The organism is Citrobacter sp. RHBSTW-00029 (assembly GCF_014104295.1).
GTDB classification, from domain to species: domain Bacteria; phylum Pseudomonadota; class Gammaproteobacteria; order Enterobacterales; family Enterobacteriaceae; genus Citrobacter; species Citrobacter youngae.
In genome coordinates this window covers 1261407-1374454 of sequence record NZ_JABXRT010000001.1, presented here as the reverse complement: position 1 = coordinate 1374454, position 113048 = coordinate 1261407, and the positions used below count along the sequence as shown (strand labels likewise).

The following is a 113048-nucleotide window of genomic DNA, read 5'->3' as shown; positions in this document are numbered from 1 at the left end:
TTTTTGGGTCCATGGTAAGCATAGAAATATTTCATCTTTTATTCCTTTTGAAATGCCAATAAAGAGTAATATCGACAATCCCACGATAAAACTTAACGTATAAATGTGGTACTGTGGACTGCTGCTGGTGGCCGTCAACACCAGGGACATATCGACTGTTCTGGAAGGTTACGTACTCTGTCTGCAGGAAAGCATGGTCTCAAGTCTTCGCGCCAGAAAAGAGAACACAGAGGTTTTTGCTCAGAGACTGCTGGGGCATAAAAATTTAACAATGACCCAAAAATACCTGGACGCACGCGGTGCAGAATATGTTATGGTTTAGACAGGATATGGAAATTTCGAGTAATTTTCGTGGGATTTCGTGAAAACACAGAAAAAACCCAACGAAAACAAGCACATAAAAAGAGACCGAATACGATTCCTGTATTCGGTCCAGGGAAATGGCTCTTGGGAGAGAGCCGTGCGCTAAAAGTTGGCATTAATGCAGGCTAAGTTACCCTGCCATTTAAGAATAGATGACAGCGCCAGGTTTTCCAGTCCGCGACTAAAGTGGTCTGAAAAAAAGGGAGATTGTCACTCGCTACAATGTAAAAACCGCAAGTTCTCCTGTGAGATCCTTGCGGTTTTTTATTGGAAATCAGAGCACTACATCTGACAATTAACAGAGTTTTTCTGCGCGCTCGATAAACGGAGCAAGGCTCATTTTTTCGCCAGGTTTAGTCGGATCGTCAATCTGGATAACGTCGATCGGTTTTGCCGTGGTTTTACCGCTCTCAACCTGCTGTCTGGCAACATCATTCAGCGGGTATTGCACCAGCGTGCTGGGATTGATGACATACAGCGCGTTGCCCGGACGGCAGGTCAGCATCACCTCTTCACGATTAAACGCCCATTTATCTTTGCCAACCTCAAAACGACTGACGGTAATAACCTGCGGCGCAGCCAGTGCCGCTCCCGAACTTGCCAGTAGCAATAAAGAGATAATGATTTTTTTCATACGTTTTGCCAGTCCATCAGAACGGTTCGAGGGTTGCAAACAGGCTGACAATTGCCAGCACAACAGCGCCTATACCCCATTCCAGCTTCGTCATCCAAATAAAATAGAGGGTCATGCAGCGGTTATCCTGCTGCATACGTGGAACAAGAACATACCGATTCACCAGCGCAATCGCCACCATTAGCATGACCAGGGCACATTTTAACAACAGCAGTCTCCCATAAGCCGCATGCCAGGGAACAGAAAAACCGACAATAAACAGCGCATTCATGATGCCGGTAAGCAACACGCCAATCACAAAAAGATGCCCATAGCGGGAAAAGCGCATCATGGTACTGATGGCTTGATCGCGCCAGCGTCCTTGCGCCATTCTCATACAGTAGAGCACCGGCAGCAAGCCGCCAAACCACGCTGCAGCGCATATCAGATGCAGCGCATGGTTAATCTGATGAAGTGTGCCAGTTACGCTATCGTGCAATGTCGCATGCCCAACGCCCGCCAGCAGAATAAACTGCGCAATCGTCAGCATTAGCAGTCGTCGCGGCATACTACGCGGTACGATAATAGTCACCGCCAGAGTGACTAGCGCAAGGATAATTTGCCACAGCCAGACGCCCCCGAATTGTGTTTGCAGGACAGCTCCCCAAACGGAGATGGAGAGGACATCCTGCCAACCCGCGCCCATTAATCCCCCCTGAACCGCCAGCATCAGCGTCGCGCTGATAAAGCTCCACGCCGCGGCGTGGCGTTGCAGATGCAAGAAACGACGCATCATCAAACGACGGAGCGATACAGGCGCCAGCCATGCACCATAGAGCGCACAGCCAAACACCAGCATCAGCGTGGTAAAATGGATAAAACGCAGTGCAACCCAGGTAAACGCCAGCATCGGTTATTTCACGCTAAAGGTATATTGCCCCTTCGTCTTGTGACCATCCACGGAAACAACGTGCCAGTCGACCGTATATTTTCCTGCTTCAAGTGTTTGATCAAGCGGAACAATCAGCTGTGTTTTGTCCTGCTCACTGCGTGACGCCTTTCCCGTTTTGATCTGCTCTTTGTTTGGACCTGTCAGCGTTGCACCGCTAAATCCTGGTTCCACGCCTTCAGAAAAATTCAGCGTCAACGCCTGAGGAGATGCCGCAACCTCGGCATTAGCCGCCGGGCTTTGTTTTGTGAGGTGGGCATGCGCCAGGGCGGCGGGCGTTGCCAGCACGCTGGCGAGTACGATGAGAGCGCTGCGAAGCATAGATGCAGATGAAGCCATTTCAACTATTCCTTTTTGTTATGTCTAATCTATAGAGAATAACCTTCTACAATGATCGAGTCGAGAATCATCATTTCAGGCTTGCCATTAATGCGCACTCTTAGTAACTTTTGCGCGCTAATGGAGAGATGAGGAAAAACGTATGAATATTAATCTGGCCAAACTTGAGCAAGCAGAAATGGATAAGGTTAACGTCGATCTCGCTGCGGCAGGTGTCGCATTTAAAGAGCGCTACAACATGCCTGTCGTTGCTGAAGTAGTCGAGCGTGAACAGCCTGCACATTTACGCGACTGGTTCCGTGAACGCCTGATCGCGCACCGTTTAGCTTCTGTTTCCCTGTCACGTTTACCTTACGAGCCTAAAGTTAAATAAACCTTATATTAAGTTACAATTCCTTACATGATGCCTGCTACAGTATAGGTACATTCTTAATCTACTATTTAAGGATGGTTGTAGACACTATGAAAAGGAAATCATTATGTCACACTGGAAAATTGCTGCAGCGCAGTACGAACCACTTCAACGATCATTAAGCGAACACGTCGCCCATCATTTGCAGTTCATTCAGGCAGCGGCTAAATGCCAATGCGAATTGTTGGTTTTTCCATCATTGTCCCTGTTGGGATGTGTGGACGAAGACGACGCTCTCCCAGCCCCACCTGATGAAGAGTTATTGCAACCCCTCGCCCACGCTGCGGCCACGTATCGTATGACCATCATTGCCGGGTTGTCGGTAGAGCATCACGATCGCTTTGTGAAGGGAATAGCGCTTTTCTCTCCCTGGATGACCTCGCCGTTAATGTTTCATCAAAGCCATGGCGCCTGTATCGCCAGGCAACAAAATGCCATCAGCGTTGTCGACAGTCAGCCGGAAGGTATTGATATCGACCCGACATTTTCGCTATTCACAACCTGTCAGTCCGTCAGCGAACCAGAACTGCTCTCTTCCGCTTCGCGCCTGCAAAGTTTTTCACATAAATTCGCCATTGCGGTGCTGATGGCCAATGCACGTGGCAGCAGCGCGTTGTGGGATGAAGGGGGTCGGTTAATTGTACGCGCAGACAGCGGTTCGTTACTGTTAACCGGACAACGCACGCCACGGGGTTGGCAAGGTGATATCATTCCATTACGCTAGTCGTTTTGGTCTGGAGCCCGGCATGTTGCGCATAATAGATACAGAAACCTGTGGTCTGCAGGGAGGCATTGTTGAGATTGCGTCTGTCGATGTCGTTGACGGAACGATCGTCAATCCCATGAGCCATCTGGTGCGTCCTGACCGTCCCATCAGTCCACAAGCCATGGCTATCCATCACATCACTGAAGCGATGGTAGCGGATAAACCGTGGATTGAAGACATCATCCCGCAGTATTACGGCAGCGAGTGGTACGTGGCGCATAACGCCAGTTTTGATCGGCGTGTGCTGCCCGAAATGCCAGGAGAATGGATTTGCACCATGAAGCTTTCCCGCCGTCTGTGGCCGGGGATCAAATACAGCAATATGGCGCTCTATAAATCCCGCAAGCTGAGCGTCCAGACGCCGTCTGGTCTGCACCACCACCGCGCGCTTTATGACTGCTACATCACAGCGGCACTGCTGATCGACATTATGAAGACGTCCGGCTGGACCCCGGAGCAAATGGCCGATGTCACCGGTCGTCCTGCGTTGCTAACCACATTTACCTTCGGAAAATACCGCGGGAAACCGGTATCTGAAGTCGCTGAACGCGATCCGGGCTATTTGCGCTGGCTGTTTAACAACCTTGACAATATGAGCCCGGAATTGCGCCTAACGCTGAAACACTATCTGGATAACGCCTGAGTTTACGCTTGTCCAGGCAGTGTGCCCTGCGCCAGCCCAATCAAAAACGCGTATTCCAGGGCCACACCTTCGTAAGATTTATAGCGTCCGGATTTACCGCCGTGCCCGGAATCCATATCCGTGCAGAGTAACAGCAGATGGTCGTCCGTTTTCAGCTCACGCAGTTTTGCCACCCACTTTGCCGGTTCCCAGTATTGCACCTGGGAGTCGTGCAAGCCCGTTGTCACCAGCAGATGCGGATAAGCCTGCGCGGTAACATTGTCATACGGACTGTAGCTTTTCATGTAGGTGTAATACTCTTCCTCCTGCGGATTACCCCACTCTTCAAACTCACCGGTCGTCAGTGGAATTGACTCATCCAGCATTGTGGTCAGCACATCGACAAATGGCACCTGTGCAATGACGCCATGAAACAGTTCAGGGCGCTCATTGATGGCAACACCCATTAACATTCCTCCGGCGCTTCCTCCCATGCCATAACATAGCGAAGGCGCGCCATAGCCCATTTTTAGCAGTGCATCGCAGACGTCGAGATAATCATTGAAGGTATTTTTCTTATGCAGAAACTTACCGTCTTCGTACCACTGTTGCCCTAACTCACCGCCGCCACGGACATGGGCAATGGCATAAACAAAGCCGCGATCCAGCAGGCTCAAGCGGCTGCTGCTGAAATCGGCGTCCATGCTGGCGCCATACGAGCCATAACCGTAAACCAGTAACGGATTTTTTCCTTTCAGGAAGTACTTTTGATGGTAAACCAGCGAAACCGGAACCTCGGTACCATCCCGCGCGGTGATCCATACGTGTTCGCTGCGGTAGTTCGCCGCATCAAATCCGGGAACCTCCGTCTGCTTGAGCACGCAACGCTCTCCGGTGTCCATATCCAGTTCAAACAGCGTATCCGGGGTGGTCATGGAGGAATAGCCATAACGCAGGCGCGAGGTCTCCGGCTCAGGGTTATAGGCAAGCCATGTCACATACGCCGGATCGTCAAAGGCGATACCGACCACTTCGCGCGTTTTACGATTGATCTGACGCAGACTGGTTAAGCCCCGCTGGCGCTCTTCCACCACCAGCCAGTCTGTGAACAGCGTAAAGCCCTCCAGCATCACGTTGTCACGCGGAGGGATCAGCGTCTCCCAGACTTGCTCATCACGAACACGGGTACGGTACAGGCCGAAATTTTTCCCCTGACGGTTGGAGCGCAGATAAAAATTGTGCTGATAGTGATCGAGACTGTATTCGTGGTCTTTGCGTCGCGCTAAAAAGACCAGTGGCTCTGCATCAGCCAGTTCTGCATCAATGAGCAGAACCTCACTGGTGGTTGCACTCGCAATATGAATAACAACATAGTGCTGTGAGGTGGTTTTATGCAGACTGACATAAAACATATCATCGGCTTCTTCATATACCAGCTCATCCAGTGATGATGGCGAGCCTACGGTATGCCGCCAGACCTGATACGGCAGCAATGTGGTTTCATGCTTGCGGACATAATAGAAAGTCTGCGAGTCGTTGGCCCAGACTAATTCCGGCTCGACGTTTTCAAGTACCTCCGGGTACCAGTTACCCGTTTGTAAGTTGCGAAAACGCACGCCATATTGCCGGCGGGACAGATAATCCTCAGCCAGCGCCATAATGGTGTTATTCGGGGATATCGCCAGTCCTCCCAGCGTATAAAACTCACTGTGGGCCGCGCGCTGGTTACCATCCAACAAGGTGTCCCATTCATCCCACTCTTCACTGAAGGCAGACTGACGTTGATAAATGGCATATTCGCACCCCGGTTCATAGAGATGGCGATAGCGGTACCCATTTTTCACATACGGTGCAGACACATCCTGAGGGGGAATACGGTCGATAATCTCTTTCAGAACACGCTCCTGCAAAGCTTGCTGCGAAGCCATCACCTGGCGGCCATATACATTTTCTTGTTGCAGGTAATTCAGTACTTCTGGTTGCGAGCGGGTGTCATCTCGCAACCAGTAATAATTATCAACGCGGGTGTCGCCATGCTGCGTCATGGCGTGGGGAATACGAGGAGCTTTAGGTAGCATGTCATTGTTCTTTTGCTTAATCATCCTATAAGGGTGGCAAAAGTCAGCAATGATGCAAGCGAAACATGCGCCTTGGCGGTAACTATTTAACCCGGCAGGGCCTGTTTTTGTTCCTTAAGATCCTGCTCAATCCCTTCACGAACATCCTGCGGGATCTTCAACGCATCACCCAATGCATTCAGATAACTGCGTTCCATAAAGTGGTCGATATCAATCGCCGCACAGCTCAGGAAGTAAATTTCTAGCGCTTCTTCTTCGTTACGGATCCCCTGAGCCAGACGCTGAGGATCGAGTGGTTGTTCAATCGCACGTTCAATCAGAACGCGGCCCTGCTCTTCCACGCCCGCTTCACGGAGCTGCTGCTCAATAGCGCTACGTTCTTTGGCATCAATATGGCCATCGCTTTTCGCCGCAAAAACCAGCGCCAGAATCAGGCGTTCGGTTCGCTCATCCAGCGGTGAGCTTTGTGCACCAAACTGCGGCTCATCCTGATGCGCTGCGCGAACTTTATCCTTGTACTTGTTCCATAACACAGTCCCGGCAACCGCACCGCCGCCCACCAGAAGCGCGCTGGTGCCGTATTTACTCAGTAATTTACGAGAAGATTTGTTGGCAACCAGTAATCCTGCCAGACCGCCTAACGCGCCTGGAACGAGAAGTTTACTCAGCCCTTGCTCGCCAGAAGATGACGCGGAGGAACCCTTTTGCCCAAGAAGAGATTGTAGTTGATTTAGCCAGTTAGCCATTTTGCCCCTCAAGTACAGACGAATAATCATCAAAGCGTACCCGAGGGGATGTCAGGAAGTGTTCAGGTCATCAAAAGATGTGCAAATACCTCCGTTACTGCGGCTGATACTCCGCTGTTCCGGCTTTGCAGTCGACTTTTACCTGATAGTGAATATCCGCACTTTTACCGCGAACAGTCAGGGGGACAGACCATTTACCGTCTTTGCCCGTAATATCGGGCGTGTTTACCCAGGCGACCGGATCGGCTTGCCCGACGCGCTTTTGATCGTCAGCCCAGCGCGCGATGCGATTTTGTTGATAATCACGTTTCACGCTCGCCGCAATACCGTTAGCGTCCAGTCCCTCACACTTGGGGAACTGGACGTTTTTGCTTTCCATATTTGCCGCAAATACAGATACGCTGGCAGACAGCAGCAGCAGGCTCAATAACGTTCTTTTTTTATACATTCTTTTCTCCTTAATCTCCCCTTCGTCATTCAGATTGCCTGTAGCAACGGGAAATAACGTCAGGGATTGCACAATGATTCAGGGAAAAGCATGGTACAAAATATCAGGAGCGCAAGTCGTTTCAGGCCGCCTGGGTATCATCCTCAGCGTGCGCGTCGTTTTCGACAGCCTGCGGCGAAGGCAGCTTGCCATTTTTCAGAATGGCGCTCAGCACATCTTTTTGCTCAGCCAGCCACAGAGAAAGCGCTTCGCGCTGCTCGTCTTCAAGCGCTACCGGCGATTGCTCCAGCCATGTGTCGAGCAGATCCGCTGTATCCAGCATTTTGTCATACGCATCGGCTTCCTTTTTGCTGGTAAACGACATTTTTTCCTCACCTTCCCGAATGACTACGTATTTAACTTCAACCGCCATTTTTGCAGCCCCTTAAATTACCTGTATTTATGTACAGTATATTCTTTTTAAGCCCTGAAATCAACCTGGTAATAAAGACAGACGCAAACGTTTTCGTATATACTGCGCCCAGATAAAACAGGGGATTAATTTATGACGTTATTAGGCACAGCGCTGCGTCCAGCAGCAACGCGAGTGATGTTATTAGGTTCGGGAGAACTGGGTAAAGAGGTGGCAATTGAATGTCAACGCCTGGGTGTGGAAGTCATTGCCGTGGATCGTTACCCCGACGCGCCAGCGATGCACGTTGCTCATCGTTCCTACGTCATCAACATGTTGGATGGCGAAGCATTACGCCAGCTCGTCGAGCGTGAAAAACCACATTATATCGTGCCGGAAATCGAGGCGATCGCCACGGATATGCTGGTAAAACTGGAGCAGGAAGGCCAGCGTGTCGTGCCATGTGCAAGAGCAACGCAACTGACCATGAACCGGGAAGGGATCCGTCGACTTGCCGCCGAAGAATTGTCTTTACCGACCTCTTCTTACCGCTTTGCTGACAGTGAAGTCCGCTTTCGCGAGGCCGTCGCTGAAATCGGCTATCCCTGCATCGTAAAACCGGTAATGAGTTCTTCCGGTAAAGGCCAGAGCTTTATCCGCTCCGCCGAACAGCTAACCGAAGCCTGGAACTATGCCCAACAGGGCGGGCGAGCTGGCGCCGGGCGTGTTATCGTCGAAGGCGTGGTGAATTTCGATTTTGAAATCACACTGCTTACCGTCAGCGCCATTGACGGCGTACATTTTTGCGCGCCGGTAGGTCATCGCCAGGAAGACGGCGACTATCGTGAATCCTGGCAGCCGCAGCAGATGAGTGAACTGGCACTGGCGCGCGCGCAGGAGATTGCCCGTAAGGTGGTGCTGGCGCTGGGAGGCCACGGACTGTTTGGGGTCGAACTGTTTATCTGCGGTGATGAAGTGATTTTCAGCGAAGTCTCCCCTCGCCCTCACGACACGGGTATGGTGACGCTGATTTCTCAGGATCTGTCCGAGTTTGCCCTGCACGTGCGTGCATTCCTTGGTCTTCCCGTTGGCGCAATCCGCCAGTATGGGCCGTCAGCATCAGCGGTGATCCTGCCGAAGCTAAGCAGCCAAAACGTTACCTTTGATAATGTGGATGCTGCCGTTGGCGCGGGTTTGCAGATACGTCTGTTTGGTAAACCCGAAATCGACGGTACGCGTCGTTTAGGTGTCGTACTGGCAACTGCAGAAAGTGTTAAAGAAGCTGTTGATCGCGCAAAAAACGCGGCTTCACAGGTAAAAGTGACAGGTTAAAACCGGAGCCGTAGACCGGATGAGGCAGTAAAACCCCATCCGGCAAAGCCCGATATCGGCGCTAACGCCTCTTATCGGGCCTTCGGTTTACACGTTGATAGCTTACTGCTTCGCGCCTTCAACCGCTTCGCGAGCCAGTTTGGTGATACGATCGTAATCACCCGCTTCCAGCGCATCCGCCGGAACCAGCCAGGAACCGCCGATGCACAGCACGCTTTTCAGTGCCAGGTAGTCGCGGTAATTCGCTGGAGAGATACCACCGGTTGGGCAGAAACGGACCTGTGAGAACGGACCCGCAATCGCCTGCAGCGCTTTCGTACCGCCGTTCGCTTCAGCCGGGAAGAATTTGAACTCTTTCAAACCGTAGTCCATACCCAGCATCAGTTCAGAAACGGTGCTGATACCCGGGATCAACGGAATAGTGCCTTCAGTTGCGGCTTTCAGCAGTGGCTCGGTCAGACCCGGGCTGATAGCGAACTGCGCGCCCGCTTCGGTGACTTCAGCCAGCTGTTGTGGATTCAGTACGGTACCCGCACCAACGATAGCATCCGGAACTTCTTTGGCGATCGCGCGAATGGCATCCATCGCACATGCGGTACGTAACGTCACTTCCAGAACGCGCACGCCCCCTGCAACTAACGCTTTTGCCATCGGCACAGCGTGTTCCAGTTTGTTAACCACAATAACCGGTACAACCGGGCCAGTGGTCAGGATTGCTTCTGCACTTGTCTTCCAGTTTTTCATCAGAGTTTTCTCTCGCCTGATTACAAATTAAGTCTTAAAAAGTGATACAGGTTGCGCCCTGCTCCGCACCGGACAGCTTTTCACGCAACGCGCTGAACATTTCACGCCCGGTACCCACGCGCGAAGCGCTAAGGTCAGGGATGTGAGGCTGACGGGAAGCAAGTTCCTCTTCATCAACCAGCAGCGTTAATTCACCTGTCTGTCCATTCACACGAATGATGTCGCCATCGCGCACTTTCGCCAGCAGCCCGCCATCGTAAGCTTCTGGAGTTACATGGATTGCTGAAGGCACTTTACCTGAAGCACCTGAAAGTCGTCCATCGGTAACTAACGCAATTTTGAAACAACGGTCCAATAATACACCAAGTGGCGGCATGAGTTTATGTAATTCTGGCATTCCGTTCGCTTTTGGTCCCTGATGGCGCACAACGACCACACAATCCCGGTCAAGCAGACCCGCATCAAACGCCGGTAACACATCATGTTGACTTTCGAAGACCACGGCAGGCGCTTCAATCACCTGATTTTCAACTGGAACAGCTGAGGTTTTCATCACCGCACGCCCCAGGTTACCACTCAGTACTTTAGTGCCGCCGTGATGGGAGAATGGCTGATCAAAGGCGGCAATCACATTGCTGTCCAGTGATTTTTCCGCACCTTCGCGCCAGTCCAGTTCACCATTGTTGAGCCACGGCTCCAGGGTGTAGCGCGATAAACCGAATCCAGCGACAGTGTTCACATCTTCATGTAACAGACCCGCATTCAGCAGTTCACGCATTAATACAGGCACACCGCCAGCAGCCTGGAAATGGTTAATGTCTGCCGGGCCATTCGGGTACAGACGCGCCATCAGCGGCACGATATCGGATAGATCGGAGAAGTCATCCCAGTTAATCAGAATACCGGCTGCACGCGCCATGGCTACCAGGTGCATCGTATGGTTGGTTGAACCGCCGGTCGCCAGCAGTGCCACAATACCGTTCACAACCACTTTTTCATCAATCATTTTCCCGATCGGCATCCATTCATTGCCGTTGCCGGTCAGACGTGTTACCTGACGGGCCGCCGCTGCGGTCAATGCTTCACGCAGTGGTGCATCCGGGTGAACAAAAGAGGAACCTGGCAACTGCATGCCCATGAACTCCACCACCATCTGGTTGGTGTTAGCGGTGCCGTAGAACGTACAGGTTCCCGGCGCATGATAAGACGCAGCCTCGGATTCGAGCAGTGCCATACGATCCACTTTGCCTTCGGCATACAGTTGACGAATACGCACTTTCTCTTTGTTCGCCAGACCACTCGCCATCGGGCCTGAAGGGATGAAGATTGAAGGCAGATGACCGAAGGAAAGCGCCGCCATGACCAGGCCCGGGACAATCTTGTCACACACGCCGAGGAACAACGCACCGTCGAACATATTGTGTGAGAGCCCCACAGCCGCTGACATCGCAATGACTTCACGACTTAGCAGAGAAAGCTCCATACCGTCCTGGCCCTGGGTCACACCGTCGCACATCGCAGGTACACCACCAGCAACCTGGCCCACCGCATTGGCTTCATGTAGTGCTTTGCGAATGATGGCCGGATAGTGTTCATACGGCTGGTGTGCGGAAAGCATGTCGTTATAGGAGGTAATGATCGCGATATTGTTACGCAACATGCTTTTTAGCGAGGCTTTATCCTCCGGCTGACAGGCGGCAAAACCATGCGCCAGATTGCCGCATGCCAGCTGTGAGCGATGGACGGTAGTCGTTTTAGCCTGTTCGATTCGAGCGAGGTAGGCGGAACGCGTGTCCCGGGAACGTTCGACGATGCGTTGTGTTACGCGTAACAAATTCGGATTCATAGAGGCTCCTAAAATTTATCTGTCAGAGCGGTTGGGTAAACAATGTATTCAGCATTACTAAATATAGCTGAATCGCTTGTTAGCCGTAGCTCAGGGGCAAAATCGTTTCAGGCAGTGTAATAAAAAAAACCTCGCGGGTGAATCCACGCGAGGTTTAAAAGTGCAAAAATTATTCTACAATCTGTGTTAGATCATGTTACCGGTAAAATAACACCTAATGGCTAGATGATCTTTTACTCGAATTCGTTCCAGGAACGACCGTCACGGGTGATCATGGCTACAGACGCAACCGGTCCCCAGGTTCCTGCCTGATAAGGCTTCGGCGACTCGTTATCCATCGCCCAGGCTTCAGTAATTGAATCCACCCACTTCCAGGCCTCTTCGACTTCATCGCGACGCACAAACAGAGCCTGAATACCGCGCATGGTTTCCAACAGCAGGCGCTCATAGGCGTCGGCCAGGTGCGTTTGGTTGAAGGTTTCTGAGTAGCTCAGATCCAGCTTAGTGATCTGCAGATTATGTTTGTGGTCCAGACCCGGCACTTTGTTCAGTACCTGGATATCAACCCCTTCATCAGGCTGCAAACGAATAGTCAACTTGTTCTGCGGCAGATCCTGCCAGGATTCTTTAAACAGATTCAGCTCAGGTGTTTTGAAATAAACCACCACTTCAGAGCACTTGGTTGGTAAACGTTTACCGGTACGCAGGTAGAACGGTACACCCGTCCAACGCCAGTTATCGATATCGACGCGGATCGCCACAAACGTTTCCGTATTGCTGCTCTTATTCGCGCCCTCTTCTTCCAGGTAACCCGGTACCTTTTTACCCTGGGCAAAACCAGTGGTGTACTGGCCGCGAACCGTTTTTTCACGCACGTTCGAGCGATCGATGCGACGCAGCGATTTCAGGACCTTCACTTTCTCATCGCGAATGCTGTCGGCGCTCAGATCAGCCGGAGGGGACATTGCGATCATGCAGAGGATTTGCAGCAAGTGGTTCTGGATCATATCGCGCATTTGACCGGCCTGGTCAAAATAGCCCCAGCGGCCTTCAATACCGACCTCTTCAGCCACGGTAATTTCTACGTGATCGATAGTGCGGTTATCCCAGTTGTTCACAAACAGGGAGTTGGCAAAACGCAGTGCCAACAGGTTCAGGACCGTCTCTTTCCCGAGATAGTGGTCAATACGATAAACCTGGCACTCTTCGAAGTACTCGCCAACCTGATCGTTGATTTCACGGGATGTCGCCAGAGACGTGCCCAGCGGTTTTTCCATCACCACGCGAGCGGGTTTAGCATTCAGCTTTGCTTCACCCAAGCCTTTGCAGATCGCGCCAAAGGTGCTTGGCGGCATAGCGAAATAGTTAATCGTGGTACGTGATTTTTGATCCAGCATCTCGCCCAGACGGCTAAATGCGGCGGTGTCATTGACGTCCAGGTTACAAAACTCCAGACGGCCACTGAGAGTTTCCCATAAACTTTCATCAATTTTTTCTTTCATGAAAGTTTCGAGCGCTTCGCGTACAACCTTGGTATAGGCAGCTTTGTCCCAATCAGCACGCCCAACCCCAATGATACGGGTTTCCGGGTTAATCTGACCGGCCTTTTCCAGTTGATACAGGGAAGGCAGCAATTTCCGTCGCGCCAGGTCACCCTTCGCACCGAAAATGACCAGGTCACATGCCTGGGCTGTTTGCGTTACCGCCATGTCATTCTCCTCAATTAAGTGCCTGGTGCTTTTGCCAGACACTGGTTGTAATTTTATTACAGTGCACTGTACTGCTTTTACGTGAATCCGGAAACCGTAAACGCTTATCCAGCCGTGCTGTTACCGCGAACAGCCGCTTTATTGGCGTATAACCCATCAAAATGGATAAAAAAGTCGTATTTTTCGTACCCATGACGAAGTATGAAAATCCGACTCCGATCATGTAATGAAAAAAAACAACAACTATTCTGTCCATTTTGCCCCGTTGCTGCATTAGCAGGGGTAATATCTATACACTAAATTGTGTATCGGTTTCCCCGTATCGCTGAAATCGTTTTTGCCCATGACCCATGAGTCTACCTACATCATGAATATGCTGGAAAAAATCCAGTTAAAACTGGAACATTTGAGCAAGTCAGAGCGTAAAGTCGCCGACATTATTCTTGCCTCTCCCGAGCGGGCAATCCATTCAAGTATCGCCGCACTTGCTGTAGAAGCGAATGTCAGCGAGCCAACGGTGAACCGTTTCTGTCGCAGCATGGACACCCGCGGCTTTCCTGATTTTAAACTGCATCTGGCGCAAAGTCTGGCAAATGGTACCCCTTATGTTAATCGCAATGTAGATGAGGATGACAGCGTTGAATCTTACACGGGGAAAATCTTCGAGTCAGCGATGGCAAGCCTCGACCACGTTCGCCAGTCGCTGGATAACGCGGCGGTAAACCGGGCAGTAGATTTATTAACCCAGGCGAAGAAAATTGCCTTCTTTGGTTTAGGTTCTTCCGCCGCGGTAGCACATGACGCGATGAATAAATTTTTCCGCTTTAACGTTCCGGTTATCTATTCCGACGACATCGTACTGCAACGCATGAGCTGTATGAATTGTAGTGATGACGATGTCATTGTGCTCATTTCACACACCGGAAGAACCAAAAGTCTGGTGGAACTGGCACAACTGGCAAGAGAAAACGATGCCATGGTGATTGCCCTGACATCTCCTGGTACTCCGCTGGCACGTGAAGCAACGCTGGCAATTACCCTCGATGTACCGGAAGATACTGACATTTATATGCCCATGGTCTCTCGACTTGCTCAACTTACCGTGATAGATGTGCTGGCTACGGGATTTACTTTGCGCCGTGGGGCAAAATTTAGAGATAACTTGAAGCGTGTCAAGGAAGCGCTCAAGGAATCGCGTTTTGATAAAGAATTACTCATCAAGAGTGATGACCGCTAAAAGCAATAACAATGTTCTACCCTTTTATCATCCGGGTCGTTCATTTTACCGTTTATGTTCGAGAACGGCCGGATTAATGTTCACGCAACACCAAGTTGTTTCAGTCAACGGAGTATTACATGTCCAGAAGGCTTCGCAGAACCAAAATCGTTACCACCTTAGGCCCGGCAACTGACCGCGATAACAACCTTGAAAAAATTATCGCCGCTGGGGCGAACGTTGTACGTATGAACTTTTCGCACGGCTCTCCAGAAGATCACAAATTGCGGGCGGATAAAGTCCGTGAGATTGCCGCCAAACTGGGACGTCATGTAGCTATTTTGGGTGACCTGCAGGGACCTAAAATCCGCGTATCGACCTTTAAAGAAGGGAAAGTATTTCTCAATGTTGGCGACAAATTCCTGTTAGACGCCAACCTCGGTAAAGGTGAAGGCGACAAAGAAAAAGTCGGCATCGATTACAAAGGCCTGCCTGCTGACGTCGTGCCGGGCGATATCCTGCTGCTGGATGATGGTCGCGTACAGCTCAAAGTGCTGGAAGTTCAGGGTATGAAAGTCTTCACCGAAGTCACTGTCGGTGGCCCGCTCTCCAACAACAAAGGTATCAACAAACTTGGCGGTGGCCTTTCTGCTGAAGCTCTGACGGAAAAAGACAAAGCAGACATCATTACTGCAGCGCAAATCAGCGTTGACTATCTGGCGGTTTCTTTCCCTCGCTGTGGCGAAGATCTGAATTATGCCCGCCGCCTGGCGCGCGACGCTGGCTGCGATGCGAAAATTGTTGCCAAGGTAGAGCGTGCTGAAGCTGTCTGCGACCAGAATGCGATGGATGACATCATCCTTGCCTCTGACGTGGTAATGGTCGCGCGTGGTGACCTGGGCGTGGAAATTGGCGACCCGGAGCTGGTTGGTATTCAGAAAGCGTTGATCCGTCGCGCACGTCAGCTGAACCGTGCGGTTATTACCGCAACGCAGATGATGGAGTCAATGATCACTAACCCAATGCCGACACGTGCGGAAGTCATGGACGTGGCAAACGCCGTGCTGGATGGGACTGATGCCGTCATGCTGTCTGCCGAAACTGCGGCAGGCCAGTACCCGGCGGAAACCGTCGCAGCTATGGCTCGCGTATGTCTGGGTGCAGAGAAAATCCCGAGCATCAACGTTTCTAAACACCGTCTCGACGTACAGTTTGATAATGTCGAAGAAGCTATCGCCATGTCAGCGATGTATGCCGCGAACCATCTGAAAGGCGTTACCGCTATCATCGCCATGACCGAGTCCGGTCGTACTGCGCTGATGACATCACGCATCAGTTCTGGCCTGCCAATTTTCGCGATGTCTCGTCATGAGCGTACGCTGAATCTGACCTCTCTGTATCGTGGGGTTACACCGGTCCACTTTGACAGCGAAACTGACGGTGTAATGGCTGCCAACGAAGCGGTCAATCTGCTGCGCGACAAAGGCTACCTGGTGTCAGGCGATCTGGTGATTGTGACCCAGGGTGATGTCATGAGCACCATCGGCTCCACCAACACCACACGTATTCTGACTGTAGAATAACGACTCTGCTGACTGCCTGATATTACTCGCTTATCAGGCGCACAGGTCGCCTGATACAAAAAAGCCTCTCGAACGAGAGGCTTTTTTTATTTCTTCGGATAGAGATCTTTGCGCTTATAGGGCTCAATCTCGCCGGGTTTGCGGGTCTTTAGCAGTTTCAGAATCCAGGTGTATTGTTCAAGATGTGGGGTGACAAAAATCTCCACTTCTTCATTCATCCGTCTGGCAATTGTATGGTCATCGGCCGTCAGAATGTCATCCATGGGGGGGCGTACCTGAATCGTCAGGCGATGCGTTTTACCATCGTACACCGGGAATAGCGGTATTACGCGTGCATGACAAACCTTCATCAGGCGGCCAATCGCCGGTAACGTTGCCTTATAGGTCGCGAAGAAATCGACAAACTCGCTGTGCTCCGGGCCGTGGTCCTGATCCGGTAAGTAATATCCCCAGTATCCCTGCCGTACCGACTGAATAAAAGGTTTAATACCGTCGTTACGTGCATGTAAACGACCGCCGAAACGTCGACGTACCGTATTCCAGACATAGTCAAATACCGGATTGCCCTGGTTATGGAACATCGCTGCCATTTTCTGGCCTTGAGCTGCCATCAGCATTGCCGGAATATCAACACCCCAGCCGTGAGGGACGAGAAAAATCACCTTTTCCTCATTACGTCGCATCTCATCGATAATTTCCAGGCCCTGCCAGTCAACGCGGTGCTGGATTTTCTCCGGACCGCGCATGGCTAATTCTGCCATCATAACCATCGCCTGAGGCGCAGTCGCAAACATCTCATCAACGATGGCCTCACGCTCGGTTTCGCTGCGCTCTGGAAAACAGAGGGATAAATTAATAAGCGCTCTACGACGCGAACTTTTCCCCAGCCGTCCGGCAAGCCGCCCCAGTTTCGCCAGAACGGGATCGCGAAATGACGCGGGCGTTAATGCAATCCCTGCAATCGCTGCCACGCCAAGCCAGGCGCCCCAGTAGCGCGGGTGACGGAATGATTTTTGAAACTCAGGGATATACTCAATACTCTTTTTTTTCGTTTCCATGCTCTTCCAGTATCGGGGGCCGCGAAAAAGTAAATCTGCTGATAGTGTAGCGGCGCACCGTGTCCCGTACAAAATAAAAAAAGCCGGCACGCTTAGCGTACCGGCTCTGTCAGTGTATTTATTAATCGAAGCGTAACTGAGGCAGAACCTCTTTCACCTGAGCCAGGTACTCGGTACGATCCGAACCGCTCAGCCCTTCCGTACGCGGCAGTTTTGCCGTCAACGGGTTCACAGCCTGCTGGTTGACCCATACTTCGTAGTGCAGGTGCGGGCCCGTAGAACGCCCGGTGTTACCTGACAGCGCAATGCGATCGCCACGTTTCACTTTTTGCCCCGGTTTAACCAGCAGCTTACGCAGGTGCATGTAACGGGTGGTGTAAGTACGACCGTGACGAACAGCAACATAGTATCCGGCCGCGCCACTCCGTTTCGCGACAACCACCTCACCATCACCGACTGACAGCACCGGCGTACCTTGCGGCATCGCAAAGTCGACACCTTTGTGCGGTGCAACGCGCCCGGTTACCGGATTCAGGCGACGTGGATTGAAGTTTGACGAAATGCGGAACTGCTTCGCCGTAGGGAAACGCATAAACCCTTTAGCAAGCCCGGTCCCGTTACGGTCATAGAATTTACCGTCTTCAGCACGGATCGCGTAATAATCCTTGCCTTCAGAGCGCAAACGAACGCCCAGCAGTTGGCTTTGTTCGCGTTTACCGTCCAGCATCTCGCGAGACATCAAAACGGAGAACTCATCGCCTTTCTTCAGCTTGCGAAAGTCCATCTGCCATTGCATCGCTTTAATCACTGCGCTGATTTCAGAGCTGGTCAGGCCGGCATCTCTTGCACTGGCGACAAAACTACCGCCCACCGTACCGTTGATTCGGCTGTTGACCCAGTCGCCCTGCTGCATTTCGCTGCTCATTTTGAAACCCGTTGCTGTACGATCATAAGTACGGGTTTCACGGCGGGAGACTTCCCAGGTCAGGCGCTGCAAATCACCTTCCGAAGACAGTGTCCAGGAAAGTTGCTGGCCAATTTTCAGATTACGTAGATCTTTATCAGATGCGGCAAGCTGGCTGATATCGCCCATATCAATGCCGTACTGGTTCAGAATACTGCTCAGCGTATCGCCGGTAGAGACAACATACTCGTGAACCCCGGCCTCGCCAGAGGTCTTGTCATCAAGTTCGTCCTGAGGGATAGCTTCATCTTCCTGAGCGGCTTGATCGATAGGTTCGCTGGCCTCTGGCAACAGTGAACGTATCTCGCTTTTTTCCAACTCAATGGTTTTAACGATGGGTGCAGAGTCGGGATGGTATACATAAGGCCGCCAGACTGCGACGGCCAATGTCAGAACAGTAAGCGACCCCAACATAACACGATGGGGTCGCGGCAAATTATTAAACGCCAGAGCGACAGAGCGGGCTATCTGTTGCACGTATTCACTTCCTCATTAATCTCCTTTCAGGCAGCTCGCATACTGGTTGGCTAATTGGTTCAGAAACGCTGAATAGCTTGTTTTACCCAGTTTGATATTCGTTCCGAGGGGATCCAACGTTCCCATTCGAACGGATGTCCCTCTCGCTACGGCTTCAACGACCGCTGGCCTGAACTGTGGCTCAGCAAAAACGCAGGTTGCTTTTTGCTCAACCAACTGTGTTCTTATTTCATGTAAACGCTGCGCACCAGGTTGAATCTCAGGGTTCACGGTAAAGTGACCAAGCGGTGTTAGCCCGTAGTGTTTTTCGTAGTAGCCATAGGCGTCATGAAAAACGAAATACCCTTTACCCTTGAGCGGTGCGAGCTCGTTACCTACCTGCTTATCGGTTGCGGCTAATTGTGCCTCAAAATCCTTCAGGTTGGCGTCAAGTTTGGCTCGACTTTGCGGCATAAGTTCCACTAATTTATCATGGATTGCAACCGCTGAGGCCCGCGCTATCTCTGGGGAAAGCCAAAGATGCATGTTGTAATCACCATGATGGTGATGCTCGTCACTTTTTTCGCCGTGAGCGTCGTTATGCCCATGATCGTCATCATCATCGTCAGCGCCTTTCATGAGTAACGGTTTCACGTCATTGAGCTGCGCAATCGTTACCTGTTTTGCGTTAGGAATATTCTTGACTGACTTTTCCATAAACGCCTCCATTTCCGGACCTATCCAAACAACTAAGTCCGCGTTCTGTAAGCGTTTTACGTCTGAAGGACGCAGCGAATAATCGTGTTCGGAAGCCCCATCAGGCAACAGAACCTGGGTGTCTGTAACCCCATCTGCAATCGCTGAAGCAATAAAGCCCAACGGCTTAAGTGACGCCACTACAGCAGCATTTGCTGCCTGAGTTGCACTACCCCAAAGAGCAGCGGATAATGCTGCGAAAAGAAGCGTATTTTTATGTAACATAATGCGACCAATCATCGTAACGAATGTGAGAAATGTGATATTATAACATTCTATAACTTCTGCAAGACTAAAATTGATATGACGACTTTGGTTTCACTGGAAAATGTCTCGGTCTCTTATGGTCAACGCCGCGTCCTTTCTGACGTATCGCTTGAACTTCGACCCGGCAAAATTTTAACGCTTCTTGGCCCGAATGGGGCCGGAAAGTCTACGCTGGTGCGCGTTGTATTGGGGCTGGTAGCGGCTGATGAAGGGGTTATCAAGCGCAACGGGCATTTGCGGATTGGCTATGTACCGCAAAAACTCTACCTCGATACAACACTTCCGCTGACGGTGAGTCGCTTTTTGCGCTTACGTCCTGGCACAAAGAAAACCGACATTCTCCCTGCGCTGAAGCGTGTTCAGGCCGGGCATCTGATGGATGCGCCGATGCAAAAACTGTCCGGCGGGGAAACACAGCGTGTCTTGCTGGCCCGTGCGTTGCTAAATAAACCGCAGCTCCTGGTGCTCGATGAACCGACTCAGGGCGTGGATGTGAATGGTCAGGTTGCACTGTACGATCTTATCGATCAGTTGCGACGTGAGCTGGATTGCGCCGTGCTGATGGTATCCCATGACCTGCATCTGGTCATGGCAAAAACCGACGAAGTCCTGTGTCTGAACCACCACATTTGCTGCTCCGGCACGCCAGAGGTGGTTTCTATGCACCCTGAATTCATTTCTATGTTCGGGCAACGCGGCGCTGAACAACTCGGAATTTACCGTCACAACCATAATCATCGCCACGATTTACAGGGTCGCATTGTTTTACGCCGGGGAAATGGTCACTCATGATTGAATTATTATTACCCGGTTGGTTAGCCGGGATCATGCTGGCCTGTGCTGCTGGCCCGCTTGGCTCGTTTGTAGTCTGGCGTCGAATGTCTTATTTCGGCGATACGCTGGCTCATGCGTCGCTGCTGGGGGTCGCCTTTGGCCTGCTGCTGGATGTAAACCCTTTCTATGCGGTTATCGCCGTCACCCTGTTGCTGGCCGCAGGCCTGGTATGGCTGGAGAAACGCCCGCATCTCGCGATTGATACCCTGCTCGGTATTATGGCGCACAGTGCGCTGTCATTAGGGCTGGTTGTTGTCAGCCTGATGTCCAACATCCGTGTGGATCTGATGGCCTATCTGTTTGGCGATCTGCTCGCCGTCACCCCAGAAGATCTGGTGGCCATTGCCATTGGCGTGGTTATCGTTCTGGCGATTTTGTTCTGGCAGTGGCGTAACCTGCTGTCGATGACTATCAGCCCGGATCTGGCCTTTGTTGATGGCGTGAAGCTGCAACGTGTCAAGCTATTGCTGATGCTGGTCACAGCACTCACTATTGGTGTAGCGATGAAATTCGTCGGGGCTCTGATTATCACCTCACTGCTGATAATTCCTGCGGCTACCGCACGTCGTTTCGCCCGTACACCCGAACAGATGGCCGGTGTTGCCGTGGGCGTTGGGATGATAGCGGTTACAGGCGGGCTGACCTTCTCAGCGTTCTATGATACGCCAGCAGGACCATCCGTGGTGCTTTGTGCTGCACTGCTGTTTATCTTCAGTATGATGAAGAAGCAAGCGAGCTGAGTGGTATTTCGCCGGATGGCGGTTTCACCTAATCCTGCCTACATCATACCGTAGGCCTGATTAGCGTAGCGCCATCCGGCATTATTGGGGCTTAAGGCATTGCCGGCGGCGTGATCCCGAAATGGTTCCAGGCCCGTACCGTTGCCATTCTTCCGCGCGGCGTACGCTGCAGAAAACCTTGCTGAATCAGATACGGTTCCAGCACGTCCTCAATGGTTTCACGTTCTTCGCCGATTGCCGCCGCCAGGTTATCCAGTCCTACCGGACCACCGAAGAATTTATCGATAACCGCCAGCAGCAGCTTACGGTCCATATAATCGAAGCCTTCCGCATCCACATTGAGCATATCCAGTGCCTGGGCGGCGATATCCGCCGAGATGGTGCCGTCATGCTTCACTTCAGCAAAATCGCGTACCCGACGCAATAAACGGTTGGCAATACGCGGCGTACCACGTGCCCGCCGCGCCACTTCCAGCGCGCCTTCATCACTCATCTCCAGCCCCATAAAGCGGGCACTGCGTCCAACAATATGCTGCAGGTCAGCCACCTGATAGAACTCCAGGCGCTGCACAATCCCAAAGCGATCACGCAGTGGAGACGTTAACGACCCCGCGCGGGTTGTTGCGCCGATTAGCGTAAACGGCGGCAGATCGATTTTAATTGAACGCGCAGCCGGGCCTTCGCCAATCATGATATCCAGCTGATAGTCTTCCATTGCCGGATACAACACTTCTTCCACCACCGGTGACAGACGATGGATTTCATCGATAAACAACACATCGTGTGGTTCAAGGTTGGTGAGCATTGCCGCCAGGTCGCCTGCTTTTTCCAGCACCGGACCGGACGTAGTACGCAGATTAACGCCCATTTCATTGGCAACAATATTGGCAAGCGTGGTTTTACCGAGACCCGGAGGACCGAAAATCAGCAGATGGTCGAGCGCGTCACCGCGCAGCTTCGCCGCCTGGATAAAAATCTCCATTTGCGAACGCACCTGCGGCTGACCAATGTACTCTTCCAGCAATTTAGGGCGGATCGCACGATCCACCAGATCTTCAGGGGTCGTGCTGACAGCCGAAATCAGACGGTCTGCTTCAATCATCCTCTACCTCACAGCGCCGCGCGAAGCGCTTCACGAATCAGGGTTTCACTGCTGGCATCAGGGCGGGCAATTTTGCTCACCATGCGGCTGGCTTCCTGTGGTTTATAGCCCAACGCCACCAGCGCAGCAACCGCTTCCTGCTCGGCATCGTCCGTTGCCGGACTTGCCGGCGAGGTCAGGACCAGATCTGCCGCCGGGGTAAAGAGATCGCCATGCAGTCCTTTAAAACGGTCTTTCATTTCGACGATCAATCGCTCTGCCGTTTTCTTACCGATGCCCGGTAATTTCACCAGTGCGCCAAGCTCTTCGCGCTCAACGGCATTGACAAACTGCTGCGCAGACATACCGGAGAGGATCGCCAGCGCCAGCTTCGGCCCCACGCCGTTGGTTTTAATTAGTTCTTTAAACAGCGTGCGCTCTTGCTTATTGTTAAAGCCATACAGCAGCTGTGCGTCTTCGCGCACCACAAAATGCGTGAAGATGATCGCTTCCTGCCCGGCTTCCGGCAGCTCGTAGAAACAGGTCATCGGCATATGCACTTCATAGCCTACCCCGCCCGTTTCCAGAAGGACCAGTGGGGGTTGTTTTTCAAGAATGATGCCTCTGAGTCTGCCTATCACATGACGCTCCTGCGTTAAGGGCTAAAAGGTAATGCGCTATCATAAAAAAAGGCTGGATAGATATCCAGCCTCATTTGTCACTAACGTAACCTACCGCGCGCTAAATTCAACCTCGACTCACTCATTTGCATGGCGTTCTGGCTGACATGGCAGTGGGTAATGGCAATCGCCAGCGCATCCGCAGCATCCGCCTGAGGGTTAGCCGGGAGTTTGAGCAGCGTACGCACCATGTGTTGTACCTGGCTTTTTTCCGCGCTGCCGATACCGACGACGGTTTGTTTAACCTGTCGGGCAGCATACTCAAACACCGGAAGATCCTGATTGGTCGCAGCAACAATCGCCACGCCGCGCGCCTGCCCCAGCTTAAGCGCCGAATCGGCGTTTTTCGCCATAAAGACCTGCTCGATGGCAAAATAATCCGGCTGGAACTGGGTGATGATTTCCGTCACCCCCGCGTATATCAATTTCAGGCGTGACGGGAGATCGTCAACTTTGGTGCGAATACAGCCACTGCCGAGATAGGTCAACTGTCTGCCGACCTGACGGATTACGCCATAACCGGTAATGCGCGACCCCGGATCAATGCCGAGAATGATAGACATCACGCATCTCCTGTTATTTTATGGCTTAACCACATCATTCTAACGTAGCTGCAACCTCATCGGAGATTTCGCCGTTGTGGTAAACTTCCTGCACGTCATCGCAATCTTCCAGCATATCGATCAGACGCATCAGTTTCGGCGCTGTTTCTGCATCCATATCCGCTTTGGTGGATGGGATCATAGAAACTTCAGCCGCGTCCGCTTTCAGACCTGCCGCTTCCAGTGCATCACGAACTTTACCCATCTCTTCCCACGCGGTGTAAACGTCAATCGCGCCGTCGTCGAAGGTTACAACGTCTTCAGCACCGGCTTCCAGTGCCGCTTCCATGATGGCGTCTTCGTCGCCTTGTTCAAAGGAGATCACGCCTTTCTTGCTGAACAGGTATGCGACAGAACCGTCGGTACCGAGGTTGCCGCCTGTTTTAGTGAATGCGTGGCGCACTTCCGCAACGGTACGGTTACGGTTGTCAGACAGACATTCAATCATAACGGCTGTACCGCCAGGACCGTAACCTTCATAGATGATGGTTTCCATGTTGGAATCTTCATCACCACCCACACCGCGCGCGATTGCACGGTTCAGAGTGTCACGTGTCATGTTGTTTGCCAGCGCTTTATCAACCGCTGCGCGCAGACGCGGGTTAGCATCTGGATCGCCACCACCCAATTTAGCCGCCGTCACCAGCTCACGAATGATTTTGGTGAAGATCTTACCGCGCTTAGCATCCTGCGCTGCTTTACGATGTCTGGTGTTGGCCCATTTACTATGACCTGCCATAAATAATCTCTCCAAAAAGCGCGCCTTCTCAGGCGACGTTAATTACAAACTCTTCAATCGCCTGCCGGTTACTCCACGACTTGGTTAACTGTGCCGCCTCATGCGCATTAACCCAACGGTAGGTCAAATGTTCGGTGAACACGATCTCTCGTTCAGTGGGCAGTGCCAGGCAAAACCAGGACTCCGTATTACGTACAATTCCTGGCGCATAGCGATGACGTAAATGACTAAAAATCTCAAACTCCACCGTGCGCTGGCAGTCAATTAAGGTCAGTTGCTCACGCGCAACATCAATGGCGACCTCTTCCTTTACTTCGCGCAGGGCGGCTTGCGACGCGGTTTCACCTTCTTCAAGGCTGCCGGTGACCGACTGCCAAAAATCAGGATCGTCGCGTCGCTGTAACATCAGCACTCTCCCGGTGTCCTTTGCATAAATCACGACTAACACCGAGACAGGCTGTTTATATGCCATATCAGTTATTCTCGGCCTTCTTAACAACCTGAATGCTCAGTTCCGCCAGCGCAGCTTCATTGGCCAGGCTCGGCGCTTCAGTCATCAGACACGCGGCAGCCGTCGTTTTCGGGAAAGCAATAACGTCACGGATGTTATCAGTACCGGTCAGCAGCATGGTCAGACGATCCAGACCAAACGCCAGGCCCGCGTGCGGCGGTGTACCGTATTTTAACGCATCCAACAGGAAGCCGAATTTCTCGCGCTGCTCTTGTTCGTTGATACCCAGAATACCGAATACGGTCTGCTGCATATCACCGTTATGGATACGTACAGAACCGCCGCCTACTTCGTAGCCGTTGATAACCATATCGTACGCATTGGCAACCGCATCTTCCGGCGCAGCTTTCAGCTCAGCTGCCGTCATGTCTTTCGGCGAGGTGAACGGGTGGTGCATCGCGGTCAGACCGCCTTCACCATCGTCTTCAAACATTGGGAAGTCGATAACCCACAACGGCGCCCATTTGGATTCGTCGGTCAGGTTCAGGTCTTTACCCAGTTTCAGGCGCAGAGCCCCCATCGCGTCGGCAACCACTTTCTTGTTGTCGGCGCCGAAGAAGATCATATCACCGTCTTGCGCGCCAGTACGTTCCAGAATGGCTTCAATGATTTCAGCGTTCAGGAACTTGGCCACCGGGCTGGTTACCCCTTCCAGACCTTTCGCACGCTCGGTGACTTTAATGTATGCCAAACCTTTCGCGCCGTAGATCTTAATGAAGTTACCGTAATCGTCGATCTGCTTACGGCTAAGTGCAGCGCCGCCAGGTACGCGCAGAGCCGCTACACGCCCTTTCGGATCGTTAGCCGGACCAGAGAACACGGCGAATTCAACAGATTTCAGCAAATCAGCAACGTCCACCAGCTCCATCGGGTTACGCAGATCCGGCTTATCGGAACCGTAACGACGCTCAGCTTCAGCAAAGGTCATGATCGGGAAATCGCCCAGGTCCACACCTTTTACTTCCAGCCACAGATTACGCACCAGCGCTTCCATCACTTCACGCACTTGCGGTGCGGTCATGAAGGAGGTCTCAACATCGATCTGAGTAAATTCAGGCTGGCGGTCAGCACGTAAGTCTTCATCACGGAAGCATTTTACAATCTGGTAGTAGCGGTCGAAGCCAGACATCATCAGCAGCTGTTTGAACAACTGAGGAGACTGTGGCAGCGCGTAGAATTTACCTTTATGTACGCGAGACGGTACCAGGTAGTCACGCGCACCTTCTGGCGTCGCTTTCGTCAGCATCGGCGTTTCGATGTCGAGGAAGCCATGGTCGTCCATGAAACGACGCACCAGGCTGGTAATTTTGGCACGCGTTTTCAGGCGCTGCGCCATTTCAGGGCGACGCAGATCGAGGTAGCGGTACTTCAGACGAGCTTCTTCAGTATTTACGTGGTTAGAGTCGAGCGGCAGTGAATCTGAACGGTTGATAATGACCAGATCGGAGGCCAGCACTTCAATTTCGCCAGTCGCCATATCAGCGTTGACGTTTTTCGCGTCACGCGCACGCACGGTGCCCGTTACCTGAATGCAGAACTCATTACGCAGTTCGGAGGCCAGCTTTAACGCGTCCGCACGGTCCGGATCGAAAAATACCTGCACGATACCTTCGCGGTCGCGCATATCGATAAAGATCAGGCTACCAAGATCACGACGACGGTTGACCCAACCACACAGAGTCACCTGCTGCCCCTCGTGGGACAGACGTAGCTGTCCGCAATATTCTGTACGCATGAGATATCCCTTAACTTTGCCGCAGGCGGATTGTCATCTGCCCGGCAGATGACGAAGTCGCAGCTTTAGCTGAATGTCACAACTGAATGAAAAAAGGCGGCTATTATACTGGAAATTCTGCCGCACGATAAGAGCCTACTGGGATAGACTCTCAGTCCGGTACTGACTGTACGCGTGTTTCCTAAGCGGGTATTGCGTAATCTCACAAAAAATAACAAAAATTGTCGCCCCTTTCACACAGATTCGCGATTAAGGTGTAACGGAAATCTTTTTTTACTGGAGTCACCATGCTGGAACTGAACGCAAAAACAACCGCTCTTGTCGTCATCGATCTACAGGAAGGGATCCTGCCTTTCGCGGGTGGGCCTCATTCGGCAAACGACGTCGTCGCCAGCGCGGCACAACTGGCGGAAAAATTCCGTACTAACGGTTCACCAGTGGTGATGGTTCGCGTCGGCTGGTCTGCGGATTATGCCGACGCGCTAAAACAACCGGTTGATGCCCAAGCGCCAGCCAAAGCATTACCCGACAACTGGTGGGAATACCCGCAAGCGCTGGGAAAGTGTGCGACAGACCTGGAGGTCACCAAGCGCCAGTGGGGAGCATTCTACGGTACTGACCTGGAACTGCAATTGCGCCGTCGTGGTATCGACACCATCGTCCTTTGCGGGATCTCCACCAATATCGGCGTCGAATCCACCGCGCGTAACGCCTGGGAGTTGGGTTTTAATCTGATCATTGCAGAAAATGCCTGTAGCGCCGCCAGCACTGAGCAACATCAGGGCAGCATGACGCACATATTCCCGCGCATTGCCCGCGTACGCCGCGTGGACGAGATCCTGCAAGCGTTATGATCTATATCGGCTTACCCCAGTGGTCGCACCCAAAGTGGGTGCGTCTGGGGATCACCAGTCTGGAAGAATATGCCCGCCACTTTAACTGCGTGGAAGGCAACACCACGCTGTACGCACTGCCAAAAGCCGAGATTGTTGCGCGCTGGCATGCACAGACCACCGATGCGTTTCGATTTTGTTTTAAGTTTCCGGCCACCATTTCACATCAGGCTGCGCTGCGTAATTGTGATGACCTGGTACAGGAATTTTTCGCGCGCATGTCGCCACTGGATGCCCGTATCGGACAATACTGGTTGCAGCTACCTGCCACGTTCGGCCCGCGTGACCTCCCTGCCCTGTGGCAATTCCTCGATGCCCTCCCTAAAACGTTTACCTACGGTGTCGAGGTTCGTCATCCGGATTTCTTTGCGAAAGGTGAATCAGAGATCCGGCTCAATCGGGGTCTGCATGAACGCGGAATTAATCGGGTCATTTTAGACAGCCGTCCGGTCCATGCCGCGATCCCACACACGGAAGCGATACGCGATGCTCAACGTAAGAAACCTAAGGTCCCGGTGCATGCGGTGGTGACGGCAACCCACCCGATGGTCCGTTTTATCGGTAGCGATGATATGGCTCAGAACCGGGCATTTTTCGCCGCCTGGCTGGCAAAGTTGCCACTCTGGCAACAGACCAGCACGCCATACCTGTTTTTGCACACGCCGGATATCGCACAGGCTCCTGAGCTGGTAGACACGCTATGGGCAGATTTACGTAGTGCCCTGCCAGAGATCGGATCAGCACCGTCGATTCCACAGCAATCTTCTCTTTTCTGAAAATGCCACCTATCATAGTCAATGCCAGCAGCCATTTTAAAAGGGAGTTTGTATGGTAAGCGCGCTTTATGCCGTCCTGGGTGCGTTATTGTTAATAAAGTTCTCCTTTGACGTCGTTCGCCTGCGCATGCAATATCGCGTTGCCTATGGTGATGGCGGCTTTAGTGAGCTGCAAAGCGCTATCCGCATTCACGGTAATGCGGTGGAATATATTCCCGTTGCATTAGTGCTGCTGTTATTTATGGAAATGAACGGCGCAGAAACGTGGATGGTGCATCTTTGCGGGCTGATGTTGATTGCCGGGCGACTGATGCATTATTACGGATTCCACTACCGTCTTTTCCGCTGGCGCCGTTCCGGCATGAGCGCCACCTGGTGTTCACTGTTGCTAATGGTGCTGGCGAATCTTTGGTATATGCCCTGGGAGTTGGTTTTCTCCCTGCATTAGCGCACAATACGCCACTTTATTTTTCCCGGATTTTTACGTTATGTCTCACCGCGACACGCTTTTTTCTGCGCCTATCGCCAGTCTGGGTGACTGGACCTTTGATGAACGGGTAGCTGAAGTCTTCCCGGATATGATCCAGCGTTCCGTTCCTGGTTATTCCAATATCATTTCGATGATTGGCATGCTGGCCGAACGTTTCGTGCAACCCAACACGCAGGTCTACGATCTGGGCTGTTCTCTGGGCGCGGCGACGCTCTCGGTACGTCGCAATATCCATCATGAGAATTGCAAAATTATTGCCGTCGATAACTCCCCGGCCATGGTTGAGCGCTGTCGTCGTCATATCGATGCCTATAAAGCCCCCACGCCTGTTGACGTGGTCGAAGGCGATATTCGCAACATAACTATCGAAAACGCCTCGATGGTGGTGCTGAATTTTACCCTGCAATTCCTTGAACCACCTGAGCGCCAGGCATTGTTGGATAAGATTTATCAGGGGTTAAACCCCGGCGGTGCGCTGGTGCTGTCTGAAAAATTCAGTTTCGAAGACGCTAACGTTGGCGAGCTGCTGTTCAACATGCACCACGACTTCAAACGGGCCAATGGCTACAGCGAACTGGAAATCAGCCAGAAGCGCAGCATGCTGGAGAACGTGATGCTGACCGACTCGGTCGAAACGCATAAAGCGCGACTGCATCAGGCCGGCTTTGAGCACAGCGAATTATGGTTCCAGTGCTTCAACTTTGGCTCTCTGGTGGCATTGAAAGCTGAGGCTAGCGCATGATCGACTTTGGTAACTTTTATCAGCTGATTGCCAAAAATCATCTTTCCCATTGGCTGGAAACGCTGCCAGCGCAAATCGCGACCTGGCAGCGCGATCAACACGGCTTGTTTAAGCAGTGGTCGAATGCCGTGGAGTTTCTGCCGGAACTGACGCCACATCGTCTGGATTTACTGCATAGCGTGACTGCCGAAAGCGAGGAGCCGCTCAGCGAAGGACAGATCAAACGGATTGATACGCTGATGCGTCATCTCATGCCGTGGCGCAAAGGTCCATATTCGCTGTACGGCGTCAATATTGATACCGAATGGCGTTCCGACTGGAAGTGGGATCGCGTTCTGCCGCATTTGTCTGACCTCACCGGACGTACCATTCTTGATGTTGGCTGCGGCAGCGGATACCACATGTGGCGCATGATTGGCGCGGGGGCGCATCTAGCGGTTGGCATTGATCCTACGCAGCTGTTCCTGTGTCAGTTTGAAGCGGTACGTAAACTGCTGGGTAACGATCAGCGCGCGCATCTGCTGCCGCTGGGTATTGAGCAGCTTCCGGCGCTCAACGCCTTTGATACCGTATTCTCTATGGGCGTGCTTTATCACCGCCGCTCACCGCTGGAACATCTCTGGCAGTTGAAAGATCAACTGGTAAAAGACGGAGAGCTGGTGCTGGAAACGCTGGTGGTCGAAGGTGATGAAAATACCGTTCTGGTACCAGGCGATCGCTACGCGCAAATGCGTAACGTCTACTTTATTCCATCCGCACTGGCGCTTAAAAACTGGCTGGAAAAATGCGGATTTGTCGATGTTCGTATCGCCGACGTGTGTGTGACCACTACCGAAGAACAACGTCGCACCGAATGGATGATAACCGAATCGCTGGCCGACTTCCTTGACCCGAACGACCACAGCAAGACGGTGGAAGGCTACCCCGCCCCACTGCGCGCGGTATTGATTGCACGTAAACCGTAATGGATTGCCGGAGCACCGTTTCTCCAAAATAGTTCAAGTTGCAGCAAGGCGGCAACGCAGCAAATCCCCGGGAGCGTAGATAACTACGTGACCGGGGTGAGCAAGGCGGCCAACGCTGCTGCGGCTTGAAATATGAAGGAGAAAAAAAGGCCCCTGTTGAATTGGCAGGGGCCTGGTACGAGCAAGCATCATATTGGGCGACATGATGCAACGGTAAAAATCAGCTGGCCTGGTGGTGCGCAATGATTGCCTTCATTTCAGCAACCGCCGCCCCGTCAACCGCATAGCGGGAATATTCATCCGCCTGCGTATCCGAAGACATCGACAACCCCGAATTGCGATACCGCATGGGTGAAGCCAGCCATACTCCGGCAGAACTGTGGACTTCCTGCACTCCAGCGTTGAGGAACAGGGATAAATTCGCGGCGCGAACCCCCGCTCCGGCCATAATGATTGGAGCATCCACCTGCTCAATAAGTTCCATTATTTTTGTTAAACCTTGCGCTGCATCTGATTTTTGCCCGGAAGTTAGTACTCTGGCGACGCCTAAATCGGACAATTTATTCAGCGCATTTAATGGGTTGGCGCACATATCGAAGGCCCGATGAAACGTGACATTTAGCGGGCCCGCAGCAACCATTATTTTTTCCATACGTGGCATATCGACATTCCCGTCCACATCGAGAATGCCGGTCACCAGCCCTGAAAAACCTAAATCTCTGACCATCGCGATATCATCAAGCATCGCGGCAAATTCACCGTCGGTGTAACAAAAATCGCCCCCACGCGGACGGATAATGGGATTAACGGGAATAGAGACGTGCTGGCGTACAGAGCGCAACACCCCCAGCGACGGCGTTAAGCCTCCTTCTTTGGGCGCCGAGCACAGTTCAATACGATCCGCGCCGTTTTGCTGCGCCGTGCGCGCGCACTCCATGCTGTAACAGCAGATTTCCAGCAATGTCATATTTACTCCTGTTGCTCGCTTGCGACAATCGCTTCAATTGACCACGGATGAAATTTGAGGGTGACGCTGCCATCACTGACCGCCAGTGTCGGATTCGGTAAACGCTCACGCTCTCCTTTTGGCGAGCTGGTTTTCACGAAAATCCCCGGCTGACTCAATCCTTCATCAGAAAGCAGCGCCAGCGCTCGCGCATTCAACGTCTCCACGTCACCCGGCAGAACTATTTCAACATGCTCCCAGCCTTCATGTGGATAGCGTTTTTCGCCCGGCCATGGCAGCTCTACGATGGTAAATTGCCAGTGTTGCACACAAACGGGTTCATCAAGCTTGAACAGGCAAATCGGTCGGCCATTAATGATATTTTCTGACAACAGTTCGCCACACTGTTCAAATCCCCGACGCCAGCGCTCTGCGGTGGTATTTTGATGACAGCGCAGAGAAATGTGATCGGCTTCAAGCGATGAGACATCCAGCCCAAGGCGAGTGGAAAGATCCGTTAACGCCTGAATGAAATGCGGTAAATCTGCGGAAATATCATGCAGTTCTGCAACTGTTTGCCAGTTCGCCATAATGAAAGCTCATATCCATGTTCAAAGCGGCTAATTTACCCTGTTGCGCAGCCCCAACCAACTGCTGATTTTCTTAAGCGCGATATGAATAATTATACGTAATAACAATGTTTATATTTCAGGCTGCTGGCGGTACTCGCAATGCTGACGGCAACGGGCATTTGCAGTATACTCCCGCCCTTAATTCTTAAACTGGTGCGGTCAATTTTAAGCCGCTTCATAAATGTAAGGTATTCCGGTGAATATTCAGGCTCTTCTCTCAGAAAAAGTCAGTCAGGCCATGATTGCTGCAGGCGCGCCTGCAGATTGCGAACCGCAGGTTCGTCAGTCAGCAAAAGTACAGTTCGGCGACTATCAGGCTAACGGCATGATGGCTGTCGCGAAAAAACTGGGTATGGCGCCGCGACAACTGGCTGAGCAGGTGCTGACTCATCTGGATCTCAACGGGATCGCCAGCAAAGTTGAAATTGCGGGCCCGGGCTTTATTAACATTTTTCTCGATCCGGCATTTCTGGCGCAGCATGTTCAGCAGGCGCTGACCTCCGATCGTCTGGGCGTTACCCAACCGGCTAAACAAACCGTTGTGGTTGACTACTCCGCACCTAACGTCGCGAAAGAAATGCACGTGGGTCACCTGCGCTCCACCATCATCGGCGACGCTGCGGTACGTACGCTGGAGTTCCTTGGTCACAATGTTATCCGCGCTAACCACGTCGGCGACTGGGGCACTCAGTTCGGTATGCTCATCGCATGGCTGGAAAAACAGCAGCAGGAAAATGCCGGTGAGATGGCGCTGGCCGATCTGGAAGGTTTCTACCGTGATGCGAAAAAACATTACGACGAAGATGAAGCCTTCGCCGAGCGCGCCCGTAGCTATGTGGTGAAACTGCAGGGCGGCGACGAATATTTCCGCGAGATGTGGCGCAAACTGGTCGACATCACTATGTCGCAGAACCAGTTAACCTATGACCGTCTGAACGTGACTCTGACCCGTGACGACGTGATGGGCGAAAGCCTGTACAACCCGATGCTGCCGGGCATTGTGGCCGATCTCAAAGCGAAAGGTCTGGCTGTTGAAAGCGAAGGCGCTACCGTCGTATTCCTTGATGAGTATAAGAACAAGGAAGGCGAACCGATGGGCGTTATCATTCAGAAGAAAGATGGCGGCTATCTCTACACCACGACCGATATCGCCTGTGCGAAGTATCGTTACGAAACGCTGCACGCCGACCGCGTCCTCTATTACATCGACTCCCGTCAGCATCAGCATTTAATGCAGGCCTGGACCATCGTGCGTAAAGCCGGTTATGTGCCGGACTCCGTACCGCTGGAACACCATATGTTCGGCATGATGCTGGGTAAAGACGGTAAGCCGTTCAAAACGCGTGCGGGCGGCACGGTAAAACTGGCCGATCTGCTGGATGAAGCGCTGGAGCGCGCACGTCGTCTGGTGGCCGAGAAGAACCCGGACATGCCTGCTGATGAGCTGGAAAAACTGGCGAATGCCGTTGGTATCGGCGCGGTGAAATATGCGGATCTGTCGAAAAACCGTACCACCGACTATATCTTCGACTGGGACAACATGCTGGCGTTCGAAGGCAATACCGCGCCGTACATGCAGTATGCTTATACCCGCGTACTGTCCGTATTCCGTAAAGCGGATATCGACGAAAGCGCGCTGGCAAATGCGCAGGTGATTATTAACGAAGATCGCGAAGCTCAGTTGGCCGCCCGCCTGCTACAGTTTGAAGAAACGCTGACCGTTGTTGCACGTGAAGGTACACCGCACGTGATGTGCGCTTATCTGTACGACGTTGCCGGCCTGTTCTCTGGCTTCTACGAACACTGCCCGATCCTCAGCGCTGAAAACGAAGAAATTCGTAACAGCCGCCTGAAACTGGCACAGCTGACGGCGAAAACCCTGAAGCTGGGTCTGGATACGCTGGGTATCGAAACCGTAGAACGCATGTAATCACCTCGAGTGATGTGAAAGCCTGCGCTATGTCGCGGGCTTTTTTATTTTCCCGAATGACCTCCCTCGTAGGCCTGATAAGCGAAGCGCCATCAGGCGGTCAGGCGCACCTTGCCGGATGGCGGCATAAACGCCTTATCCGGCACGACTACGTTCACTGTAATTTGTAACAACTCACAAGGAATGACACATTTCCGTAGAGGGATGGAACATTTTTTGCCTGTCATCCCGTTTACTCCTCCGTATCATTAGGCGGCGAATTAATCGGGTACGGGTCAATGACATTCAGAGATTTTGAGGCGGAAGAAAAACTTTTCCAGCGGCGTGTAATGGTGGCCTTTGGCCTGGTCGTCATCTGTTTTGGCATCCTGATTTATAACCTCTACAACTTACAAATCCGTCAACACCAGTATTACACCACCCGATCGGATGCAAACGACATCAAAATGCTGCCCGTCGCCCCAACGCGCGGTATCATTTATGATCGCAACGGTATCCCGCTGGTACGAAATGTCACCTGGTACGACATTTCTGTTACGCCTTATAAAATCAGCGATATGGACGCCCTGCTGAAACAACTCACGCCGATTGTTGACCTCACGCCAGATGATATTGACCAGTTTCGCCATGAACTGAAGGCCAGTAGCCGCTATCGGCCGGTAGTACTTAAAAATGCGCTGACCGATGTAGAAATTGCCCGTTTTTCTGTGAACCAGTTCCATTTCAGCGGCGTGACCATCAATAGCTACGAAGATCGCCAGTATCCTTATGGGGCGGCACTGGCACATGTACTTGGCTACGTATCAAAAATCAACGATAGCGATCTGAAAGCACTGGATAAAAAAGGACTGGCAGAGAACTACGCCGCCGATCACAACATCGGTAAACAGGGCATTGAGCACTACTACGAGAATGATCTGCACGGCAAAACGGGTTATCAGGAAGTGGAAGTTGATAATCACGGGCGTATTGTACGTTTGATTAAAGACGTTCCCCCTGTCGCCGGCAAAGATATCCATCTGACGCTGGATTTACACTTGCAGGAATACATTGAAAGCCTGCTGGTGGGCCAACGCGCCGCGGTGTTGGTGGAAGATCCCCATGATGGCTCCGTGCTGGCAATGGTCTCAAACCCCAGCTACGATCCGAACCCGTTTGTCAAAGGCATCAGCTACCAGGATTACAACACGCTGTTGCAGGATAAAGACCTGCCATTAATTAACCGCGTCACCCAAGGGTTATATCCTCCTGCCTCAACGGTAAAACCGTACATGGCGATGTCAGCGTTACTGGACGGCGTGATCACGCCGCAGACCAGCTTCTTCGGCGCGCCCACCTGGACGCTCCCCGGCACCGAGCGACATTACCGGGACTGGAAGAAAACCGGCCACGGTATGCTGGATGTCACCAAAGCGATTGAAGAGTCTGCCGACACGTTCTTTTATCAGGTGGCGTATATGATGGGAATTGACCGCATTAACAGCATGCTTAGCCAGTTTGGCTACGGCAAACCGACCGGCATCGATCTTGATGAAGAGTACAACGGCCTGCTGCCAAGCCGCGACTGGAAACAACGGGTGCATAAAAAAGCCTGGTACCAGGGAGATACCATTTCGGTCGGCATCGGCCAGGGCTACTGGATTGCCACGCCAATTCAGATGGTAAAAGCGATGGTCGCACTGATTAACAACGGGAAAGTTATTGCCCCTCACCTGCTACAGGATGAAGAAAGCGGCAAATCAATCACTCACTATCAGGCACCGGAGGCACCCACACAAATTGCTTCTGCTTCATCACCCTATTGGGGACTGGTGCGTCAGGCGATGTTCGGCATGGCGAATGCACCAAACGGTACCGGGTATAAATTTTTCCATACGGCACCTTATGGCATCGCAGCCAAAAGTGGGACATCACAGGTCTTTAGTCTGAAAGAAAACCAGACTTACAATGCGAAGATGATCCCCATACGACTGCGTGACCATGTGTTCTATACCGCATTTGCGCCGTATAAGAATCCAAAAGTCGCCATCGCATTGATTCTGGAAAACGGCGGCAGCGACGGGGTTACCGCCGCGCCAGTCATGCGTCAAATCATGGACCATCTGTTTGCGCCGCAGGACAACAGCGGGCAACCCGATGCCGCAGAACAACCAGGCCCGGTCAGCACGGCGTCAGCGAACGACACGATTAATAGTATTTACGCAAGTATTCGGTAAGGCACAGCATTGCCATTGCCTGCCCGTAAGGCATAGAGGTGAGTGGGATGTTGTGGTAGAAATCGAGATCGTGCCCCATGCCGGTGCCAAACGAGGTTTGTAGCAACTCCCCTTCAGGGGAAATGTGTTGCACAATACCTCTGATAGCTTTCTCCGCCACCCCCGCATATTCCTGCCCGACATAGCGTTTACGCACCGCTTTGAGAATACCGTAAGCGAATCCAGCCGTTGCGGAGGCTTCCAGATATGACTGAGGATCGTCCAGTAAGGTGTGCCACAACCCGCTCTCATCCTGACATTCCGCCAGAGCTGCAATTTGCGCATTGAGAACCTGCACCAGATAACGGTGAACGGCACTGTTTGCCGGCAAATCGATAAGCTCAAGGAAGTCCGGGATCACCATCGTAAGCCAACTATTACCACGCGCCCAACGGGCGTTTGCGAAGTTATGCCGCCCCACATAGCTCCAGCCGTGGAACCACAGCCCCGTTTTCTTATCCATCAGATTTTGTACATGCAGCAGAAACTGATATGTGGCCTCTTCGATATACTCTGGACGATTGAGCAACTTGCCAATTTTCGCCAGCGGCAGCACCGTCATCATCAGCGTGTCATCCCACATCTGTTGATGATTTTCTTCTGCCAGCGTGATGTGTTGCATACCGCCAAACTCGGTGCGGGGCATATCATGCATTGCCCACTCCGCCCAGTTGTCGAGCCACGGCAGGTACGCCGGATTACGCGTTTCTTCATAACGATATGCCAGCGTTAAAAACGGGGCCATGGTGTTAACGTTTTTGGTTGTTGCGCCTTCCGCAAAGCGTTCGGTAAACCAGCTGTCGATGATATCGCGCATCGTTGCATCGCCAGTTTGCTGATAATACTGATACATTCCGTATAGGCCAACGCCGTGCGTCCACTCCCATCCGGCCCAGCCTTTGGTATCAATAACACGTCCGTCATCCAGCCGCAGCAAGAACTCGCCCGTTTCATCATGAATATTGACCAGGTTATGCGTCACCTTTTTAATGAGCGTTTTTAATTCATCCCTGGCAATAAAATGTTCTGGTTGACGCAACAATGGACTGTGTTTAACCGGGTAAACAATCATTTCCTTAACCTCTGTCAGTGTCGAATTCAATGCTGCGCCCTGTTCCAGTTTCGGCGCGGCAGGTTTATTACGATTCGGATAACCCTGTGTGTTGTTACCCTAAAGTGCTTCGTAAACATTGGGTATCATTACCGGGCCACAGTAAAAGCTAACCGCAGGGGAAACCTTTTTGTTTCTGCCAGGGGTTTTTGCGAAATGGCAATAGCACAAAGAGTCCGATAACACAGGTCACTGATTTTATAAAACAGCGTTTCTTTTTAATCGGGATGGTTGATCAGAACTGCGAGGTGGCCAGCAGTTTCGCCTGCTGGCCGACGTAAAGAAGGGAATTAACGGTAGTTCACAATCACCTGATTGCTCTGAACCTGCAAGGCAGGGAGCAGGCGACCGCCACCAGGCACTTCCCAGACGAAGTGCATTGGTTCAATTGCAGGGACATTATTAAAGCCATTGGTGGTACCGCTTTGTCCATCCAGTTCGACACAACGGGATTGAGAGCATAAGCGCACACGTAACCCCGCAGGCGTAGGACCATTTAATTCATAGCGCCAGGCGACCAGCGTCATCAGACCGGAAACGGGCTGGCTGGGAACCAAAGGCGAAGATGAAGCCGACTCCCCACGATAATTTAAGGTAATCCCCATACCACTTGCCTGCCATGTCCCTTCCCCGGCGGCCTGTACCGCCAGTGGAAAAAGCAACAGCCAAAGAAATTTACGCATTATTTACCTCCAATGGTCGCGGTCATACGGATATGGCGGTTATCGGAAAGCTCCATATTCGACAACACCACCAACTGCGGAATACTGCGGCGTAAAAAACGCGCAAGGAGAGGTCGCAGCGCATGATTCACCAGCAATACTGGCGGCGCACCCAACATTTCCTGACGCGACAGTGCTTCCTGCGTCTGTGCCAGCAACCGGTCTGCCAGACCAGGTTCAAGGCCCCCACCGCCCTGTAACGCCTGCAACAACAGACGCTCAAGCGGTGTATCAAGTCCGATAACCTGAACTTCCTCGTTACCCGGGAACCACTGCTGAGTAATCGCCCGTCCAAGCGCCACACGCACCACTGCGGTAAGTTCATGCGGATCATTCTGTAACGGGGCATGTTCCGCCAACGTTTCAAGAATGGTGCGCATATCACGAATAGGGACTTTTTCATCCAACAGGTTCTGCAGCACTTTGTGCAGTGTGGTCAGTGTGACCACACCCGGCACCAGATCTTCTGTCAGTTTTGGCATTTCTTGTGAAACTCGATCCAATAACTGTTGCGCCTCCTGGCGACCAAAAAGCTCTGCGGCAAACTGGCCAATCAGATGGTTCAGATGTGTGGCAACGACCGTACTGGCTTCGACAACGGTGAAGCCCTGAATTTGCGCCTGCTCTTTTAGCGCGCTTTCAATCCAGATAGCATCCAGACCAAAAGCAGGATCAACTGTTTTCTCCCCTGGCAGCGATCCGGCCGCGGTACCTGGGTTGATAGCCAGCCAGCGCCCAGGGTAAGCATCACCACTACCAATCTCGACCCCTTTCATCAGAATACGATAGCGGGCAGGTTGCAGATCCATATTGTCGCGAATGTGTACCACTGGCGGCAGGAACCCCATATCCTGGGCAAATTTCTTACGAATGCTGCGAATACGCCCCAGCAATTCGCCGTCCTGTTGGAAGTCCACCATCGGAATCAGGCGATACCCGACCTCCATTCCCAGCGTGTCTTCCAACTGAACATCACTCCACGTAGCTTCCACCACCGAGTTGTTTTCCGGCATTTTCACCGGCTGAGCTTCTTCTGGCGCTTTTTGCTCGCGTCCGCGCATCCACCAAGCCAGCCCCAGCAATGCCGCGGTAAACATCAGAAACACCAGGTTTGGCATTCCCGGTACCAGCCCCAGTAAACCGAGGACCGCCGCACTAAGCAGCATAACGCTTGGGTTGCTGAACAACTGGGTGACCATCTGCTCACCCACGTCCTGATCGGTACTCACGCGGGTTACGATAACCCCCGCCGCCGTTGAGATAACCAACGCAGGGATCTGGGCTACCAGCCCGTCACCGATGGTCAGCAGGGTATAGCTTTCTGCCGCACTGCCCATGCTCATACCGTGCTGCAACACCCCAACCAGCAAACCGCCCACCACGTTGATGACCATAATCAGAATACCGGCGATGGCATCCCCACGAACAAATTTACTCGCACCGTCCATGGAGCCGTAAAAATCGGCTTCCTGTGTCACTTCAGAACGGCGTTTTTTGGCTTCATCTTCACCAATCAATCCCGCATTCAGATCGGCGTCAATCGCCATCTGTTTACCCGGCATCCCGTCCAGCACGAAGCGCGCACCCACTTCCGCGATACGTCCCGCACCTTTGGTGATAACCATAAAGTTAATGATGACGAGAATGACGAAGACCACGATACCGATAGCAAAGTTACCGCCGACCAGGAAGTGACCAAAGGCTTCCACCACCTTACCTGCCGCCGCGGCACCGGTATGTCCTTCCATCAAAATGATACGCGTTGACGCGACGTTCAGTGCCAGGCGCAACAAAGTGGTGAACAGCAGAATCGTTGGGAATGCGGCGAATTCAAGCGTGCGCTGAGTGAACATCGCCACCAACAGCACCATGATCGACAGCGCAATGTTAAAGGTGAACAGTAAATCGAGGATGAAGGCCGGAAGCGGCAACACCATCATCGACAGGATCAGCAGAATGAGGATCGGCCCGGCAAGAATTTGCCATTGCGTGGATTTCAGGTTGCCGGGCAGACGCAGCATCGCGACCAGATTAGCCATCAGTATTCTTCTCGTTCATAAAATCCAGTGCTTCAGGCACCGGAAGGTTTCCAGGTTGTGGTGGCGGTGTGCCGCCAGCCAGACGCCAGCGTTTTAGCTGCCATACCCATGCCAACACTTCGGCAACGGCGGCATACAATTGGCCAGGTATTTGCTGACCGATCTCAGCATGGCGATATAACGCACGCGCCAGCGGCGGAGCTTCTAACGTTGGGACACGGTGCTCCGCGCCAATCTCTCGAATACGCAATGCCACCAGCCCGGCCCCTTTAGCCACAACTTTTGGCGCGCTCATTTTGTTTTCGTCGTACTGCAAGGCAACCGAATAGTGCGTAGGGTTGGTCACAATAACATCAGCCTTCGGCACATCCGCCATCATGCGGCGCTGCGCGGCCGCACGCTGCATCTGGCGAATTTTGCCTTTAACGTGCGGGTCACCTTCGCTTTCTTTAAATTCGTCACGGATATCCTGACGCGACATCCGCAGTTTTTTCACGTGGCTATAAATCTGGAAAAAGACGTCAAACCCCACCATCGGGATGACGCCAAGCACCACCAGTAATGCGCACATACCGACTAAATCCAGCGCATTACCCATCGCCGTAATCGGGGATTCGGCCATCAGGCGCATCATCTCCGGCCAGTTGTGCCAGAGATAGAAGCCCGCTACGCTACCCACCAACGTGGATTTTAATATGGCTTTGAGCAGCTCCGCCCCGGTTTGCGCCGAGAACATACGCTTAATACCTGGTAACGGATTCAGCTTTGAGAATTTGGGTTGCAGCGATTTACCACTGAAGATCAAGCCGCCAAGCATCACCGGGGAGATCAATGCCACCAGCACAACCCCGGTAATCAGCGGCAACAACGCAATCATGGCGTCTTTAATCAACAAAATGATTTGACTCAGGATCAAGTTTGGGTCGTTGACCATACTGTGGTCAAAACGTAATCCGGCCGACAGCATACCGGCCAGTCTGCGGGCGAGTGACTCCCCACCAATCCAGATGATGCACACGCCCACCAGCAAAATAAGCAGTGAGGTTAGCTCCTTGGATCGGGGTATCTGCCCTTCTTCCCGTGCTTTTTCAAGTCGGTGGGGTGTGGGGGCTTCTGTTTTGTCGTCGTCGCTTTCTTCTGCCACGCATCAGACCCTGGATAGAGATATAGGCGTGAATGATGCCAGAACAGCCATGCAACAATGGGAAGAGTAAGCGGTAAAAAAGACGGGATTTATGGCTTTAACGCCAATTGCCGATGAATAACATGTAAGCCGGATGAGAAGTTTCCTTCCGCATCCGGCAAATACACATCAGAAACCGAGGCTATCCAGCAGGTCGTCGACCTGATCCTGGCTAGCCACTACGCCGGCTTTAGAAGTGTCAACCTGCGGACCGTTCAGCAAGCTTTCGTTCTCGCGTTTAGGACGAGCGCCCTGTTCCGGAATGTTTTCCAGCAGCACCATCAGCAGTTGACGCTCAATCTCCTGGATAACATCCATCATGCGCTTGATAACCTGACCGGTGAGATCCTGGAAATCCTGCGCCATCATGATGTCCAGCAATTGGGCATTGGTAAAGCTGGTATGACCGGGGACATCACCAAGGAACTGGCGGGTATCAGTGACCAGTTCACGGGCATCGGACAGTTCAATCGGATTTTCGAACCATTCATCCCAGCGTTTGGTCAGGTCTTTTGCCCCTTTTTCCATGGCATCCTGATGCGGCTGTGAAGCTTCTACGCTGTTCAGCGCACGCTCTGCCGCCTGTGCAGTCATTTGTACAACGTAGTCCAGGCGATCGCGCGCGTCAGGAATGGCTTCCGCCGCTTCGGCAATGGCCTGATCCAGCCCCAGTTCACGCAGGCTGTCGCGCAGCATTCGGGTCAAACTACCGATGCGCGCAATGATGTCCCCTGCCGAGTGTTCGTCAACAGGTTTAATTTGTGGTTGCATCATCATCACATCCTCACATGCCCAGTTTCTCAAAGATCTTATTGAGTTTTTCTTCCAGCGTCGCCGCGGTGAACGGTTTTACAACATAACCACTGGCACCCGCTTGTGCTGCCGCAATAATGTTTTCTTTCTTCGCTTCTGCCGTCACCATCAGCACCGGCAGGGCAGACATACTGCCGTCAGCACGAATGGTTTTCAGCAGTTCAAGACCGTCCATGTTAGGCATGTTCCAGTCGGAAATCACAAATCCGAATCCCCCTGCCTGCAGTTTGTTCAACGCGTCTACGCCATCTTCAGCTTCTTCAACGTTGTTAAAACCCAGTTCTTTCAGCAGGTTACGCACAATGCGACGCATGGTGGAAAAGTCATCCACAACCAAAAACCTAAGCTCTTTATCCGCCATAAAAATAAACTCCTGATTCAAATACGTATTGCCTGTCCGGCACTGATTTTCGCCAGCATTTGCTGGCTTACCTGGCTAAGATCGACCACTTCGCTTACGCCACCCATATTGATGGCCTCGCGCGGCATGCCGAACACCACACAACTTGCTTCGTTTTGCGCGATGGTCCAGGCGCCAGCCTGGTTCATCGCTAACATTCCGGCGGCCCCATCGTTGCCCATACCTGTCAGGATCACCCCGACGGCATTGCGCCCCGCATGTTTCGCCACCGAATGGAACAGCACATCCACTGAAGGCCGATGCCGGTTAACCGGCGGGCCATCATGAATTTTGATCTGGTAGTTCGCCCCGCTACGCGCCAGTTCCATATGCTTGTCGCCAGGCGCGATATACGCATGCCCAGGAAGCACACGTTCTCCGTCTTCAGCCTCTTTCACGGTTATCTGACACAGTTTGTTCAGACGTTCGGCGAACGAACGGGTAAATCCTGGCGGCATATGCTGGGTAATAAGAATACCGGGACTTGAAAGCGGCAATGGCTGGAGTACATGACGAATTGCCTCTGTTCCTCCGGTTGATGCGCCGATAACCAGCAGTTTTTCCGAACTGAGTAACGGTCCTGCTTTCAAGGTCGCTGGCGCTGCCGTGGGTTTGTGGGCGGCCAGTTTTGCGCGCGATGCAGTGCGGATTTTCTCCGCAATCATCTCGCTATACGCCAGCATTCCTTCGCGGATCCCCAACTGAGGTTTGGTGACAAAGTCAATTGCCCCCAACTCCAGGGCCCGCAGCGTGACCTCAGACCCTTTGCCAGTCAGTGAAGAGACCATCACCACGGGCATCGGACGCAGACGCATCAACTTTTCAAGAAAATCGAGGCCGTCCATGCGCGGCATTTCAACATCCAGCGTCAGAACGTCGGGATTAAATTTTTTGATGAGATCCCGCGCAACCAAAGGATCAGGTGCCGTCGCAACCATCTCCATATCGCTGTGGCTGTTAATAATCTCGGTCATGATTTGACGCATCAATGCAGAATCATCAACCGACAATACCCTGATTTTACTCATGCTTTATCCTTACCTAGCGCATACACCGTCTGCCCGCGCAGGCTAAACTCGCGCACGAGGTTGCTAAAGTTTTCTGAATGACCTGCAAACAGCAGTCCGTCAGGTTTAAGGAGTGGAACAAAACGGTGCAAAATGTCCTGCTGAGTCGTTTTGTCAAAATAGATCATGACGTTACGACAGAATATGGCGTCGAACGGGCCTGGCACGTTGTATTTTTTGTCCAGTAAATTCACGCTGGAAAACTCAACATGGCTTGCCAGTTCCTGCCGTACGCGCACCAGCCCTTCATGAGGCCCGGTACCACGCATGAAATAACGTTGCAGCTGTTGTGGCGACAACGTCTTTAGCTCGTCAAGACGGTAAATACCGCTTCTTGCCTTTTCCAACACCTCAGTATCAATGTCGCTCGCAAAAACACGCCAGCGACCCGGCGCCATACCCAGGGTATCGGCCAGCGTAATCGCAATACTGTAAGGTTCTTCTCCGGTAGACGCTGCCGCGCTCCAGACGCGATATTCACCGCTGTGTCGACGGGCGTGGTCAGACAGCACAGGAAAGTGATGCCCTTCGCGAAAAAAAGCGGTCAGATTGGTGGTCAGGGAGTTAATAAAAGCCTGCCACTCAGCACTGTTCTGGTTGGCTTCCAGCATACTGAGATAGCGACCAAAATCATCCAGTCCCAGGGTACGCAACCGGCGAACCAGGCGGTTATAGACCATGTCCCGCTTGTGGTCGGCCAGCACGATCCCCGCGCGCTGGTAGATTAATTGACATATCCGACGAAAATGCGCGTCAGACAGCGCGAGGCGCTGTGTCATCTGTAACAATAATGACGTTTGCCCGGAGGGCAGAGATGATGTCATAGCGCCTTCTCAATCACATTCAGGATACAACGGGCACAACCTGCGGCTGCGCCAATTCTTGTTGTGTTACGGTTTGTTCTTCAATTTTAAAAAACGCGACACAGGCGGAAAGATTATCTGCCTGGGTAGCTAACTGCTCAGTGGCGGCTGCCGCTTCTTCCACCAGCCCGGCGTTCTGCTGTGTGACAGAATCCATCTGGCTGACGGCTTGCGCCACCTGCTCAATGCCTTTGCGTTGTTCATCGGAGGCCGAGGCAATCTCCCCCATGATGTCGTTAACCCGGGTAACCGAGCTAACAATCTCTGTCATCGTGCGCGCCGCCATATCCACCAGCTGCGATCCCTGGTGAACGCGGGTGACGGACTCTTCGATCAGTCCTTTAATTTCTTTCGCTGCCTGTGCGCTACGGCTTGCCAGATTGCGAACCTCTCCGGCGACCACGGCGAAACCGCGCCCCTGCTCACCGGCACGGGCAGCTTCCACCGCGGCGTTTAACGCCAGGATGTTGGTCTGGAAGGCGATGCTGTCAATCACACTGGTGATGTCACCTATCTTCTGCGAGCTGGCAGAAATCTCATGCATAGTGCTGGCAACCTTAGCCGTCTGTTCCCCTCCTTTATGCGCCGTGTCAGCCGCACTTTTGGCAATGCCTGAGGCTTGTCGCGCGTTATCCGCATTTTGCCCCACGGTGGCGGTAAGCTGTTCCATACTGGCTGCCGTTTGCGCCAGCGATGCCGCCTGCTGTTCAGTTCGCGAGGACAGGTCGTTATTACCCATCGCGATTTCCGAGATCCCGGTATGCATTGCCGAGCTCCCCTGGCGTACCTCACTGACCGTCTCACGCAGTGCCTGTTGCATCGCTTTCAGGCTGGCAAAAATGGCTGAAATCTCATTGCGCCCATATACCGCTATCGGTCGCGCCAGATTACCCGCCGCAATGCTGTCGAAATGGCTACCGATGATCGCCAGCGGCTGTACAATCATTTTGCGCGACCAGTACAGCGCTGCGGTCGTTAATAGCGCCGCCAGTACCAGCATGGTGGCGAAAATCACCCCGGACATATGGTAACTACGCTGGCTGTGATCCTCTGCTTTTTGCAATACCTGGTTGATGTTGTTTTGCCACGCCGTAAAGTTTGCATCAAAGGCATCCTGTGAAGCCTGTACCGGGGCGGTCAAAAAATCTGACAGCTGATTATTTTCCAGCCAGGTTGCCTGGTGAACCAGATCGCTATGCCATTGACTGAAGCTTTTCTCGGTTGCGCTTTGCAGCGCCTTCCCCTCTTCTGCCGTCTCTGTCGTCGCCATAAAGCGTTTAAATATCGATTCGGACTGGGCCAGGCTGTCCTGTGCAATCGTCATCAGCGCTTTGATATCCTCTGGCGGATAGCTCAGCGCCGTCAGCGTGCCTGCTTTATTAAGTGCAGTACTGGCCTGTAATAACACAGCGCGGGTTTGCGCCAGCGCAGCGCGTTGCTGATTACTCTGTTCGACCTGGTTCAGGTTCTGAAAACCATCCCGAAATGCCCAGAAGGACAAGCCATTACTGCCAATCTGCAAAACGCCGCAGAGGATTAAAATCAAAAACAGCGTGGTCGAAATTCGCATACGATTAAACATCAACGCTCCCATCAGGCGGCGCAGGCCGCGGTTTAGCTGTCAGTCAAAATGTTTCCCAATGCGTATCTTGTTCGGTGGCTAGCTGGCGCGGTTGTGACGCCGGAGTCGCTGTTGCAGGTAGTCGTGTATCTCGCATCTTTGATGATGCAGGACGTGACGCGAGGCGGAATGTCGACACCGACTGGGTCAGGCGACTGGCCTGCTCCTCGAGTGCGGCAGCGGCAGCGGCCGACTCCTGCACCAACGAGGCGTTTTGTTGCGTAACCCGGTCCATTTCAGACACAGCGAGCGCAACCTGATCTATCCCTCGACTTTGTTCATCGGATGCCGAGGCGATTTCCCCCATGATGTCGGTCACACGCGTGACCGCATTAACGATGTCATGCATGGTTTCCCCGGCGCTTTCTACCAATACAGAACCGGTATCAACCCGCGATACAGAATCTTCAATTAGCGCTTTAATCTCTTTTGCTGCCTGCGCACTGCGGCTCGCCAGGTTACGCACTTCACCGGCAACGACGGCAAAACCACGGCCTTGTTCACCGGCACGCGCAGCTTCTACCGCCGCATTCAGCGCAAGAATGTTTGTCTGGAATGCAATGCCATCAATAACGCTAATAATGTCGGCAATTTTCTTCGAACTATCGGCGATTTCGTGCATGGTATTCACCACGCTATCGACCACTTTGCCGCCATGTTGCGCGGTATCGGAGGCGCTTTTCGCCAGTTGAGAAGCCTGACGCGCATTGTCCGCATTTTGCTTCACGGTAGCCGTCAGCTGTTCCATGCTGGCTGCTGTTTCTTCCAGTGCGGAAGCCTGTTGTTCAGTACGGGATGAAAGATCGGTGTTACCGCTGGCAATTTCACTGGTACCGGAATAAATCGCATCCGAACCTTCGCGCACCAGGGTTACCGTTTCGGTTAGCGAACGCTGCATATGATCGACCGTGCTGGCCAGCTCGCCAATTTCATTACGACCGCTGACCGCCAGAGTTGCGGTTAAGTTACCGCTGGCAATTTCACGGATATGCGCAATGACGCGAGACAAAGGGTTTAGCAAGGCATGACGAATGCCATACCACACCACCACCAGAATCAGTACCAGCACGACAGCCAGAATGCCAAGTTGCCATTGAGCAAAATGGTAATCGCTTGCGCTTTGATCAAAGGCCTGGCGGTAGAGTTTCTCGCTAACATCGGCATATTTACCTAACGCTGCGCCGAGGGCATTTTGCATACCCTGAGTTGGCTGTGCGAAATATGCATCCATGTTGCCGTTTTCAAGGAACTGGACGAGCTCCACCAGGGCCGCATGGTACTGCTGATATTTTTCATCGACGTTACCGCTGGCATCCGTCATATCAGGCAACGGCGTGATTTTTTTGAAATTAGCGTAATGCGCTTCGGCTTGCGCCAACGACGCTTTCGCATTCTTCAGCAGATCATTTTTCGCGCTGCTTTGCTGGTTGGACGCATCCATCATCATGCGCGCAGAGGAACGACTCAAATTGATGCGTGTTTGCAGCATCAGATCCCATGTTGAAGTGAGTTCGCTTTGCTGCTGTCGAAGATCGTTAGAAATAACAAAACTTTGCTGATTCTGCTGCAATGAAGAAAACAACAGACCACCGGAAACAAGCTGTAGCAGTGCGAAAACCCCCAGCACCATCATCAGCATTGTGACAACGCGGATACGGTTAAACATAAGGCACCTTCCTGAAAACGAGTTATCAACATTATCGGCATGCACTGAGATAACTTTACGTTTGCAAAAAGGAAATCCATCAGGAAAGCAAGGCCCGTTGGGAGGAGGGAAAACCGGAGGCACAGAAACCACAACGCATTTACATAAAAACATCATAATTATCATGCAAATAACATTTTAAACTTGCCTGATTTTGTCGCTATTTGTCTTCCCCGCTCCATTATCTTGTGACACCGATCACATAATCACTCATCAAATACCACAACAAAATGGATAAAAAATTAAAAAAAGTTGTATCTGTTTACGCTTTAATCCAATTTATATGATGAATACTTCGTTACCACTTAATAAGTATAAAAAATGAGTAACCGAACAATAAATGTTACATCCTTACTGAGGGCTTTTTAGTGGCAAATGCAAACAAACTCACGTTGTTTATTGTGATCTTCATGCTGGCGGGGATCCTGTCGGGTGCGGTGATCCACTCTTATGCCTCCCCCGGCGTCGTTACCGCCTGGGCCGATAATATTACGCTGCTCACCGACATCTTTTTGCGCCTGATTAAGATGGTGATTGCGCCTTTAGTATTCAGTACCCTGACCGTGGGTATTATGCGCCTGGGCGAAACCTCAACTATCGGGCGCGTGGGCGGCAAAGCGATGATCTGGTTTATTAGCTCGTCTATTCTGTCTATTCTGGTCGGTCTGTTTGTGGTCTCTCTCGAACAACCTGGCAGCGGCCTGAACCTGGCGATCCCGCTGGAAGCCACTGATACTGGCCTTGCCGTCGGTGGTATGAGCCTGAAAGGTTTTCTGACGCATACCATTCCCACCAGCATCGCCGAAGCGATGGCGAATAATGAGATCCTGCAAATCGTCGTGTTCTCTATGTTCTTTGGAATCGGTGGTGCTTCGCTCGGCGAAAAATTTAACGCCCCGCTGGTTGCCGCGCTGGATGTGGTCTCCCACATTATGCTGAAGGTGACCGGCTACGTGATGTATGTTGCGCCGCTGGCTATTTTTGCCGCCATCTCTTCCGTTATCTCTACCCAGGGTCTGGGGATCCTGCTCAACTACGCGTCGTTCATTGGTGGTTATTATGTGGCGATTTTGCTGACCTGTCTGGTCCTGCTGGCCGTGGGTTATATGATGCTGAAAAAAGAGGTATTCCGCCTGGTCAGCATGCTGAAAGACCCGGTTCTGGTCGCCTTCACCACCAGCAGCTCCGAAGCCGCTTATCCGAAAACGCTGGAGCAATTAACCAAATTTGGTTGCTCACCCAATATCGTGTCATTTGTACTGCCTATCGGTTACTCGTTTAACCTGGTGGGTTCCATGGTCTACTGCTCGTTCGCCTCCATGTTTATCGCACAGGCTTATAATATCCACCTTTCCTTCGCGGAAATTACCGTGCTGATGTTGACCCTGATGCTGGCGTCCAAAGGGATTGCCGGTGTGCCGCGTTCTGCGCTGGTGGTGCTGGCGGCAACCATCCCAAGCTTTAATATTCCGGTTGCAGGAATTTTGTTACTGATGGGTATCGACCATTTCCTTGATATGGGGCGCTCGGCGATCAACGTATTGGGTAATGGGATTGCAACGGCGATGCTGGCACAGGATGAAGGCTTACTGGAAGAAAGCGAGTCTTCAGAAGACATCACAGAGCAAATTAAGGCTTAACTTTTTAAGACAAGAACGAGCTAAGTAAACAAGAGCAGCACATCAACAAAGATTACCCCAGCCATAGACTGGGGTATTTCAACCACGCAAGGATGATAATTTACATCAATTACCAGCTGTAACGAACGCGCAAACTACCGCTGAGATCGCCATAGTCATTACGTCCTTTTTGACCCGCCACTTGTCCAGTGATGCTCCACTGGCTATTCAGATTCGCCTGGATACCCACTTTCACCTCGGCGCGATCTGCCGGAAGATCCTGCTTCACCTGAGCACCATCAAATGCTACGGCAACATCATCACTGGTGTGTAACCAGTTCACCTCCGCAAACGGCTGGAGCACCGACGTGGTATTCTTGTGCAGCTTGCCCTCTATCCGCAGCCCCAGGCGTGTGGTCCAGCTGTCCCCGTTTTGTCCATCAATACGCGTTCCATTCTGGACGACAGCGTCCGCTTTAAATTGCTGCCATGTTGCCTGAGCCTGCGGCGTCAGGCTGACGACATTTTGGTTTGCAAGTATGATGTCGTACCGATAGCCCGTTTCCACAGAGACCGCGCTGGCCGTTGAATCATAATCCGTTGACCCGACATCGCCGTTATCGACGCTGTTATTGTAGAGCCCGTACTGATACCAACTGTCCACATACAGGCCGCTGTGATTCTTCGCATCCGCAAACCAGGTAGCATAAGCGCCAAGATTATAACCGGCTACGTTACCACTGGCAGAGAAGCGGCTCCCATCAGCACCACAGTTGCCTGTACTGTCCGTGTCGGCGTTAATGTAACTCACCATCACTCCCGCCTTCAGGCTCTGCTCGCCATTACCCCAGCTAAGCACATCACCACCGATTTGCAGTTGCGAGTAAGTGTTGTCAATATCCACATGACCGTCTGCAGCGGTTGACGACGCATCACCTGCTTTAAAGCGCATCCACATACTGCCATCATCGGTACGTAATTGACTCCCTTCGCGGTCATAAAGGGTCTGCATTTGCAGATTACGCACCATCCACTGGTTGCCCAGATAAGCGCCAATATCAGCCCGATATTGCGGATCCACCGGTTTACTATCCCCACCATCGTCCGGGTCCACTGGCGTAACATCACCACCATCATCCGGATCCACTGGTGTAACATCACCACCATCATCCGGGTCTACCGGCGTAACATCACCACCATCGTCCGGGTCCACCGGCGTAACATCGTCGCCGTCATCAGGATCTACCGGCGTGACAGCCTGCGAACGCAAATACCAGTCACCGCCGTCTTCATACAATCGGTATTCATACAAACCTGTCTGCACCTGATTACCCTGGGTAAAAACGCCATCAGACTGACCGCCGACATCAATCACTTCAATACCTTTTGTTGTTAACGCCCCTTCCCCGCCGATGTTATTGACATACAGCGTCGTACTACCGGAAGTATCACCAGTGATAATCACTTTATCCGTCGGTGAATTGTCATCCCCTAACTGCGTGTTCAGATAAAGATGACTGTTATCGCCATGATAATTCCCATTAATCGTCAGCGTTTTAAATTGTCCGTTCTGTGAAGGCGTATCAAATACAATATCTCCGGCATTATCTAATTGAGTTAAAGAAGAATCACCGGTAATTGTCCATTGCGTCTGTTCAGCCAGTGAGAGATTCAGCGAGGAGTCTACCGTCGGATCGGTGTTAACAAACGTCGCCCCCACCAACCGCGAACCAGACGCCATATCCAGTGAAATACTGCCTTCACCCGCGCTAATGATATCGCCCGTAATATCCATTACACCTGAACCGGTCACGGTCCCGCCGGGTAAGAGATTTCCCGCACTGTCGGTAACAACCGGCACAAAAATAGCGACCCCATCCTGGGTTTTAATGGTGGTGTCACCGGCCAGCGATATTACCCCGCCCCTCCAAACTACCGCGCCATAACCATTTTCCCCACTCGCTGTCACATCAATGGTCAGGTTTTCACCATTAATTATCCCCGGACGGCTTAAATCATCACTTCCTATCGCCCAAAGCCCGTAAGGGTTATTCTGCCCACTCATGATAATATCGGTATTTGCGATATTAACCGTTGCACCGTAGAACTGGGATGACACGCCATAACCATCGATCGCGTAAATAACATTTCGATTGTCGGCATCCCCTTTAAAATCAAGAGTGCTCCCGGAGGCCGCAGCGATACCGCTGGTCGCAGAGCCCGACATGGCAGAACTTCTGCCGTCAACAACGCTGCCTGCGCCAATCATCACATCGCCCCCCTGCGCAATGATGCCCACAGACTGAGCGGTGTTGACGGTAAGCGCATCCGCGTGGAATTCGCCCCCCGTCACCCAGAGGGTCGTCGCCCCTCCGGTTGCGCTTATGATGCTGTTTTGGCCTAAATCCATAAAACCTGTGTTCATTGATATTGCATTTACCTGAGACCCAGTTACATCAATCGTCAGATTATCAGCAATAAATTCAGAACCTTTTGCCGCGGGGTTTATCGTTACTCCAGCCCCATCATAGAACCCGGTGATTGAGATGGTCGATCCGCTGCCCAAATCAATGCGTGATCCGGCCCCATTAATAGCGATGCCACGCGTGGTACACCCCCCTGTACGGCAATCCAGAGTCGTACTGATATTAATATCCATATTATTGGCGATTAACGTAGCATCGGGCCCCATAACGTAGATGCCTTCAGCAAGATCGGAGGCACCATTGATGGTTACTCTGCTGTTATCTCCCAAATCAACATGATTATTTTTACCCAGCTTTAAACCTGTCACAGAACCATAATCTGTTGCCAGTCCTGTTGCAGTGACAGTGAGTTGATCGGCATCTAATACGCCATCAGTACCTATCTCAATACCGGTTGCAATATTATTGCCCTCTACAACCACCTGGCTATTTTTACCTAAATCAATTTTAGCATTACCCGTACTTTGAATCCCCCACGCAGTGTTATCTATACTTGTAGCATGGATAAAACCATTATCCATGGTGAAAGTACCACTACCGCCTAATAAATAGACACCGCGGGCATCACCTATCCCACCAATACTATAATCAGTTTCAGTTATGGCTGTAATAGAACTTCCACTACCAAGATCGACGTTACTGTCTTTGCCTATATTTTTAAATCCATAAACATTATTTTTACCCGAAACATCAATATTAATACCGGATGCTGTTACTTCTGTACCCAGGTTATTACCTGAAATCAAAATTCCGGTGGTATTTTTACTTGAATTTTGTGTGCCATCCGTATCGACGACATGGATTTCGGTATTCGTGCCTAAATCATTTTTGGTGCCATTATCCAGTGAAACCCCGGTAGACAAAGTTTCACCCGATACGTTGATAGTTGCTTTTCCTTTAATCTGTAAGCCATCACCGCCGGTAGTGATGCTCTCAACACCCGTGGTATTTGTTTGTCCACTCGCCGTAACGACTTCATTATCATTCAAAATAATTGATGCACCGTTTTGTGGGCCTAACCCGGCAGCATTGACAGCAGCACTGCATATTAATGTTGCCAGACCTGTTACCCTGATGCTATTACGCATTCCATTATTACCGCGGGAAAACTCACCAGCGACCACAAACATATTACGCGCCGTACTCCAGACTATATTATATATAGCATTCACATTTAGTTCCCTCTACGCCAATAGAAAAATCAGGAGGCACAACTTCATTACATATTCATTAGCAATATAAATCATTCTAAAAGATAAATTATTTATATATTGCACTTGTAGATTATATTATATGTACCCGCAAACGACAGATACTATAAAGATTCGCCAGTTTTAATTAAAGAAAAAAATAAAAATAAACCAAGTGAATAAGATAAATATAAACATTCAAAATCAAAATAAAACAACCATTATTACCTGGCTTCCCTACACATAAAATTAAAAGCAAAACGCCCTCCATATTGTGGAGGGCGTTTAATAACTGCCAGCTAAATATTACAAAGAATGATAATATTGACTACTTTTATGCCATATGCGAAGCCGCGATATCCAATAGCGCCATCTCTTCGCTGTTCAGCAATTTCTCAATGTTAACCAGAATCAGCATCCGGTCTCCCAACGCGCCCAGTCCCGTCAGATATTCCGTTGACAGCGTAACCGCGAATTCCGGTGCCGATCGGATTTGATCGGTCGTCAGCGACAGCACATCGGATACGCCATCCACGACAATCCCAACCACCCGTTGTCCCAGATTCAGCACAATCACCACGGTGTTCTCGTTGTAATCCACATCGCTCTGGCTGAATTTCACACGCAGATCAACAATCGGCACAATCACGCCGCGCAGGTTAGTCACACCTTTAATAAAGGCTGGCGTATTGGCAATACGCGTAACCTGATCGTAGCCGCGGATTTCCTGCACTTTCAGGATATCGATACCGTACTCTTCATCCCCCAGCGTAAACACGAGGAATTCCTGACCTGACGGTTCGCCGGCCAGTTTAGTTACATTACTCATACCGGTCATATTCTTCCCTTTCTTACTCAATCAGGCGGCTGTGATTGCCACACGTTGTTCGCGGTTTAACCCCTGCAATGCAGAGACATCGACAATCAGCGCGACGCTACCGTCGCCGAGGATCGTTGCTGCGGAAATGCCTGGCACTTTGCGGTAGTTGCTCTCCAGGTTTTTTACCACCACCTGGTGTTGACCAATTAGCTGATCGACCAGCAACGCGTAGCGACGCCCTGCACTTTGTAAAATCACTACAATACCCTGAGTTGCTTCGGTTTTTGCACCTTCAACTTCAAAGACTTTCCACAACTCAACCAGCGGTAAATACTCACCACGCACTTCCAGAACGCGCTCTCCGCCGGCCAGCGGATGGAGATCTTCTTCACGAGGTTGCAGAGATTCCATCACCGCATTCAGCGGCAGGATAAACACTTCATCGGCTACACGAACGGACATGCCGTCAAGGATAGCGAGCGTCAGCGGCAGTAAGATACGGATGGTTGTGCCCTGACCCTGTTTTGACTGGATCTCAACATGACCGCCCATCTCCTGGATATTTCGCTTCACCACATCCATACCGACACCGCGCCCGGAAACATCCGTCACCTGCTCGGCGGTCGAGAATCCCGGGGCGAAGATCAGCATGCCGACTTCGTCATCGCTCATATTTTCGTGGATCGGCATCCCCTGGGAAATAGCCTTCGCCAGGATACGTTCGCGGTTCAGACCCGCGCCATCATCAGTCACTTCGATACAAATATTCCCGCCTTGGTGTTCGGCAGAAAGTGTCAGATTACCAATCGGGCTTTTCCCGGATTCGATGCGTTTTTCCGGCAATTCAATACCGTGATCGAGGCTGTTACGTACCAGGTGCGTCAATGGATCAATGATGCGTTCAATCAGGCTCTTATCGAGTTCGGTTGAGCTCCCCACCTGCGTCAGTTCGACCTGTTTACCCAGCTTACCGGCCAGATCGCGCACCAGACGTGGGAAACGGCTGAACACATACTCCATTGGCATCATACGAATCGACATCACCGACTCTTGTAAGTCGCGGGCGTTACGTTGTAACTGACCCATGCTGGTGATGAGATCGCCATGATTGACGGGATCCAGTTCATTAGAGCGCTGAGCCAGCATTGACTGTGTGATGACCAGTTCACCCACCAGGTTAATCAGTTGATCGACCTTCTCAACCGCCACGCGGATGCTGGTCGACTCGCTGGCGCGGGCTGGTTTCTCACGCTCTGCCCGTCCATGCGGCGCTTCGTTGGCGGTCGCTTTGACCACCGGCGCAGGCGCAGCAACCGGTAGCGGCTGTGGTTCGACGACATCCGCGACAGCTGGCGTTTCTGCAACAGTCGGCGCGACAGTGATAGTTTCGAACTCAATCTGATCCGCTTCAATGACGAAGCAGAGCACAGCAATAATGTCATCTTCAGCGAGGCTACCGTCGATCGTTGCCGACAGCGTATCGGCACCTTTGACCACATCGCTTAAGGTCGCCAGATTCCCCAGTTCCTCTTCCAGTAAATCGACTTCACTGGCTTTCAGGCGCGAGAGAATGATCCGCTTTTTGATCTCTTCAGTGACAGGGGCGGCTTGTGCAACCACCTCGTCTGGTATCGCCGTGCTATCAACAACGCTCAGTTTGGCGCTATTGACCACCGCGGGCGCGGTTTCACCTTTTGCTTCGAGCGCTAACTGTCGTAACGCATTACAAATGTACTCAAAGCTGGCGGCATCCGGCTCCTCTGAGTTTTTATAGGCGTCGAGCTGTTCCTGCATAATATCTTTCGTTTCCAAAAACAGGTTGATAATGTCGGCATTGAGCTGCATCTCGCCACGCCGCGCTTCATCCAGCAGGTTTTCCATCAGATGGGTCGTTTCCTGCAAAATGGTAAAGCCGAAAGTGCCCGCCCCGCCTTTAATCGAGTGCGCTGCACGAAAAATGGCATTCAGCTGTTCGGAGTCCGGGGCTTCAGGCACCAAATCCAGCAGGTGTTGCTCCATGTCAGCCAACAGTTCGTCAGCTTCATCAAAAAATGTCTGATAAAAATCGCTAATATCCATGCTCACGCTATCACCTCGGATTGGCTGGTGGCGATGTGGGAACGTTTGCCGGCGGCATCGCCACTGGCTGTTGTAAGACACTTACCGGCTCATTCTGGCTTTCAGCGTTTTCATGCAAAATGGCCTCTTCGGCCTGCTTATTCAGAACCAGCAGGCTTATACGGCGGTTGATGGCGTCCTCGGGACCGCGATCGCTCAGACGCATCGTGGCGGCCATACCTACCACCCGTAATACTTTTCCATCATCCAGTCCGCCGCTGACCAACTCGCGACGCGAGGCATTGGCGCGATCGGCAGACAGTTCCCAGTTGCTATATCCCTTCTCACCGTTGGCATAGGGATAATCATCCGTATGACCAGAAAGACTGATACGGTTTGGGATCCCATTCAGCACCGGCGCAATCGCCCGCAAAATATCACGCATGTAAGGTTCAACCTCTGCGCTTCCGGTTTTAAACATCGGGCGGTTCTGACTGTCGATAATCTGTATCCGCAGCCCTTCCTGGACCAAATCAATTTTCAGATGTGGGCGTAGTGCACGCAGCTTAGGATCGGATTCAATCAGTTGATCAAGATCGCCACGTAGCTTGCTCAAGCGACTTTGCTCCATGCGCTTTCTCAGATCATCAATGTTGGGCTGCTTATTCACTTCCCCCTGCTGCTGGGTGTAATCATCACCCCCACCAGGAATTGGACTTTGGCTATTCGAGATCCGATTTCCGCCCGTCACCGCAGTGGCCAGCGGAGTACGGAAATATTCGGCAATTTGAATCAGTTCTTTAGGGCTGGAGATGGAAATAAGCCACATCACCAGAAAGAAGGCCATCATCGCGGTCATAAAATCGGCGTAGGCAATTTTCCACGAACCATGCGCCCCACCACCGTGATTTTTATGTTTGCGTCGCTTTACGACGATAATGGGATGGGCCTGATTTTTCATGCGTCCTCGGTCGTCTGCTGCGCTGCTGGATTCCTCACCGCACGAACATGCTCTTCCAGTTCGATGAACGAAGGACGTTCGCTGGAATAGAGCGTCTTACGACCAAACTCGACCGCAATCGGTGGCGCGTAGCCATTCAGATTGGAGAGCAGAGTTATCTTCACACACTGCATCATCTTGGTGGTTTCAGCACTCTTCTGTCGCAGGACGCTGGCGAGTGGGGAAATAAATCCATAGGCCAGTAAAATCCCGAGGAATGTCCCTACCATCGCATGCGCAATCAATGAACCCAGTTCAGCCGCCGGACGGTCAGCAGAAGCCAGAGCGTGAACAACCCCCATAACGGCTGCCACGATCCCGAACGCCGGTAATGAGTCACCGACCATCGCCAGGCTATTGGCCGGGACTTCAGCTTCACTTTCGTGAGTCTCAATTTCTTCGTCCATCAACGCTTCAATTTCAAACGTGTTCATGTTGCCGCTGATAATCAGACGCAGATAATCAACAATAAAATCAAGCATCACCGCATCCGCAAGAATGCGTGGATAGCTGGCGAAGATTTCACTCTCTTTGGGGTTTTCGATATCGCGCTCAAGCGAAAACATGCCCTGCTGACGTGACTTGGCCATCAGGCGATACAGCAGCGCCAGCAGATCCATATACATCGCTTTGGTGTATTTTGAACGACGGAAAAGCATCGGGATCGCTTTCATCGTCCCCTTGATGGCTTTTCCGTTGTTGCCAACGATGAATGCCCCGATACCTGCGCCACCGATGATCACCAGCTCAGCCGGTTGATAGAGTGCCCCAAGGTGTCCGCCGGTCATCATGTAACCGCCGAAAACTGTACCAATAACAACCAGGTAACCTAATAAGATAAGCACGACATCATCCTTTCGCAATTGACTATGACAGGATGCGCAGTCGGGCAGTTAACTCATGGTCAGGACAAAAAAAAGCAGCGGTAATCGCTTACCGCTGCTGGAGTGTCTATCCACACCGTTTCAGTTAAACAGCCTGTTCGATCTGTTCATCCAGCAGTTGTGGAATAATATCGGCAGCATTCTGGGAAAGTTTACGTCTTTTTACGGCTCGCGATGGCGGCTGACATAAACTGCAGGCAAAGCTACCTGCGGGTTGGTGCGCGTGGGTAATAAAATTTCCGCCGCAGCAGTTACAGGCGGACAATTCAAGCAAACCACTGTCAACAAAACGGACAAGGGTCCACGCACGAGTAAGCGCCAACAACGGCCCTTCTTCTGGTTGCGGGCACTGCTCAAGATATAACCGATACGCTTTAATCACGGCATCCACGCCGCTGCACAAACCGGTTTTAAGCAGAAATTGCCATGCATTACAAAACATCGATGCATGAATATTTTGTTCCCACGTCATAAACCAGTCGGTGGAAAACGGAAGCATCCCTTTTGGCGGAGGACTACCGCGTAATTCTTTGTACAGCTTGATGAGTCGGCCACGGCTTAATTGCGTTTCGCTTTCCAGCATTTGCAAACGGGCGCCCAATGTGATTAATTCCATCGCTAACTGGATATCACGCGCTTCCTGAACAATGCTTTTTTCGCTCATCATCAAGCCCTTTTCTTACGCGCTGCGTCATCGATGTCGTTAAGCAGGCGTGTTGAAAGCATAATACCGGTATGAATTTGCTGAAGATCGTCAACGCGGGAATCTTGCGTCAAACGCGTTACAGTCTGATGATCGTCGAAACGGAAATGGCATACCAGTTGATTGGTTTCAGCCAATTTGACCATTTGAGGAAGTGTTAATGTTGCCAATGTATCTGCCATCTCCTCGCTGATACCCAAGCGGAACATTGCAGACGCTTTGTCCTGAACGATCAAACGCTGTGCTAGCAATAAATACGACAAATTGATGTCATAAATGTGTTTCAGCAACTCGGATGTATGCATTATTTGCATCCATAATAACCAACATTATTTTCATGCGGCAGAACCGCACCCCGTGATGTCGCCGGGAAGGCCCGGTAAAAAAAAAGCAAAAGGTCAAATACATAGCAACGTGATGGCGCTTACGCGTTGTCTAAACATTCCTTTCGTAGAATGCCGCGTCCCTTACAAGCTCACATCATTTCTTACAAATGTCTAAGATTTTTCCTAATTCGACGCAACTCTACCCGCCACCCGTTACACATACAACGTAGCCATGCTGCGAATTTAAAGAATATGTGACGCAGATCACATAATCAAGCTAAACACTTAACATAAATCCATCAGCACAGCTTTTATTTTGGCTATTTTTTAAACCACCATTATCTTTTTCGATTCCAGCCATACGAATAATCTTGCAATAAAAGCGAATAGTATTCTGTTTACGAACGTTAATATCACGCGCAGAAATAGCGAGCTGGATCACAGATTTAATATGAAATGACATTTCAGTTAAACTCTTTATAAACAAAGACTTAAATATTAAGACTGATTAATTAATACCGGGCTGTGATAACCGTTTAAATGTTAATTGATGTATACTTTTTATTAACAAATTGTTTTTATTAGAGATGAGTTTAACTTAAATCATCCGAACAGATTTGCAGCTTATATGAAGTGATTATTCTATTTATAAGAATAATTAATGAATAATCATGATGACATTCACACAATTACCGTACGAAACGTAGCAGTATGGCGTTATACGATCAAAACTGAAAAGTTCTCTCATAATTCATGAACAAAAGGAGCGAGTTATGAGCTATGCGCACATTCTTGTCGCTGTTGCCGCCACCCCCGAAAGTCACCAACTGTTAGCAAAGGCTGTTTCAATCGCTCGCCCTGTCAACGCCCGCATTAGTCTGATAACCCTGGTTTCAGATCCCGAACTGTATAACCAGTTTGCTGCTCCAATGCTGGAAGATCTGCGGGAAGTCATGCAAGAAGAGACCCATAATTTTATCGATCAGTTAAGCAAAGAGGCGCAGTACCCCATTGAGCACACGTTTATTACCTATGGGACATTGAACGAACACATTCTGGATGTATGCCGCAAACACGCGGTTGATCTGGTGATTTATGGCAACCATAACCACAGTTTCTTTTCGCGAGCCTCCTGCTCAGCGAAAAGCGTGGTCAGCGCAAGCCAGGTTGATGTGTTGCTGGTACCGCTTGCCGGCGATTAATCACGCCTGTTTGCTGCAGGCTGTCTGCGGGTCAGGCGACAGGTTTTCTATATGACGCGATGCGACGTTCTTCAGATCGCAAATAAATCGCGCCTGCCAGTTGTTGATATCATTTTTAACGATGGTCTGCAGCATTGCCGCATGACGGGAAATGCGCTCGGCAAGCGACATCGTCAGAGCCTGGTTTAATGCGCCTGCAACATCATCCCGATCATAAGGGTTTACAATGAGTGCAGAAGTCAACTCATTCGCAGCCCCGGCAAACTGCGAGAGCACCAGGACGCCGGGGTTGGCAGGGTCCTGTGCGGCGACATACTCCTTTGCCACCAGATTCATGCCATCGCGTAGTGGCGTCACCAGTCCAACATCTGAGTAACGGAAGACCTTCATCAGTAATTTACGGTCAAAATACTGATTCAGGTAGTACAGCGGCGTCCAGCCCAGTTGCCCGTATTTACCATTGATCCGCCCGGCCTCGGTCTCTAACTGGTGACGAATATCCTGATAAGCCTGTACCTCCTCACGCGAAGTCGGTGCTATCTGCGTATAACGAATCTTACCGTGATGCTGGGGAAACTGTTCCAACAGCGCCTCGTAGGCCTGAAAGCGCTCCGGCAGGCCTTTGGAGTAATCCAGCCGCTCAACAGAGAAGATATTTTTCACATTTTTAAGTTCTGCTTTTAACTGCGCCAGTTTCGGCGGTAGCGGTCCTGATGCTTGCCGTGCAATCTCCTCAGGTGCAATACCAATAGGATAAACTTCCGTGCGAAACGCTTTTCCCCAGGCCAGATGCTGTTTCTCGCGGGGCGTAGTTACCTGAGTTTGCGCCGTCAGGCAGTCAAGAAAGGCCTGGCGATCGTTGTCGGTTTGAAAGCCCAATAAATCAAAGTCGCACAGTTGCTCAAGCAACGCCTGATGTGGCGGCAACGCATTGAAAATTTCGGGTGTCGGAAAAGGAATATGCAGAAAAAAACCGATGCGATTATTCACACCACGTTTGCGTAGCTCACAGGCAAAGGGTAACAAGTGATAATCGTGAACCCAGATGATATCGTCATCGCTAAGCAGTGGCAGCAGTTTATCAACCAGTAAGGCATTCACCCGCTGGTAGCCTTCCCAGGCACTACGCTGAAACTGTACCAGGTCCAGTCGATAATGGAACGCAGGCCATAACACGGCATTGGAAAACTGGCAGTAATACTCTTCGTAATCCTGTTCACTCAGATTAAACGATGCCCAGGTGATGTTGCCACGGGTAACCTTTTTTAACGGTTGCTCCTCATTACCTGTATCACCGCTCCAGCCGAACCACAGGCCGCCAGCCGCCTTCAGCGCGCCCAGCACACCTACCGCAAGACCGCCAGCGCTGCCTTTGTCATCCGGTGAGGCAATGCGGTTAGATACTACGACTAAACGACTCATAGCCACCTCTCCTGTCATTCGTTGCGTCTTGTTCCTGCTGCGGACAGTTGATGTGTTCCAGCCAATGCCAGACGTCCCTGACAGCAGCCAGACGCCATGTCGCCTGAGTTTCCCCACTTCCCACTTTTACCGAGATACCGCCAGCGCGATTGACCACAGCAAAACCTGTTTCATCGGTCAGATCATCACCAACAAAAACAGGGGTCCGTCCGACAAACGGCACTTCCTGCATAAATGCCGCAATTGCGTCTCCTTTATTAGTGTCCTGTGATTTGATTTCCACAACACACTTCCCGGGCTGCAATGCCAGTTGCGGCCAGATATGGGTAATACGTTCAGCCAACGCCAGCAGCGCGGCCTCATGCTCAGGCGCTTGCCGGTAGTGCAGAGCGAAAGCCATGCCTTTTGTTTCAAGCGTTGTCCCCGGTAACGTCGCCAGCGCCGCATGCAATAACGCCCCCGCTTCGCGCTCGACCGCCGCAGGTAGATGCACAATATGGGTTTGACCATTGATGTCACGGCGTTCTGCCCCATGTACCCCGGCAAGCGGGAAACGATACGGGGTGGTGAGTGCGTCAAGCTCGGCCATTGAGCGCCCTGAAATCAATGCCAGAGCACCCGCATTTTGCGTGGCCAGGCGATGTAATAACTGCAGAATTGTCTGTGGAACAACAACCTGGTCAGGATGCGGTTTGATTTCAGCCAGTGTTCCATCGAGATCGAAAAAATAAGCACAGTTTGTGGGATGCTCAGGGGGTAAGGTTAGCGATGCTGTCACCCGATTCTCCTCCTCGTCATGGTCTGTACGCCGCGCGGATCGCGCCGTATATAGGATGTATGACGGGTATAAGTATAGACAGTGTGACCGTGCTCGCCATTTAGAAAAACAATCGCCAGCCGGGTAGCGGCTGGCGATTGGCGGAAGCTAGACTAAAAAGTTGGGATTTAAATCATCAAACAGTACGCTTAGCTTTTTGTTTGTAGCGGTCGAAGATCACCGCCGCCAGCAGGATCAAACCTCGTACCACATACTGTGCGAATGGAGAGATATTCAGCAGGTTCATCGCGTTCTCGACCGTCCCCAAAATCAACACCCCTGCGACGACATATGAGATTTTTCCGATACCGCCTTTGAGCGAAACGCCCCCTAACACACAGGCAGAAATCACGATCAGCTCATAGCCGATAGAGGTCATTGGCTGGCCGCTGGTCATACGTGATGCCAGGATAATCCCCGCCACGGCGGATACCAGACCGGAGAGAATAAAGATAATAATCTTAGTGCGAACGACCGGCACCCCAGCCAGACGAGCCGCTTCCTCATTGCCCCCAATCGCCAGCGTATTACGACCAAACGTGGTTTTATTCAACAGCAGGCCAAAAATAATAAAACAGCCCACGGTTAACCAGATCGGTGCCGGCAGTCCTAACCAGTTGGCATAGCCAAGCGTAAAGAAGCGCTCGTCTTCGATTCCCACCGCTTTACCGTCGGAGATAATGTAGGCCAGACCACGAACAATTTGCATGGTGGCGAGCGTCGTGATCAACGCGTTAATTTTTAAGCGTGCAATCACGAAACCATTCACCAGACCGCACAGAACGCCGAGCAACAACCCTGCCGCCACGCCAATCCACAGGCTTTCGGTCATATTAATGACCACTGCCGTCGTCACCCCTGCGCAGGCAATAACGGACGCTACCGAGAGGTCAAAATCGCCGGATGCCAGGCAAAATAACATCCCGCACGCAACCATACCCGACATCGATACCGCCAGTCCCAGCCCCTTCATGTTGATGAACGTCGCAAAGTTTGGCACAAAAATAGCGCAAACCAGGAACAACACGGCAAACACCACCAGCATCCCGTACTGATCCCAAATTCGGCCAAGATTTAGCGCCGACTTCGCAGCGCCTGAACCCGATGTAGAAACGGAAGACATCATATTCTCCTTATTCAGGCGACTGCCTGGCTGACTTTAGGCATAGCAAGGCTCAACGCCTGGCGTTCATCCGCCTGTTCATGAAGTAATTCACCTGCGATCTCACCTTCTCTCATCACCACAATGCGGTCGGCAACACCAAGAACTTCCGGCAGGTCACTGGAGGCAAACAGCACGGCAACACCGCGCGCAGCCAGGGCATAAATCACGTTATAAATTTCATGTTTCGCTCCAACATCAATGCCGCGGGTGGGCTCATCCAGCAAAATCACTTTCATCTCTTCCGATAACCAACGCCCCAGAATGGCCTTTTGCTGATTACCGCCAGAGAGGTTCATGATCAGTTGCTCTGCACCCGGCGTTTTAATGTTGAGTGAACGGATATGATGGTCAGCATTGGTCTCTTCCCAGCCGTTGTTGATCAGACATCCCCCCGTAACATGTTTACGGCGCGCACTAATATTGATGTTGTTGCGTACCGAATGGACCGGGATGATCCCTTCGGCTTTGCGATCCTCCGGACACAGCATCATGCCTGCTTCAATGGCGTGACTGGGTTTGCGGATATCTATCGCCTGTGCGTCAATAAACACCTGGCCCTGTGTGATACGCGTCCCACCAAACAGACCTTTCATTAATTCGCTACGTCCGGCACCAACCAGGCCGAACAGTCCGACGATTTCGCCGCTACGCACCGATAAGCTGATCGGAGTGCGCACGCCTGGCGCTTTTACCTCATGCAGACGCAGACGCTCCGCGCCATAAGGTCTGGCTTTCCAGCCATAGATGTCCCCAAGATCACGCCCCACCATCGCCTGTACCAGTGCGTCGTGATCAACCTGCTGCATATCCGTAAACGTTTTGACGTACTGGCCATCCTTAAACACCGTTATGGCATCGCTGAGGGCGAAAATCTCCTCCATGCGGTGCGAAACGTACAGAATGATGCGGCCCTCATTGCGTAGCTCACGAATTACGCGAAACAGATTGTCAATCTCCCTGGCGGAAAGAGAGCTGGTGGGTTCATCAAAAGCGATAATCTTGGCATTACGCGCCAGCGCCTTAGCAATCTCCACCATTTGCCACTGACCGATGGAGAGATACTTCAACGGAATATCAGGATCGATATCCATTCCCAGATGCTTTAACTGCAGCCCCGCCTCGTAGTTCAACAACGAGCGGTTCACAATCCCACCCTTATGCGGAAGCTGGCCTAAATAGATGTTCTCGGCGACGGTCATTTCCGGCACCAGATGCAATTCCTGGTAAATAATGGCGACACCGGCATTCAGCGCAGTGGTTGTGTCCGCAAACGAAACCTCCTGTCCGCGGATCGCTATAGATCCCGTGGTTGGCGCGTAGTTACCGCTGAGAATTTTTAATAATGTTGATTTCCCGGCGCCATTTTCACCCATCAGTGCATGCACCTGACCGGCATAGCAGTCGAAACTAATATCCGTCAGCGCTTTTACGCCAGGGAAGGTTTTGCCGATGCCGCGAAATGAGAGATACGGGGTAGACTGTTGCATAACGTCTCCGTGGATCTAAACGGTTGCCTGATGGCGGCGTAGCCTTATCCGGCCTACGAAGGGCGTTATTTGTAGGCCGGATAAGATCGTTTTACGGCAGTTGAGTTATTTGCCGCCTAAGCCTTTTTTCGCCAGTTCTTCTTTGAAGTTGTCGCGAGTAATCAACACCACATCGGTAACTTCAGTAAACACTGGCGGTTCTGCGCCTTTGGTGACCCAGTTGTAGAGCATTTCACTGGATTTATAACCGTGAACGTCCGGGCTAGGCAGCAGTGAACCGTAGAATCCGGTGGCTTCCGCTTTGGAGAGTTCGCTAATTGCATCAACACCGTTAATACCGATACCAATCACGTTTGCAGCTTTAAACCCCTGCCCTTCGGTAGCACGCACGCCACCCAGCACAGTGTTGTCGTTCATACCGACAATCAGCCAGTGTTTAACTTCAGGATGCTGCACCAGCATGGAGTTTGCGGCGTCGAATGCGCCCGGGATATCATTCGATTTGGTTGGGACCTGGTAGATCTGTTTTTCCGGGAAGCCTGCAGCTTTAAGCGCTTCCATCGAACCCGATGTACGACGGCGCGCGGTATCCAGTTCGTTTGCGGTAATCGCCATTACAGCGGAAGATTTCACATCCCAGCCACGTTTCTGCATTTCTTTGTACAGTTCCTGGCCCTGGCGTTCACCAATTTTGGTTGCTGCCATCATCACCAATGGCACAGTATCCATCGGCTTACCTTTCGCATTGGCGAACTGATCGTCAACCGCGATGACTTTCATGTCATAGCCACGCGCCTTTGCCATAATAGCAGGCCCAAGTTTTGGGTCCGGCGTACAAATTACAAATCCTTTTGCCCCGCTTGCCGCCAGGCTGTCGATAGCATTCAGGGTTTTCTCGCCGTCTGGAACGGCAATTTTAATCACCTCAAACCCAAGGTCTTTACCGGCTTTATCAGCAAACTTCCACTCTGTCTGGAACCAGGGCTCTTCCGGTTGTTTGACCAGGAAACCGAGCTTCATGGATTCAGCGATAGCGGATTGTGACATAATGGCAGCCAGACCAATGGCCGCCAGCGCTTTAGTGAATTTGTGCATGGTTAACTCCAGCTTTAACGTTCTTTTATGTAGGGTAAAATCAAACGATTTTTTGTAATCCGGACGTAAAACAAGGCATTACCTTTTATTGATAAGATCAATGCCAGTGCTGAGAGTATTTTTAGCGGGAAATTGATTCTCCATAAGAGAGCGGCATCACACCCTGGAATTACAGTAGTTGCGTACATAAATTCAGCGGGAAATGACATAAAAAAACTCAATTTTCAGAATAGGGAAAATGAGAAATAGCAGATTAATCCATAACATCAGCCAGTGAATCCTTGTTCCCGAATATCGAAACATCCGGGAGTCCAATGATTACCAGGGGTAATAAATATGGTCAGCGTGATCGCGAACAGGGATATCGTCTTCTAACAGACGCGCAGAAAGCGTAAACGCAAAATCAAAAATATGGCCCAGCCCTTTGCCACTGATAAGATTGCCATCTTCAACAACAGGCGCATCGACATACTCGCCGTCGGTGATGGTTTGCCACAGCTCACCTGAACACACGTAGCGCCGTCCTTTCAGCAACCCATTACCCGCCAGCACCCGCGCGGCTGCCGAACAAACCGGGCAAATCAGTTTTCCTGCATCGTCATGACGAGCGACAAACTGAACGACTGCAGCGCTGGCGGCAAGATTTACGCTACCCTGTGGTCCCCCTGGCAACACGATCGCGTCGTAGAAGGCATCCCGACGGGCCTCCAGCGTACTGTCGGTCACCATCGGCACGTCATGATAGCTCACCACCGCACGAGACTCAGCGCAGGCCAGCGTCTCAACCTCAATTTGCAGGCGACGTAGAATATCAATAGTAACAATGGCTTCAGCCTCTTCAAAACCGGGTGCCAGCAACACCGCCACCTTCTTCATATACAACTCCTCGATTTATCCACCGATATCCAACAACAAATGCCGAATAATTCATTCCGTTAAATTTATTAAAACTGATCTGGCGCAAGAAATTAGGTTGCAGATAATTTCCAGACACATCACTTCACCGGGAAGTTCGCATCAAAACCAGCGGTGATAATCACCAGACGTCATAGAATACCGCGGCCTGAAATTTAATTTTGAGACTTGAAACAGCATTTCACTTTCTTTATTTTACATAAATACATTATAAATCAGATAATTATATTCATATCGCTTATATACAAAAACGGCATGGCTAAACATATTGTTATGCCAATATGTAAAAAAACATAAATAGGTGGTTTTAAGGATTTTCTTGATACCAGGCACGCGCTATGCTGATTCACGATCGGAAGCGGATATAATTCGCGATCATCAAAAGGACCGGCGGAACGGATTTATTCTGCTAACAGTATTACTCGTACGTAGATGTGAAGTGCAACGGCAGCCCGTTGTACTGGCGTTGGTGACGTACTTCTCTTTTCTGGAAATAAGGATATTGATATGGCTGCAGTTGGAATTGTGCACAAACTCAACACGCAAATGAACCTTGAGTTTTACGCATCGAATCTCTACCTTCACCTCAGTGAATGGTGCTACGAACACAGCCTGACAGGCACCGCGACGTTTCTGCGCACTCAGGCGCAGGGTAACGTGACGCAAATGATGCGTATGTTTAATTTTATGAAAAACGCAGGGGCTAACCCCATCGTCAAAGCCATCGATGTTCCCGGTGATGACCTAACGTCCCTTGAAGAGCTGTTTCAGAAAACGCTGGAAGATTATCAGCAGCGTTCTCGTACGCTGTCACGTCTGACGGATGAAGCAGAAGCGTTGAACGACGCACCAACCGTTGATTTTCTTCATGATCTGGAAAAAGAACAGCAGCAGGATGGCGTGCTGCTACAAACGATTCTTGATGAAGTTCGTAGCGCTAAACGTGCTGGGCTGTGTATGGCGCAAACGGATAAGCATTTGCTAAACGTCGTAAACTACCAACATCACTGAAGTCCGATCGCGACAAATCTGCGCCTCCCGTTCTGAGAGGCGTAAAAAAACCTTTCTAAAACCTGAAACAACGGTTTATTTTAGTGAGACTCATTCTGCGGAGTGAATTTCAGCTCGATCAACGCAACCGCTTTTTGAATTGCGCGCATCGTAACGGGATCAGCGCCCGCGGGATGACTGGAAAAGTCGATGCTTTTCAGTTGACTGGACATTTTTTCCCGAACTTCTACCGGGGCAATAACATCAATAACATCCAGAATTTGCTTGATAACCAACTGGCAGGCAACAACGTCCGAGAGCAGTTCCTGATCGGCATTCAGTGTTTGGGACATAGTGAGCTCCTTATAGAAAGGTCGTCATAGTACCTATTCAGCGCTCGAAACGGTAGCGGTGCAAGCAGTACAACCGCGCTGAAAATAAAAAAACAGACCCAGTTAATTTCGTTTGAGATGGCAAGCACAACATGAGTGAACATTTAGCGGTTGAGAATAAGCGGGGTCTTTCTCCGGCTGCACTACTGGTCGCCGGGGCCTTCTTTATGGAGTTCATCGATGGCACGGTGATTGCGACGGCCCTACCCGATATGGCAAAAAGTTTCGGCGTGCAGGCCGTTGATCTGAACATCGGCATCAGTGCTTATCTGATCACGCTGGCGGTTCTCATCCCTGCCAGTGGCTGGATTGCCGATCGTTTTGGTGCCCGAAAAGTATTTACCCTGGCACTGGCGATCTTTACCTTCGCCTCAGTCTTATGTGGACTCGCCACCAGCATTGAAGGCTTTGTGGCAATGCGCATTTTACAGGGTGTCGGGGGGGCACTGATGGTGCCGGTCGGCCGCCTCGCCGTTCTGCGTACCACGCCTAAACACCAGTTAATCACCGCAATCGCCACCCTGACCTGGCCTGCCTTAGTGGCCCCAATAATTGGCCCCCCCCTGGGCGGATTTATTACCAGTTACGCCAACTGGCGCTGGATCTTCTTCATTAATGTGCCACTGGGGTTGCTGGCGATTGCGCTGGCGCTGCGTTTTATCCCGGATATTCATGATGACGAGCGACGCCCGTTCGATTTTCCCGGTTTTATTGCCACATCGGTCGCGATGGTCAGTCTGGTATATGCGATGGAACTGCTGGGAACCCAACAGCCGCAGGGCTGGTTAACCGCGGGACTTCTAGCACTTGGAATAGCCACGTTCCTGTTTGCCCTGCATCATTTTCGCCAATCCGCATGGCCGATGATTCGTCTGGATGCCATGCGCGTGCCTACATTTCGTGTCACGATGTACGGAGGCTCGCTGTTTCGTGCCTCTATCAGCGCGGTACCCTTTCTGTTGCCACTGATGTTTCAGGTTGGGTTTGGTATGAATGCTTTCCATGCCGGTTCGCTGGTGTTGGCCGTGTTTGTTGGCAACCTAACGATTAAACCCGCTACTACGCCGTTAATACGCTGGTTAGGCTTTAAAAAGCTGTTGTTGATAAACGGTGCGCTTAATGTGCTGGCGCTATTGGCGTGTGCGCTGATCACGCCGCAAACTCCCGTATGGGTAATATTACTGGTGCTGTATCTGGGCGGCGTTTTTCGCTCAATTCAGTTTACCGGTGTCAGCACGTTGGCATTTGCGGATGTTCCTGCATCGCAGATGAGCTATGCCAATACGCTGTTTAGTACAGCGACGCAACTGGCTGTTGGATTAGGGATTTCGTTGGCGGCTATCGGGATCCGTATCGGGGATCAAGTGAGTGAATGGTTGTCACTGGGTGCGATACCCGGCATCAGTTTCCGGCTGGCATTCGTCGCTATCGCCATGATTTGCCTGATAGGAATGGTTGATACCCTGCGCCTTACCCGCGATGCGGGAAGCGCAGTGTCAAATAAGCGTCGATAAGCCCGATAGTTCGCGCCATCGGGCCAACCGGGTTTAGCCAATAACTTCACGGACAAAGGCTTCGATCGCTTTATCCTGGCAGTTTTCAAAGAAACACTGCTGGAAACGTGGGCCTGAAACGGCGGTTTTCACCAGTTCAGGATCGATAGCGCGCAGGGTATCAAGATAATTTTCTTTTACTACTGCCGCTTTCACCTGGTTTAAAATCCCCGCATTACGCACCTGCGGGTCTTTCCGCTCCGGCGGATAACCTTCACCATTACGACCGGTAAACGCTTTTTCAAACATATACCGGACGTTCAGTTCAGCCCCCCAGCCAAACCCTTTCGCAAAGGCCAGCGAGAGCGCATTACCGTTGTTGATCTGCGCAAACAGGAACGCATCCGCAGGATCAAGGCAGTAGCCACACACCACGCCCGGGTGAATATTCAGTGACATCATGGCCCCCTGACCCGTACCGCAGCCCGTGACAACGAAATCAACCGCTTTTGAATTGAGCAGAATGCTGGCCATAATCCCTAAATGGATGTAAGTCAGATGGTGATCATTTTCGTCGCTCATCCCGACGTTGAACACCGGAAAACCCTTTTCATCCGCGACAGACTTAAGCTCATGGTGAATGATCGCGTTTTTGCTTGCCTGGCTGTTTTCCATCATCAATGCAATTTTCATTGTGTATTCTCCTGAATGCGTCGCGGGGGGCCCGCCGTAAGTCATGACATTTCAGCCACATTACTATTTAGCAAATCAGCTTTCAAATTTTATGAAATTAAGTTTCATAAAATATCGAGATGCTCACGGTTTTTACGCCAGCCTTCAGAATTGACTCATAAACAGGGGGTCGTTGCGATTAATCACAGGTGATCTTCTGGCTATTCAGGCCATTGATTAGCCGTGATGTATGTCAGGATAGCGTATCACCGATTTTTCAGAGCGATTTCATGAAGACCTTTATTCTTGCCCTCTTACCGCTCATGCTGACGGGATGTACCATCACCAGACAGGCTCAGGTCAGCGAAGCCAGCAGCATTACCGGCGTGGTTCGTCTGACTTACAACCAGGCCATGCTACAAACAGCACGTACAGACGATTATGTTGCTCAGGGAACGGCGACAAAAGCATGTCAGCGCATGGGTTATGCCAGTGCAGTCGGATTTGGCCAGCCGGTTGCGACCTGCAGCGTTTATGCGGGTTCTCTGTGTTTGAATACCAAAATCACGCTGTCCTGGCAGTGTCACGGTGTTGCCGTACCACAAACTTCCACTTTCCATTATTAATCATTCCGACCAGCACATCTGCTGGTCATCTATTCTATTTTTATTTATATCATCAATTTAATAGCGTTAATGCGTTTTATTCCCATTCGCATTTTTAATAAATAAATTTATTATTTTACCTTTTGCAAATAATTAAATAACAAATTATAGTGGCGCCACGTCAATATATAATAACGTTCGTGGAGCAGAACCATGCTGAAAACAGAAATGATCGACAAACTGAATGAGCAAATGAATCTTGAATTATATTCATCCCTGCTCTACCAACAGATGAGTGCGTGGTGCAGCTATCACAGCTTCGAAGGTGCCGCCGCGTTTCTGCGTCGCCACGCCCAGGAAGAAATGACGCACATGCAGCGTCTGTTCGATTACCTGACGGATACCGGCAGCCTGCCGCGTATTAATACTGTTTCTTCACCGTTTGCAGAATATGCGTCCCTGGATGAGCTGTTCCGTGTAACCTATGAGCACGAACAATTGATCACGCAGAAAATTAATGAACTGGCGCATGCGGCAATGACCCACCAGGATTATCCGACCTTTAATTTCCTGCAATGGTATGTTGCTGAGCAGCATGAAGAAGAGAAGTTATTTAAATCTGTCATCGATAAGTTATCGCTGGCCGGTAAAAGTGGCGAAGGTCTTTATTTCATCGATAAAGAACTGGCAACCCTTGATACACAGAATTAATGTTGTTGGGTAACGGTGGCTGTTTGCCACCGTTATTCGAGAATCTTAGTGACGGCAGATCTTGCTTTCATGCGTAGAGAAGCCGTCTTCTTTGGCAATAAACTTCCCCTTCGCCGCTAAAAACGCGACCAGCTCACCCGCCGTCATGCTTTCTGCTGAACAGGTGTGAAAACGTGCCTGCTCACCAAAACGCGCGGTAATTGCCGCCTCAAGGCTGGCATGTGAATACTGCTCACCAGATTCAATCATCATGTTGAGCACCTCGTGACCGTGAATAGATTCCATACTACCTCCTCAATAAAGCCCGTAGCCTAATGTGAACCGTACAACGCTGCTTTGCGCTAACGCAGGTTTATGCGGGCAGAGAGCAGATAAATATCATTTTTAATACATCTTAAGCCCCAAACATCTGTAAACATTAATATACAGCACTTGTAACGGTGATTTGACGAAAATAACGTTATGCCTTAACCTGCGCCGCAGATATAACCGTTGATTATCTCTGGGACAGAGGAAAGCGTGAAAAACAGAACCCTGGGTAGTATTTTTATCGTGGCGGGAACCACGATTGGTGCCGGTATGTTGGCAATGCCGCTGGCGGCGGCAGGCGTGGGGTTTAGCGTCACGCTGGTGTTGTTGGTTGGGTTATGGGCCCTGATGTGCTACACCGCGCTGTTGCTACTTGAAGTGTACCAGCATGTACCGGCAGACACCGGGCTTGGCACACTGGCAAAACGCTATCTGGGTCGATACGGGCAGTGGGTAACGGGCTTTAGCATGATGTTCTTGATGTATGCCCTGACCGCCGCCTACATCAGTGGTGCAGGCGAGCTGCTGGCCTCCAGCATCAGCGACTGGACCGGAACCAGCATCTCGCCCACCACAGGCGTATTGCTGTTCACCTTTGTTGCCGGTGGCGTGGTATGCGTCGGGACTTCACTGGTTGATTTATTCAATCGTCTGTTGTTCAGCGCCAAAATCATCTTCCTGGTGGTAATGCTCGCGCTGTTGATGCCGCATATTCATAAGGTGAACTTGCTTACCCTGCCGCTTCAACAAGGCCTGGCGCTTTCCGCGATCCCGGTTATTTTTACCTCATTTGGTTTTCACGGTAGCGTGCCCAGCATCGTCAGCTATATGAACGGCAACATCCGAAAACTGCGCTGGGTGTTTATCAGCGGTAGCGCCATCCCGTTAGTAGCCTATATTTTCTGGCAACTGGCCACGCTCGGTAGCATTAACTCGTCAACATTTATGGGACTTTTAGCCAATCACGCTGGCTTAAACGGTTTGTTACAGGCATTACGTGAAGTCGTGGCTTCGCCGCACGTCGAACTGGCTGTGCATCTGTTTGCCGATCTCGCACTGGCAACCTCTTTCCTCGGTGTCGCACTGGGGTTATTTGATTATCTGGCAGATCTCTTTCAACGCCGTAATACTGTGGCCGGCAGAATGCAAACTGGCGTCGTGACGTTCCTGCCACCGCTGGCATTTGCTCTTTTCTATCCGCGAGGTTTTGTCATGGCGCTGGGATATGCAGGCGTTGCTCTGGCCGTTTTGGCTCTGTTGATCCCCTCCATGCTGGCCTGGCGGAGCAGAAAACACAATCCACAGGCAAACTACCGCGTAGTGGGTGGCACGCCAGCGCTGGCGCTGGTCTTCATTTGCGGTATCGTGGTGATAGCAGTGCAGTTTTCTATTGCAGCAGGATTACTACCAGAAGTGGGTTAAAACAAAGGGGCTTTCGCCCCTTTCTGTTAATGCAAACAGCACTGCTTATATTTCTTGCCGCTGCCACAGGGACAAGGGTCATTGCGCCCTACTTTGGCATCCACTTTCACCGGTACTTTGACTGGCGTTTCCTGAGGATGCGCCATCCAGTAAGCATGCAGGTCCAGCGCAGCCAGGCGGATGGCATCGACGCTCGCTTCAAATGCCTCTGGCGTCAGTTTCTCTACCACCTCGAAGTTTTCTTCTGTCCCGTGTAGCGCAATAGCATCGAGAGCGGGTTTCAGTGAATCAGGTAGCGTTGACCAATCCGACAACGCGACGCCTCGCATATAGCCAAAGCACCACTCTTCTACAATAGTCAGCTCATGCTCTTCAATTTCACGCAGGCCGAACAGCGGTTCAAACTGCTCCGGGAACTCATCCAGACGATCGGCCGTATCCGCCATATGCTGGAACGCCAGATTCATAAAACGCGCCATTTCTTTTTCGGAGGACCAGCGCGGAACATACTGTGCACCGCCCCAGATAGCGACCAGCCACTGCTCCGGCTCGATCTCATACGGTGAACTGAGCACCGCCGTCAGTAAGCCATCCAGCTCTGACACATCCAGAATAGACTTGTCCGTATTGTACTTAGTCAGCACATCATCCAGCCATTCCAGCTCGCTCTCGTTTAGTGGTCCCGTTTTCATAACGCTTTTCCTTAGTAAAAATTCTTGCCTGTGATTATCTTACATGGCTGGTGGGATAGCAGATCCAAATGGGCATGAGCGGCTTACAGGTACCGCCAATTCAGGTTAACAGGAAACGAGGGGAATTCCGGTAGTTAACGCACAAAAGGGAGCATCAGCCGCCGGGCATCATACGCGGAAAACAGAACAAAACCACCCGAAGGTGGTTTATTGTGGCTCAATACGGTTCAACGTTGCGGTATATCCCGTTTTCGCCACCGCGTTAAGTAGCGTATCGGTAGAAAATCCCTCCGGGACGATAGCCTCTGCCTGCCGGGTCTTGAGCGAAGATTTGGCTTTAATCACCCCATCAGTTTCACGTAACGCCTGATTGACCGAAATGACACATAACGAGCAGGTCATATTTTGGATATCCAGCACCACTTTCTGATTGGCAGCCTGAGTCCACAATGGCAACAGCAAACATGCGATTAACGTAATAATCTTCACTCAAACACCTCATAAAACCAGGCCAAGATCGTGGGGTAAAACAACACGGGCAGAATCAGCGCCAACGCACACCAGTAAAGAACGCGCGCTTGCTTCAGGGACAGCCATCCGGAACACCATAGCTTTTTAGAAAAGTAGAGTCGCCAGAAAACGCGTAATAATAGCCCTAAGGACAGCAGCATCAGGGGAACGCGCAGAAACTCAAACTGAGTGAACACGGCAAAGCTCGCCGCCGAAATACCAAACAGCAGATACAGCAGCGGTCCGACGCAACATAAGCCAGCCGTGACGGCAGCCGCGGCGGCCGTCAGCAGGGTCAATCCCGCCCCTTTAGCGTTGTTCTGTTGCGACATAGTGGTAAGAGAACGCTTTCGGGTCATAGAAATTGATGGGGTCACCGTCTACTTCAGCATAAGGATAACCAAAGTTGTTCATCGCTCCCTGCTCAGTAGCCGGGTACAGTTCAAAGTCACGACCATAGTTGAAGCCAACCCAGTTCATTTCCCAGTTGCCAAACAGATAGGTATTCACTGCCTGGACGTCCGCATCCTGATGCGTTTTTTTCTCCGCCAGACGCATTTTGGTCACATCGGCCGGATCGCATGGTAACCAACCGTAACCCGCCAGGTAGAACTCCGCACGGCAGTGCTGTCCCCCGCTAACATCAGCAACACCTGCACTGTCGGCTTTGCCAAATGCGCTTTTTGAGTAGCGCTCCAGCTTGTTTGCTTTCCCCAGACGAATCCCGAACAATTCACGTGCAGGAATGCCGCTGGCTCGGGCCAGGGCGACAAAAACAGAGCTCATGTCGGTGCATTTGCCCTTGAGCTTTCCGCTTTTCAAAATCTCCGCGACATCCCCGGTTCCGCAGCCGATAACGTCATTATCACGCTCCATATGACTGCTCACCCACTCGTATATCAGGCGAGCTTTTTTCAGCGGATCTTGTTCATTACCGGTAATTTTACGCGCCGTTTCCAGGACCTGCCCATCAATCGGTGTGTGCATTGTTGGCAGCAGATACGGTTTTGCATCCAGCGGATACGTAATCTGTTCCGGTGCTTGCCAGTTTTTTAGCGCGTCATGTTGCAGTGGTTCCCAATCGGCTGTCTCAATGTCGAGATCAACCTTGATCAGCAGTTCTCCCTGCGAGTCAGGCCAACTGGCAAACAACGTTTTCGCGCCATAAGCATTGTTGGTTGTGACGTACGCCTGTTTATAATTGCCGCTAAAAGCAAGATTCGTCATTTGCTGGAATGCGGTATCAACCGGCAAAGGGATCCACAACTTCACGACACCATTCGACCCCTTTGGTGGGTTGAGCTTATACGTTTGCGATAGCACAAAGCGCCGACGTGCCACAGGCACGATTGCAGGCTCAGCAGCCTGGACCGTGCGGCTAACAATCGAAGGGCCGACTATACCGGCGGCGGAAAGGAGAACGCTATTTTTGAGAAATTGTCGACGTTGCATTGCTGTCTGTCCATGTTATGAGAGTTGAGCGGCGGCTGAATAACAAACCGTAGGCGATCATCACAGCAGACAGACGCTTCCATAAAAAGGCGAGTCGATGGAGGTTATTCATCAATAACAGACCTGTTAACTGTGAATGAAATAAGAAACTACGTGGTCGCCATTAAGCCACTTACCGGCGAGAAAGTACAGTAATGGCGGCATGAAGATCCCTCATTCTCATTAAGGAAACACCGCCGAAAACCTGTCTATATTTAAACGCAGGCACTTCCACATGTAGTCCTCCGCTTTCATGTTTCATACACTGAGGGGAAGTCAAAATGGCGATGAGAATACTGTCTATTGATGGCGGTGGCATCAGAGGCATCCTGCCAGGTATGCTATTAGTCGCACTGGAGAAAAAGTTACAAGAAAGAGTAAAAAAGCCAACAGCAAGAATCGCTGATTATTTCGATTTAGTTGCAGGCACCAGTACTGGTGCCATCCTCTGTTCTGCCTATGTGTGTCCCGACGCGACAGGAAACCCCAAATTTTCCGCACAGGAAGCCGTCAACTTCTATCTTCAGGACGGCGATGAGATTTTTGACGTCGGCATTTGGAAAAACATCACTTCATTAGGCGGTGTCAGTGATGAAAAATACTCGGCAACAGAACTGGAGCGAGTATTAAAAACAGCCTTCGGTGATACGAAACTGAGTGAATTATTAAAACCAACCTGCTTTGTTGCTTATGATGTCAGCAGTCGTCTTCCTGTGATCTTCAAACAACACTCTGCCGTAGCCAAAAAACGGGATTTTTTGGTCAGAGATGTTTTACGTGGTACCTCCGCAGCACCGACGTACTTCGAAGCAGCGCGTATTTACTCACTTCCCCCATTGCCGCAAAAGTATGTCCTGGTCGATGGTGGTGTCGTGGCGAACGATCCAGCACTGTGTGCCTATTCCGAGGCGATTAAGTTTTCAAACGTCGCTGGCATCAAAGACATGATCATTGTCTCTCTGGGTACCGGTAAAAAGCTGCAGGGTTATTCATATTCAGAGGTTAAAGACTGGGGACCCTTTGGCTGGGCGAAACCCGCTATCGATATCGCGCTCGAAGGCGGTCCGCAGATGACTGCCTACTATTTACAACAAAGCGCCTCAACGGTAAAAAACGCAAAATATTACAGGCTTCAACCCGAATTATATGGTGCCGATCCAACGCTGGATAACGCATCGCGAGAGAATTTAGAACAGCTGCATAACGCAGGACTGCAAAATGCAGCGGAATTCGACAAGACGTTAAATGAAATTGCTGCATTGTTAGTTAGCAACGGCGGGATTTTTAACTTTCAGGGATAAAACAGCCCCTGAGAACAGAGAACTAAAACCTATCCTGGCAGACGTCATTGGCGCAAACAGTTTGAGCACTGCCCAGCGGCGAAATGGCAAGCAAAATAGCCCTGATGGGATAGGTTCTGAATCAAAATATATACACATGGGTGCCAAGTTTACGGGCTAATCCCTTCGCTCCCTCGCGCATTACCGTATCGTGGTTCCAGCGAAATACCGGCGCCGCCAGTGGGGCAAGTATATTCATCCAACGAATCGTGGTTCGTACATTCCAGTCGTACCTGACAATCGTCTCCTTACCGGTATCAATAAAAGACCATACCCCGCGCCCTTCAACCTCGCCGCTGGCAGCACCTTCAAGAAGAGAGTACTGCATAATATTTAATACATTGATATCAAAGGTTAAACGATACGGAAGTACACCCTTCCAGGTGTAACGATGCAACGCTCCGATCCCCTGTATATCGCCTTTCTTGATCTCAACAACACGCTCAAGGCTTCTCCACCATTCTGGCCACTGATCCGGGTGGGAGAAAACATCCCAGACATCCTGCAGTGAAGCCTCAACCCGCCAGACTGTGGAAAACTGATAGTCAGTCATCGCCTTCTCTCCCCTATGGGGTGAAAAATCTGCGGCACCTGCCTGTGCTACGAACAGGCATAATCACCTGTGAGCTGTTTTTATTATAGTGCTTAATACAGCCAGGCCCTCCAGAATCACCGCCTCAGCCGCCAGAAAATGGTTTTACCGCCCGGATTAGAGCGCCATTAAACGCTATACTTTAATAGCCACATTATTTATGAGTATTTATCATGAAACTGCCACGGGTATTTTCATGCGCCGTCCTTGCACTACTGCTGTTGACGTCTTCATCTGTTGCAGCCGGCACATTGCAACGTCAGGCTCAACGAGAGCAAGAATTGAGTGCTGCGTTAGCTGCCGGCAATGGCGTTATCGTGATTGGCGGCGCGGATGATTTTGCGTTTACGCTCAGAGCCCGTAGCCGGATCCACAGACCCTTTGCGATTCAGGATGGCATTAACGATCCCCTCATAATGAGCGGTTTCCAGGACCATAACCCCGCCCGTGATGGGTTCATGAACAACCCGGCCCGGGGAGGGTTTATGCTGAGCACGCCTATTCGCCGATAAGCGAATGGGCTAAATCATGTTGGTGACTGGGCCGTTTTGGCGGTTTTGCTTTATTGGTGGGTATTGTGACGCACACTATTAGCTGTCAGTAAGTTTCAGGCACAAAAAAACCACCCGTAGGTGGTTTCACGACACTGCTTATTGCTTTGATTATTCTGTTCTTTCCCATGGTACCCGGAGTGGGACTTGAACCCACACAGCGCGAACGCCGAGGGATTTTAAATCATGCGCATTATCGATAGTAATCAACAAGTTAAAGGATTATTTCACCATTAATTCATTTTTTTATTATCTGAACATTCAAAAGGTTACCGCTAGCCATCGGACCCCAATGGTGAAGCTTTTACAGTCGTGAAGATCCACTGTGCGTGATTACCTGAGCCCTATTCAACATAATCTGATGAAGTGATCCTACTAACCCAATCAAACATGATTTGCATATGGTTGCCTTCAGGTACTTTAATTCCAACATGGCAAGCATTAACACCCGTGGTATCCCCTACAATAATTCTGCCATCAAGCATATAAACCCTTATGCCTACCCCTTGCTTGAAACACTTATTGCATATTGAAAAAAAATCCTGCTTTGTTGGCTCATATGGCTGTGTGTTGAATGTCCCACTAGTCACTAACTCAGTAACAATTCCAGAGTTATCCTGCAGCTCTTCAAGAGAAGCAAGAGACTCCAGTTTTACTTCGATTCTGTTGCTTCCTTTAGGAGTATCTGACGCCAGAATTAAGTTCTCATTCTGATTGAATTTTGAGATGTAACCAATTATCAACTGCCCATTGCAGCTAACCATCTTAACCAGGCAATCATGAAAACGCAGAAACTGTATCCGACGAGCGAGCATTGAATAGTCACGTGGCCACTTTTCAGCCACTCGCCCATAAGAAATATCATTCATTACCAGAACATCCATTCAATCCTGAAAGCATTATTCTAAACGAAAAAAACCCCGCCGGAGCGGGGTTTGCGCGATAAGTGTAAATTAACGCAGCAGAGACAGGACGTTCTGCGTGGTCTGGTTTGCCTGCGCCAGAACAGAAGTACCCGCCTGTTGCAGAATGTTTGCACGAGACATGTTGGACACTTCGGTCGCGTAGTCAGCATCTTCGATACGGCTACGGGCTTCAGACAGGTTGTTGACGGTGTTACCCAGGTTGGTGATGGTAGAGTTGAAACGGTTCTGTACCGCACCCAGGTCGGAACGCAGGTCAGCAACTTTCGCCAGCGCCGCGTCGATTTTAGCCAGCGGGCTTTCGGTAGTAGCAGTCGCAATTTCATTCACTTTAGGCTCAGTTTTGAAATTGTGATTTTTTACTTTCTCTGCAAGGTAGTCCTTACCACCGACGTTAGCAATTTCGGTTTTACCATTGACACCACCGAGTTGGACAGCAGCAGTTGCGGCCTTTCCATTTGCATCGGTATATGCTACTTCTTTAATGGATACTTTGTTAGATTCGTCAACTGATGCAGCATAATATTTACCGCTTGTAGTTTTCAGCGCGTAACCGCCATCAATGGCTTTATCATTTTTATCAGTAAAGGACACCTTAACCAAAGTCGCTGAAGCAGCTTCAGTAGAAGAAACCCCGCCTTTTTCGAGAGCAGCTTTTGCCGCAGCAAGGTCAGGCATTACTTTGTCTTGCAGAGTCGAGACAGTTTTGGCCCCAGCAGGAACTGTGTCCTTAGTGGCATCTTTCAAAGTTACTTCGCCATTATTAGCAACAGTAACTTCATAAGTACCATCTACAGAGTTATCTTTAACTGATGCAACATCTGCATAGTATTTATTACTGGCAGCATCAAATTTAAAATTAGTAGCAGTTGCATCGTCTACGGTCGCACCAAATTTACCCACTGCTTTAGCATCAGTAGCAAAATTAGTGGTTTTAAATGCGGCCACTGTAGTGGAGTCTTTGTATCCCAAGTTAAGATCTGCTGCAACGTCAGTAGCATCATATTTTTTCTGTACGTTCAGTGAATCCAGACCCAGGGTTTTGGAGTTGATTTCTTTCAGGTTGATATCGATGGTTTCGCCATCGTTAGCACCGACCTGAATGGTCAGGGTGTTGTCTTTTGCCAGTACTTTCACGCCGTTGAACTGGGTCTGGCCGGATACGCGGTCGATTTCGTTCAGACGCTGAGTGATTTCAGCCTGGATGGAGTCGAGGTCAGACTGGGAGTTGGTACCAGTAGAAGACTGAACCGCCAGCTCACGAACACGCTGCAGGTTGTTGTTGATTTCAGACAGAGAACCTTCAGTGGTCTGCGCGATGGAGATACCATCGTTAGCGTTACGGGACGCCTGAGTCAGACCTTTGATGTTAGAGGTGAAACGGTTTGCAATCGCCTGACCAGCAGCATCGTCTTTCGCGCTGTTGATACGCAGACCGGAAGACAGACGCTCAATAGCGGAGCTCAGAGAAGACTGAGATTTGTTCAGGTTATTCTGGGTCAACAGCGACAGGCTGTTTGTATTGATAACTTGTGCCATAAAATATTCCTTTTGGGTTATTACGCCAGGCTTGCCTGTGTCATTCAAGTTATCGTCATCAATCAATTAAACTTTACTATTTTTTTTAATCTCAACAACTAGCTGTTTCCAAATGAACTTAAACAAAACCAACCCTTAAACCTGGTGGATTACTTCTTTTCTTTGCTGCTTTTACGAGGGCATTTTTCTTAAAAATGTAAAATACACCCGACACAGAAACTGTCACTCTCCGTAATCACTTGGAATTAATTTTCTTGCTAAGAATTATTTTTAATCAGCACTAAATTAGTCATTATTCATGCCGATACTCAACTTGCCCATAATAAATTTGAACACAAAACAAGCATATCATTGCCCGCCCGTGCGGGCTTTTTTGTTTTTGCCATCACATGACAGGACAGTCATCAAACTCCCCCAGCCTCGCATCATTAATGATATAGGTGATCACCCCGAACACCGGTAGCGAAGTGCCGTATCCTTCCTTTTCGGCTGGTATCGCTTCCCTTCTCCCGTTCTCCAGGTTTATCAAGTGCGGCTTCGGGTGCGCCCGGTATCGCTTAATCCTGAATTCTCCATCCATCGCACATATCAACAACGAACCATCACATGGCGATAAAGATGAGTCGATAACCAGCAGCGCACCATTCAGTATCCCTTCACGATAATACGAAGCCGCAGCCCGCATAAAATACGTTGCTGATGGATGGCGAATAAACTGCTGGTCGAGGGAGATTCGTGTTTCAACATAATCTGCCGCAGGTGATGGGAATCCCATGTCAGTACCCTCTCTTGAATGCTGGATAGAAATACAGTATAAGTACTGTATATACATCCAGTAAAGAGGTAATGCGCAATGTTCGTGGAACTCGTTTATGACAAAAGGAATTTTGATGGTCTGCCCGGTGCAAAAGACATCATTCTGGGCGAATTGACTAAGAGGATTCACCGGATTTTCCCGGATGCTGATGTCCGGGTAAAACCGATGATGACACTGCCGGCGATCAACACTGACGCCAGTAAGCATGAGAAAGAACAGATAAGCCGGACTGTTCAGGAAATGTTTGAAGAGGCTGATATGTGGCTGGCAAATGAATAATGTTCTACAATCCTGCACAGCCTACGCAGGCGGGAGAGCGGGCCAGTTAACATGCTCAGGGTCAGTTGTCACATCGACCGCCTTAACCTCGTTTTTATAAGCCATCCACGCCGACAGTTTAGCTTTGTTGGCGTCGCTGATTTCACCCAGCATCAGCTCTGTTCGCCAGTCGAGCATTACTTTATCGGCACTGGCCAGCAAATGACTACGCTGTTTTTCAGCGTTGGCTATCGCCGCATTTCGCTGCGCGTCGGCATCTGTAACCCACTTGCCGCCATCCCATTTATCATACTGAGTGGATGGCGCAACGGTTGTGTAGCCTGAACGAATCTCCCCTATGTAATCAACGAATTCCGGGGTTCTGTCCATAGTCGAATAGACGGTAATGCCGCGATGGTCTGGCTGTTGCTCCCAGTCAGTACCGTTGAATACAGCTACAAATCCCGACCGTTTCTCTCCCGGATCGATATCCGTTGAATGCCCTGGCATGCTGACACCAGGATGAATAAATTCATCAGAGAGCCCACAGTATTCTCCCGTGGCTGCATCATAGTAAAAGCAGGTGACATTCCCCGGCTCGATAGCCAGTCCATTTTCGTCAAAAACAGGTTTCATTATTTTGCCCTCACCAGACAGTTAAATGCGATTGAACGTGGTGCGGTTTCACCGGCTCCACCGCTCTGCTGTTTTGTAGATATTTTGGGGGTGGCCACATCGTTTTCTACCGCAACCCAGGTTGAAGACACATCGTCCACGCCAACAGCCATCCTTCCTGTCGGTAGAACGTGCGTGTGTGTAATAAGGCGTGAATCCGCCCACGCCAGTAATGGCTGTACCGGGTTAACCCCACGACCATCATCAAAAATACGAATAAACTCTCCCCGCATTTCTGGAATAACCAGGCCGGGCCACACCAGCGCCAGTTTTGGGTACGTGGCGGCAGAGAATGAGGCGCCATTGGGTTTCAGAAACACCATATCCGACCATTCCGGCATGACCGTATTTGGCATTGCAGCCAATGGCCAGTAAAACGGGATTCCAATAGGGGGAGCACCCGCTCCCAAACCAAGGTTTGAGAGAGCCTCTGCAACTGCCCCATCAGCTTTAATATCGGCAAACGGGTGAGCGCGGCTTAACAGTAGTACCTTCATGGCTGTCAGTAACTGGTTATGTTTTGATTTATCCAGATCAACGCCAGTTGCTTCTACAACTCCCGCCAGTTCTTCCTGCAACATATCAAAATAATCGTTATCAAGATCTGTGGCCGGGGTTCCTGTCTGGGGGTTACCTGCAGTAAAGCCGTTCTTGCCCGCGCCGAATTTATCTTTCTGCGCAGTAGGTGTGTCAATGCGATGCATAATGTCTCCGGTTACGGATATTTGAATATTACGTAGGTATGGGACGGACAAAGTTTATTGATAACGCACTCGGCAACAGTATCGCCCCAGTAACGAATGGGCGTTTCGCAATTGTCTGAGCAGGTCATCCAGGTGGCGTCCGTTGAAGCAGGCATATTTACCTGCCAGTAATAACGCCATTCAGTTGAATAGGTCGCATCCATACACGACGACGTACATTTGAAAGGTCCCTTGTTATAGCGCGTGATAGTGGCGCCGGGCTTCCCCAGAGCGGCCAGTTGACGAAGATAGAAATCTTCGTTGATTCCTCCGGTAAGATTAACTTTTGCGTCCAGCCGTTGCTGTCGCTGCCGTAACGTCTGTGTGCCTGATGGTATGCATTCATCAGGCAGACCGCAGCACCGCTCCCATCGGCCAATAAGTTCTGCTGTGGTACGCGGATCAAACTCCTGCATGAGTTCATCAGCACGCTGATGCACCCTGAGCAAAGAAGGCGCTACGCCACTTATCGCAACATCGTCAACTGACCATGCAGGTCCGGGTGGAAGCAGCGCACTCAGTAACTGGACATAATCATCATTACTCACGCCCACGTTATTACCCCCAGTACAGCCAGTTCATTTTTTGCAACTGGCGTATCAACTGTTGGAGAAAGTAGCTTATGGCTGTACTCACCGGCGGCTATAGAAATTGCCTCGTTTGTACGGGACAGCTCAAGCGTCCCTTCCGGATAGCCGTCACGCAGCAGGAATGAACGAAGCTCGGCCTCTACTGCGGCGCGTATTTCAGGAGTATCCGGGTTCAGGTCAATGGTGTAGTTGACCGTTTTTGGCGTCCCCTTAAATACATAGAGGTCTGAACCCGCTACGGGTGCCAACGGTTCAATATGTGCCTGAGCCGCAGCAACTGTTGCATCATCAAGAATCGGGTTAATCAGGTCGCTACTGGCAATCATAACGCCAACCGTTCCCGTCCCCATCCAGTGCCGGTATGTCCACGCGCGTGTTACGCCAGGCACTTCTTTTGCCCAGACAACATAATCACCGTCAGCGCCGCCTTGCGGGGTCCAGTAGTAACGTTCCAGAACCCGTGCCCGCCAGACCTCAAGGTCTTCAATATCAAAACCGCCAGCGATCGTATCGGCCATGCCGCCGGAAGGAAGTCCGTTAACCGGCGTAACCAGTGAGAGCGCCTCACCATCATCCATATTTCCGGTTATACCTGTCATGCTGCAGACAACGGGTACACGAAGCACGCCACCGGCACTTGTTGCGTCTGCCTGAACGATGTACCGGACGAGATCGTCACGCTGAATTACCGAGCCGGCGCTCACCTTCACCCCGTTCGTTACGCCATCCCAGCGCATAAAACCTGATGCGGCCACGGCCTCTTTTCTCGGGCAGCGTTTCATCGCTGCATGCCGATAAAGCCATGACTCATCGCAAAGATCAGGCAGCATATTCATCGCCAGATAATCGATATAGCCATAAACCGTATGCAGCGCCCCGGCATAAACCCTGGCCCTGACATCTTCATCCATGCGGCGAAGCTCATCATTGATGTCAAGGCGTGCAAAAAGGTCTGTGCGGATCATGCTGATGTTTTCGGCCAATGTTGGCCGCTGAAATTCACTGTCCGCCATTGGTGATCACACTCCACAGATCGTTAAAAGAAATCGTTACCGGACCATCCCGGCGCCAGAGGACGATCGTATTCCCCAGCTCATTAATACCGGTTCGCTGGATATCAATGTCGATACGAGATACCACACCGTCATCCAGCATCCATTGAAGAGCTTCACGCAGATAGTTGCGCACGGTATTCACCAGGGCGTTCGTGAGCTTGCTCCGCTGGAGTAGCCACAATTTCGAACCATAACGGTCGTTCGCGACAACCGGCCAGGTATCGCCCCACCACCCCATCGGAACATCAGCGTTATCATCAGGATCGGCGCGGCGGTGGGTGAATAAAGAAATCACTACAGCGCGGGTGAGCGGATCAAGCTGAGAACCGGCGCTTACCCGTTTCCCATTTACCGTAAGCCAAAGTTCCATCACACCCCCATTTGTTTATCAGGTGTATCGGTGTTATTGCCCTGCCCGTTTTCTCTGTGTTTATGCCCGTTATAAGCAACACGCATCGCCGACATTGTCTGGCCAGAAGTATCACAGAGGTCTTTTATCTGGCCCGTTGACTCAATATCCATTTCAAAGCGGGCTTTAGGCGCGTTTTTAAACGTAATCACCTTGCCACCACCATCAACAACAATCCCGGCGCGTGTCAGCGTGACTGACTGCCCCTGGTCATCGTAGAGAGCAACCTCCCCCGTTTTGAGCCCCTTCATGCGATAGCGACGATCAGACACGGTGATCGCAACGGCGTGAGAACGGTCACCATCAGGAAACAAAACAACAGCCTCAGCCCCCGCTTGTGCACGAGAAGTGAAGCCATAGGGTTCAAGGTGCTCAATACCCGCCTTTTGCTGCCCAGCCAGTAACTCAGCATCTATCATCTGGCACTTAGAAGCCGCGTTGATACTCTTCACCACAGCGCGGCCAATGAGTCCTAACAGTTGCCTTTGCAGACTTTGCATCACGCTCATCAGAACGGGTCCTCTTTGACTTTCCGTTTTTTGCCACGCTTCTTGCTGTCATTTTCAGGTTCTGGCAGATAGGCATCCGGCGGCCCGACACGTAGTTCGGTTATTGTGCCGTTGTTGTCTTTAGTGAATGACACTTCAGAAATGAGCAGCTCGCGGTTATTGAAGCCACAAATGGGGTCACAGACGATAACGCGCTGGTTTGGTTGCCACAGTGAACCGTCACCCTGCCGCCAGCCCCACACTGTGTACGTGGTTTCATCGGTACGTGCAGCTCGCTGGCGCGCCTCGAATTCAGCACGCGCAATACAACTGGCTCCTGTTGACTGCCCCGTCTGCTGTACTGCCATGGGACGATAGCGGCCAATTGATGCGTCTGTTGTTTTTGCGCGAAGCGCCGTTGTTGTCGCAGCCCCAAAATCATCATCGTTTCCGGCACGCTGCCCCGATACCTGGTAGGTTGAAAAACGTTCACGAATGCTTTTCTCGGTATCGCAGGAAATAACGTTTTTACCCAGCACCAGAGCTGTATGAGCCCGCGTGCTACCAATACCGCCGATAACAAGTCTGCCTAGAGGGTCGTCGTAGGCCAGCGCCTGCTGTTGTCCAAGCATCTTGTTGAGGACTTCGATGACCGTTTCACCGTGATCGGGTTGTACACCGGGAATGGCGCCACCCGGTGCACCAGCGTTTACAACCGCTATACCGAAAGGTCTGGCGAGCGCCGATGCTACCTGAACGAGGGATTGTCCATTGAACTGAGTCGGCTCAGCGGAACAATCAATCAGATCGGCGGTAAGGCTGCGCCCGCTAATTCCGACGCTAATTGAATGCGCATCGTAGCGGACCGGTGTAGCTTCAATCCAACCGGTAACCACCAGATCATCACCAATGAGCACCTCTACTTTGTCGCCGTTTTTAACGCGAGGCTGAAGCGATGCAACACCATCTCCACCGGGCCATTGCCGGGTGATCTCCACGCTGAAATCACGCGCCAGCCTCTCTATCCCCGCACCAATTCGAATTGACGTCCAGCCGCCCCATTCACGTCCGTTAACCCTCAGCGTTACGTTATCGTTCATCGTACAGGAACCCTCAGTGGAGATACCGGCACAAAGCCTGGGTGAGCCACAGCATTACGCCTGACAATGTCAGACTCCCGTGCAGCGTTATCGAACCAGGTCGCTGCCAGAACCAGTGCCGGAGTTACCTCATCAGGCGTCCTGATAACTGTCTTTTGGGTCTGCACAAGGCGGTGTTTTATGTCGTTGTTAAGGTCAGACTTCACCCGGCGCAAAGCCAGAAACAAACGGTCATCGGTAGTACGTGATAGCTCTTTATCAATAGCGGTATTCAGCGTGTCGCGGATATCAACGAGGTCATCCCACGTCGGCACATCAACCACTACCGTTTCATCTGGTACATTATTCAACTCAGGATGAGTCACAGAAGGCCAGCCAGTGGGCTGCAGGCTTTGTTCGCCTGTCGTGATAACTGGCGCGGGTAACGTCGTGACAGCATAAGCCGCTTCGCTTATTGCTGTTGTGCGAATCGCACTGGCAACATAATTACTTTGCTGCTTCTGGTTCTGCGTCGTCCTGCTGTCCGTTTTCCATACTCCACGCGGAGCCAGATCGCTGCCCAGGGATATGCCGGAGAAATTTTTAATCATTGTGTACAGGTCGCTGGCATTACCAGCGAGCCGGTTCCCCGAACGCCACATTGTCTGCAACTGGTCAACAAAGCCTTTACCTGAAGATGGCGGCGGGAGCAGAACAGAAATATCACCCTGCATTAGCCGTGCGGCGGCGGAAATACCGGAATCCACCATCGCCATTTTGTCAGAGACATAGCCCAGCATGCTGGTCGCATCGTCAATCACGCCGTTCTGGACGAAATCAGGCATTCCGTCCATGCCAAACTGGTCGAAGTTATCACTGATGCAGTCATCAAGAGCAGAGCAGGAGGAAACCAGCGTGTTCGCTGTTGCTGCACCAGCAGTTGGATATTCAAGTTCACCCGCTTCAACGAACTGCAGATCAAAGCGCACCATCCGCCCTTCACTACGGGTCGTGCTAACACGGATCTCACCATCAACACAGACGTTAAGCTCACCATATGTTGGATGCACCAGAGTGCCTGGTCCTGGTTTATTCAGTGCTTCTATCAGCCTGTCTCGCTGGTCAAAACAATCATCACCGATAACATAGGCTGTGATATTCGGGCGAAAAGTAACCCTGCCCAAATCTTCAGTATATGGTTTGTCTCTGTTCGGGTATTCGTGCGTTTCGACACGACGACCTACCGGAGCCCCCTCGTCTTCCGTCTTAAATGTAACCCCGCGAAATGATGCTTCCACCAGCCGATCTTTCCACGCCATAAATACTCCGGACATAAAAAACCCGCCGAAGCGGGTTATATTGAACATGACTGATGAGTTAACTGCCTCTGCTAAAACGACTGTATCCCACATCGTAAGAAAGCCACGGTGTCGCGCTTCCGGCAGGTGTCGCAACGCGCATTCCTGGCGGCGCATTATCGAAAGACACGTTAAGCTCGCTACGCTGCGTCTGTGGGGATAGTGCCCGATCCATAGCGGCGCCGGGTCTCAGCAGTGGAACTACAGGTTGATAGCTATCCCTTGTAGTCTGACCCGCAAACATTTCTCTTTGCTGCCTGTTGTTATACCAGCCGCCTGAATTCCAGCGGTTCTTCAGGGAATCCCAGAATGAGTCGGTATGATCGGCCTCTTTTGCCGCATCGGCGATTTCCTTGAGTTGCTCAAACATATAAATGGCAACCGCAATCTGAACTGTCGTGGTACCCAGCATGGCGATTTTCCCAAGAACGCCTGATAACTGGCTCGCAAGAGCAAAGGCTGTACGCAGTGAACCGATGGTTTTCACTGTAAATGCACCGGTCATGTACATCCCAACACCACCCAGTATGGTTTCCCATCCCCCCATTGCCTGCGCAACATTATCCACCTCCTGCCAGACATCTTTAATAACTGGCGCAACATCATCCCAGTTATTAATGATTAGCATAGCTCCCGCTGCCAGTGCAGCAATCGCCAGTTTCGCAGGTGAAAGATTGATAACGCTATTGAGTATCCGGAAGGCGCGTGAAAGAACGCCAACAGCACTACCGGCCACCAGGAGTGCTGCCCCGAGTTTAGCGACTGACTTCACCATCTCTGGATTTTCTCTGACCAGGTCGCGGACATGCTCCAGCCATAGCATCACGGCTTCTGCCGCTTCATTGATAACCGGAAGGAAGGTATCCCCCAGCGTGACAGAAATGGCGTTAACACTGTTTCTCAGCAGGGTTAACTGGTTTTCCGTGGTAGCCGCACGAGAAGCATATTCCTTTTGCATCGAGCCGCCGTACTGCTGGGCGTCTGCCACTCGCTCAAAGTTGATACGCAACAGGTCCATATTGGTGAGAAGTGGTGCTATCGCACCAGCAGACTCACTGCCAAACAACATATTCATCGCCGCAGCCTGCTTTTCTTTCGGGATTTTTGATATCCCGTCAAGCACCTTCAGCATCGTGCCTTTCGAATCTTTCTGCATATCTGCAGCCAGCTTTTTCGGGTTAATCTTCAGGGCGGCGAGAACCGTTCTCTGCGCTTTGGTTGCTGCGCCACCTGAAGTTAAGGCTTTCATGAAGTTTTTAATGCCTGTTGCAGCAATTTCAGGCTCCACACCCATGCCGGCAATCGTTGCCCCCAGCGCCGCAATCTCACCCGAAGCAACCCCGGCAATCTCGCCAAGCGGCCCGATTCGGGTCACAATCTCTGATATTTTTCCGGCATTCGCTGGCCCGGTATTCCCCAGATAGTTAATTTTATCAGCCAGAACCACCACATCATCCTGGGTCAGTCTGAACGCAGTTCGCCACTGTGCCATCATCTGACCAGACTCTTCGGCGGTGGTGTCAAACGCCACTCCCATTTTTACCGCGTCGCTGGCAAACTGCATCAGATCGCTTCGTGCGATGCCAGCCTGACCGCCTGCTGCGACGATCTCTGCAATACCCTCAGCAGCCATCGGTAACTGGGTGGAGAGTGTCAGGATATCGTCGCTCATCGCTGCAAAGGCATTCCTGTCGTCCAGACCATCAACAACCTTACGGATGTCGGCCATTTTCGACTCAAATCCCATTGCCGCATTAACAGGCATAGCCAGTGCGCCGAGAATGGCCGCCCCGGCGGCAGTAGCGCCCACTGACAGCCCGGCAATTTCCTTCTGAAATCCCTTTAACTTTTTCTGCATCCCTTTCATTGGCCCTGACAACCGGTCAACGGCGGTAATAATCGCTTTTAGTTGAAAGTCATCAGCCATGTTTTATTTCCTCGTTAATGCGAACGGCCTCGCGCTCCAGCGTCAGGAACTCAGAAATCGCCGTCCGCCGGAGATCAAGAGGATTTATTCGCCAGAAGTAAGCGGTGTTGTAGAAGCGTTGTCGGAGGTTTGCTCCGTCCCCGACCGGGTAAAAAAATTCAGGATCAACATGCAGGCTTTAAAAATATCCAGCTTAGCCATCTGCGCTGCCGAAGAGCGAGGGATGTCAGCAAGTACAGGGATGTACTTTAGCGAAACGGCACTGTCCAGCCTGACGCCTCCATCCGCAGACACTGTAAACGGGAATCCCACAGCCTCAATTTCGTCATACGTGGGTTCCCGTAACTCCAGCACGTGGATTTCTTCACCGTGCGCACGAACCGGTTTGCTGAGTTTAAGCTCTTTCATTACTGGTAATCCCCTTCTTCACCGTGGAATTCAAGATCAGCCGTACCTTCTTCGGCGTTGTGGTTTGCCTCACCGTGCAGCCAGGCAGACGACAAGACATAAACCTGACCGTTTGCCAGTTCGGCTGTAATGGTCATCTGGTCTGAGGTCGTGACCTTGTTGACCGGAAAATCTTTCGGCACTTTGAAGGTGCCTTTGATATAGGGCGCGCGGTGCGTTTCTTTACGATCCACCGAGCCATCAAGGCCAATGACATCATCATTGACCTTGGTATTCATCGGTACCTCAATACCGCCGGTCATGGATAATTGCTGACCATCAATTTTGAAATAACAGGTACCTGCAATGCGCGCCATTATGCGGACTCCTCTTGATACTGAAGGCGGAACTGGTTAACGACCGCAAACACTCGCAGCTGGTTAACATAGTCAGGCGGGAACAGAGTGTTGAGCCGGTTCGGGTCAGTCGCGTCACGCTCAACAATGAGGTATTGCTTGAACAGGTCGTAATTTTCTACGATCCCGGCACGCTCCATCTGTCGGTAAGTCGCCAGCAGTTCCCCTTTGATAACAGCCGGGGTAACAATCGCCTGACCAGGACCGAAGCGCGTACCGTCGTTCGCCAGTTTATGACGGCCATATTTGCTGGTAATAACCGATTTCAGCCTGCGCAGGACATAAGCGCTGGTATGCAGCGTCTCGCTGTCGAGATAGCTGTTATCGGCAACACCATAGGCGTTTTTCTTGTACGTTGTAACGTCGCGCTGAATGCGCAGCGTGCCGCTTTCAACGTATGACGTTGCAATCCCATGCGACAGCAGAGACTGCTGTTCGGTCATCGTGAAGCGCTTCCCTTTTGGTGCCGGTAGCATATCCACGAGTTCACCTGTCTGGGTTGGACGCGCCGGATCGTTACGGATAAAGACCGCATTACGTGCGGTGCGACTGGCTGCCAGTTCATCTGCCGGAGTCTGAGTTTCTTTCTCGTACCCGGCCAGGGTGATGTGCTGTTGGTTAAACTGATCGCCTGCGGCAACCAGATCAGAAAGCGTTCCGAGTTTTGCGGTGTAAACGTGGCCATAAAGCTGGCGCGCATAGCTCCAGCGACCGCTGGTATCGTTCATTTCGCTGACAAATGCATTCACCGAAGCCAAATCGCTGAACGGATGACCAATATAATCAAACGGCTCATCGGCCATGGCGGCAATAGCACCGTTGAGTACCGGAGCCCCCGTTCCGGCAGTGCCTGCGGCGACGGCTACAGCTATGCCTGCGGGCAAAACCTCCCCGCCACCGTAACCGTAATAATTCAGAACCACGGGGATGTCATTCCCGCTCAGCCCTTTATGACGCGCTGTCAGAGTGACCACGCCAGCAGCAGACGAAGCGATAACCGGCAACATAGGATCAGCATTGATTGCATCTTTGATGCTTGATGCCACAGCCTCAACATCATCACCGCTTACAACTGCTACCTGAATACGAGTACGCCCGACATAAACATTCACCGTGCCGCTCTCAGTTGCTGCGCCAGTTACGGTCAGGGTATACGTGGCCGCCACTCCTGCCGCTGGCTCAGGGACAGCAATGATGTAAAGCTCACCAAAAGGATCTGTTTTACGATACGCAGCAACCATGCGTGCAAGCTGACTACCGGGACCACAAACCTGTTTCGCATAATCAGCAGATGGCATCAGTACCAGCGAATCAGGCTCAATTGCCGCACCGGTGTTTGCGTGACCCAGCAGCAACGACGGCGCTGACTCCTGACTTGTATTTGCCGCCGAATTATCCATCTCAGCATAAAACAGTGGCACCAGCGTATTTGCCGGGATAGTGCTGAAACTAACGGTCATTGGTTTCCACCTTTTTCTGTTTAACTTTGTTCACGCGCCTGATATCGCCAGCGGCTTCCCGGCGCAGCCAGTAACTGCTTTCTTCAACATTTCGCCCTTCAACAGGCAAAAGGTCGCCTCGGGCAGGGTCAGGTACTGACCGCCCGTTTTTGGGTTTTACAAACATGGGTTTCCTCAGGAGGGAAGAGTTATCTCTGTGTGATGCTCGGGCTCCCCATCGGGGCCATGTCCCGGATCGATAAAATCAACATCAATCGCCAGCGTTTTAAAATCATCCAGATCGTTCAGTTCATCCTGCTGGCGGGTGTCATCTTCTGACAGCTCATTCAATACAGTGAAGTCGAACTGGTAGCTCAGTTCATGCCGGTTCACATCAAGCAACGTACCACCTGCATAGGTGATCGGGTTTCCGCGCTCTTCAGGATTCCAGCCCAGGAGCGCTTTAAACAGTGACTGTCGCACATCGTGAACAACATCATATGAGGCAAACTGACCGCGTTCATCCCGGCCATTGCTGACAAACACAATGACGGCAAACCCTTCGGTTAAATCCTGCCAGTAGTCAGTCTGGCTCTTCTGTTCCCCTGGCGAATCATCGCCGGGAACAACATAAGCCGCCGGCAGTTTCATCTTTCCGACTTCCGGCAAGTCCTTAAACTGCGCAGCACCTGCTACACGATTCTGGAATTCCGGGCAACGCGCCCGTAGTGCTGCAATAATCGGGGCCAGTTTCATCAGCGTCGCCTCTCCGGTTTGAGTGATAGCCTCAGTTCACGCGTCAGGTAGTAACGCGTCCACGGGTTGTTTTTGTTGAGTGTCTCAACCATGAAATTATTACGCGGGGCCAGACGCCAGCCGCTACCACCAGAAGCACCACGGTGATGACTGCGCCGACGTTTTGCGCCACCGCGCACACCGTAGAAGAGAAATGCCGGGTAAAAATCGCCAGTGATGAGCCGGTTACCCTGCCCGTTCCTCTGGTTCGGTGCAATACGTGTCATAAACCCCGGTCGCCGCCCACTTGCTTTTGGCACCATGTAGCCAATTGATTTTGCCAGGCGGCCTGTCTGATATCCGGGATTTTCCCCCGGCTCAGAACGTCCGCGGCGCATCACCAGACGGCGTGCGTCGCGCATATGGCGCTGGCCGATGGTGACAAAGGCACGCCGGACACGCGCGCGGTTGAAGCGCATTTCGTTCGGCTGCTGAAAATCAACGTGTAAAAAGGGTTCCGCCATTGGAATTACCTCCAGTATTTACCGGGAACTCACCCAACTCAGTGCATTCCAGAAGCAAATATCGCCGCTTGCTGTTCAGGTCACGCACTCGCTTAACCCGGTACACGAGGTCATTCAGCACTACTTCAAAATCAGTAGTGATCCCCCTGCGCCAGCGAATGGTGATGTAATGCGTAATAACGTTTTCGGTCTGGGCCGTCTCCTGGTAAGTAGTGGCGCTGGTTTGCACTACCTTTGCCCAGGCAGGAAACTGGACCGGATAGATTGGCTCAGTCCCCATATCATCGCTCGGGGAATCGACACGTTGTCGGATACTAACTCGTTTATCGAGTTCGCCAGGGTCAGGAAGCAAATAAGTAGCGCTGGTCTGTGTTTGACGTAGTTTCATTGCGGATAAAACCTGTATGGAGTGGCGATCCATTTGTATGCGAGCGGCGTATCCAGCATTTCTACCTCAGACACAGCGGAGCGATTCTCATAAAAATGTGTCACCAACATAAGCATCGCAAGGCGGAGATCGTCAGGAACGACAAGACCATCCTTGTCTGTCTCAGGGATGCTTTCCCCTTTGTTATAAAGCTGCCGATTAAGAAAGGTTCTCGTTCTAGCTTCTGCCGCCGCCCCCAGAGCACTAAGCAGCGTATCTTCTGAAGTATCATCTTCTTCAAGCTTGAGTTGACGCTTTATTTCTTCAGTGGACAAAATCATAGGCTCACCTGTAAAAAACCCGCCGAAGCGGGTTATTTTTTGGCGTTTTTATCTGTTTTTTCTGGCGCTGGATGTTCCGGATGTTCCGTGACAATCTCCTGTTCAATCTCGGTATCAACACCAAGAATCCCAAGTTGAGCAGCAATTTCAATTGCACGGGCAGGTAACTCTTCGTATTCACCGGCAGGGATTGTTTCTACATGGCAGCCATCGGGAGACCACTTAAGGCTTTGTTTCAATACAGGCATGCTTCACCTCAAAAAATCGGGGCCGAAGCCCCAGATAATTAAGCGCCAGTGCCGATCTGCAGCAGTTTAATGGCCTGAGAATCCACCAGCATTCCTCCGGTGCGTTTGGTGGTGTAGAAACCAACGAATGGTTTTTTGGTGTAGGGGTCACGAAGAATACGGGTGCCGATGCGGTCAACAATGGTGTAACCACGCTTGAAATTGCCAAATGCAATTGCTTTAGCGTCAGCAGCGATATCCGGCATCTGTTCGTTCTCTGCCACACCATAACCAACCAGAGATGAAGGCTGACCCAGTTCCAGGCCTGGACGCCACAGGTAGTTGCCTTCTGAATCTTTCAGGATTCGGATAGCAAACAGGCTGTTGTTGTTCATCATGAACTTCGCGCCATTGCGATGCACTTTACGCAGCGTGTAGACCAGTTTGATGATCGCATCAGCCGTTACACCCGCCGCAGCGCCAGAGAGAATGTGCTGGAGAGTACCAAATGCACGAGTCTTGTCCGGATCAAGCGTGGAGGCGTATGCCAGAAAACCTTTCGGCTTCTTCGTCCCGTTCCCGCTGGTAAAGGCGATTTCTTCCTGCTCTGCAAATTCAATGGCCAGTTCGCTGTTGATCCAGTCTTCGACGTTGAAAAAGGCATCATCCAGCATGGTTTGAGTCGCCTGCGGGTTACCGTAAATTTCCCCCATGAACGGCTCAATCTGACCGAGCTTAGACGCATCGGTTTCCGGGCGGGCATCCGTTTCACCAACCCATCCCGAAGCCGTACCGCCGAGATTAACCAGTTTTTTATAGTTAGCGCCGCCGACTGTAATGGTTGTCGCTTCCTGGCGCATCACCACTTCATCTTTCAGAAGATTAAGGATCGTGCGATCCAGCTCTTCCGGCACAGCATAACCACCATCTTCATCTACACCAACCTGCAGAGCTTTGCGTTCAAGTTCGCGGAGCCCGTCATCTTTACCTTTACGCATAAAACCAATGAAGGCGGTTTTATGTTCGCTTGCGGCTTTGCTCTGAGAACCACCGGCTGGACGTTTAACCTGCTTCAGTTCCTCTTCCAGCGCAGATTTAAGTTCATCCAGTTCAGACAACTTGCCGTTTAAGGTTTCAACCTCCCCCGCCAGCTTGCCCTTTTCCTGTTCAACTGCTTCCAGGCGCTTATCGTTCTTTTCTTTGAACGCATCAAACTTCGCCTGCAGTTCCTGCGCGACCTGCTCTACGTCTTTAACGTCAACTGACATAATTAACTCCTGATTAAAATTTGATGTTTTTCAGTGCATCCAGTGCGGTACTCACTTCATCAACATCACGCTGTGAAAGTGAGCTATAACCCCCGGCCATGAATGCTTTAGCCTGGGTGCGTGAGAGCCCAACATCGCGCAGGACTCGTTCAATACTTTTTTGAGAAGGGATTTCTCCGCGTGAAAATGCGCTTTTGACATCACTTACACGCGCTTCATCGTTCGACGGAAACGTGACGAGACTGACTTCCCACAGGTCGATCTCTTTGAGAAGGAACACGCCCTTAACGCGGTCGTACTCCCAGTCTTTCAGCATGTAACCAATAGAAAGACCGGTTAAAGAACCGGCCTTCATGTGGGCGTGTGCGCGTTTCGAAAGGGGATCGTCATCAATGAGTAACCGGCCTTTAACATAAAGGCCAACCTCATCCTCTTTCATCTCCGTGTAAATACCGATAGGTTCATCCATACGGTGCTGCCAGAGTAATGCAGGGAGAGCATTCTTTTCTTTCCATGCCTGAAGGGAGGCCGAAAAAGCGCCTGGCACGACAACATCATCGTAGCTGTCCTTTACGCCAAAAACAGAGCCATAACCTTCAAACTCCCCGCTGTCGCTGACAGACTTTAGCTGTAGCGGAATATCCAGCCGCTGTTTAGTCATCGGCATTATGTTGTTCCTCAGTTATTTTGTTCTTGCTGCTGTCTGACGGCTTCGTCGTCATGTTCATTGGCGTAAGGTAAATATCTCCGCCTGCGCGTGGGTTAAGTTCTTCGAGTTCCCGGCAGTCATTTGGTGAGTAAATACCCCAGTTAATGCCTGTTGAATACGCCTCAAATCGCGACTTCATATCCCCGCGCAGCAATGCGCCGGCATTGAATTTTGCGTAGTACACACCCTGCTTTGATTCCTTCACCAGCCCAATGTTGATTCTCTGCTCAATGCGGGTCATATACGGAACGAGTGAATAATTGATAAACCCCATGCCGAGGTTTTCAATATTGTTGAACGTCGAGCGGTCAGTGTTCTGCACCATGTGCATCGGCACCCGGAACAGGCGGCATATTTCCTCCAGCTGGAATTTCCTGGTCTCAAGAAACTGACTGTCTTCCGCATTGAGCGCCATCGATTTCCAGTCGAGACCCATTTCGAGAATCATTGGTCGGTGAGCGTTACCCAGCCCCTGGTGCTTTTCTTCAAAATCAGCCTTCAGACGGGCATAAGCAGCATCACTTAATTCACTATCAGTACGTAGCACCCCAGATGTCACGGCACCATTGCTGAACAACCTTGCACCATGTTCCTCCGTTGCCATTCCCAGAGATATTGCTTCTCTTGCATAGGCTATAGGGTTCAGTCCTACCAGCCCGTCAAAGGTAAGCGTCCTGACATGCCAGATATCATCCTGCCCAAGCACATCTGTTGAGCCATCGGGGAATGTTACCTGGTAAACCGGCTGCCACTGGCTGTTAAGCTTCGGTTCAACACACCCAGGATCAATAGGAAGGAGCTCGACCACTTCGCCAAGTGCTTTTACTTTGTAGGCGTAAAAATTACCGCGAAGACAAAGACAGACAATGACCAACTCCCAGAACTCCTGGGGGGTCATGTAATCATTTGGCTTCATCGTCAGTAATTTATGCAGCCTTTCGGAAGTCGCTTTTTGTTTGCTGTTTCCGGTTATTTTGTACAGGTTACAGGGCAGCATGCCCATCGACTCAGCAAGAACCCGGATACAACCGAAAACCGCAGTTAGCCGCATAGCTCGCTGGCTGCTTACTCGTTTCCCTGTATAAGTGTCATATGACAGCCCTACCTCCTGCGCCAGATCGGCCGCGGTGTATACTGGCTGACTGCTTTTGGAAAACATACCGGGGAAGAACATCAGTCACCTCCCGTTTGTTTCTCTGATGTGGAGGATATAAATTTTGCCACCATCCATGACCAGGTCAGACACAGTAGACCTCCGGCAATATAGCCTGCAGGGGGATAAATCATCCACGCCCCAAATGAGAGCAACAGAGCCCCCAGCACTCCGACCAATGGAGTGAGTATTGTCAGGATCATAAACGCCTCGGTTTAAAGTGAACGAATGCCGCGGGATTCGATACGATCGGAGATAGAGTCCACTTTTTCATAAAGCATTGAACGTCCAATCGCCATAATCAGCGCAACCGCGCCGTCGATTTTGTTTTCGTTCTGCTCCTTAATGGGTTTTACAACGTCGTCATTACCCGGCAGATACTTCCCGACCACGTTGCTGATACACCAGCTCATGATCGGGTTGCCGTCGTGATGAAAACGCCCAGACTCAATGGCTGCTTCCAGCTCTTTCATTGGGTCTGACATATTGGTGTAGTTCTGAACGATAGTGATCGGATTAAGACTTTCATCAGCCAGATCATGTGAAAGCCCCGTCGCGCCGAATGGGTCAATCGGTGACTCACTGACCGGATTGAGTTTGTTTGCCGCTTTGGCCTCTTCAAGGATGTAGCGGTAATCCACTTCAGCGCCATCAGTAACTGTAAGCAGTTCCATTTCAACCCATTTCTGAAATCGCTCCGCAGTACGACGATCTTCGTTCTTTTCAACACTGAATACTGTGTCGTAGGGAACCCAGAAGCGGGGAGCAACGCTGTAGTAATGTGTCTTGCCGTCAATTTCCCTGGTGAACAACCGCGCCATACTGTTCATATCCAGCTTGCGCGCCAGGTCAAAAGCCAGAACACATGGTTGACCTTCGAACATTTCCAGGGTCAGGGTTTTATCTTCACAGTTCTGCCAGGATACCAGGTTGAAGAAAGCTGCTCGGGCAGCAACCCAGATATTGAGATGCTTGGTTTTGAACACGCCAGCCTGGCGAGCATTATTGATAGCACGCTGTTGCTGGCTTAACAGAAAGTCGCGGTAGACTGAGACACCCATATTCGGGTTGGCTTTCTCAAGCACCTTTGGATTAGTCCAGTCGTCACCTTCATCAACCGTATAGATCACGCCAAACAACTCGTCGTTGGGTACCGTGCCGTTTAGCATTTCAATCACTTCACGTCGTTTGTCGTAGCATGGACCTTCGATGTTGTAACCTGCTGTGGTGATCGCCCACATCAGCGGTTGTCGCCGCGCCCCCATACCCGTCAGCATTGTGGTGTAGAGCGAATCTGTTGGGTGTTCGTGATACTCGTCAACAATCGCACAGTGCGGTGAAGCGCCGTCCCCAGGGTTACCAATCAGCGGCTCAAAACGCGCGCCATCTTCTGGCCGGTTCAGGTTGGACGCATTAACTTCGATCCCGAACGCTTCCACCAGCAGCGGTGTGCGCTTACACATCAGACGAGCGGGCCTGAATACTTCCCACGCCTGCTTTTCAGTTGTGGCTCCGGAATATACTTCAGCGCCAAACTCGTTATCACAGGTAAAACAGTACAGCGCCACACCCGCCGAAATGGCCGATTTCCCGTTTTTACGCGGTATCTCCGTGTAAACCTCGCGAAATCGACGAAGCTTCGATCCTTTCTGGACCCAGCCAAAGGCGCAGCACACAATAAACAGCTGCCATGCCTCCAGGGTGATCGGCATCCGCTTGAATGCCCACTCTCCTTTTGTATGTGGCAACAACTGGATAAATTTCGCAGCCTTTTCTGCCATGTCTTTATCGAAGCGGTAACGAAATTTCTTACTCTTTTCAGCCGCCATGTCATCGATATGACGCTGGCAGGCCTGAATGACAAACTGGCACGCCGGAATTTTCCCCCGCACAACGTTGCGGGCGTATTGATTCGCGGCGTTTACGTTGGGGTACGATTTCCGGCTCATGAGTTGATCATCTTCAGGAATGGGTTAGAGGTTTTCTTCTGTCCGGCAAGGCCGATCAGTCGCTGACGACTACTGGGGTCAAGGCCAAGCATGGAGCCGGTAGAACTCATCTCCGATTCCTGCTCTTTCTTTGCGGTTAGCTCAGGGTTTTTTATCTTCCCCCCCATAGCACCAGTGATGGACAGCCCATCTCTGGCGATATTTTTAACCGCCCTGCGCCAGAACTCATAGGCAACACACCAGCGCTCAAGTACGGCAAGATCGGTAACACACAGTAATCCCTGACCACATAATTCTTTTGTGGTCAGTTCCCACATGACGGCCGCCATTGGCAGACCGTCATCCTCAGAAAACCAGTCAGGTGGTGCCACACCTTTAATCGGTGTGAATACAGGTTCCTCTTTATTCAGGGATCGTTTGCCGGGGTTCCCTGCCAGCTCCTTGCGCGCCGTTGGCTTGGGGCGACGCCCGGAACGCCCCGCCGTTCCAGCCATAAGCGACACTCCTGGTTAAATTTCATTTTTCGCGGGTATAAAAATACGAGGAGGCGGGCAGTCCGGAAGGCGCGCGGTCGCAGAGATTTGACCTCCCCCTCCCCTGGCTGATGATGACATCAATTCTCATTTGATCCGCTCACGCGCGGTCTTCGCGGCGTGACACGACCAGCAGAGGCTTTCAAGGTTGCTGTCTTCATCAGTACCGCCGTGGGCCTTCGCTTTGATGTGGTCCACACACGACGCCTGCTTCACGATCCCCTGCCGAAGATGGTTCTGACACAGCCCTTTGTCTCGCTTAAGTATCCGCTCCCGGATAACTTCCCACTTTGTTCCGTATCCACGCTGCTGTCGTGATTGACCTGGCTTATAGGACTTCCAGCCTTCACCTTTGTGATTTTCACAGTAGCCAGACGGGTCTGTTGTGGTGTTCCGACAGCCGCGAACGCGACAAGCCTTCGGTGTGCGCGGTGGCATATTCACTCCCCAAACGTATAGCATTATCGCAGGCACTCATTGAATGCCTGCTGTAATGTCGCGATCAGCCAATCAACAATTCTGGCTGCGTCACCTGCATGATGTGCTCATGCTCCAGTGCCAGGACGCGCTTTTCCTTCTTGCGTTCGTTCATTAAATGACTGCCGACCGTGCCTTTCAGCTTCGAGCGTGTTTCTTTGATGGCATAGCGGTGCTGGATTTCTTCGCCCATCGCCATGCGTCGGCTAAGTTGTTCGGACATCCAGTTGAATGCTGAGATATAACTCTCTTTGATTGCTGCAGCAGCTCTCCCAGTGAATCCCATCACAACCATGATCCAGCCATCTTTTGTCAGGCTGTACATCGGGCGAACCTTACCCTGCTCATCGATATAATCAGCCGACGCAAAATTGCGTTGGCCAAACTCACTCGAGCAATCGGACTTAACCTGCTCGATTTTCCTGAGCACATCGCCGTGTCGCTTGCCGAAGTACTTGGCAACTTTTCTGGAAGTGGTGACGACCTCTCCGTTTTTGGCTTGCACCATTTCGCGGAAGTCGAAGGCCGGAATAACTGACGGATTATTCATAGCGTTTTTACCTTTTAGAAAGATGAGCCTGTTCGCACAGAAAAGCCGCCCCGAGATGGTCGCCACCATATACGGCAGTTCTCAGGCTCAGCTTTCTGAAAGACTCGGGATTGTCATGCGCTGCGATGCGCGGTTTACTGCTGGTATAAAAAAGCCCCGCTATTGCGAGGCTATGGGGTTGTTATTTGACTCTCTCACCGAGTCGTAAATGCGTTCACACGTCATTCCGGCGCGGTAGCGTTCGTCAGCGATTCCAGCATAACGTTTAGCTTCTGCTGCAATATCTCCGAGCATGTCGGCGAGCATTCTGGCGTCGGCGTCGGTTGTTTTGCTTCTGACGGCAGCGGCAAGATTTGCGGTGTGCTTTGCGGCGTCCAGGCGGGCGGCAAGCTTTGTTGCTTCGGTGCGCAACTGGCTAACAGTGGCAGACAGGCCAGCAGCAGTGGCAGCAGATTTAGCGGCTTGTACTTGTGCATCTTTTACAGCCTCATCACGGGCAATAATGCGCCCTTGTTCAATCATGCGGGCTGCGGTCTGCGCGTTCGCTACCTGCGATGATTCCGCGCTGTCACGTTCCGCCCACTTCTTTTGCCAGCCCCGCTCACTCCAGACACTTCCGGCAATAAACGCACCAGCCAACAGCAGCAATACAATGATTGTTTTCCACCGCGCCTTAACAAAAGCAAAGACCGCTGTCATACCAGCAACGCCGCCCGCGCTTTGTTATAACGACTATTTCTGTCGGCCAGTCCATTCTGGCCACCGTTTATGATCTGCGTTACACGGACAACATCACCTGAATACATCAGGCAACCACGTAATGTGAAATACCATGCAGCAGAACGGGCTGCATGCTTCTCCTGTGTCAGCAACTCTGGTGTGCTGATCAGATCAAGCTTCAGCGCCGCGCCGCATTTGGCGTAGTTCTCGCGGCCGGTGATTTGAAGCAGGCCACGACCGCGATATTTCCAGCCATCACCCTGGCTGTTATTCCCCATGCGGTCACCGTAAACCAGATTGGCTATTTGTGGCTGGTGGGCCACCTGCTTACCATCGACATGCCCCAGCATTTCACACTGATACTGCGTAAGGCGTTTACCAAAGGTTTTCTTCAGCCCGTCTACCGAGTAGTTGAAGCTCTCCACCAGCGAGGTAAAGCCATTGGATTCATGCCCAACTTGTGCAATGAACATGGACTGATCATTAACCGCTGTAATTCCAAACTCTTTCATTGCCGCATCAATGTGCGGAAACCAGCGTGCAGAAAGCCCGGCGCTGATACCAGCCGCCTGCTGAAATTGTTGTTGGTTCATGTTGATCCCTTACTTGGCGTCGCCACCAAAGCGAACATTGAAAACGCGTGTGGCCACTGAGCGCACCTGCTCAACGCCAACGAAGCCCAGTGCACCACCAATAGCAATGGAAAGAGACTGTGGAAGGCTGAAATACTCAAGTGCGGAAACAGCCGTCAGCGTCATGGCGCCACACATCAACCCTTCCAGCACCATCTTTTTCCAGCCGCCGCCACCATATGCAATTCGCAGTACAGCCATCGCTACCGATAAAAGAACTGCGCCAATTGGCGTATCACCGCGCCACCAGCTATGAAGTAACTCAATTAACTCCGTCCAAGAGTGAGGGTCGTTATGCATTTTCATGGTCTCTCACCTCCGATAGTTCGGATGGCGCTGTGTGAGGAAAGGAGGATCAGTCTTCTGGGCTCTTATGCAAAGGTGAAAGTAAGGGTGATTCCCAGAGCCTGAAATAGAAAAGGCCGCCAAATGGCAGCCTATAGATTACGTCCCGCGTTTTACTAGAGGGTGAATTAAGCCTCCAGTTCATTTAAATAACGAGCACCCTTTGACGTGATTTCAATCGCTATCCACCCACCTTCATCAGACTTACTTTGCACAGCATTTACCAATCCCAAATCAGCAAGATCTGAAATGGCAAAATCTACCGTTATCGCAGGAATGTGAGGAAGATCAGAAGATTGAATTGTTTCACGTGGGCCAAGTGCAACTGCTCGACGCAGAATTTCAAAATGTGCAGGTGTGATTTTCATAGCACTGCCTCCGGTGGCTTGTTTTGACCAGAGGAATTATAACATATTGATTTTGACGTAGATTGAGTGTCAAAAGCGGTAAAGAAAACCCGCTCATCGGCGGGTTTATAAAACTTTGGCAACGTATCAAATATGCTTTAAATATGGCTTATTTTGTTGCATTTTGCAAGCGCGTTTGAAGGAGATAGTGAAATTTAGTTCACATTTCTGCCACTTTGAGGGTTTCTTCATCCTCATAATACTCAAGAGCCATGGCTAGCGCAGACTCATCAAGCTGGTTAAAAGTGGCCTTTAACCCTGCCCAGTGCCCTGAATAGACACGCAACCACGTAGAACGGTCAACGCTAACCATACGGGCCAGCGCCGCACCAGCGTAGTCTTTATAGGTTTCATTGTTTCGGGTTGCGGCAACTTCCTGCCCTGCAAGCCATACCAGGCCTATCAGTTTCTTTACTACGCGCTCCTGAAGCGAGTTTTCACCCAGGCATTTCTGATAAGTTTTCCAGACGTATTCACACATCATCACCTGGTGCTTATAGCTAAGGTCGAAACCGTAGCAGTACAGCAACCAGGCCTGCTGGTATCCACTAAGCGCGGACACTGCCCTACGCCACGGCGCGGACTCAAATTCAGCGTCTTTTATCGGCGGCATTGGCCTGCGGAGGCTGCGTGTTTCCAGCACATACAGTGGCGCGGAAAGCGAGTTAACAAAGCGTGGCCCCTTCTCTCCTTCGAGTTCGACGAGATGAATTCCACGGCGTGGGGTGGCATTTTTGTCTGCTGGTGGGTGTTCACTGAAAGCTTCAAGCTGCCCTTTCGTTCCCCCAGAAAGGTCAGGCAGCGCACGACGTAGTTCTATTCTGACAAAATTCAGGTCTTGTTGATTCATGCTTCTCAGCGCTCCATACACTTAAGCTGTCGCAATTACACCGATCGCCAGCACCCGATCCATAAAACGCAGTAGCAACTCAAGCTGCGTACCATGCTTCTGCTCGAATGCCGGTACATCGGCGTGTAACTCGTCGTGGCACTCTCTGCACAGAGGGATCACGAAGAGGTCATGGGCTTTTGTTGCTGTACCACCCATACCGTGCCCTACGATATGGTGCGGATCATCTGCTGGCCGTCGGCAACACTCACACGGTTGTGTTTTAACCCAGCGGGTATACGTCTCATTTACCCAGCGGCGACGTTTTGGCCTGAGCATGAAAGACTCTGGCGACTCCGGATCAACAGAGAGCGTGAGGATCTTCTTCGCCTTCTCCTGCACGAGGCTGGTTGCCGATACGGAAGGCACAATGTCGCTTTCCCTCATGACAGAGCTGATATTCTCATCCGGAAGGCGTAGCCCTTTGTGCGCAACGCTTTCCGGAATAACATCAGCCAGGTCGTTTCTGACCATCCACCAGCACAGTTCCGGTAGTGTCAGGATATGCGACTCGGGAAAACCAGAATCACGCCGAATGACTTCCAGAATCCAGGATACCAGGTTTCCTGCCGCTATATCTGCAAGCTGCTCGGTATGTTGCCCGGACAGGATGTGATCGCAATGCCAGCACAGGCGAATGCTTCCTGGCTCGTGCCGCATTGTTGTAAAGTTCTTGTCATGCCTCGATGAATGGGGCCACTGGCATTCAAACCGTGAACTCAGCCACTGCTCAAGGGAAGAAAGCCCACCGGCACGCTGTATAACCCGTTCATTCCCGAAGACCTGCCGCATTACCGGATCATCAGCCAGCGGCTGAATGACTCCGGGAACAGCCCCGGTACTGAATGACGCCATTTCTTCTGGTTCAGGCTCGAGCAGAACGCGACCTCGCATGAAGAGATGCATCAGTTCCGCGCCGGGACGAAACAACACAATCCCCATACGGGAGGCTATTTCAGGTGTGAGTAATGCCCTCAATTGTCGCCACCAGCCAGTTCTTTATCGTGGGTGAAGCTCCCGTTCCAGGTCACCTTCATCGGAAGCTTCCCTTTCAGATAGTTTTTGTAGATCCAGGTGGCCCCTTCCCGAAGCAGAACCGGCTGATAGGTGGTAAAGCTGACTGCTGAATTTGGAGAGACTTTGCTGCTTTTCTCGGTGAGGTATTTATCACGCGCGTATGACCGGACACGCCATTGTGCGCTGCGTCCTTCCGGATTGTCGTCATATAACCAGTTCATCGAAACAAGCCAGGCGCTAATTTTTGAGGTATTAACGCCATTCAGACGTTTACAGAACTGTACTGGGGAAAGCCCATCAGTGAAGAGGCTCTCGAGATGCTCGATATATTCGGCTTGCTGGTGGGTAAGCGCCTCAGCTTGCTGCTTTGCCTCCATGGCATCCGCCCACGCACGCGCCAGGGTTATTGGATCAGACATATTCGGCAGCATGACACCGTGGACCTCACGAAGATTGAAGTAATGATCTTCAAGCTGTTCAAAGAAGTCCCAGGCTAATTCGGTTTCAAGCATTTTTGCGTGGCGGGAGGCGCCGCGCTCAGTCCAAAGATAAAGGCTGCGAGCCTTTGATGATATTTGCACACTGCTGAAAGAGTTGCGCAAATTTTCGACTTCATCACCCTCAATTCGAAAGTAATGCTTACCCTCAACAAAACGCATTTTATTGCGGTTAAAGTTATTCGTGATGTTTTGCGCTGTTGTACCGTAGCCGCTTGCTAAAGATTCCGTAGTCACTACGCGCTGATTGCGATAAGTGATCACCGGCACCGATGAGTGATTAACGGAAATTACTGATGAAGTGCTATTTTTGGGCGTAGCGGTGCCCATAACATGATGATTGCTCATATTATCTCCATACTCTGATTGTTGCGAAGGGCCTGCACGCCCGTTTCGCTTGCACTTTCCGACATTACTGCCATATCGACCAATATTCAACCCACAGCTGGACATATAACCACCTCTTTTTTATATGCCGTTATGGTTATCTCAACTTTTCCCTTCGGTACTATTGGCCCCCATTCCACCAGCATGCGCTTAATCTGGCTGTCGTCTTCCCAGACACCCGCATGCGTCAGCGCGTCAAACAGAGCCTTGTTGTAATTATCGATATCCCGGCGGCGCGCATCCGGCGGGTACAGAGTGATTTCTACCGCTGCCAGTTCAGTCGATGGCTTCGGGAGACGTCGTAATTGCTCAATGATCGCCACGCAGGCAGCGCTCTGGTATTTACGGCCATCAACACTAATGAGGTGACGACCGGCCAGCGGCCCCTTGTTAGGGGCGCGCCAGTAAGTGTTCACGCTCGGAGGGAACGGGAGCACAAGTTTCATGCCACCTCCTGTTGTTGCATTGCACATAGTTCCGGAAGATTTGCCTCCACCAGCGCCCTAGCGAATGGTGGTGGTACCGCATTACCGCAGCGGGCTACCTGCTTATCTTTTGCATAGCGATTTCCACGGTAGTCCTGATCAATAACGTATCCATCCGGGAAGCCCTGCGCTTTGTAGAGTTCATGCGGCTGCAACATGCGCATTCCAATATCAACGATCTGGTATTTAACCCCATCGATCGTTACCAGCCATTCATCGTCACTTTCCCCGCAATACGTCTCGAGAAATGTGCGCACCTCACCCACGTGTTGGCCACCAGCGGTGATTGTTGGCATAGGCACATCAAGGCGTTGCCCGTCGCGGCATGTTCCACGCAGTTTCACCAGATGAGAGGCAACAACCGCATGATGATCGACAGTGGTCACTGAGTGCGCGGGTTCATCCATACTGACACCCGGCCCCGTATAGTTACCGCCGTAGTGTTTAGCCAGGAACGCACCTACCAGTTGAGATTTACCGCCACCGCCAGCGGTGATGGTTGCGCTCGGTTCGTCTGCCCGGTGGCCGACGCTGGCCCCAAACTGGCGGGCTATCACTGGCGCAACAAGACAGGCGCGGGATTGCTTCAGAATGGTATGAGCAGGTTTATCCAGCGGGCGCGGTTTAGCCTGGTATTCACTACCACCATTACCCGCCAGGAATGGCGTCAGTGCAGCCTCAACAATCCCGAGTGCATGCCCATTCCCACCTGGACGTTTTGATGTGCCAGCGGTTACCGTCGGGACAGGTTCGGTAACGGGCTGCCCGGTTGCGCCAGTGCGGAATTTTGTCAGATGTGGAACAGCTAACGCGTAACCGTGGGTTTTAGTAATAGTTTGCAAAGGCTCGTCCAGCTTCTGACCGCGGAAACAGTCGTAACTCGTTTTGGTGCTGGTGTGATTGCACTTCACGATAAACGGCGACGCACTTTCGATAACAAAGCGCTGTATACCGCGCGCGATCCGCTTCAGAGTGTTCTCCGCCAGCGGTTTTTTGCGGTCGAAGATGGACAGTGCTGGAACATTCCAGTCGATACATTCCGCAGCGGTACGCCATGGCATCAGCCTGCCGCTCTGTACCTCCAGAGACTTAGGATCCCCATGGGTAACAGCAGGCCACTGGATTGGGCAGCCATCGCAGCGCATAACCATAAAGAAGCGTTTGCGGATCGTCGGCGTACCGTAATCACACGCGCGCAGTTCACGATAATCGACATCATATCCAAGCCCATCCACCAGCTGTTGCGCCTGCTCGCTACCTCTTTCAATAGACAGAAACTCACAAACCTCTGACAGTGCCGGGTGATCAGCAGGAATGCCAGTGGACAACATGCCGACAAATGCATTGAATGTTTCGCCAGTACGGGCAGGATCCGGACGCATTTCATCGGCCAGCAGAGGTCCCCACGTTTTGAACTCTTCCACATTCTCCAGCATCATCACACGCGGTCGCTTTGCCAGTGCCCAACGCAGAACAATCCAAGCCAGACCGCGTATCTCTTTTTTCACAGGCTTTGCGCCTTTGGCCTTTGAGAAGTGTCGGCAGTCCGGGCTAAACCATGCCAGCCCAACAGGATTACCGCCGGTGGCGGCTAACGGATCCACGTCAAATACGGATTCACAGTAATGCAGTGTGTCAGGGTGGTTCGTCTTGTGCATCGCAATGGCGTTTTCGTCGTGGTTGATTGCAATATCCACGCTGCGCCCGATCGCCAGCTCAATACCCGTCGATGCGCCACCGCCACCAGCAAAGTTATCAACGATAATCTCACGCATGGGTTACCCCCTGCATGCTGCCAACAAGACCACGCGCAATTGTGATAATTTCGCTGGTGGCCGTTCGTTCCAGCCAGAGTTGATTGATGTTGGCTTTCAGCTTGTTCTGCTGAACCTCGCTTAATACATCAACGCCTTCCACCTGGTTAAACACCAGACCAACCTCGAGAGGCCAGATACGCGATTCGACTTCTGGTAATGTCAGCGGCGCAGTTGGCTGTGCTGTTTCTGCTTGCTGGGCCTTGCCAGCGGCAAATGTGACCAGCGACATAAATGCCTTCCCTTTTTCCTCCAGTTCGGTACGGTTGATGTAGCTGAAACGCTCGCCGCGCCAGGACTTATCGAAGATTGCAATGGCGCCAGCAAAGAAAGCACCGGTAGGCTTCTGCTTATCGTCAGCAGGAACAAACCACACTGGGAGATCGAACCCAATACGACCGCGGATAAACATGACGTGATCGGCGTCTTCCGGCCACCACGTTTCACTTGTCGCTGCTTTAATGAGGAACACGTAACGCCCACCCTTTTCACGCATCTCCATTGTGTGATCCATGATGTGGGTCATGCCGGTAATCGCCTGTTTCTCATGGTACTGGGAGCGGCTATAGGGTGGATTTCCGAATGCGGCACCGCCGATTGATTCCAGTATTTCCGCCCAATCCTGTGTCAGCGCGTTATCTTCGGCGGTGTACCATGCCGGGCACTTCGCGTTGTCGTCGTCAGCAAACAAATCCAGAACTAATGGACCAAATAGCGCGTTGATCCCCCAAAAAAGCAGATCCGGTGTCCGCCACTGATCGCCAACTTCTTTCAATTCGTGAGCTGGTTTGCTACGCAGTGCCGCCAGCGCCTGGCAATATTTATTGGTCATCATGAACGGAACCCCGAATTTTCTGGCAGTGAGTAATCAACACTCTGGAAGTTTGCGCGGCTGGCTGAGTTAGTCTCCCATTTGCCGTTAACGCGTTCAGGCCGGCCAGCACTGGACCATTTGGTCGCGCTTTGCAGGTAGCCAGGGAAGTTTTTTGGAATGAACAGAGTTGCCGGGCGGAGGTATTGCGCCTGCTCGCTATCACGCCAATCGGCATTTTTGTAATCCACTACCAGGCACAGGTCATCAACCGTGAATTGTTCCCGAAGACGGGCGCGAATATTCTCCAGCGACGTGCTGCATACCTGGTAGCGTGAGCCAGTAGTCTGGTTCAGGTAAGACAAAACCTGTCTGGCCTGATCAGTAATCACAACCTCAGGGTCTGGTTGCGCCGCAACCGAACAAAAGGGTTTTGAAGTTACTTGTGGATCTTGTTTTGATTTTACTGACGGATCCCCACCAGATTCTGACGGGTCAAAACCGCTGTTTTTGCCAGATTTCGACGGGTCAGTTTTTGAGGCGTCAAATTTTGATGCGTCAGATTTTGACGTGTCAGAATCTGACAGTTGAGAAAATGCGGCAGTCTGAAGTTTCGCCACATTCAGGCGGTACACGTTAGAAGCATTACGGTTACCATTACGGCGCTGTGTACGCGTGAGCCAGCCATCTTTTTCAAGCTTTGCGATTGCCGTTCTGATAGTGCTCGGGCCCGCGCCAAGCTGGCGAGCGATAGTTTCAATTGACGGCCAGCACACACCTTCATCGCTGCTGAAGTCAGCAAGGCGAGCCATGATCGCAACACTAGACAACTTCATGCCCGACGATGCGCAACCATCCCATACGTAGCCGGTTAATTTAGTGCTCATGATCGTCCGTTATCTCCCTGAACTTTTGCCTGAAATGCTCAAGTGGGCTGAAGCATTCGTGTGGATAGCCATCTCGCAGGTAGATAACGCGCTGTGTTTCTGGCTCCCAGCGGATAACACGGACTGGCACTCCGCGGTGATCTTTGAACCTTCGGTTAAGTTCGCGCACAGGCGTTTTGCCCTCCGATAGTAGACCCCCACAATTACGGCAGCCTGGCTGTGGTTACATGACACCCAGCGATTTGATACTTTGCATTCATACCGAAACAGCGGAAGACCCGGCACCGGGATCATTCGTAGTTGCGGTAAGTGAGGATTTGCGATTAAATTGCTCATGCGGATTATTTCTCCATACTCGAAGAGTTGTTCGCCAAGGCGCCCGGAGCTGCACACTCGCGGGCGTCACTCTTTTCTGGAAGGCAATAGACTCGTGAAATCAGGTTCAGAAACGTCATAAGCGTTACCCGGAACTGGTAGGCGATTTCGTTCAGACTGTCCCACTCCCCTTTATCAACCACACCATCATCGATGTATCGACGATATGCGTTAACCAGGTCACCAAGCCTGCCCACCAGCTCAGCCAGCTTTAAACCAATCTCTTCGTTCTCTGTTTCTGGTGCCGCGCCCGGGATATGGATCCCGTTATCTGTTTGGCGAGAAAACGCATCAGCTATGTAGCTAACACCGGCGGCTTTCTGTAGCACCATCGCCCACCCCATAGGGAAGATCTGATCCCCATCCACACGAAGGCGGTTAAACAGCGCATTCTCTGTTACCCCCAACCATTCCGCCGCCTCGGCATAGCCTCCAGGCAGGTCGGTAATCGTCTTTTTAATCGCGGACACCAACCAGGCTGGCTGACGTTCAACTTTCCAAATAGGTTCGTTACCCACGGTTAACCCCTTATTCCTGTGGTTTTATGTCTGTACTCGCGCCTGTACAGTTCGAATAGCGATGTGGGTAAAGAATTTCTAGCTCATTGATTTTTCCCGAGAAGAAACGGACTAGACGTTCAGCAATATCTAGGGAAGCAATTTGCTGCCCTCGCTCTATCCGACTTAGATTTCCCGGGTCGATATCAACCCCTTTTGCTACACAGGAAAGAGTCATACCTTGCGATTTACGCAAGATTCGTAACGGTGATTGCATATACCCTCCTTTAATTGCGTAATACGCATATTAATTGGAACGTACGACTTGCGCAAGTTGCTTTGCACATCACGCAAAAAAAACATGTAATAGACGCATGAACATAGGAAACCGCATAAGAGAACTTCGCACAGCGAAGGGTCTAAAAATCGCTGATCTTGCTGAAGCCGTTGGTGTCGACGGAGCTAACATCTCGCGCGTAGAAACCGGCAAACAGAAGTCATTTACTGAACAATCACTTAGCAAATATGCTCAAGCTTTAGGCGTTAGCGTTGCTGATCTATTTACTCCAGGCGGAAATAAAACTACTGTATGTGAATACAGTGGTAGTAACCCACATTCTGGAGATGGATCTGTGTTTAGAGTGGAGATTCTTGATGTAAGTGCCAGCGCTGGTGGTGGCTTTATTCAAGGCAGCGATATTATTGATGTCATCAGGTCAATCGAATACAACAATGAACGTGCGCTAGCGATGTTCGGCGGAAGAACGGCAGATCAAGTAAAAGTAATCAACGTTCGAGGCGACAGTATGGCTGAGACTATCGAACCTGGTGATCTTCTCTTCGTTGATATCTCTATTCATGAATTCGATGGTGATGGAATATATGTATTTGGTTTTGATGATAAAATTTACGTCAAACGATTACAGATGATACCTGATAAGTTGTTGGTGATATCGGATAACCCAAAATATAGAGAATGGTCTGTGGATGAGACAAACGAACACCGTTTTTACATTTTTGGGAAGGTAATGATAAGCCAATCTCAATCATTCAAACGCCACGCCTGACACTACATATCAATGTTGAAACCGCCTTTACGGCGGTTTTTTTACGCCTCGATATTGCGCAAATCGCAATTTAATACTTGCGTTATTCGCAATTTAATTTTATTGTCTACTCCATAGCGAACAGGCAGGATGCCCACGAAGTAGCCGCCGGTGGCATATGAATAACCGGATGATTCGCTGACAGGTGTCTTCGGGAGGGGTAACAGAGACGCGGTCTGATTAACCGCAACTCGTAGTCAAATTCCTATAGCTGGTGGCGATACCCAAGCCAGGAATACCAAAACCAGCAGGAGTGTTAAGGGCAAGGGCTAATCACCCCCTTAGCACCCCGCCCGAAGATACCTACCACCGCGCCTGATGTGGTTAAAAGCAGGCCAAAGCAATAACAAGTAACTCCCTGTTCTGGCGGCCCGGTGTTTTCCCGTGTACTTCCGGTAACCGCCAGCCTTTTTCAGGGCACAACATGGAAGCGCACTCCTTCACTTACCAGTTATGGGTGACAGGTGTGAAACAGGTGGAGTGCGCTTCCAGTTGTGGTGAATTGCAGTCCATCGAGACAACCAGAAGACAAGCGTCTGGCGCCACAACTT

The 113048-nt window shown here is 51.3% G+C and carries 122 protein-coding genes (1 of these 122 only partly in view); 26 read left to right on the top strand and 96 right to left on the bottom strand.

Annotated elements, in window-relative coordinates:
- The 4 genes from HV041_RS06755 to yobA all read right to left on the bottom strand — a co-directional run.
- Positions 1 to 35, bottom strand: the start of a protein-coding gene (locus tag HV041_RS06755; protein WP_048211385.1) for an HNH endonuclease signature motif containing protein. Its footprint begins 748 nt before the window's first position; only the first 35 of its 783 coding nucleotides appear in the window; the start codon lies at positions 33 to 35; its stop codon lies off the left edge, out of view.
- Between the two features lie 623 nt (positions 36 to 658).
- Positions 659 to 997: a YebY family protein gene (locus tag HV041_RS06750; protein WP_061068068.1), complete on the bottom strand. Its 339-nt coding sequence runs from the start codon at positions 995 to 997 to the stop codon at positions 659 to 661.
- A 16-nt stretch (positions 998 to 1013) separates the two neighbouring features.
- Positions 1014 to 1886 carry a copper homeostasis membrane protein CopD gene (copD, locus tag HV041_RS06745; protein WP_116359890.1) on the bottom strand — a complete coding sequence of 291 codons (873 nt, stop codon included), beginning with the start codon at positions 1884 to 1886 and terminating at the stop codon, positions 1014 to 1016.
- A 3-nt stretch (positions 1887 to 1889) separates the two neighbouring features.
- Positions 1890 to 2264, bottom strand: a complete 375-nt coding sequence (gene yobA, locus HV041_RS06740; protein WP_044711069.1) for a CopC domain-containing protein YobA — start codon at positions 2262 to 2264, stop codon at positions 1890 to 1892.
- A 142-nt stretch (positions 2265 to 2406) separates the two neighbouring features.
- Here yobA and HV041_RS06735 point away from each other — a divergent pair, with 142 nt between their 5' ends.
- From HV041_RS06735 to exoX, 3 genes are all read left to right on the top strand, one after another.
- A complete protein-coding gene (locus tag HV041_RS06735; protein WP_005120732.1) occupies positions 2407 to 2637 on the top strand; it encodes a DNA polymerase III subunit theta in 231 nt (76 codons plus the stop codon).
- A 106-nt stretch (positions 2638 to 2743) separates the two neighbouring features.
- Positions 2744 to 3400 carry a carbon-nitrogen hydrolase family protein gene (locus HV041_RS06730; protein WP_061068070.1) on the top strand — a complete coding sequence of 219 codons (657 nt, stop codon included), beginning with the start codon at positions 2744 to 2746 and terminating at the stop codon, positions 3398 to 3400.
- Between the two features lie 22 nt (positions 3401 to 3422).
- Positions 3423 to 4085, top strand: coding sequence for an exodeoxyribonuclease X (gene exoX / locus HV041_RS06725; RefSeq protein WP_061068071.1), 663 nt, complete (start codon positions 3423 to 3425; stop codon positions 4083 to 4085).
- A 2-nt stretch (positions 4086 to 4087) separates the two neighbouring features.
- Here exoX and ptrB read toward each other — a convergent pair whose 3' ends face one another.
- The 4 genes from ptrB to yebG all read right to left on the bottom strand — a co-directional run bounded on the left by ptrB (position 4088) and on the right by yebG (position 7748).
- Positions 4088 to 6142, bottom strand: a complete 2055-nt coding sequence (gene ptrB, locus HV041_RS06720) for an oligopeptidase B (RefSeq protein ID WP_182294112.1) — start codon at positions 6140 to 6142, stop codon at positions 4088 to 4090.
- Between the two features lie 86 nt (positions 6143 to 6228).
- Complete coding sequence (locus tag HV041_RS06715; protein WP_061068073.1) at positions 6229 to 6888, bottom strand: tellurite resistance TerB family protein; 660 nt, start codon at positions 6886 to 6888, stop codon at positions 6229 to 6231.
- Between the two features lie 94 nt (positions 6889 to 6982).
- A complete protein-coding gene (yebF, locus tag HV041_RS06710; RefSeq protein WP_003034909.1) occupies positions 6983 to 7336 on the bottom strand; it encodes a protein YebF in 354 nt (117 codons plus the stop codon).
- 121 nt (positions 7337 to 7457) lie between these two features.
- Positions 7458 to 7748: a DNA damage-inducible protein YebG gene (yebG, locus tag HV041_RS06705; protein WP_003833810.1), complete on the bottom strand. Its 291-nt coding sequence runs from the start codon at positions 7746 to 7748 to the stop codon at positions 7458 to 7460.
- Positions 7749 to 7880: 132 nt separating this feature from the next.
- Between yebG and purT the strand changes: the two genes are divergently transcribed.
- The gene (gene purT, locus HV041_RS06700; RefSeq protein ID WP_121584748.1) at positions 7881 to 9059 is read left to right on the top strand and encodes a formate-dependent phosphoribosylglycinamide formyltransferase; all 1179 of its coding nucleotides are present in this window, start codon (positions 7881 to 7883) and stop codon (positions 9057 to 9059) included.
- 102 nt (positions 9060 to 9161) lie between these two features.
- On the opposite strand, the gene kdgA is transcribed toward purT, so the two are convergent.
- The 3 genes from kdgA to zwf form a co-directional block, all read right to left on the bottom strand.
- Positions 9162 to 9803, bottom strand: a complete 642-nt coding sequence (gene kdgA, locus HV041_RS06695; protein ID WP_003034901.1) for a bifunctional 4-hydroxy-2-oxoglutarate aldolase/2-dehydro-3-deoxy-phosphogluconate aldolase — start codon at positions 9801 to 9803, stop codon at positions 9162 to 9164.
- 34 nt (positions 9804 to 9837) lie between these two features.
- Entirely contained in the window at positions 9838 to 11649 is a 1812-nt protein-coding gene (gene edd / locus HV041_RS06690; protein WP_086523748.1) for a phosphogluconate dehydratase, read from the bottom strand.
- A gap of 233 nt (positions 11650 to 11882) precedes the next feature.
- Complete coding sequence (zwf, locus tag HV041_RS06685; protein ID WP_061068076.1) at positions 11883 to 13358, bottom strand: glucose-6-phosphate dehydrogenase; 1476 nt, start codon at positions 13356 to 13358, stop codon at positions 11883 to 11885.
- A 367-nt stretch (positions 13359 to 13725) separates the two neighbouring features.
- On the opposite strand from zwf, the gene HV041_RS06680 reads away from it, so the two are divergent.
- Both HV041_RS06680 and pyk read left to right on the top strand, forming a co-directional pair.
- The gene (locus tag HV041_RS06680) at positions 13726 to 14595 is read left to right on the top strand and encodes a MurR/RpiR family transcriptional regulator (protein ID WP_003034893.1); all 870 of its coding nucleotides are present in this window, start codon (positions 13726 to 13728) and stop codon (positions 14593 to 14595) included.
- A 119-nt stretch (positions 14596 to 14714) separates the two neighbouring features.
- Positions 14715 to 16157 carry a pyruvate kinase gene (pyk, locus tag HV041_RS06675; protein ID WP_048211374.1) on the top strand — a complete coding sequence of 481 codons (1443 nt, stop codon included), beginning with the start codon at positions 14715 to 14717 and terminating at the stop codon, positions 16155 to 16157.
- A gap of 86 nt (positions 16158 to 16243) precedes the next feature.
- On the opposite strand, the gene lpxM is transcribed toward pyk, so the two are convergent.
- The 3 genes from lpxM to znuA form a co-directional block, all read right to left on the bottom strand.
- A complete protein-coding gene (gene lpxM, locus HV041_RS06670; RefSeq protein WP_121584749.1) occupies positions 16244 to 17215 on the bottom strand; it encodes a lauroyl-Kdo(2)-lipid IV(A) myristoyltransferase in 972 nt (323 codons plus the stop codon).
- 121 nt (positions 17216 to 17336) lie between these two features.
- Positions 17337 to 18656, bottom strand: coding sequence for a murein DD-endopeptidase MepM (gene mepM / locus HV041_RS06665; protein ID WP_071887356.1), 1320 nt, complete (start codon positions 18654 to 18656; stop codon positions 17337 to 17339).
- A gap of 15 nt (positions 18657 to 18671) precedes the next feature.
- Positions 18672 to 19616, bottom strand: coding sequence for a zinc ABC transporter substrate-binding protein ZnuA (gene znuA, locus HV041_RS06660; RefSeq protein ID WP_005120703.1), 945 nt, complete (start codon positions 19614 to 19616; stop codon positions 18672 to 18674).
- A gap of 78 nt (positions 19617 to 19694) precedes the next feature.
- Here znuA and znuC point away from each other — a divergent pair, with 78 nt between their 5' ends.
- Together znuC and znuB are read left to right on the top strand one after the other, a co-directional pair.
- Positions 19695 to 20450 carry a zinc ABC transporter ATP-binding protein ZnuC gene (znuC, locus tag HV041_RS06655; protein WP_048211371.1) on the top strand — a complete coding sequence of 252 codons (756 nt, stop codon included), beginning with the start codon at positions 19695 to 19697 and terminating at the stop codon, positions 20448 to 20450.
- Positions 20447 to 21232 (top strand): zinc ABC transporter permease subunit ZnuB, encoded by a 786-nt coding sequence (gene znuB, locus HV041_RS06650; RefSeq protein WP_048211370.1) that lies wholly within the window; start codon positions 20447 to 20449, stop codon positions 21230 to 21232. Before znuC ends, znuB begins: the two co-directional genes overlap by 4 nt.
- A gap of 91 nt (positions 21233 to 21323) precedes the next feature.
- Here the strand turns inward: znuB and ruvB are convergent, their stop codons facing one another.
- From ruvB to aspS, 6 genes are all read right to left on the bottom strand, one after another.
- On the bottom strand, positions 21324 to 22334 hold the full coding sequence (ruvB, locus tag HV041_RS06645; protein WP_048211369.1) for a Holliday junction branch migration DNA helicase RuvB: 1011 nt from the start codon (positions 22332 to 22334) through the stop codon (positions 21324 to 21326).
- An 8-nt stretch (positions 22335 to 22342) separates the two neighbouring features.
- Positions 22343 to 22954, bottom strand: coding sequence for a Holliday junction branch migration protein RuvA (gene ruvA, locus HV041_RS06640; protein WP_016153412.1), 612 nt, complete (start codon positions 22952 to 22954; stop codon positions 22343 to 22345).
- Positions 22955 to 23034: 80 nt separating this feature from the next.
- Entirely contained in the window at positions 23035 to 23556 is a 522-nt protein-coding gene (gene ruvC / locus HV041_RS06635) for a crossover junction endodeoxyribonuclease RuvC (RefSeq protein WP_003034867.1), read from the bottom strand.
- 34 nt (positions 23557 to 23590) lie between these two features.
- On the bottom strand, positions 23591 to 24334 hold the full coding sequence (locus HV041_RS06630) for a YebC/PmpR family DNA-binding transcriptional regulator (protein ID WP_003833836.1): 744 nt from the start codon (positions 24332 to 24334) through the stop codon (positions 23591 to 23593).
- Between the two features lie 28 nt (positions 24335 to 24362).
- Positions 24363 to 24806, bottom strand: coding sequence for a dihydroneopterin triphosphate diphosphatase (gene nudB / locus HV041_RS06625; protein WP_040232398.1), 444 nt, complete (start codon positions 24804 to 24806; stop codon positions 24363 to 24365).
- A 1-nt stretch (position 24807) separates the two neighbouring features.
- Positions 24808 to 26580, bottom strand: a complete 1773-nt coding sequence (gene aspS, locus HV041_RS06620; RefSeq protein ID WP_061068079.1) for an aspartate--tRNA ligase — start codon at positions 26578 to 26580, stop codon at positions 24808 to 24810.
- Positions 26581 to 26867: 287 nt separating this feature from the next.
- Between aspS and HV041_RS06615 the strand changes: the two genes are divergently transcribed.
- From HV041_RS06615 to cmoB, 5 genes are read left to right on the top strand one after another with little or no spacing between them, the layout of a single operon-like run.
- Positions 26868 to 27434, top strand: a complete 567-nt coding sequence (locus HV041_RS06615; RefSeq protein WP_182294111.1) for a hydrolase — start codon at positions 26868 to 26870, stop codon at positions 27432 to 27434.
- Positions 27431 to 28249, top strand: a complete 819-nt coding sequence (locus HV041_RS06610) for a DUF72 domain-containing protein (RefSeq protein ID WP_048211365.1) — start codon at positions 27431 to 27433, stop codon at positions 28247 to 28249. The genes HV041_RS06615 and HV041_RS06610 overlap by 4 nt, the downstream gene beginning before the upstream one ends.
- Positions 28250 to 28301: 52 nt before the next feature.
- Positions 28302 to 28697: an MAPEG family protein gene (locus HV041_RS06605; protein ID WP_121584750.1), complete on the top strand. Its 396-nt coding sequence runs from the start codon at positions 28302 to 28304 to the stop codon at positions 28695 to 28697.
- Positions 28698 to 28737: 40 nt separating this feature from the next.
- The gene (gene cmoA, locus HV041_RS06600) at positions 28738 to 29481 is read left to right on the top strand and encodes a carboxy-S-adenosyl-L-methionine synthase CmoA (protein ID WP_121584751.1); all 744 of its coding nucleotides are present in this window, start codon (positions 28738 to 28740) and stop codon (positions 29479 to 29481) included.
- Positions 29478 to 30446: a tRNA 5-methoxyuridine(34)/uridine 5-oxyacetic acid(34) synthase CmoB gene (cmoB, locus tag HV041_RS06595; protein WP_048211363.1), complete on the top strand. Its 969-nt coding sequence runs from the start codon at positions 29478 to 29480 to the stop codon at positions 30444 to 30446. Before cmoA ends, cmoB begins: the two co-directional genes overlap by 4 nt.
- Before the next feature lie 220 nt (positions 30447 to 30666).
- Here cmoB and cutC read toward each other — a convergent pair whose 3' ends face one another.
- A complete protein-coding gene (gene cutC / locus HV041_RS06590) occupies positions 30667 to 31413 on the bottom strand; it encodes a copper homeostasis protein CutC (protein ID WP_048211362.1) in 747 nt (248 codons plus the stop codon).
- A 2-nt stretch (positions 31414 to 31415) separates the two neighbouring features.
- Positions 31416 to 31982: a VOC family protein gene (locus tag HV041_RS06585; protein WP_048211361.1), complete on the bottom strand. Its 567-nt coding sequence runs from the start codon at positions 31980 to 31982 to the stop codon at positions 31416 to 31418.
- 238 nt (positions 31983 to 32220) lie between these two features.
- Between HV041_RS06585 and argS the strand changes: the two genes are divergently transcribed.
- Both argS and mrdA read left to right on the top strand, forming a co-directional pair.
- Complete coding sequence (gene argS / locus HV041_RS06580) at positions 32221 to 33954, top strand: arginine--tRNA ligase (RefSeq protein ID WP_101742217.1); 1734 nt, start codon at positions 32221 to 32223, stop codon at positions 33952 to 33954.
- A 278-nt stretch (positions 33955 to 34232) separates the two neighbouring features.
- Positions 34233 to 36170 (top strand): penicillin-binding protein 2, encoded by a 1938-nt coding sequence (gene mrdA, locus HV041_RS06575; RefSeq protein WP_121584752.1) that lies wholly within the window; start codon positions 34233 to 34235, stop codon positions 36168 to 36170.
- On the opposite strand, the gene HV041_RS06570 is transcribed toward mrdA, so the two are convergent.
- The 10 genes from HV041_RS06570 to tar all read right to left on the bottom strand — a co-directional run bounded on the left by HV041_RS06570 (position 36142) and on the right by tar (position 47694).
- Positions 36142 to 37281 carry a glycoside hydrolase family 105 protein gene (locus HV041_RS06570; RefSeq protein ID WP_121584753.1) on the bottom strand — a complete coding sequence of 380 codons (1140 nt, stop codon included), beginning with the start codon at positions 37279 to 37281 and terminating at the stop codon, positions 36142 to 36144. The genes mrdA and HV041_RS06570 overlap by 29 nt on opposite strands.
- Before the next feature lie 329 nt (positions 37282 to 37610).
- Positions 37611 to 38003 carry a flagellar protein FlhE gene (flhe, locus tag HV041_RS06565; RefSeq protein WP_121584754.1) on the bottom strand — a complete coding sequence of 131 codons (393 nt, stop codon included), beginning with the start codon at positions 38001 to 38003 and terminating at the stop codon, positions 37611 to 37613.
- Positions 38003 to 40081 carry a flagellar biosynthesis protein FlhA gene (flhA, locus tag HV041_RS06560; RefSeq protein WP_048211356.1) on the bottom strand — a complete coding sequence of 693 codons (2079 nt, stop codon included), beginning with the start codon at positions 40079 to 40081 and terminating at the stop codon, positions 38003 to 38005. Before flhA ends, flhe begins: the two co-directional genes overlap by 1 nt.
- Entirely contained in the window at positions 40074 to 41225 is a 1152-nt protein-coding gene (flhB, locus tag HV041_RS06555) for a flagellar biosynthesis protein FlhB (protein WP_061068085.1), read from the bottom strand. The genes flhA and flhB overlap by 8 nt, the downstream gene beginning before the upstream one ends.
- 168 nt (positions 41226 to 41393) lie before the next feature.
- The gene (cheZ, locus tag HV041_RS06550) at positions 41394 to 42038 is read right to left on the bottom strand and encodes a protein phosphatase CheZ (protein WP_040232409.1); all 645 of its coding nucleotides are present in this window, start codon (positions 42036 to 42038) and stop codon (positions 41394 to 41396) included.
- Between the two features lie 10 nt (positions 42039 to 42048).
- Positions 42049 to 42438 carry a chemotaxis response regulator CheY gene (cheY, locus tag HV041_RS06545; RefSeq protein WP_005127682.1) on the bottom strand — a complete coding sequence of 130 codons (390 nt, stop codon included), beginning with the start codon at positions 42436 to 42438 and terminating at the stop codon, positions 42049 to 42051.
- A 17-nt stretch (positions 42439 to 42455) separates the two neighbouring features.
- Positions 42456 to 43505: a chemotaxis response regulator protein-glutamate methylesterase gene (locus HV041_RS06540; RefSeq protein WP_005127683.1), complete on the bottom strand. Its 1050-nt coding sequence runs from the start codon at positions 43503 to 43505 to the stop codon at positions 42456 to 42458.
- On the bottom strand, positions 43502 to 44368 hold the full coding sequence (gene cheR, locus HV041_RS06535; protein ID WP_048211354.1) for a protein-glutamate O-methyltransferase CheR: 867 nt from the start codon (positions 44366 to 44368) through the stop codon (positions 43502 to 43504). The genes HV041_RS06540 and cheR overlap by 4 nt, the downstream gene beginning before the upstream one ends.
- 19 nt (positions 44369 to 44387) lie before the next feature.
- Entirely contained in the window at positions 44388 to 45989 is a 1602-nt protein-coding gene (tap, locus tag HV041_RS06530) for a methyl-accepting chemotaxis protein IV (protein ID WP_040232411.1), read from the bottom strand.
- Between the two features lie 43 nt (positions 45990 to 46032).
- Entirely contained in the window at positions 46033 to 47694 is a 1662-nt protein-coding gene (gene tar / locus HV041_RS06525; protein WP_121584755.1) for a methyl-accepting chemotaxis protein II, read from the bottom strand.
- A gap of 407 nt (positions 47695 to 48101) precedes the next feature.
- On the opposite strand from tar, the gene HV041_RS06520 reads away from it, so the two are divergent.
- Entirely contained in the window at positions 48102 to 49373 is a 1272-nt protein-coding gene (locus tag HV041_RS06520; protein WP_121584756.1) for a dicarboxylate/amino acid:cation symporter, read from the top strand.
- A gap of 109 nt (positions 49374 to 49482) precedes the next feature.
- Here the strand turns inward: HV041_RS06520 and HV041_RS06515 are convergent, their stop codons facing one another.
- The 7 genes from HV041_RS06515 to flhD all read right to left on the bottom strand — a co-directional run bounded on the left by HV041_RS06515 (position 49483) and on the right by flhD (position 58798).
- Positions 49483 to 53010, bottom strand: a complete 3528-nt coding sequence (locus HV041_RS06515) for an autotransporter outer membrane beta-barrel domain-containing protein (protein WP_121584757.1) — start codon at positions 53008 to 53010, stop codon at positions 49483 to 49485.
- 352 nt (positions 53011 to 53362) lie between these two features.
- Positions 53363 to 53866, bottom strand: coding sequence for a chemotaxis protein CheW (gene cheW / locus HV041_RS06510; protein WP_182294110.1), 504 nt, complete (start codon positions 53864 to 53866; stop codon positions 53363 to 53365).
- Positions 53867 to 53887: 21 nt separating this feature from the next.
- The gene (gene cheA, locus HV041_RS06505; protein WP_101742211.1) at positions 53888 to 55933 is read right to left on the bottom strand and encodes a chemotaxis protein CheA; all 2046 of its coding nucleotides are present in this window, start codon (positions 55931 to 55933) and stop codon (positions 53888 to 53890) included.
- Positions 55934 to 55937: 4 nt separating this feature from the next.
- Positions 55938 to 56867, bottom strand: a complete 930-nt coding sequence (gene motB, locus HV041_RS06500; protein ID WP_121584758.1) for a flagellar motor protein MotB — start codon at positions 56865 to 56867, stop codon at positions 55938 to 55940.
- Positions 56864 to 57751, bottom strand: a complete 888-nt coding sequence (gene motA, locus HV041_RS06495; RefSeq protein ID WP_032939611.1) for a flagellar motor stator protein MotA — start codon at positions 57749 to 57751, stop codon at positions 56864 to 56866. Before motA ends, motB begins: the two co-directional genes overlap by 4 nt.
- Before the next feature lie 124 nt (positions 57752 to 57875).
- Positions 57876 to 58454, bottom strand: coding sequence for a flagellar transcriptional regulator FlhC (flhC, locus tag HV041_RS06490; RefSeq protein WP_005127694.1), 579 nt, complete (start codon positions 58452 to 58454; stop codon positions 57876 to 57878).
- A gap of 2 nt (positions 58455 to 58456) precedes the next feature.
- Complete coding sequence (flhD, locus tag HV041_RS06485) at positions 58457 to 58798, bottom strand: flagellar transcriptional regulator FlhD (RefSeq protein ID WP_040232414.1); 342 nt, start codon at positions 58796 to 58798, stop codon at positions 58457 to 58459.
- A gap of 794 nt (positions 58799 to 59592) precedes the next feature.
- Here flhD and uspC point away from each other — a divergent pair.
- On the top strand, positions 59593 to 60021 hold the full coding sequence (uspC, locus tag HV041_RS06480; RefSeq protein WP_048211346.1) for a universal stress protein UspC: 429 nt from the start codon (positions 59593 to 59595) through the stop codon (positions 60019 to 60021).
- Here the strand turns inward: uspC and otsA are convergent, their stop codons facing one another.
- The 6 genes from otsA to HV041_RS06450 all read right to left on the bottom strand — a co-directional run bounded on the left by otsA (position 60022) and on the right by HV041_RS06450 (position 66883).
- Positions 60022 to 61443 (bottom strand): alpha,alpha-trehalose-phosphate synthase, encoded by a 1422-nt coding sequence (otsA, locus tag HV041_RS06475; RefSeq protein WP_121584759.1) that lies wholly within the window; start codon positions 61441 to 61443, stop codon positions 60022 to 60024.
- Entirely contained in the window at positions 61418 to 62221 is an 804-nt protein-coding gene (otsB, locus tag HV041_RS06470; RefSeq protein WP_182294109.1) for a trehalose-phosphatase, read from the bottom strand. Before otsB ends, otsA begins: the two co-directional genes overlap by 26 nt.
- A gap of 175 nt (positions 62222 to 62396) precedes the next feature.
- Positions 62397 to 63383: an arabinose ABC transporter permease AraH gene (araH, locus tag HV041_RS06465; protein WP_048211343.1), complete on the bottom strand. Its 987-nt coding sequence runs from the start codon at positions 63381 to 63383 to the stop codon at positions 62397 to 62399.
- A 14-nt stretch (positions 63384 to 63397) separates the two neighbouring features.
- Positions 63398 to 64912 carry an arabinose ABC transporter ATP-binding protein AraG gene (gene araG / locus HV041_RS06460; RefSeq protein ID WP_121584761.1) on the bottom strand — a complete coding sequence of 505 codons (1515 nt, stop codon included), beginning with the start codon at positions 64910 to 64912 and terminating at the stop codon, positions 63398 to 63400.
- A 105-nt stretch (positions 64913 to 65017) separates the two neighbouring features.
- Positions 65018 to 66007, bottom strand: a complete 990-nt coding sequence (locus tag HV041_RS06455; protein ID WP_005127705.1) for an arabinose ABC transporter substrate-binding protein — start codon at positions 66005 to 66007, stop codon at positions 65018 to 65020.
- Between the two features lie 318 nt (positions 66008 to 66325).
- Positions 66326 to 66883, bottom strand: a complete 558-nt coding sequence (locus HV041_RS06450) for a DJ-1/PfpI family protein (RefSeq protein WP_048211341.1) — start codon at positions 66881 to 66883, stop codon at positions 66326 to 66328.
- A 546-nt stretch (positions 66884 to 67429) separates the two neighbouring features.
- Between HV041_RS06450 and HV041_RS06445 the strand changes: the two genes are divergently transcribed.
- Positions 67430 to 67933, top strand: a complete 504-nt coding sequence (locus HV041_RS06445) for a non-heme ferritin-like protein (RefSeq protein ID WP_048211340.1) — start codon at positions 67430 to 67432, stop codon at positions 67931 to 67933.
- 80 nt (positions 67934 to 68013) lie between these two features.
- On the opposite strand, the gene HV041_RS06440 is transcribed toward HV041_RS06445, so the two are convergent.
- Entirely contained in the window at positions 68014 to 68265 is a 252-nt protein-coding gene (locus HV041_RS06440; RefSeq protein ID WP_005127709.1) for a DUF2766 family protein, read from the bottom strand.
- A gap of 131 nt (positions 68266 to 68396) precedes the next feature.
- Between HV041_RS06440 and HV041_RS06435 the strand changes: the two genes are divergently transcribed.
- Positions 68397 to 69818 (top strand): MFS transporter, encoded by a 1422-nt coding sequence (locus HV041_RS06435; RefSeq protein WP_048211339.1) that lies wholly within the window; start codon positions 68397 to 68399, stop codon positions 69816 to 69818.
- A 33-nt stretch (positions 69819 to 69851) separates the two neighbouring features.
- Here the strand turns inward: HV041_RS06435 and HV041_RS06430 are convergent, their stop codons facing one another.
- Positions 69852 to 70490, bottom strand: coding sequence for an RpiB/LacA/LacB family sugar-phosphate isomerase (locus HV041_RS06430; RefSeq protein WP_061068094.1), 639 nt, complete (start codon positions 70488 to 70490; stop codon positions 69852 to 69854).
- A gap of 269 nt (positions 70491 to 70759) precedes the next feature.
- Between HV041_RS06430 and yecR the strand changes: the two genes are divergently transcribed.
- A complete protein-coding gene (gene yecR / locus HV041_RS06425) occupies positions 70760 to 71095 on the top strand; it encodes a YecR family lipoprotein (RefSeq protein WP_048211338.1) in 336 nt (111 codons plus the stop codon).
- A gap of 192 nt (positions 71096 to 71287) precedes the next feature.
- Positions 71288 to 71785 carry a non-heme ferritin gene (gene ftnA / locus HV041_RS06420; RefSeq protein ID WP_005127719.1) on the top strand — a complete coding sequence of 166 codons (498 nt, stop codon included), beginning with the start codon at positions 71288 to 71290 and terminating at the stop codon, positions 71783 to 71785.
- Between the two features lie 45 nt (positions 71786 to 71830).
- Here ftnA and HV041_RS06415 read toward each other — a convergent pair whose 3' ends face one another.
- Entirely contained in the window at positions 71831 to 72070 is a 240-nt protein-coding gene (locus HV041_RS06415) for a YecH family metal-binding protein (RefSeq protein ID WP_048211337.1), read from the bottom strand.
- Between the two features lie 234 nt (positions 72071 to 72304).
- Between HV041_RS06415 and tyrP the strand changes: the two genes are divergently transcribed.
- Complete coding sequence (gene tyrP / locus HV041_RS06410; RefSeq protein WP_061068096.1) at positions 72305 to 73516, top strand: tyrosine transporter TyrP; 1212 nt, start codon at positions 72305 to 72307, stop codon at positions 73514 to 73516.
- Between the two features lie 26 nt (positions 73517 to 73542).
- On the opposite strand, the gene HV041_RS06405 is transcribed toward tyrP, so the two are convergent.
- From HV041_RS06405 to HV041_RS06390, 4 genes are all read right to left on the bottom strand, one after another.
- Positions 73543 to 74208 (bottom strand): YecA family protein, encoded by a 666-nt coding sequence (locus HV041_RS06405; protein WP_048211335.1) that lies wholly within the window; start codon positions 74206 to 74208, stop codon positions 73543 to 73545.
- A 207-nt stretch (positions 74209 to 74415) separates the two neighbouring features.
- Positions 74416 to 74697 (bottom strand): heavy metal-associated domain-containing protein, encoded by a 282-nt coding sequence (locus tag HV041_RS06400; protein WP_048211334.1) that lies wholly within the window; start codon positions 74695 to 74697, stop codon positions 74416 to 74418.
- Positions 74694 to 75050: a mercuric transporter MerT family protein gene (locus HV041_RS06395; protein ID WP_121584762.1), complete on the bottom strand. Its 357-nt coding sequence runs from the start codon at positions 75048 to 75050 to the stop codon at positions 74694 to 74696. The genes HV041_RS06400 and HV041_RS06395 overlap by 4 nt, the downstream gene beginning before the upstream one ends.
- The gene (locus HV041_RS06390) at positions 75028 to 76170 is read right to left on the bottom strand and encodes a transglutaminase family protein (protein WP_115643236.1); all 1143 of its coding nucleotides are present in this window, start codon (positions 76168 to 76170) and stop codon (positions 75028 to 75030) included. The genes HV041_RS06395 and HV041_RS06390 overlap by 23 nt, the downstream gene beginning before the upstream one ends.
- Positions 76171 to 76490: 320 nt before the next feature.
- Here HV041_RS06390 and HV041_RS06385 point away from each other — a divergent pair, with 320 nt between their 5' ends.
- Positions 76491 to 77510, top strand: a complete 1020-nt coding sequence (locus tag HV041_RS06385; protein ID WP_121584763.1) for a patatin-like phospholipase family protein — start codon at positions 76491 to 76493, stop codon at positions 77508 to 77510.
- A gap of 121 nt (positions 77511 to 77631) precedes the next feature.
- Here HV041_RS06385 and HV041_RS06380 read toward each other — a convergent pair whose 3' ends face one another.
- The gene (locus HV041_RS06380) at positions 77632 to 78102 is read right to left on the bottom strand and encodes an SRPBCC family protein (RefSeq protein ID WP_048211330.1); all 471 of its coding nucleotides are present in this window, start codon (positions 78100 to 78102) and stop codon (positions 77632 to 77634) included.
- Between the two features lie 212 nt (positions 78103 to 78314).
- On the opposite strand from HV041_RS06380, the gene HV041_RS06375 reads away from it, so the two are divergent.
- A complete protein-coding gene (locus HV041_RS06375) occupies positions 78315 to 78653 on the top strand; it encodes a hypothetical protein (protein WP_121584764.1) in 339 nt (112 codons plus the stop codon).
- A gap of 383 nt (positions 78654 to 79036) precedes the next feature.
- Here the strand turns inward: HV041_RS06375 and HV041_RS06370 are convergent, their stop codons facing one another.
- The 3 genes from HV041_RS06370 to HV041_RS06360 form a co-directional block, all read right to left on the bottom strand.
- Entirely contained in the window at positions 79037 to 79561 is a 525-nt protein-coding gene (locus HV041_RS06370; protein ID WP_182294277.1) for a phase 1 flagellin transcriptional repressor, read from the bottom strand.
- A gap of 84 nt (positions 79562 to 79645) precedes the next feature.
- Complete coding sequence (locus tag HV041_RS06365; protein WP_182294108.1) at positions 79646 to 81154, bottom strand: FliC/FljB family flagellin; 1509 nt, start codon at positions 81152 to 81154, stop codon at positions 79646 to 79648.
- A 385-nt stretch (positions 81155 to 81539) separates the two neighbouring features.
- Positions 81540 to 81986 (bottom strand): S24 family peptidase, encoded by a 447-nt coding sequence (locus HV041_RS06360; protein ID WP_226814009.1) that lies wholly within the window; start codon positions 81984 to 81986, stop codon positions 81540 to 81542.
- A gap of 21 nt (positions 81987 to 82007) precedes the next feature.
- Here HV041_RS06360 and HV041_RS06355 point away from each other — a divergent pair, with 21 nt between their 5' ends.
- Positions 82008 to 82250 carry a DinI family protein gene (locus HV041_RS06355; RefSeq protein ID WP_182294107.1) on the top strand — a complete coding sequence of 81 codons (243 nt, stop codon included), beginning with the start codon at positions 82008 to 82010 and terminating at the stop codon, positions 82248 to 82250.
- 21 nt (positions 82251 to 82271) lie between these two features.
- On the opposite strand, the gene HV041_RS06350 is transcribed toward HV041_RS06355, so the two are convergent.
- From HV041_RS06350 to HV041_RS06160, 40 genes are all read right to left on the bottom strand, one after another.
- Positions 82272 to 82865 carry a tail fiber assembly protein gene (locus tag HV041_RS06350; protein ID WP_182294106.1) on the bottom strand — a complete coding sequence of 198 codons (594 nt, stop codon included), beginning with the start codon at positions 82863 to 82865 and terminating at the stop codon, positions 82272 to 82274.
- Positions 82865 to 83608, bottom strand: a complete 744-nt coding sequence (locus tag HV041_RS06345) for an integrase (protein ID WP_182294105.1) — start codon at positions 83606 to 83608, stop codon at positions 82865 to 82867. Before HV041_RS06345 ends, HV041_RS06350 begins: the two co-directional genes overlap by 1 nt.
- Before the next feature lie 11 nt (positions 83609 to 83619).
- On the bottom strand, positions 83620 to 84201 hold the full coding sequence (locus HV041_RS06340) for a YmfQ family protein (protein WP_137363642.1): 582 nt from the start codon (positions 84199 to 84201) through the stop codon (positions 83620 to 83622).
- On the bottom strand, positions 84192 to 85250 hold the full coding sequence (locus HV041_RS06335) for a baseplate J/gp47 family protein (protein WP_182294104.1): 1059 nt from the start codon (positions 85248 to 85250) through the stop codon (positions 84192 to 84194). Before HV041_RS06335 ends, HV041_RS06340 begins: the two co-directional genes overlap by 10 nt.
- Positions 85237 to 85662, bottom strand: coding sequence for a phage GP46 family protein (locus HV041_RS06330; RefSeq protein WP_005120666.1), 426 nt, complete (start codon positions 85660 to 85662; stop codon positions 85237 to 85239). The genes HV041_RS06335 and HV041_RS06330 overlap by 14 nt, the downstream gene beginning before the upstream one ends.
- Complete coding sequence (locus HV041_RS06325; RefSeq protein WP_182294103.1) at positions 85662 to 86210, bottom strand: phage baseplate assembly protein V; 549 nt, start codon at positions 86208 to 86210, stop codon at positions 85662 to 85664. The genes HV041_RS06330 and HV041_RS06325 overlap by 1 nt, the downstream gene beginning before the upstream one ends.
- Entirely contained in the window at positions 86210 to 87289 is a 1080-nt protein-coding gene (locus HV041_RS06320; RefSeq protein ID WP_182294102.1) for a phage baseplate assembly protein, read from the bottom strand. The genes HV041_RS06325 and HV041_RS06320 overlap by 1 nt, the downstream gene beginning before the upstream one ends.
- Positions 87286 to 88587, bottom strand: a complete 1302-nt coding sequence (locus HV041_RS06315; RefSeq protein WP_182294101.1) for a DNA circularization N-terminal domain-containing protein — start codon at positions 88585 to 88587, stop codon at positions 87286 to 87288. The genes HV041_RS06320 and HV041_RS06315 overlap by 4 nt, the downstream gene beginning before the upstream one ends.
- 58 nt (positions 88588 to 88645) lie before the next feature.
- On the bottom strand, positions 88646 to 90553 hold the full coding sequence (locus HV041_RS06310) for a phage tail tape measure protein (protein ID WP_182294100.1): 1908 nt from the start codon (positions 90551 to 90553) through the stop codon (positions 88646 to 88648).
- Between the two features lie 84 nt (positions 90554 to 90637).
- Entirely contained in the window at positions 90638 to 90961 is a 324-nt protein-coding gene (locus HV041_RS06305; RefSeq protein WP_075848499.1) for a phage tail assembly protein, read from the bottom strand.
- Entirely contained in the window at positions 90961 to 91317 is a 357-nt protein-coding gene (locus HV041_RS06300) for a phage tail tube protein (protein ID WP_088583004.1), read from the bottom strand. Before HV041_RS06300 ends, HV041_RS06305 begins: the two co-directional genes overlap by 1 nt.
- Positions 91317 to 92816 (bottom strand): phage tail sheath subtilisin-like domain-containing protein, encoded by a 1500-nt coding sequence (locus HV041_RS06295; protein ID WP_182294099.1) that lies wholly within the window; start codon positions 92814 to 92816, stop codon positions 91317 to 91319. The genes HV041_RS06300 and HV041_RS06295 overlap by 1 nt, the downstream gene beginning before the upstream one ends.
- The gene (locus tag HV041_RS06290; protein WP_075848493.1) at positions 92806 to 92982 is read right to left on the bottom strand and encodes a DUF2635 domain-containing protein; all 177 of its coding nucleotides are present in this window, start codon (positions 92980 to 92982) and stop codon (positions 92806 to 92808) included. Before HV041_RS06290 ends, HV041_RS06295 begins: the two co-directional genes overlap by 11 nt.
- An 8-nt stretch (positions 92983 to 92990) precedes the next feature.
- On the bottom strand, positions 92991 to 93551 hold the full coding sequence (locus tag HV041_RS06285; RefSeq protein ID WP_182294098.1) for a hypothetical protein: 561 nt from the start codon (positions 93549 to 93551) through the stop codon (positions 92991 to 92993).
- Positions 93551 to 94054: a hypothetical protein gene (locus HV041_RS06280; RefSeq protein WP_182294097.1), complete on the bottom strand. Its 504-nt coding sequence runs from the start codon at positions 94052 to 94054 to the stop codon at positions 93551 to 93553. Before HV041_RS06280 ends, HV041_RS06285 begins: the two co-directional genes overlap by 1 nt.
- Positions 94029 to 94442 (bottom strand): phage head closure protein, encoded by a 414-nt coding sequence (locus tag HV041_RS06275; protein WP_182294096.1) that lies wholly within the window; start codon positions 94440 to 94442, stop codon positions 94029 to 94031. Before HV041_RS06275 ends, HV041_RS06280 begins: the two co-directional genes overlap by 26 nt.
- Positions 94439 to 94762, bottom strand: a complete 324-nt coding sequence (locus tag HV041_RS06270; RefSeq protein WP_182294095.1) for a head-tail connector protein — start codon at positions 94760 to 94762, stop codon at positions 94439 to 94441. The genes HV041_RS06275 and HV041_RS06270 overlap by 4 nt, the downstream gene beginning before the upstream one ends.
- A 32-nt stretch (positions 94763 to 94794) precedes the next feature.
- A complete protein-coding gene (locus tag HV041_RS06265; RefSeq protein WP_182294290.1) occupies positions 94795 to 95010 on the bottom strand; it encodes a hypothetical protein in 216 nt (71 codons plus the stop codon).
- Positions 95011 to 95048: 38 nt separating this feature from the next.
- A complete protein-coding gene (locus HV041_RS06260) occupies positions 95049 to 96257 on the bottom strand; it encodes a phage major capsid protein (RefSeq protein WP_121528417.1) in 1209 nt (402 codons plus the stop codon).
- Between the two features lie 13 nt (positions 96258 to 96270).
- Positions 96271 to 96924: an HK97 family phage prohead protease gene (locus tag HV041_RS06255; RefSeq protein ID WP_016150486.1), complete on the bottom strand. Its 654-nt coding sequence runs from the start codon at positions 96922 to 96924 to the stop codon at positions 96271 to 96273.
- Positions 96911 to 98140 carry a phage portal protein gene (locus HV041_RS06250; RefSeq protein ID WP_182294094.1) on the bottom strand — a complete coding sequence of 410 codons (1230 nt, stop codon included), beginning with the start codon at positions 98138 to 98140 and terminating at the stop codon, positions 96911 to 96913. Before HV041_RS06250 ends, HV041_RS06255 begins: the two co-directional genes overlap by 14 nt.
- A complete protein-coding gene (locus tag HV041_RS25005; protein ID WP_121540637.1) occupies positions 98140 to 98322 on the bottom strand; it encodes a hypothetical protein in 183 nt (60 codons plus the stop codon). Before HV041_RS25005 ends, HV041_RS06250 begins: the two co-directional genes overlap by 1 nt.
- Before the next feature lie 12 nt (positions 98323 to 98334).
- The gene (locus tag HV041_RS06245) at positions 98335 to 100068 is read right to left on the bottom strand and encodes a terminase large subunit (RefSeq protein WP_182294093.1); all 1734 of its coding nucleotides are present in this window, start codon (positions 100066 to 100068) and stop codon (positions 98335 to 98337) included.
- Complete coding sequence (locus tag HV041_RS06240; protein WP_182294092.1) at positions 100065 to 100562, bottom strand: phage terminase small subunit P27 family; 498 nt, start codon at positions 100560 to 100562, stop codon at positions 100065 to 100067. The genes HV041_RS06245 and HV041_RS06240 overlap by 4 nt, the downstream gene beginning before the upstream one ends.
- A gap of 126 nt (positions 100563 to 100688) precedes the next feature.
- Positions 100689 to 101039 carry an HNH endonuclease signature motif containing protein gene (locus HV041_RS06235; protein WP_182294091.1) on the bottom strand — a complete coding sequence of 117 codons (351 nt, stop codon included), beginning with the start codon at positions 101037 to 101039 and terminating at the stop codon, positions 100689 to 100691.
- Positions 101040 to 101103: 64 nt separating this feature from the next.
- On the bottom strand, positions 101104 to 101628 hold the full coding sequence (locus tag HV041_RS06230) for a Rha family transcriptional regulator (RefSeq protein ID WP_182294090.1): 525 nt from the start codon (positions 101626 to 101628) through the stop codon (positions 101104 to 101106).
- Between the two features lie 159 nt (positions 101629 to 101787).
- Positions 101788 to 102327 carry a DUF2514 domain-containing protein gene (locus HV041_RS06225; RefSeq protein ID WP_182294089.1) on the bottom strand — a complete coding sequence of 180 codons (540 nt, stop codon included), beginning with the start codon at positions 102325 to 102327 and terminating at the stop codon, positions 101788 to 101790.
- Complete coding sequence (locus tag HV041_RS06220) at positions 102324 to 102941, bottom strand: glycoside hydrolase family 19 protein (RefSeq protein ID WP_182294088.1); 618 nt, start codon at positions 102939 to 102941, stop codon at positions 102324 to 102326. Before HV041_RS06220 ends, HV041_RS06225 begins: the two co-directional genes overlap by 4 nt.
- 9 nt (positions 102942 to 102950) lie before the next feature.
- Positions 102951 to 103286 carry a phage holin, lambda family gene (locus HV041_RS06215; protein WP_065944772.1) on the bottom strand — a complete coding sequence of 112 codons (336 nt, stop codon included), beginning with the start codon at positions 103284 to 103286 and terminating at the stop codon, positions 102951 to 102953.
- 167 nt (positions 103287 to 103453) lie between these two features.
- The gene (locus tag HV041_RS06210; RefSeq protein ID WP_182294087.1) at positions 103454 to 103693 is read right to left on the bottom strand and encodes a hypothetical protein; all 240 of its coding nucleotides are present in this window, start codon (positions 103691 to 103693) and stop codon (positions 103454 to 103456) included.
- 199 nt (positions 103694 to 103892) lie between these two features.
- Positions 103893 to 104582, bottom strand: a complete 690-nt coding sequence (locus HV041_RS06205) for a bacteriophage antitermination protein Q (RefSeq protein ID WP_182294086.1) — start codon at positions 104580 to 104582, stop codon at positions 103893 to 103895.
- Positions 104583 to 104603: 21 nt separating this feature from the next.
- Positions 104604 to 105599, bottom strand: coding sequence for a DUF968 domain-containing protein (locus HV041_RS06200; protein WP_182294085.1), 996 nt, complete (start codon positions 105597 to 105599; stop codon positions 104604 to 104606).
- The gene (locus tag HV041_RS06195; protein WP_226814010.1) at positions 105596 to 106483 is read right to left on the bottom strand and encodes an ORF6N domain-containing protein; all 888 of its coding nucleotides are present in this window, start codon (positions 106481 to 106483) and stop codon (positions 105596 to 105598) included. Before HV041_RS06195 ends, HV041_RS06200 begins: the two co-directional genes overlap by 4 nt.
- An 86-nt stretch (positions 106484 to 106569) precedes the next feature.
- Positions 106570 to 106968: a RusA family crossover junction endodeoxyribonuclease gene (locus HV041_RS06190; protein ID WP_182269535.1), complete on the bottom strand. Its 399-nt coding sequence runs from the start codon at positions 106966 to 106968 to the stop codon at positions 106570 to 106572.
- Entirely contained in the window at positions 106965 to 108782 is a 1818-nt protein-coding gene (locus HV041_RS06185; RefSeq protein WP_182294084.1) for a DNA cytosine methyltransferase, read from the bottom strand. Before HV041_RS06185 ends, HV041_RS06190 begins: the two co-directional genes overlap by 4 nt.
- Positions 108775 to 109653 carry a phage N-6-adenine-methyltransferase gene (locus HV041_RS06180; protein WP_182294275.1) on the bottom strand — a complete coding sequence of 293 codons (879 nt, stop codon included), beginning with the start codon at positions 109651 to 109653 and terminating at the stop codon, positions 108775 to 108777. Before HV041_RS06180 ends, HV041_RS06185 begins: the two co-directional genes overlap by 8 nt.
- A complete protein-coding gene (locus HV041_RS06175) occupies positions 109653 to 110519 on the bottom strand; it encodes a conserved phage C-terminal domain-containing protein (RefSeq protein WP_182294083.1) in 867 nt (288 codons plus the stop codon). The genes HV041_RS06180 and HV041_RS06175 overlap by 1 nt, the downstream gene beginning before the upstream one ends.
- Positions 110509 to 110688, bottom strand: coding sequence for a DUF4222 domain-containing protein (locus HV041_RS06170; RefSeq protein WP_003034732.1), 180 nt, complete (start codon positions 110686 to 110688; stop codon positions 110509 to 110511). The genes HV041_RS06175 and HV041_RS06170 overlap by 11 nt, the downstream gene beginning before the upstream one ends.
- Positions 110689 to 110860: 172 nt before the next feature.
- A complete protein-coding gene (locus HV041_RS06165) occupies positions 110861 to 111412 on the bottom strand; it encodes a YmfL family putative regulatory protein (RefSeq protein WP_136397921.1) in 552 nt (183 codons plus the stop codon).
- A gap of 10 nt (positions 111413 to 111422) precedes the next feature.
- Positions 111423 to 111668: a helix-turn-helix transcriptional regulator gene (locus HV041_RS06160; RefSeq protein ID WP_048221267.1), complete on the bottom strand. Its 246-nt coding sequence runs from the start codon at positions 111666 to 111668 to the stop codon at positions 111423 to 111425.
- Positions 111669 to 111765: 97 nt separating this feature from the next.
- On the opposite strand from HV041_RS06160, the gene HV041_RS06155 reads away from it, so the two are divergent.
- Positions 111766 to 112458 (top strand): helix-turn-helix transcriptional regulator, encoded by a 693-nt coding sequence (locus tag HV041_RS06155; protein ID WP_061549226.1) that lies wholly within the window; start codon positions 111766 to 111768, stop codon positions 112456 to 112458.
- Positions 112459 to 113048: the final 590 nt, after the last annotated feature.

Excerpts from the sequence above, each read along its gene's own strand:
- HV041_RS06185 (WP_182294084.1), bottom strand. The coding sequence starts at position 108,782 with ATGCGTGAGATTATCGTTGATAACTTTGCTGGTGGCGGTGGCGCATCG.
- pyk (WP_048211374.1), top strand. The coding sequence starts at position 14,715 with ATGTCCAGAAGGCTTCGCAGAACCAAAATCGTTACCACCTTAGGCCCG.
- HV041_RS06395 (WP_121584762.1), bottom strand. The coding sequence starts at position 75,050 with ATGTCGCAACAGAACAACGCTAAAGGGGCGGGATTGACCCTGCTGACG.
- HV041_RS06365 (WP_182294108.1), bottom strand. The coding sequence starts at position 81,154 with ATGGCACAAGTTATCAATACAAACAGCCTGTCGCTGTTGACCCAGAAT.
- HV041_RS06380 (WP_048211330.1), bottom strand. The coding sequence starts at position 78,102 with ATGACTGACTATCAGTTTTCCACAGTCTGGCGGGTTGAGGCTTCACTG.
- HV041_RS06310 (WP_182294100.1), bottom strand. The coding sequence starts at position 90,553 with ATGGCTGATGACTTTCAACTAAAAGCGATTATTACCGCCGTTGACCGG.
- tap (WP_040232411.1), bottom strand. The coding sequence starts at position 45,989 with ATGTTTAATCGTATGCGAATTTCGACCACGCTGTTTTTGATTTTAATC.
- HV041_RS06215 (WP_065944772.1), bottom strand. The coding sequence starts at position 103,286 with ATGAAAATGCATAACGACCCTCACTCTTGGACGGAGTTAATTGAGTTA.
- HV041_RS06715 (WP_061068073.1), bottom strand. The coding sequence starts at position 6,888 with ATGGCTAACTGGCTAAATCAACTACAATCTCTTCTTGGGCAAAAGGGT.
- HV041_RS06405 (WP_048211335.1), bottom strand. The coding sequence starts at position 74,208 with ATGAAAACGGGACCACTAAACGAGAGCGAGCTGGAATGGCTGGATGAT.
- zwf (WP_061068076.1), bottom strand. The coding sequence starts at position 13,358 with ATGGCGGTAACGCAAACAGCCCAGGCATGTGACCTGGTCATTTTCGGT.
- HV041_RS06220 (WP_182294088.1), bottom strand. The coding sequence starts at position 102,941 with ATGAACCAACAACAATTTCAGCAGGCGGCTGGTATCAGCGCCGGGCTT.
- yecR (WP_048211338.1), top strand. The coding sequence starts at position 70,760 with ATGAAGACCTTTATTCTTGCCCTCTTACCGCTCATGCTGACGGGATGT.
- HV041_RS06190 (WP_182269535.1), bottom strand. The coding sequence starts at position 106,968 with ATGAAACTTGTGCTCCCGTTCCCTCCGAGCGTGAACACTTACTGGCGC.
- HV041_RS06175 (WP_182294083.1), bottom strand. The coding sequence starts at position 110,519 with ATGAGCACTAAATTAACCGGCTACGTATGGGATGGTTGCGCATCGTCG.
- HV041_RS06315 (WP_182294101.1), bottom strand. The coding sequence starts at position 88,587 with ATGGCGTGGAAAGATCGGCTGGTGGAAGCATCATTTCGCGGGGTTACA.
- HV041_RS06370 (WP_182294277.1), bottom strand. The coding sequence starts at position 79,561 with ATGAATGATATTTCTTATGGGCGAGTGGCTGAAAAGTGGCCACGTGAC.
- HV041_RS06610 (WP_048211365.1), top strand. The coding sequence starts at position 27,431 with ATGATCTATATCGGCTTACCCCAGTGGTCGCACCCAAAGTGGGTGCGT.
- mrdA (WP_121584752.1), top strand. The coding sequence starts at position 34,233 with ATGACATTCAGAGATTTTGAGGCGGAAGAAAAACTTTTCCAGCGGCGT.
- HV041_RS06330 (WP_005120666.1), bottom strand. The coding sequence starts at position 85,662 with ATGGAACTTTGGCTTACGGTAAATGGGAAACGGGTAAGCGCCGGTTCT.
- HV041_RS06265 (WP_182294290.1), bottom strand. The coding sequence starts at position 95,010 with ATGCCTGTATTGAAACAAAGCCTTAAGTGGTCTCCCGATGGCTGCCAT.
- HV041_RS06350 (WP_182294106.1), bottom strand. The coding sequence starts at position 82,865 with ATGAAACCTGTTTTTGACGAAAATGGACTGGCTATCGAGCCGGGGAAT.
- purT (WP_121584748.1), top strand. The coding sequence starts at position 7,881 with ATGACGTTATTAGGCACAGCGCTGCGTCCAGCAGCAACGCGAGTGATG.
- yebF (WP_003034909.1), bottom strand. The coding sequence starts at position 7,336 with ATGTATAAAAAAAGAACGTTATTGAGCCTGCTGCTGCTGTCTGCCAGC.
- HV041_RS06180 (WP_182294275.1), bottom strand. The coding sequence starts at position 109,653 with ATGACCAATAAATATTGCCAGGCGCTGGCGGCACTGCGTAGCAAACCA.
- HV041_RS06335 (WP_182294104.1), bottom strand. The coding sequence starts at position 85,250 with ATGGCGGACAGTGAATTTCAGCGGCCAACATTGGCCGAAAACATCAGC.
- znuC (WP_048211371.1), top strand. The coding sequence starts at position 19,695 with ATGACGACTTTGGTTTCACTGGAAAATGTCTCGGTCTCTTATGGTCAA.
- HV041_RS06210 (WP_182294087.1), bottom strand. The coding sequence starts at position 103,693 with ATGAAAATCACACCTGCACATTTTGAAATTCTGCGTCGAGCAGTTGCA.
- aspS (WP_061068079.1), bottom strand. The coding sequence starts at position 26,580 with ATGCGTACAGAATATTGCGGACAGCTACGTCTGTCCCACGAGGGGCAG.
- HV041_RS06615 (WP_182294111.1), top strand. The coding sequence starts at position 26,868 with ATGCTGGAACTGAACGCAAAAACAACCGCTCTTGTCGTCATCGATCTA.
- otsA (WP_121584759.1), bottom strand. The coding sequence starts at position 61,443 with ATGAGTCGTTTAGTCGTAGTATCTAACCGCATTGCCTCACCGGATGAC.
- flhC (WP_005127694.1), bottom strand. The coding sequence starts at position 58,454 with ATGAGCGAAAAAAGCATTGTTCAGGAAGCGCGTGATATCCAGTTAGCG.
- HV041_RS06430 (WP_061068094.1), bottom strand. The coding sequence starts at position 70,490 with ATGAAAATTGCATTGATGATGGAAAACAGCCAGGCAAGCAAAAACGCG.
- HV041_RS06450 (WP_048211341.1), bottom strand. The coding sequence starts at position 66,883 with ATGAAGAAGGTGGCGGTGTTGCTGGCACCCGGTTTTGAAGAGGCTGAA.
- HV041_RS06230 (WP_182294090.1), bottom strand. The coding sequence starts at position 101,628 with ATGAATAATCCGTCAGTTATTCCGGCCTTCGACTTCCGCGAAATGGTG.
- HV041_RS06280 (WP_182294097.1), bottom strand. The coding sequence starts at position 94,054 with ATGGCGGAACCCTTTTTACACGTTGATTTTCAGCAGCCGAACGAAATG.
- HV041_RS06345 (WP_182294105.1), bottom strand. The coding sequence starts at position 83,608 with ATGCATCGCATTGACACACCTACTGCGCAGAAAGATAAATTCGGCGCG.
- HV041_RS06155 (WP_061549226.1), top strand. The coding sequence starts at position 111,766 with ATGAACATAGGAAACCGCATAAGAGAACTTCGCACAGCGAAGGGTCTA.
- kdgA (WP_003034901.1), bottom strand. The coding sequence starts at position 9,803 with ATGAAAAACTGGAAGACAAGTGCAGAAGCAATCCTGACCACTGGCCCG.
- araG (WP_121584761.1), bottom strand. The coding sequence starts at position 64,912 with ATGCAACAGTCTACCCCGTATCTCTCATTTCGCGGCATCGGCAAAACC.
- HV041_RS06300 (WP_088583004.1), bottom strand. The coding sequence starts at position 91,317 with ATGGCGCGCATTGCAGGTACCTGTTATTTCAAAATTGATGGTCAGCAA.
- HV041_RS06415 (WP_048211337.1), bottom strand. The coding sequence starts at position 72,070 with ATGGAATCTATTCACGGTCACGAGGTGCTCAACATGATGATTGAATCT.
- znuA (WP_005120703.1), bottom strand. The coding sequence starts at position 19,616 with ATGTTACATAAAAATACGCTTCTTTTCGCAGCATTATCCGCTGCTCTT.
- ptrB (WP_182294112.1), bottom strand. The coding sequence starts at position 6,142 with ATGCTACCTAAAGCTCCTCGTATTCCCCACGCCATGACGCAGCATGGC.
- araH (WP_048211343.1), bottom strand. The coding sequence starts at position 63,383 with ATGTCTTCCGTTTCTACATCGGGTTCAGGCGCTGCGAAGTCGGCGCTA.
- flhA (WP_048211356.1), bottom strand. The coding sequence starts at position 40,081 with ATGGCTAATCTGGTCGCGATGCTGCGTCTGCCCGGCAACCTGAAATCC.
- cmoA (WP_121584751.1), top strand. The coding sequence starts at position 28,738 with ATGTCTCACCGCGACACGCTTTTTTCTGCGCCTATCGCCAGTCTGGGT.
- lpxM (WP_121584749.1), bottom strand. The coding sequence starts at position 17,215 with ATGGAAACGAAAAAAAAGAGTATTGAGTATATCCCTGAGTTTCAAAAA.
- motB (WP_121584758.1), bottom strand. The coding sequence starts at position 56,867 with ATGAAAAATCAGGCCCATCCCATTATCGTCGTAAAGCGACGCAAACAT.
- flhe (WP_121584754.1), bottom strand. The coding sequence starts at position 38,003 with ATGCGTAAATTTCTTTGGCTGTTGCTTTTTCCACTGGCGGTACAGGCC.
- HV041_RS06295 (WP_182294099.1), bottom strand. The coding sequence starts at position 92,816 with ATGACCGTTAGTTTCAGCACTATCCCGGCAAATACGCTGGTGCCACTG.
- tar (WP_121584755.1), bottom strand. The coding sequence starts at position 47,694 with ATGTTTAACCGTATCCGCGTTGTCACAATGCTGATGATGGTGCTGGGG.
- HV041_RS06195 (WP_226814010.1), bottom strand. The coding sequence starts at position 106,483 with ATGAGCAATCATCATGTTATGGGCACCGCTACGCCCAAAAATAGCACT.
- HV041_RS06285 (WP_182294098.1), bottom strand. The coding sequence starts at position 93,551 with ATGAAACTGGCCCCGATTATTGCAGCACTACGGGCGCGTTGCCCGGAA.
- ftnA (WP_005127719.1), top strand. The coding sequence starts at position 71,288 with ATGCTGAAAACAGAAATGATCGACAAACTGAATGAGCAAATGAATCTT.
- HV041_RS06260 (WP_121528417.1), bottom strand. The coding sequence starts at position 96,257 with ATGTCAGTTGACGTTAAAGACGTAGAGCAGGTCGCGCAGGAACTGCAG.
- cheZ (WP_040232409.1), bottom strand. The coding sequence starts at position 42,038 with ATGATGCAACCACAAATTAAACCTGTTGACGAACACTCGGCAGGGGAC.
- HV041_RS06570 (WP_121584753.1), bottom strand. The coding sequence starts at position 37,281 with ATGATTGTTTACCCGGTTAAACACAGTCCATTGTTGCGTCAACCAGAA.
- HV041_RS06245 (WP_182294093.1), bottom strand. The coding sequence starts at position 100,068 with ATGAGCCGGAAATCGTACCCCAACGTAAACGCCGCGAATCAATACGCC.
- HV041_RS06390 (WP_115643236.1), bottom strand. The coding sequence starts at position 76,170 with ATGCAACGTCGACAATTTCTCAAAAATAGCGTTCTCCTTTCCGCCGCC.
- HV041_RS06320 (WP_182294102.1), bottom strand. The coding sequence starts at position 87,289 with ATGAACGATAACGTAACGCTGAGGGTTAACGGACGTGAATGGGGCGGC.
- HV041_RS06750 (WP_061068068.1), bottom strand. The coding sequence starts at position 997 with ATGAAAAAAATCATTATCTCTTTATTGCTACTGGCAAGTTCGGGAGCG.
- HV041_RS06585 (WP_048211361.1), bottom strand. The coding sequence starts at position 31,982 with ATGGCGAACTGGCAAACAGTTGCAGAACTGCATGATATTTCCGCAGAT.
- HV041_RS06445 (WP_048211340.1), top strand. The coding sequence starts at position 67,430 with ATGGCTGCAGTTGGAATTGTGCACAAACTCAACACGCAAATGAACCTT.
- HV041_RS06325 (WP_182294103.1), bottom strand. The coding sequence starts at position 86,210 with ATGAGCGTGATGCAAAGTCTGCAAAGGCAACTGTTAGGACTCATTGGC.
- HV041_RS06735 (WP_005120732.1), top strand. The coding sequence starts at position 2,407 with ATGAATATTAATCTGGCCAAACTTGAGCAAGCAGAAATGGATAAGGTT.
- flhD (WP_040232414.1), bottom strand. The coding sequence starts at position 58,798 with ATGCATACATCCGAGTTGCTGAAACACATTTATGACATCAATTTGTCG.
- HV041_RS06680 (WP_003034893.1), top strand. The coding sequence starts at position 13,726 with ATGAATATGCTGGAAAAAATCCAGTTAAAACTGGAACATTTGAGCAAG.
- copD (WP_116359890.1), bottom strand. The coding sequence starts at position 1,886 with ATGCTGGCGTTTACCTGGGTTGCACTGCGTTTTATCCATTTTACCACG.
- HV041_RS06355 (WP_182294107.1), top strand. The coding sequence starts at position 82,008 with ATGTTCGTGGAACTCGTTTATGACAAAAGGAATTTTGATGGTCTGCCC.
- HV041_RS06385 (WP_121584763.1), top strand. The coding sequence starts at position 76,491 with ATGGCGATGAGAATACTGTCTATTGATGGCGGTGGCATCAGAGGCATC.
- HV041_RS06360 (WP_226814009.1), bottom strand. The coding sequence starts at position 81,986 with ATGTATATACAGTACTTATACTGTATTTCTATCCAGCATTCAAGAGAG.
- HV041_RS06255 (WP_016150486.1), bottom strand. The coding sequence starts at position 96,924 with ATGCCGATGACTAAACAGCGGCTGGATATTCCGCTACAGCTAAAGTCT.
- cheY (WP_005127682.1), bottom strand. The coding sequence starts at position 42,438 with ATGGCGGATAAAGAGCTTAGGTTTTTGGTTGTGGATGACTTTTCCACC.
- HV041_RS06235 (WP_182294091.1), bottom strand. The coding sequence starts at position 101,039 with ATGCCACCGCGCACACCGAAGGCTTGTCGCGTTCGCGGCTGTCGGAAC.
- HV041_RS06730 (WP_061068070.1), top strand. The coding sequence starts at position 2,744 with ATGTCACACTGGAAAATTGCTGCAGCGCAGTACGAACCACTTCAACGA.
- HV041_RS06630 (WP_003833836.1), bottom strand. The coding sequence starts at position 24,334 with ATGGCAGGTCATAGTAAATGGGCCAACACCAGACATCGTAAAGCAGCG.
- HV041_RS06160 (WP_048221267.1), bottom strand. The coding sequence starts at position 111,668 with ATGCAATCACCGTTACGAATCTTGCGTAAATCGCAAGGTATGACTCTT.
- HV041_RS06605 (WP_121584750.1), top strand. The coding sequence starts at position 28,302 with ATGGTAAGCGCGCTTTATGCCGTCCTGGGTGCGTTATTGTTAATAAAG.
- uspC (WP_048211346.1), top strand. The coding sequence starts at position 59,593 with ATGAGCTATGCGCACATTCTTGTCGCTGTTGCCGCCACCCCCGAAAGT.
- yobA (WP_044711069.1), bottom strand. The coding sequence starts at position 2,264 with ATGGCTTCATCTGCATCTATGCTTCGCAGCGCTCTCATCGTACTCGCC.
- nudB (WP_040232398.1), bottom strand. The coding sequence starts at position 24,806 with ATGGCATATAAACAGCCTGTCTCGGTGTTAGTCGTGATTTATGCAAAG.
- HV041_RS06305 (WP_075848499.1), bottom strand. The coding sequence starts at position 90,961 with ATGAAAGAGCTTAAACTCAGCAAACCGGTTCGTGCGCACGGTGAAGAA.
- cheW (WP_182294110.1), bottom strand. The coding sequence starts at position 53,866 with ATGACCGGTATGAGTAATGTAACTAAACTGGCCGGCGAACCGTCAGGT.
- HV041_RS06440 (WP_005127709.1), bottom strand. The coding sequence starts at position 68,265 with ATGTCCCAAACACTGAATGCCGATCAGGAACTGCTCTCGGACGTTGTT.
- cutC (WP_048211362.1), bottom strand. The coding sequence starts at position 31,413 with ATGACATTGCTGGAAATCTGCTGTTACAGCATGGAGTGCGCGCGCACG.
- HV041_RS06455 (WP_005127705.1), bottom strand. The coding sequence starts at position 66,007 with ATGCACAAATTCACTAAAGCGCTGGCGGCCATTGGTCTGGCTGCCATT.
- ruvB (WP_048211369.1), bottom strand. The coding sequence starts at position 22,334 with ATGATTGAAGCAGACCGTCTGATTTCGGCTGTCAGCACGACCCCTGAA.
- HV041_RS06435 (WP_048211339.1), top strand. The coding sequence starts at position 68,397 with ATGAGTGAACATTTAGCGGTTGAGAATAAGCGGGGTCTTTCTCCGGCT.
- exoX (WP_061068071.1), top strand. The coding sequence starts at position 3,423 with ATGTTGCGCATAATAGATACAGAAACCTGTGGTCTGCAGGGAGGCATT.
- edd (WP_086523748.1), bottom strand. The coding sequence starts at position 11,649 with ATGAATCCGAATTTGTTACGCGTAACACAACGCATCGTCGAACGTTCC.
- HV041_RS06275 (WP_182294096.1), bottom strand. The coding sequence starts at position 94,442 with ATGAAACTACGTCAAACACAGACCAGCGCTACTTATTTGCTTCCTGAC.
- HV041_RS06205 (WP_182294086.1), bottom strand. The coding sequence starts at position 104,582 with ATGAATCAACAAGACCTGAATTTTGTCAGAATAGAACTACGTCGTGCG.
- cheR (WP_048211354.1), bottom strand. The coding sequence starts at position 44,368 with ATGACATCATCTCTGCCCTCCGGGCAAACGTCATTATTGTTACAGATG.
- HV041_RS06270 (WP_182294095.1), bottom strand. The coding sequence starts at position 94,762 with ATGATTTTGTCCACTGAAGAAATAAAGCGTCAACTCAAGCTTGAAGAA.
- cmoB (WP_048211363.1), top strand. The coding sequence starts at position 29,478 with ATGATCGACTTTGGTAACTTTTATCAGCTGATTGCCAAAAATCATCTT.
- HV041_RS06540 (WP_005127683.1), bottom strand. The coding sequence starts at position 43,505 with ATGAGTAAAATCAGGGTATTGTCGGTTGATGATTCTGCATTGATGCGT.
- HV041_RS25005 (WP_121540637.1), bottom strand. The coding sequence starts at position 98,322 with ATGATCCTGACAATACTCACTCCATTGGTCGGAGTGCTGGGGGCTCTG.
- HV041_RS06225 (WP_182294089.1), bottom strand. The coding sequence starts at position 102,327 with ATGACAGCGGTCTTTGCTTTTGTTAAGGCGCGGTGGAAAACAATCATT.
- znuB (WP_048211370.1), top strand. The coding sequence starts at position 20,447 with ATGATTGAATTATTATTACCCGGTTGGTTAGCCGGGATCATGCTGGCC.
- HV041_RS06240 (WP_182294092.1), bottom strand. The coding sequence starts at position 100,562 with ATGGCTGGAACGGCGGGGCGTTCCGGGCGTCGCCCCAAGCCAACGGCG.
- HV041_RS06375 (WP_121584764.1), top strand. The coding sequence starts at position 78,315 with ATGAAACTGCCACGGGTATTTTCATGCGCCGTCCTTGCACTACTGCTG.
- yebG (WP_003833810.1), bottom strand. The coding sequence starts at position 7,748 with ATGGCGGTTGAAGTTAAATACGTAGTCATTCGGGAAGGTGAGGAAAAA.
- ruvC (WP_003034867.1), bottom strand. The coding sequence starts at position 23,556 with ATGTCTATCATTCTCGGCATTGATCCGGGGTCGCGCATTACCGGTTAT.
- HV041_RS06290 (WP_075848493.1), bottom strand. The coding sequence starts at position 92,982 with ATGTTTGTAAAACCCAAAAACGGGCGGTCAGTACCTGACCCTGCCCGA.
- HV041_RS06250 (WP_182294094.1), bottom strand. The coding sequence starts at position 98,140 with ATGTTCTTCCCCGGTATGTTTTCCAAAAGCAGTCAGCCAGTATACACC.